This is a genomic window from Pseudomonas sp. CAM1A (assembly GCF_047501685.1).
Taxonomy (GTDB): Bacteria; Pseudomonadota; Gammaproteobacteria; order Pseudomonadales; family Pseudomonadaceae; genus Aquipseudomonas.
Map to the genome: position 1 here is coordinate 340,531 of NZ_JBFNXP010000001.1, position 112,698 is coordinate 453,228.

Consider the following 112,698-nt stretch of genomic DNA (forward strand, 5'->3'; position numbering starts at 1 on the left):
TCGATCAGCTCCGACCGGGCATTGGTGACGGTGAACAGGCTTTTGCGGTCGGGGTCATAGGTCAACGCCGAGATGTCGTCGTCCAGACCCTCGATAGGCCTGGCCTCGAGCACCACCTGGTAACGATCCAGGCCGATGCTCTGCTCGGACGGCTGCCACCAGGTCTTGAGGTTGAACCAGCCCCGCTCGAACAAGCGGAACTCATGCCCGGCAGCCCCCAGCACGAGCAGGCAGACAAACACGAAGAAGGCGAAGATCAGGCGAACGTGGCGGCGCATGCGGGCGGACTCGGCAATTGGAGCGCGTAGCTAACCACTATCAACTGAAGCAAAGCTTAATGCCATTATCAGAAATGGCTGATCGGTCAGTTCTTTTTGAAGCGATAGAACAGATTCGGCTCACTGACAATGTATAGGTTGCCCTGGTCGTCCATTGCCACTCCCTCGGCCCGGGGAATGGTGTCAGCCAGGCCATTGAAACCGCCCAGCAGGGTCATGAAGCTGACCTGATCGCCCTTTTCGTCAAGCTCGAGCAGCATGTTGGAGTCTGCCGACAATGCCAGCAGATGCCCTGTGCGCGGGTCGATACCCAGCGCGGACAAGTTGCGCAGATCCAGTTCGTCGCTGGCCAGCGGCTGCTTGTCGCCCTTGAGCGGGCTACGGCCATCAGTGCCCCAAGTGAACATTTTGGGCGGCCGCTCGGCGCCGATGACCAGGCGCTGGCGCATCAGGTCCCAGGCAATGGCTTCGAAGCCCTTGTTGCCCTCATCCGTTTCACCCAGGTCATGGGGCTGGTAGTCGGCGCGGTTCAGCGAAGTCGTGCCGGCATCCACCTTGACCATTGTCAGGTCATGGTTGCGCTCGTCGACGATGGCGATCTGGCCATCCTCAAGCACCGCCACGCCTTCCGGATTGGACCAACCCACCAGGGGGATCTTGCGCAGCACATCGCCATCGAGGGTGAGCTCGACCAGGAACGGGTGCTTGCCCATGACTGCGAACAACGACCGGGTGTGCGGGTTGAACGCCAGGTCCGACGCCTCGTCACGCTCCATGCCGGGCAACGGCTTGGCATCGATGTCGACCACGTAGCTGGGCAGCCAGATGCTTTCCTGGCGTTCAGCCTGGCTTTCGAAACCTTCCTTTATCCACAGCAGGCCGCGGTCGTCCCAGTGCATGGCCGAGATGACGCCATAGCCGATAACCGCTGCGACTGCCAGGCCGAACGGCCAGCGCCGGTAAAAGGGGCGCTTGGGAGACACGGAGGCGTGGGAAGGAGAGGGCATGCAAGGGTCCTGAAGGTAGGCGTAGGTTCGCGCATTATCCGCAAAGGGTGTGAAAAAACGGTAAACGTCTCTGCACTTTTTGTAGGAAAGGCGCGAACCTTGGGGTCAGAGCACCCGGCTCTCGAACCGACTGGCACCTGGAAGCTCCAGCACCAGCTCGTCACCAACCTCGAACGGCCCCACGCCCGCCGGGGTGCCGGTGAGGATCACATCACCCGCCTGCAACGAGAAGCACGCGGCCATATGCTGGATCATCGCCACGATGGGGTTGAGCATCATCGCGCTGTTGCCGTCCTGGCGCACTTCGCCGTTGATGGTCAGGCGTATACCGATGTCCTTCACATCCTCGAAGGCGCCTGCCGAGACGAACGGCGGCAGCACGCAAGCACCATCGAAACTTTTGCACAGCTCCCACGGCAGGCCCTTTTCCTTCAGCTTGCTCTGCAGGTCGCGCAGGGTGAGGTCCAAAGCCGGGGCATAGCCGGAAATGGCGTCGAGCACCTCTTCCTCGGTCGGCCTGGTCGACAACGGCTTGCCCAGCAACACCGCGATTTCCGCCTCGTAGTGCACCGAGCCACGCTCGGTCGGAATCTTGAAGCCACCTTCCAGGGGCACCACGCAACTGCCAGGCTTGATGAACAGCAGCGGCTCGCTGGGGATGGGGTTGTCCAGTTCCTTGGCATGCTCGGCGTAGTTGCGGCCGATGCACACCACCTTGCCCAGCGGGAAGTGGATGCGCGTGCCGTCTACGTACTGGTGCTGGTAACTCATGGCCGACTCCTGTGAACACTGCTTTTTATTCGGGAGCGAAGATCTTACCCGGATTCATGATGCCGTTCGGATCGAACACCGCCTTGATCGCCTTCATGCAGGCGATTTCTTCCGGTGAGCGGCTATAGCCCAGATAATCGCGCTTGGTCATGCCCACGCCGTGCTCGGCGGAGATCGAGCCGTTGTAACGCTCGACGATCTCGAACACCCACTTGTTGACCTTGGCGCAGGAGGCGAAGAAGTCGTCCTTGCTCATGTGGTCGGGCTTGAGGATGTTCAGGTGCAGGTTGCCGTCGCCGATATGGCCGTACCAGACCACCTCGTAGTCGGGATAATGCTCACCGACGATGGCATCGATGTCGCGCAGGAACGCCGGCACTTTCGAGACGGTGACAGAGATGTCGTTCTTGTACGGCGTCCAGTGGGAGATGGTCTCGGACAGGTACTCGCGCAGCTTCCACAGGTTCTTCAGCTGGGTGTCGCTCTGGCTCATCACCCCGTCCAGCACCCAACCCTGCTCGACACAGTGCTCGAAGGTGGCCAAGGCTTCGTTGGCCACCTCCTCGGTGCTGGCTTCGAACTCCAGCAGCGCATAGAACGGGCAGTCGGTTTCGAATGGCGCGGGCACATCGCCCCGGGCGAGGATCTTGGCCAGGCCCTTGTCGGAAAAGAACTCGAAAGCGGTGAGGTCGAGCTTGCCCTGGAAGGCGTGCAGCACTGGCATGATCGCGTCGAAGTCAGGCGTGCCCAGCACCATCGCCGTGAGATTGCGCGGCGCACGGTCCAGGCGCATGGTCGCCTCCACCACGAACCCCAGGGTGCCTTCGGCGCCGATGAACAGTTGGCGCAGGTCGTAGCCGGTGGCGTTCTTGATCAGGTCCTTGTTCAGCTCGAGCATCTCGCCCTTGCCGGTGACCACCTTCAGCCCGGCCACCCAGTTGCGGGTCATGCCGTAGCGAATCACCTTGATCCCGCCGGCATTGGTGCCGATATTGCCGCCGATCTGGCTGGAGCCGGAGGAGGCGAAGTCCACCGGATAGTACAGCCCCTGGTCCTCTGCGAACTGCTGAAGCTGGCGGGTTACCACCCCCGGCTGGCACACAACGGTTCGATCGAACTCATTGAAGGCCAGGATCTGGTTCATGTAGTCGAAGGCGACCACCACCTCGCCATGGGCCGCCACTGCCGCACCCGATAGCCCGGTACGCCCGCCCGATGGCACCAAGGCGACTTTGTGCCGGTTGGCCCAGCGCACGATGGCCTGGACTTGATCGATGGTTTTGGGGAAGACGATCGCGCTGGGCGCAGGTGGGTAGTGCTTGGTCCAGTCCTTGCCGTAGGCGTCGAGCGAGGCTGGGTCGGTGAGGACCTTGCCAGGGTCGACCAGGGTCATCAGTTCATCAATTACCACGGACTGGGTCATCGCTGGAACTCTCGACTTATTCATAGTCACCCTGAGCACGCTTCACCTGTCGGGATGGGCTCAGATTGTGTCGCGTATGCTAGCATAGCCCTCCCGCTGTTCGTGCTAAGGCCGACGCCGCGCCGCTTCACCCCCCTCGCCATTTTTCTCCGGGATACAGGTTTACGCAGATGAGCAAGACTTCTCTCGACAAGAGCAAGATCAGGTTCCTTCTTCTTGAAGGCGTCCACCAGAATGCGGTGGATATCCTCAAGGCTGCCGGGTACAGCAACATCGAGTACCTCACTGGCTCGCTGCCGGATGCAGAGCTGAAGGAAAAGATCGCCGATGCCCACTTCATTGGCATCCGCTCGCGCACCCAGCTGACCGAAGAGGTCTTCGACTGTGCGAAGAAACTGGTCGCGGTCGGCTGTTTCTGCATCGGCACCAACCAGGTCGACCTGAGCGCGGCCCGCAACCGCGGCATCGCGGTGTTCAACGCGCCGTACTCCAACACCCGTTCGGTGGCCGAGCTGGTGCTGGCCGAAGCCATCCTGTTGCTGCGCGGCATCCCCGAGAAGAACGCCTCCTGCCACCGTGGTGGCTGGATCAAGAGCGCGGCCAACTCCTTCGAGATCCGTGGCAAGAAACTGGGCATCGTCGGCTACGGCTCGATCGGTACCCAGCTGTCGGTGCTGGCCGAGGGCCTGGGCATGCAGGTCTACTTCTACGACCCGCTGACCAAGCTGCCACTGGGCAACGCCACCCAGGTCACCAGCCTTAACGAACTGCTGGGCCTGGCCGACATCGTCTCGCTGCACGTACCTGAGCTGCCGTCTACCCAGTGGATGATCGGCGAGAAGGAAATCCGCGCGATGAAGAAGGGCGCGATCCTGATCAACGCCGCCCGTGGCACCGTGGTCGAGCTGGACCACCTGGCCGCCGCGATCAAGGACAAGCACCTGATCGGCGCCGCCATCGACGTGTTCCCGGTCGAGCCGCGCTCCAACGACGAAGAGTTCGAAAGCCCGCTGCGTGGCCTGGACAACGTGATCCTGACTCCGCACATCGGTGGTTCCACCGCCGAAGCCCAGGCCAACATCGGCCTGGAAGTGGCCGAGAAACTGGTCAAGTACAGCGACAACGGTACCTCGGTGTCGTCGGTCAACTTCCCGGAAGTCGCGCTGCCGGCCCACCCAGGCAAGCACCGCCTGCTGCACATCCACGAAAACATCCCGGGCGTGCTCAGCGAGATCAACAAAGTGTTCGCCGAGAACGGTATCAACATCTCCGGTCAGTTCCTGCAGACCGACGAGAAAGTGGGTTACGTGGTCATCGACGTCGATGCCGAGTACTCCGATCTGGCCCAGGAAAAACTGCAGCACGTGAAGGGCACTATCCGCTCGCGCGTACTGTTCTAAGCTTGCCGGCTGCATGAAGAAGGGAGGCCCTGGAGGCCTCCCTTTTTCGTTCGTACCGCTGCTACCGGCTCAGCGTCACTTGACGTTGACGGTGATCTTCTGCGACTCGACGCTCGGTTTGAACGGAACGTGGTACTTGTCGCCCAGCACCAGTTGCAGGGTGTGTTTGCCCGGCGTGAGGGTGATGGTCGCTTCGGTCTGCGCCTTGCCGAAGTGCAGCACTTGCGGACCGGCTGGCAGGGGTGCGTTGTTCTCCGGCATCAGGCTGGTCGGCAGCGGCATGTCGGCGACCGGCGCCTTGTCCACATCTACCAGCAGGTGGTGATGGCCGGTGTGCGGGGTCTGGTCACCCGCAGGCTTGAGGTGCATGCCTTCGATGCCGAACTTGACGGTGAAGGTCTTGTCGACCGTGGCCCCGTCGGCGGGTGAAACGATGAAGACCTTGGCGCCTTCCGGTGGCTGCTCGCTCTTCAGCGCGTCCGCGGCACTGGCGAACACCGACGCCCCCATCAGCAGACCGGCGACGGCAGCACGCGAAAATAGGCTTTTCATTCACTTCTCCTGTGATTCACTTCAATTGACCGCTATCACTTAAACGAAGCACAGCGGTACTTCACCATAGTCCAGCCCGACCGGCAGAGGTTCAAAAACAGGGACAGAAATATTTCAGGGCAGAAGAAAACCTTGCCGCGACCTGGAGGTCATAGGCTGCGTTCGACCGGGGTAAACGAGAAAGCCGCGGCGAAAGCAATTCATCTGCCGAACAAGAAAGGGGCACTCATGCGTTTGACCATTGGCATTCTGGTGGCGGTATTGTTCAGCCCACTGGCCCAGGCCGAACTGATCGACGAAATCAACGACCGTGGCGAACTGCGCATTGCCGTGCTGGGCGACTCACCACCTTATGCGTTCAAGGAGAACGAGCACCTGACCGGTTTCGAGATCGAGTTGGGCCAGGCCCTGGCCAAGGAGCTGGATGTGCGGGCCGAGTTCGTCGAGACCGCGGCCGAAGAGGTGCTGCCCGGGGTGGAGAACGGCAAGTTCGACATGGCCTTCAACAAGCAAGACGTCGAACCGAGCGACCAACTCGACACCATTCGGACCCTGGCCAGCCAGAAACTGGTGATTCCGTACCTGAAGGACAATCCAGCCTTCGAGACGGCTGTGAACAATGCCCTGCAACGGATCAAGGACGATGGCCGCCTGGCTGACCTGGAAAGCAAATGGCTCAAAGGCACCAAGCAGGCGAGCGCCGGACAGTAACACCGCATCGCGGGGTAAGCCCGCTCCCCCGCAACGCTGCCGTCATGCTCAGCATCGCGTGGGAGCGGGCTTGCCCCGCGATCAGATCTGGCTCAACGCTCGCTGCGCGTCTTCCAGCTCCAGCTCGCTGAACACGAGCACCCCTTCGCGCCGCAACAAGGCCGTGGTCACGCCCTCACCCGCCACCTTCACACCGCTGAAGCTGCCGTCATAGGTCAGCAGATTGCCACACGACGGGCTACCGGACTTGAGCACCGCCACCCGGATGCCATGCCTACGCACCAGCTCCAGCGCCCGCTGCGCGCCGGCCAGGAACGCCTCACTGACATCCTCGCCCGCAACGGTCAGAACCTGCGCCTGCCCATCCAGCACCTGGGTGCCCTGTCCACCAGGTATCTCCGCCGGAGGCCGCGGTGTCGGCAGGCCGCCCGCCACTTCGGGGCACAATGGCACCACACGGCCCTCGTGCTGCCAGCGCTGCAACAGGTCGGGATGCCCGCTGGCACGCCCGTCATAGCGCACCGGCTGGCCCAGCAGGCAGGCGCTGACCAGCACCTTCGGCAGTTCAGAACGGCTCATTGCCACGGCGCCGGAACCAACCGGTCAACGACAGCCGTTCACGCCCTGCCGGCAGTACCTCGTGCGGGACTTCACCCGACAGGAACACCACCAGGCTGCCAGCCAACGGCGCCACGTCGTGCTCGACATCGCCCTTCAGGAACATGCGCAATTGCCCACCATCCTGCGGCTGCCAACCCTCGTTGAGGTACAGCACGGCCGACACCATGCGTCGGTCATCGTCGCGGAAGCGGTCGAGATGGCGCTTGTAGAAGGCGCCCGGCGGATACAGGGCAAAGTGGCACTCAAAGTCCTCGAGCCCCAGGAACAATCCCTGGTTGATGGCCTGACGCAGGCTGTCCATCGCCCCCAGGTAGCGGTCGCAGACCTCCGATTCACCGGGGTCGATCCACTGGATCTGGTCGCCACGGATCGCCTCGCGGATCTCCTGCGCGGCGCCACGCCCTATGCCGGCGGGGTTAAGCTCACCCTCGGCGTAACGACGACGGCATTCGGCCGCCAGCGCGCGCGACAGTTCGTCGGGCAGGAAAAGAGATTGCTGCGACCAGCCACGGGTGGCCAGGTCATCGACGATGGTCGACAGCAGCGGATGTTCGGAAGGAATGTGCATGGCGCATCATAGCCATTCGGCCATCGCTCGCACAGCGCCACTTGGTCAGGAAGCGCCGCTGGCGACTCGACAAAGCCCCGCCACGCCAAGGACAATAGCGGCCTGCCGACAGGAGTCCTGAATGCGCCGTCTGTTTTCCCTGCTTCTGCTGATGATCTGCACCATGCCTGTCTGGGCAGACACCCTCGATCAGCTATACAAGGTCGCCGGCTGGCCCGACCAGCGCGCCCATTTCAACGATGCCGTGAGCGCCGCCCAGCAGCGCTACCGCAACAGCCTGCCGCCTGCGGTTTACCAGGCGCTGGTCAACAACAGCAACCAACGCTTCCAGGCCCAGGCCATGGACCAACGGGCCCAGGCGCAACTGCGCGCCAACCTGCCCAACCCCTCGCCGGCCCTGGCCTTCTTCCAGTCGCCGCTGGGGCGCAAGGTCGTGGCCGCCGAACTGCTTGCCACGCGCAAGGACCAGCTGGCCAAGCACGCCAAGGGCCTGCCGAAGATCCAGGCCAGCGACAACCGCCTGCTGATCGTCGGCCACCTGGCCCAGGCCCTGCCTGCCCGTGAGGCCGGCGCCGAGGTCAGCCTGGCGATCGCCGGCGTGGCGGCCGACAGCCTGAGCTCGATGCTGCCCGGCCTGTTCGGCGGCGGCCAGGCCCAGAACCTGCTCGATGGCCAACGCCAGCGCTTGATGAACCAGGTGGGCGAGGACCTGAACAACACGTTGTTGTACGTCTATCGCGACCTGTCCGACGCTGAGCTCGAGCAGTTCGCCACCTTCGCCGAATCGACGGACGGCCAGGCTTACTACAAAGCTGCGGTGGCCGCGATTCGCTCGGCCCTGGCCGTGGGCCAGAACGCCGCCAACCTGAAGTAAGTCAGCCCAGGCGCTGGCCAATGAACTCGAAATAGCGCTGGCGGATGCCAGGCAGTTCGTTGGCCAGGTGATGCCGCGCTTCGGGCAGCATGAGGATCTGCGGCTCGGCGAACTTGGCCTTGAGCACCTTGAGGTTATATGGCCAGTCCACCGTGCCGTCCGCCTCGCCCTGCACGATCAGGGGCCTGCGCGTGCTGCACGGCGCGGCTTCGATACGCCGGACCCACTTCATCAGCGCACCGACCCAGGCGGTCGGCAGGCGCCGTGGTTGTAGCGGGTCGGCTTCGAGAAAAGGCAGAAAAGCCGGGTCGTTGGTGTTCTCGCTGAAGCGCCGCTCGATGCCGTTGACGAAGTGGCGCAGCACCCGGTAACTCAGCTTCGACCAGCCCCAGGCTCGCGGGCGCACCAGTGGGGCCAACAGGATTGTCTCGCCGTCGACAGGGCTGCTTTCGCCCTGGTGCAACAGATGGTCGACCACGATAGCCCCACCAGTGCTTTGGCCGCAAAGATGCCAGGGCCGTGGCAGGTCGAGCAGCCGGGCCTGTTCGAACAGAGCCTCGAGCACCTGTTGGTAGATGCCGAAATCATCGATGCTGGCTCGTTCGCCACTGGACAGGCCATGCCCCGGCAGGTCGCAGCCGATCACGGCGTAGCCGCGCCCCAGGGCCCATTCGATCACGTGGCGGTACAGGCCCATGTGATCGTAGTAGCCATGCAGCAGGAACACCGTCGCCTGTGGCCGCTCGGGCAGCCAGACCTGGCCGACCAGGTCGAAGCCCGCCACCTGGAAGCCGCCCAGCCAACTGTGCGCGGACAGGCCCAGGCCGTAGAAGCCCTGGTAGGCCTGGCCCTGGGTGGACAGCAGGTGGCGATCGGCAAGGGGCGACAGGCTGGCGCGCAGCAGGTCGGGGTGGAAACTGGCAGACATCGGTACATCCAGAGTGAAGCAAGTATTGATCTGCGATATTCAGCTCTGGGCCGCGTCATGGCAAGCTTGCTGCCTTTCTCAACGAAACACGCGACCTCGTGGGAGCGGGCTTGCCCCGCGATGGCTTCACCGCAGCCATCGCGGAACAGACCCGCGCCTGCCGGTACCGCGACCGGGCTCCTATGGCGAAGCGACTTCTGATGTTCCTTGCACTGCTGCTCTGCGCTGCCACCGCCTGGTGGGCCTACGACAGCTTCCAGTCCCGCTACCTGCGACCGTTCGACAACCAGACCACCTTCTTCGACGGCAGCCAACTGCGCCTCCCTGCCGAGCTGGCTGGCCCGGGCCCGATCCGCGTGGTGCACTTCTGGGACCCGGCCTGCCCGTGCAATGTCGGCAACCAGCAACACCTGGGCGAACTGGTCGAGCACTTCGCACCGCTCGGGGTCAGCTTCCATGTCGTGCAAAAGCCTGGCAGCCACGGCCAGCTGCCGGCCAACCTGGGAGCGCTGAAGCCCCTGGCCAGCCTGCCCGGCAGCGAGCACCTGCCCGCCAGCCCCGCCGTGGCGATCTGGGACCACGACGGCAACCTCGCCTACTTCGGGCCCTACAGCGAAGGTGCGGTGTGTAACTCGAGCAATAGTTTCATCGAGCCGATCCTCAAGGCGCTGGCACAAGGGCGTCGGGTGCAGGCCTCGAATACCCTGGCGGTCGGCTGCTATTGCCCCTGGATCGATTGACGCACCCGCGCCGGGTTACCGACCACCACAGCCCCCGCCGGCACATCCCGGGTCACCACGCTGCCGGCGCCGACCACGGCGTTATCACCGATGGTCACCCCAGGCAGGATGATCGCCCCGCCGCCGATCCAGACGTTGTCGCCAATGATCACCGGGCGCCCGCTTTCCAGGCCACTGCGGCGCAGCGCCGGGTCCAGTGGGTGGTCGGCGGTGTAGATTTGTACCGCCGGGGCGATCTGGCAGTCGGCACCGATGCGCACTGGCAGCACGTCGAGGATCACGCAGTTGAAATTCATGAAGGTGTTGGCGCCCACGCTGATGTTGTAGCCGTAGTCGCAGTGGAACGGCGGCCGGATCACCACGCCTTCGCCCACGCTGGCGAAATGCGCCTTCAACAAATCATGGCGCGCCTCGTTGGGTTGCTCGACGCTGCCGTTGTAGCGGTGCATCCACTGCCGGTTGGCCGCCTGCTCGGCTTGCAGCTCGGGGCAGCCGGCATGGTAGAGCTGGCCTGCCAGCATTTTCTGTTTTTCGCTGAGGGACATGGAAACTCCTTTCAGGGGGCTATGCTCAGTTCGCGAATCCGCCGATGATCGGACCACATTATTTCGCTCGAGTGCACAAGGAGTCTCGATGAAGCGCAGCCTGACCTTGCTGGCAGTGGTGATCGCCGTGGCCGCCGCGGGCGGCGGTTACTGGTATGTGCAGGGCAAGCAGCCCCAGCGTGATGGCGAAGCGGCCATCAACGGCTTGCAGGCGCCGGTCAGCGTGCGCTTCGATGCCCGTGGCGTGCCGCACCTGCAGGCCCAAAACGAGCAGGACCTGTACCGCGCCCTGGGCTACGTGCAAGCCCAGGACCGTCTGTTCCAGATGGAGATCATGCGCCGTCTGGCTCGCGGCGAGCTGGCCGAGGTGCTGGGCGAGAAGTTGCTGCCCACCGACACCCTGTTCCGCAGCCTGCGCATTCGCGACCAGGCGGCCTTGATGGTGCAGCGCCAGGACCGCCAGTCACCGGCCTGGCAAGCGCTGCAGGCGTACCTGGACGGCATCAACCAGTGGCAGGCCAGCCACCCCAAGCCGATGGAGTTCGACCTGCTCGGCATCACCCCGCGCCCGTTCACCGCCGAGGACACCCTGAGCATTGCCGGCTACCTCGCCTACAGCTTCGCCGCCGCGTTCCGCACCGACCCGGCACTGACCTACATCCGCGACCAGCTCGGCCCCGAATACCTGAAGATCTTCGACCTCGACTGGCAGCCCGACGGCGCCGTGGCCACGCCGTTGGCCGCCGCCGACTGGCGCAGCCTGGAGCAGTTGGCACGGCTCAGCCACGAGGCCCTGGGCGATGCCGGCATCCCGCAGTTCGAGGGCAGCAACGCCTGGGCCGTGGCCGGCAGCCATACCCGCAGCGGCCGGCCGCTGCTGGCGGGTGACCCGCACATCAGCTTCGCGGTGCCGGCGATCTGGTACGAGGCGGAGCTGTCGGCACCAGGCTTCAACCTGTATGGCTACTTCCAGGCGCTCAACCCGTTCGCCCTGCTCGGCCACAACCGCGACTTCGGCTGGAGCCTGACCATGTTCCAGAACGACGACGTCGACCTGATCGCGGAGCGGACCAATCCGCAGGACCCCGAGCAGGTGATGGTCGACGGCAAATGGCAGCCACTGGAAAAGTCCGAGCAGAAAATCGCGGTCAAGGGCGCGGAGCCGGCCAGCATCACCTTGCGCCGCTCGCCCCACGGTCCGATCGTCAACAGCGTGCTCGGCGACACCGCCGGCCCGACGCCCATCGCCATGTGGTGGGCCTTCCTGGAAACTGACAACCCGATACTCGAGGGTTTCTACCAGATCAACCGCGCCGACACCCTGGGCAAGATGCGCGAGGCGGCGGCCAAGGTCCAGGCACCGGGGCTGAACCTGGTGTGGGCCAATGCCCGGGGCGATATCGGCTGGTGGGCGGCGGCGCGGCTGCCAATCCGCCCGGACGGCGTCAACCCGGCGTTCATTCTCGATGGCGCCAGCGGCCAGGCCGACAAGCCGGGCTTCTACCCTTTCAGCGCCAATCCGCAACAGGAGAACCCGGCCAGTGGCTACATCGTCTCGGCCAACTACCAGCCACCGGGCGCACTGCCCGTGCCCGGCTACTACAACCTGGCCGACCGGGGTCGTCAGCTGGATCGCCAGCTGAGCAATCCGGACATCAAGTGGGACACCCAGAACAGCCAGGCTCTGCAGCTGGACACCAGCACCGACTATGGCCCGCGTACCCTGGCACCGCTGCTCGGCACCTTGCGCAACATTGCCCAGGGCGACGAGGAGAAGGAGCTGGTCGAGCAGCTGGCTGCCTGGCGCGGCGATTATCCCCTGGACTCCACCAGCGCCACGCTGTTCAACCAGTTCCTCTACGAGCTGGCGTTCGCCGCCCTGCACGACGAGCTGGGCGACACCTGGTTCCCGGTGCTGATCAGTACCCGTGCCATCGACGCTGCTTTACCTCGCCTGGCTGCCGACCCTCAATCGCCGTGGTGGAACCTGCGCGGTAGCAACGAACATACCGATCGCAACGCCATCGTGCGTTTGGCCTGGCAGCGCAGCCTCAAGCACCTGCGCGAGACCTTCGGCAAGGATCCGGCAAGCTGGCAATGGGGCAAGGCCCATACCCTCACCCACAACCATCCGCTGGGCGTGAAGAAGCCGCTGAACCTGTTGTTCAATGTCGGCCCCTACGCCGCGCCGGGGACCCACGAGGTGCCGAACAACCTGTCAGCGAAGATCGGCCCGGCGCCCTGGCCGGTCACCTACGGGCCATCCACCCGTCGCCTGATCGACTTCGCCGACGCTGGCGCCGCGCTGACCATCAACCCGGTCGGCCAGAGTGGCGTGCCGTTCGACCGGCACTATGGCGACCAGGCCGAGGACTATATCGAGGGCCGCTATCACAAGGCGCGGATGGGGGTGATTCCGGCGCAAAGCACGCTGCGGCTGGTGCCCAGATAGAAACCGGGGCTGCAAAGCAGCCCCGTTCAGATAATCAACCCTGCCACTTGCCGCCTTCGACAATCACGCTCTCAGGCTTGGTGTCGTCGCTCAGGTCCTTGCGCACGTACTGGTCGTACAGCTTGAGCAAGAATTTCTCCTCGCCCAGCTTGGCCAGCTCGCTGTTCACCCAGTCGCGCAGCTCGGTGTTGCCCTTCTTCACCGCCGGGGCGATCGGCGCCTCGTCACCCAGCAACTGCGGTAGTACGCGATAGCCCGGGTTCTGCTTGGCCCAGCTGAACAGGATCAGGTTGTCCTGGGCATAGGCTTCACCACGGCCGTTGGCCAGGGCGGCCAGCGACTCGGTGTTCTTCTCGAACTTGAGCAGTTTCCAGTCCGGGTGGGTCTTGGTCAGCCAAATGTCGGCAGTGGTGCCGGTGGTGACGATGATGGTCTTGTCGGCCAGGTCGTCGAGCTTCTGCACCGGGCTGCCATCGGCGACGATGGCCTGCACCGCCACACGCAGGTTGGGGTTGGTGAAGTCCACGGCCTCCTTGCGCTCGGGGGTGACGGTCATGTTGGCGAGGATCAGGTCGACCTTGTCGCTCTGCAGGAACGGGATACGGCTGGCAGGCTCGACGGCAACGAACTCGACTTTGTTCTCGTCGCCCAGCAGGTCCTTGGCGAAGCGACGACCGATGTCAGTATCGAAGCCCACGTAGCGGCCGCTTTCATCGACGAAGCCGAACGGTGGCTTGTCGGTGAACACGCCGACGATCAGCTTGTCGCGGGCCTTGATGGTTTCCAGGTAGCTGCTGGCCGGCGAGGCGGCGGCGGGCTTGGCCGGGTCTTCGGATTTGTTGCAGCCGGCCAGCAGGGCCAGGCCCAGCAATGGCGCGAGCAGTTTGGCAAACGGGGCAGTCTTCATGACAGTTCCTTGTGCAGTGGCTTAGACAGTGTCTTGGGCAGGCTTTCGACGAACGAGAATTTCTCCAGGAACTGCTGCGCGCGTGCGGTCTGCGGTTGAGTGAAGAAGCGCTCAGGGTGGTTCTGTTCAAGGATCCTGCCGGCCTCCATGAACACGATGCGGTCGGCCACCGCGCGGGCGAAGGCCATTTCGTGGGTGACGATGAGCAGGGTCATGCCTTCGCGGGCCAGGCCCTGGATCACCTGCAGCACCTCCTTGACCATCTCTGGATCAAGGGCGGCGGTGACCTCGTCGAACAGCATCACCTGGGGGTTCATGCACAGCGAACGGACGATGGCGATGCGTTGCTGCTGACCACCGGAGAGCTGGCGCGGGAACGCGTCACGCTTGTCCAGCAGCCCGACCCTGGCCAGCAGCGCCTCGGCCTGGGCCTGGGCCTCGCGGCGTTCGCGCTTCTGCACCTTCAGCGGACCCAACAGCAGGTTGTCGATCACGCTCATGTGGCCGAACAGGTGGTAGCTCTGGAACACCATGCCGACCCGCTGGCGTACCTGGCGCCAGTCGGTGTCGGCGCCGAGCAGCTCCTGGCCGTCGAGGCGCAGGCTGCCGCCCTGGGCCTCCTCCAGCCCGTTGAGGCAACGCAGCAGGGTGCTCTTGCCGCAGCCGCTGGGGCCGAGGATCACCACCACCTCGCCGGCCTGGACCTTGAGGTCGATGTCCGCGAGCACCTGGTGCTGGCCGAAGAACTTGTTGAAACCTTGGAATTCGATCAATGGATTCATGCGTGGGCCCAGCGCCGCTCCAGCACGCGGGAGGCGGCTGACAGCGGATAGCAGACAAGAAAGAAGAACAGCAACAGCGCGCCGTAGATCAGCACCGATTCGTAGGTGCGCTCGATGATCTGCTGGCCCGCCTTGATCACTTCGACCACGCCGATCAGCACCGCCAGCGAGCTGGTCTTGATGATCCGCGTGTAGATATTGATGGTCGGCGGGGTCATGCGCTTGAGCGCCTGGGGCAGCAGCACATAGGCATACAGCTGCCAGCCGCCCAGGCCGATCGACAACCCCGCCTCGCGCTGCCCGCGTGGCAGCGACTGCAGTGCGCCGCGCACCACCTCGCCGACCTCGCTGGCGCCCCACAGGCCCAGCACCAGCACCGCGCACCAGAAGCTGGGGATGCTCAGGCCGAAGAAGATCGGCAAGCCGAAGAACACCAGGTACAGCCAGACCAGCACCGGAATCGCCCGGAACAGTTCCAGGTACACCTGCAGCAGGATGTTCAGCCAACGGTTGCCGAGGGTCGCCAGCACGCCGTAGAGCACGCCGCCCAAGGTGGCGAACAGGATGCCCAGCGCCGAGATCGCCAGGGTTTGCCCCGCGCCCTTGGCCAGCTGCGGCAGCGAAACCAGCAGCAGCTCAATGCCCGAACTGGCCATGTTGCAGCCTCCGTTCCAGGTAACGCAGCAGCAGTGACAGCGGCAGGAAGATCAGCACGCAGAGCAGGGTCAGCACGGCGAGCATTTCGTAGGTCTTGTAGTACAGGGCGATGTAGTTCTTGGTGGTGTAGAGAATCTCCGGCACCGCCACCGCCGACACTACGGTGGTCTCCTTGAGCAGGAAGACGAAGTTGGCGAACAGTGCCGGCAGGCTGAGGATGCCGGCCTGGGGCAGGATCACATGGCGCAGCAGCTGGCCCTCGGAAAGCCCGATGGAGCGCCCGGACTCCAGCTGCGCCCGTGGCACGGCCTCGACCCCGGCGCGCAGTACCTCGGTGAGGTAGGCACCGCCCATGAAGGTCATGGTGATGATCGCGGCGGCAAAGCCCGACACTTTCACGCCCAGGCTGGGCAAGGCGAAATAGACGAAGAACAGCTGGATCAGCAGCGGTGTGTTGCGCGCCAGCTCCACGTAGCCCTTGACCAGGCGCCACAGGTACGGCGTGCGCAATACCAGGATCGTCGCGTTGAGCAGCGCCACCAGCAACGAGGTGACAATTGCGATCGCCCCGACCTGCAGGGTCACGCCAACAGCGTTGAAGAAGGCCGGCAGTGTGCTAAGCATGAAGGCGGTGTCGAAGCTCATGGAAGGGGCCTCGGCACGGGGTCACGAAAGTACGGCATGGGGCAGGTCCAGGGTCGGCACGAGGGTGGCTCGGCGTCGTTTGACGAATAGTGGCGCTGTGCCGGTAAGCACGACCCCCTAGACTCTAAAGGTATAAAAATATTTTTATAAATATCTTTATTGCATATCTATATCACCGCCCCGTGACGCTCAGAAATTTCCTTCATGACGCAGGGATCTTTCCGAGCAAATTCCCCTCCAAGGGGTTTCAAACTGTGACTTGCACGGCCCATCACATTCAACAAGGAAGACAACGATGAATAGCCCCTGCTTGCCTGCTTCGAACGAACAACTGCTGTGGCTCCTGGCGCTGCGCCGGGCCCTGGCCAGTCAGCGCTGAAGACGCCATCGCGGGGCAAGCCCGCTCCCACAAGCGCCCCCACTTTTGCGGGAATGGGCTGCGTAGGAGCGGGCTTGCCCCGCGATAGGGCCGGAGCTGCCGGTCCCTCTTCAAGCCAGCTCAAACAAAAACGCCGACGCAAAATGCGTCGGCGTTTCTCGTACCAGCCCGCGTATCAGAACGCCGGCAGTACCGCGCCGCTGTACTTCTTCTCGATGAATGCCTTCACTTCCGGGCTGGTCAGCGCCTTGGCCAGCTTCTGGATAGCCGCGCTGTCCTTGTTGTCCGGGCGGGCGACCAGGAAGTTCACGTACGGCGAATCGCTGCCTTCGATCACCAGGGCGTCCTTGGCTGGGTTCAGGCCGGCTTCCAGGGCGTAGTTGGTGTTGATCATGTCCAGGTCGACCTGATCCAGCACACGCGGCAGCATGGCCGACTCAAGCTCCTTGAACTTGAGCTTCTTCGGGTTCTCGGCGATGTCCTTCGGCGTGGCGAGGGCGTTCTTCGGATCCTTCAGGGTGATCAGCCCGGCCTTCTGCAGCAGCAGCAAGGCACGGCCACTGTTGCTGCCCTCGTTGGGGATGGCCACGGTGGCGCCGTCCTTCAGCTCGGCCAGGCTCTTGACCTTCTTCGAGTAGCCACCGAACGGCTCGACATGCACGCCGACCACGGTTTCCAGATGGGTGCCTTTGCCTTCGTTGAAGTTCTTCAGGTACGGCAGGGTCTGGAAGTAGTTGGCGTCCAGGCGCTTCTGGTCGACCTGCACGTTGGGCTGGACGTAGTCGGTGAAGACCTTGATCTCCAGGTCCACGCCTTCCTTGGCCAGTGTCGGCTTGATCAGTTCGAGGATTTCCGCGTGCGGCACAGGCGTGGCGGCGACCACCAGTTTTTCAGCGGCGTTGGCGAGGCCCGTGAACGACAGGGCGGCAGCCAGGGCGGTGGTCAGCAGGGTCTTTTTCATGGTGATCCTTGTTCTATAGCTGGGCCATCGCAGATGGCGACGTCGGGTGCCCATCCGTTCGGGTGGGCGTGCAACGGACAATACCGAGAATTTTTATTCCGTAACAATATCTTTTGATTAGCTGCTTATTCCAAAAACAACTGGCCATCATGGCCTTTGGTCATGAGCGCCAGCGCGCCGCTCTAAGGCGCGGTTTCACCCAGTCGCGCCAGGGCTTCGCCCAGCAGCCCACGCAGTTCAGCAAGGGTCTGCGCCTCGCCGCCACGGCGTAGCTGTTCCAGCTGTCGCGCCAAGTTGGCCAGGGGGCTGGTGTCCGGCAGGTCAAGGTGCTCCGGGAGGATTTCATCGCCGTCGCTCACCAACAGGGCGAAGTGAATGACGTTCTCCAGCTCGCGGGTATTACCCGGCCAGGCGTGGGCTTCCAGCGCCTGCTGGGCGGCCTCGCTGATCAGGGGTAGCGGCCGATCCAGGCGCACGCTGTAGATGCCCACGAAATATTCGGCCAACGGCAGGATATCGCCGACCCGCTCGCGCAGCGCCGGCAGTTCCAACTCGCCCTCATGCAGGTAGTGATACAGCCGCTCGTTGAAGCGGCCGGCCCGCACCGCCTGGGCCAGGTCGATGCTCGACGCGGCGACCAAACGCACATCCACCGCCTGGGGCTGGGTGGCGCCGACGCGGGTCACTTCGCGATTTTCCAAGGCCGCCAGCAGCTTGCCCTGGATCGCCAGGGGCAGGTCGGCGATCTCGTCCAGATACAACGTGCCGCCATTGGCCGAGCCGAACCATCCGGCACGGCTGCTGGCAGTACCACCCTGGCTACCGGCGCTGTAGCCGAACAGCTCGGCATCGGCGTAGGTCGGGCTGATGGCCGCGCAGCTGACCGAGACGAACAGCCCGCCGCGGTCACTGGCGCGGTGGATCTGCCGGGCCAGCAACTCCTTGCCGGTGCCGGTCTCACCACGGATCAACACAGGCAAGGGTTGTGGCGCCAGCCGCTCCAGGGCCTGGCGCAGCGCCTGGGAGCGCGGGTCGACGAACACCAGCGCCTTGGCGCGGATGCTCAGCGGGCTCTTGTCCAGTTCGGGGAAGGTCAGCAGCGGCTGACCGAAAGGGGTGTGAAATGTCATGGAATACTCCCGCCCCGGCCGCAAGCGGTCGAGGGATTCAGCTCGGTCGATGAAACCTGTGGATCAGGCGCGGCGCAGGGCGCGCTGGTCGACACGGGCCTGCAGCCGGTAGAGATAGGCAAAGCCTTGCTCCCAGCGCTGGTGCCCGGACTTGACGTTGATATGCCCGGCGTTGGCCAGCAGCCCGGCTTCGGCGCCCCAGGCCTGCGCCAGGTACAACGCGCGCGGCACGCTCACCGCCGGGTCGTTGTCGGAGCTGACTACCTGGCTCGGGAACGGCAGGGCCTGCAGGGGAATCGGCGCAAAATTGCGCAGGGCCGGCGCGCAGTTCGGCCGCTCGACATCCGCTGGCGCCACCAGCAGCGCGCCGCGCACCCGGTGCAGCAGCTCCGGACTAGCCTGGGCGGCCCAGTGGGCGACCGTGATGCAGCCCAGGCTGTGGGCGATGAGAATCACCGGCGAGCGTTCGGCGGCAATCGCCTGCTCCAGCGCCTGGACCCAGTCGCGCCGCTGTGGGGTCAGCCAGTCATGCTGCTCGACCCTGGCGCTGTTGGGCAGGCTGCGCTGCCAGTGACTCTGCCAATGGTTGTCTGGCGATCCTTGCCAGCCCGGCACAATCAGGTAACGAATCGACTCATTGCGCATGGGAACGCCTCCGGAAGTTTGCGTGCTTGGAGGCAAGTATAGGGAGAGGGTTATATTCGTAAAGGAATAAGAAGCTATTTATTAATAACCAAAATTCAACATGGCAGAGGCTTGGCTTCGCGCATAAAAAAAGGGCCACCCCCTGCCAAGGAAAATGGCCCCTAAGCACTTGCCTGAAGAAGGTATCGCCGGTCAGCGAGCAGTGATCACCGCCAGCTTGCTGATCCCGGCACGCTCGATCGCCGCCATCGCCCGGGCGACCTCGCCGTAGTTCACACCATCGTCGGCCTGCAGCTGCACACGCAGCTCGGCGTCCTTGTCCTTGGCAGCCTTGAGGTTGGTTTCCAGCAAGTCGGGCTGGATCTCGTCCTTGTTGATGAACAGCTTGCCGCGGCCATCGATGCTCACCACCAGCGGATCTTTCTGCTCCACCGGGGCCACGGCCTCGGTCTTGGGCAGGTTGATCGGGATGGCGTTGGTCAGCAATGGCGCGGTGACGATGAACACCACCAACAGCACCAGCATGACGTCCACCAATGGCGTGACGTTGATTTCACTCAACACTTCATCGCTGTCCTGGGTCGAGAAGGCCATCTCAGGAGGCCTCCTTCACCGGCTGGGTGAAACCGGCCTGCGGCCTGTGCACCGCCGGGTGCACCAGCACGCGGAAGGCGCTCTTCTGCGCCAGGCTGTAGAAGTCGTGGGCGAAGTCGTCGAGGTCCGCCGCGGTCAGCTTCAGGCGACGGAGGAAATAGTTGTAGACCAGCACCGCCGGCACCGCGACGGCGATACCCACGCCGGTGGCCACCAGTGCGGCACCGATCGGCCCGGCCACGGTCTCCAGGCTTGCCGAGCCCGCCGCGCTGATGCCCTTGAGCGCTTCCATGATGCCCCACACCGTGCCGAACAGGCCGATGAAGGGCGAGGTGCTGCCGATACTGGCGACCACAGCCAGGCCGGTCTCCAACGAACGGCGCTCGCGAACGATCTGCTGGCGCAAGGCGCGTTCCAGGCGATCCTGGTGGTTGATGGCCTGGCTGAGGTCACTGGCCTGGCCAGCCTCGCCAACCGCGATCGCCGCAAAGCCCGCTTGGGCGACACGGGCGGCCGGGCCAGGCAGGTCGTGGGCGGGCTCGGCGGCGGAGTCGAGACTGGACGCAGCCCAGAACTGCTGGTGGAAGCGCTTGTCCTGGTTTTTCAGGCGCACGAACTGCACGACCTTGACCAGGGCCAGCGCCCAGGTGGCGATGGAGAAACCGACCAGCAGCCAGATGACCGCGCCTTCAACGGATTCGAGGGGAGATGCCAACAAGCTCATGATGAAGTCCTTCCTGTGTGCGCTCGCAAGTTAACGAAGCTTGAAATCGATCGGTACGCTGACCCAGCCCACCTGGGCCACGTCGCCCTGCTTGGCCGGGACGAAGCTCCAGCGCTTCACCGCCGCCAGCGCGGCGGCGTCCAGGGCATCGCGGCCACTGCTCTTCTGGATCTGGATCTGCCCCGGCTTGCCGCTGGGCAGCACCTCGACGCGCAGCAGCACGGTGCCTTCCCAGCCACGGCGCTGGGCCATCTGCGGATATTCCGGCGCTGGGTTCTTGAGGTACGCGGCGTTGGCCGAGGCAGGGGTCACTGGCGCAGGCGCGGGTGGCGCAGGTGCCGGCGCCGGGGGTGCTGGCGCGGCGACCGGTGTCGGCGGTGGCGCCTCGACGGGTTTAGGCTGCGGCTTGGGCACTGGCTTGGGTTTCGGGACCGGCTTGGGCGCGGGCTTGACGGCCAACTCGTCGACAACCGGTGGCGGCGCAGGCGCGACCACGGGCGTCGGCGCAGGCGGCTCGACCACAGGCGGTGCGGGGGCCGCGAACTCGATGGTCATGGGCGGAATCTTCGGCGGGATGACCGGCAGCTGGGGAGTCGGCTGATGGCTGACCCAGTACGCCGCCGCGCCATGCAGCACCAGCACCAGCAGGCCCAGCGCCAGCTTGTCGCGACGCTTGAGGCCACTGACCGGCGTACGCTGCAGGCGCAGCTGGCCAAGCGGCAGGCGCAGCGTGCGTCCGAGCTCGACCAAGTCACCCGGTGCCGGGCGCCATGGCTGGTCGTAGGCCCTGACGGCCGTCTGGACATTGCCCATTGCTAAAACTCCTGGGGTGCTTGATTCAGGTGGTGGCTGAATCATCGGGCCCAAAGACTTAGCTCATAAAGTAATGTTTAAAGTTAAAACTAGATCTTTTTAATCTAAATGTTTTACCAAGTTCCTTGCAGGGCCCGCTAGCAAAGGCCTGCAGCCGACCTGTGCTTTTTGGATGCCCTAAGGGCATATGAAAAATGCTCGAATGGCATGCTTGCCCCGCGATTACGTCCGTCCAGGCAATAAAAAACCCGGGACCATGCCCGGGTTTTTCATCTCAAGCGCCAGCTCAGATATCCGCCACCTTCTGCCACACCTTCGGGCGGAAGAACAACGTCTCCCCCCGCGCCAGCCCGGTCAGGCTGTCGTGGTCCTTGACCACTTCGGCCTCGATCAGCTCGCTCTGCCCTTCCACCTTCAGGGTCACCCGGGTGGTCGCGCCCAACGGACGGATATCGCGGACCTCGGCGGCATGGTGGCCTTCGGTCTCATGGCGCGACAGCGACACCTCGTGCGGACGGAACAGCACATGGTGGCCTTCGCTGAGCGCCAGGCGGTTGGAGTCACCAAGGAAGTGATAGACAAAGTCGTTGGCCGGCTTCTCGTACACCTCGCCAGGCGAACCGATCTGCTCGATCACGCCCTTGTTCATCACCACGATGCGGTCAGCGACTTCCATCGCTTCTTCCTGGTCGTGGGTCACGAACACCGAGGTCAGGTTGATATCCTCGTGCAAACGCGCCAGCCAGCGGCGCAGTTCCTTGCGCACCTTGGCATCCAGCGCCCCGAACGGCTCGTCGAGCAGCAATACCTTGGGCTCCACCGCCAGGGCACGGGCCAGGGCAATACGCTGGCGCTGACCACCGGAAAGCTGCTCGGGGTAGCGGTCGGACAGCCAGTCGAGCTGGACCATGTTCAACAACTCATGAACCTTCTCGGCAATCTTGCTCTCGCTCGGACGCTCGCCCTTGGGTTTCATGCGCAGGCCGAAGGCGACGTTGTCGAACACGCTCATGTGGCGGAACAGCGCGTAGTGCTGGAACACGAAGCCGACATTGCGATCGCGCACGTCGTGGCCGGACACGTCCTCGCCGTGGAACACGATGCTGCCGTTATCCGGGGTCTCGAGGCCGGCGATGATGCGCAAAAGGGTGGTCTTGCCGCAACCTGACGGGCCGAGCAGGGCCACCAGCTCGCCGCTGTGGATATCCAGGTTGATGTTGTCCAGGGCCTGGAAGCTGTTGAAGCGCTTGCTGACGTTACGAACTTCGATCGACATGAATCATTCCTCCGCGGCGCTGTGGCGCAGGCGGTTAATACGGTTCTCGCTCCACTGCTTGAGCAGCAGGATGAAGAGCGCCAGGATCAGCAGCAGGCTGGCCACGCTGAAGGCCGCGACATGGTTGTACTCGTTGTAGAGGATCTCCACATGCAGCGGCAAGGTGTTGGTGACGCCGCGGATATGCCCGGACACCACCGACACCGCGCCGAACTCGCCCATGGCCCGGGCGGTGCACAGCACCACGCCGTAGATCAGGCCCCATTTGATGTTCGGCAGCGTGACGTGCCAGAACATCTGCCAGCCGTTGGCGCCGAGCAGGCGCGCGGCCTCCTCTTCCTGGGTGCCCTGCTCCTGCATCAGCGGGATCAGCTCACGGGCAACGAACGGCACGGTGACGAAGATGGTCGCCAGGACGATGCCCGGCAGGGCAAACACGATCTGGATATCGTGGTCCTGCAGCCACGGGCCGAACAGCCCCTGGGCGCCAAACATCAGCACGTAGACCAGACCGGCGATCACCGGCGACACCGAGAACGGCAGGTCGATCAGGGTCACCAGGATACTTTTGCCACGGAAGCTGTACTTGCTCACGCACCAGGCGGCGCTGACCCCGAACAGCAGGTTCAGCGGCACCGAGATGGCCACCGCCAGCAGAGTGAGCTTTAGCGCAGACAACGCGTCGGCCTCGAAGATCGCCTCGAAGAAGGTGCCGAAGCCGTTTTTCAGGGCTTGGGACACCACGATCACCAGCGGCAGGGCCAGGAACAGCGCAAAGACGATCCAGGCCAGGGTGATCAGCACGCGACGCGAAGTGGCACTGCCACGCCGGGCGGCGTTGGCGGCGGCGGTCGCGCCAATGGAAGACGAAGACATTAGCCGGCCTCCTTCAAGGGGTTTCGATGCGCCGCTGCAGCAGGTTGATCAGCAGCAGCAGGATGAAGGAAACCACCAGCATCAGCACGCCGATGGCAGTGGCGCCGGTGTAGTCGTACTGGTCGAGCTTGACCATGATCAGCAGCGGCAGGATCTCGGTCTTCATCGGCATGTTGCCGGCGATGAAGATCACCGAGCCGTACTCGCCCACGCCGCGGGCGAAGGCCAGGGCGAAGCCGGTCAGCCAGGCCGGCAACAACGCCGGGGCCAGTACATGGCGGAACACCTGCAAAGGTTTCGCGCCCAGGCAGGCGGCGGCCTCCTCGACTTCACGCGGGATATCGGCCAGCACCGGCTGCACCGTGCGCACCACGAACGGCAGGGTGACGAAGGTCAGCGCCAGGGTGATGCCCAGGGGGGTGTAGGCGATCTTGAAACCAAGATCCGTGGCGAACTGACCAACCCAGCCCGCAGGGGCGTACAAGGCGGTCAAGGCGATGCCGGCCACGGCCGTGGGCAGGGCGAACGGCAGGTCGATCATCGCGTCGATGACCTTGCGCCCGGGGAAGGTGTAGCGCACCAGCACCCAGGCCAGCAGGGTACCGATCACGCCATTGATGATGGCGGCGAACAGGGCGGTGCCGAAACTCAGTTTCAGCGCGGCGATGACCCGCGGCGCGCTGACGATGTTCCAGAACTGCTCCCAGGTCAGCTGCGAGGCATGAATGAACATGGCCGCCAGCGGTATCAGCACGATCAGGCTGAGGTACACCAAGGTGTAGCCCAGCGTCAGCCCGAAGCCGGGTATGACGGGGGAAATGCGACGTGACATAAAGGTCCCTGGTTGAACGCACGAAGCCCGGGAGTCATCCCGGGCCGGTGCAGGCTACTGAAGGGTTTTGTTTGCGGGGCTGCTGCGCAGCCCCGCTCCTGTTCATTTCATTGCCGATCACTGTGCCTGATAAATCTGGTCGAACACACCGCCATCGTTGAAGAACTTCGGCTGCGCAGTCTTCCAGCCACCGAAGTCCTTGTCGATGGTCACCAGGTCCAGTTTCGGGAACTGCTTGCCGAATTCGGCGGCAACTTTCTCGTCACGCGGACGGTAGAAGTTCTCGGCGGCGATCTTCTGGCCAGCCGGGCTGTACAGGTGCTTGAGATACTCCTCGGCGATCTTCTCGTTACCCTTCTTCTCGGCGTTCTTGTCGACCACCGCCACCGGCGGCTCGGCCAGGATCGACAGCGATGGCACGACGATCTCGAACTTGTCGCTGCCGCCGTCTTCCTTCAGCGCCAGGAAGGCTTCGTTTTCCCACGCCAACAGCACATCGCCCTGGCCGTTGTTGACGAAGGTGATGGTCGAGCCGCGGGCGCCGGTATCGAGCACCGGCACGTGCTTGAACAACTCCTGCACGTAGGCCTTGGCCTTGACTTCGCTGCCGCCGGTCTTCAGGCCGTAGGCCCAGGCGGCGAGGAAGTTCCAGCGGGCGCCGCCGGAGGTCTTCGGGTTGGGCGTGATCACCGAGACGTCTTTCTTGATCAGGTCGCCCCAGTCCCTGATGCCTTTCGGGTTGCCCTTGCGCACCAGGAACACGATGGTCGAGGTGTACGGCGTGCTGGCGTCCGGCAGGCGCTTCTGCCAGTCCTCCGGCAGGGTCTTGCCGAGCTTGGCAATCTCGTCGATGTCGCCGGCCAGGGCCAGGGTCACAACATCGGCGCGCAGGCCGTCGATGACCGCGCGGCCCTGCTTGCCCGAACCGCCGTGGGACTGCTGGATCTTCACCTTGTCGCCGGGGTTGGCGGCTTGCCAATGCTTGATGAACTCGGCGTTGTACTGCTGGTAAAGCTCGCGGGTCGGGTCATAGGACACGTTCAGCAATTCGTAGTCCTTGGCGATCGCGGAACCGGCAAAAACGGCACTGGCCAGGGCGGCAAGCGCATAACGGCGGATGGACATGGTGAAGCTCCCGATTGGCATTTTTCTAGTTTTGAAGGGGTGCGGTGTCAGCCGGTCTTGTTGCCGGGCTGCTGCAGGCGGAACTTCTCCTTGCGTTCGATCTGCACCACCTGGGCGTTGTGCACGGTGATCTCCACCGCGCCAAAGCGCAGGTCGCGCAGGGCACTCTGGATTTCACGCAGAATGGTGGCTTCGTCCTGACCGTCGATGCTGCGCAGAGATGCACTCATGCTCGTTCTCCTGTGAGTAAGGGAGCCGGGCAGAGGTTTTGAAGGGGATTTGCGCCTGGCTTGAGGGCAATACTAGTGAGGCGCGGATATTCTTAAAAATACTGTTTAAGAATGTTTATATAACTTCTTTTACGAATCGTGGGAGCGGGCTTGCCCCGCGATGACTCACCATCGTCATCGCGGGGCAAGCCCGCTCCCACGAAGCACGCGTCAAGACTCGTGCTTTGGCTCGCGAATCTTGTACCAGGCCACATACAGCGCCGGCAGGAACAACAGCGTCAGCAGCGTTGCACTGATGATGCCGCCGATCATGGCGTAGGCCATCGGCCCCCAGAACACCTCCCGGGCAATGGGGATCATGCCCAGGCTCGCCGCCGCGGCAGTCAGCAGGATCGGCCGGCGACGGTGGTTGGTCGCCTCAACCACCGCATCCCACGGCGCGAAGCCCTGCTCCTCGAACTCGTCGATCTGGGTCACCAGGATCACCGAGTTGCGGATGATGATGCCGATCAGCGCGAGGATCCCGAGGATCGCCACGAAGCCCATCGGCGTGCCCGTGGGTACCAGCGCCAGGACCACGCCGATCAACCCCAGCGGCGCCACGCTGACCACCAGGAACAGCTTCTGCACGCTGTGCAGCTGGATCATCAGGAAGGTAGCCATGAGGAAGATCATCAGCGGCACCACCTGGCGGATCGGCCCCTGGGCCTTGGCGCTCTCCTCGACGGTGCCGCCGGTGGCCACCTCGTAGCCGGCCGGCAGTTGGCTGGCGAACTTGTCGATATCCGGCTTGAGCTGCGCCACCAGGTCGGTGGGCTGGATATCGCCGCTGACCGAGGCCTTGATGGTGATGGTCGGCTTGCGGTCGCGGCGCCACACCAGCGGCTGCTCGAGCTCGTAGCGCACGGTGGCGAAGGCCAGCAGCGGGATCGAGGTGCCGCTGGGGCTGACGATCTGCAGGTTCTGCAGGGTGTCGGGCGAGCCACGCTCGCTGTCCTCGGCACGGGCGACCACGTTGATCAGGTAGATGTTGTCGTTGACCTGGGTGATCGGCACGCCGGTGACGATGCTATTCATCACGTTGGCCACGTCCTCGGAGGACAGCCCAAGCTGGCGTGCCTTGTCCTGGGCGATCTCGACCCGCAGCACCTTGCCCGGCTCGTTCCAGTCGTAGATCATCTCGCCGATGTGCTCGTTCTGGTCGAGCAGCGTGGCCAGGTCGATGGCATGCTTGCGCACCTGGTCGATGTCCTTGCCGCTTACCCGGTACTGGATCGGCCGGCCCACCGGCGGGCCCATTTCCAGCGACTGCACGTTGGTGCCAATGCCGACGAAGTCCCGGGTCAGGCGCTCCTGCAGGCGCTGCATCAACCCGCCGCGCTCCTCCAGGCCCTTGCTGACGATGACGAACTGGGCGTAGTACGGGTTCTGCAACTGTTGGTCCAGGGGCAGGTAGAAACGGATCGCGCCCTGACCGATGTAGGTGCTCCAGCTGACGATGTCCGGGTCGTCCTTGAAGGTCGCCTCGAAGCGGTCGACCACCTTGCGCGTCTCCTCGATCGAGGCGTTCTGTGGCAGGTTGAGGTCGACGAGGATTTCCGGGCGGTCCGACGAGGGGAAGAACTGGTTCTGCACGAAGCGCATGCCCAGCACCGACAGCACGAACAGTACGATGGTGCCGATCACCGTCACCCAACGATGCCGCAGGCACCACAGCAGGCCATGCTCGAAAGCGCGCCCCACCCGGCCGGGTTCGGACTCGTGGGCCTTGAGCTTCTTGCTGTCGAGAATGTGCACACCCAGCACCGGGGCAAAGAACACCGCGACGACCCATGACACCAACAGGGCAACAGCGATCACCGCGAACAGGGTAAAGGTGTACTCGCCCGCGGAGCTGGCGTTCAGGCCGATCGGCACGAAACCGGCCACGGTCACCAAGGTGCCGGTCAGCATTGGGAAGGCGGTCGAGGTATAGGCGAAGGTTGCCGCCTGTTCCTTGGTCTCGCCCATTTCCAGGCGCGTGACCATCACCTCCACGGTAATCATCGCGTCGTCCACCAGCAGGCCCAGGGCGATGATCAGCGCGCCGAGGGAGATCCGCTGCATGGTGATGTCGGTGTACTCCATGAACACGAACACCATGGCCAGCACCAGCGGGATCGAGCAGGCCACCACCAACCCGGCACGTACCCCGAGGCTGACGAAACTCACCACCAGCACGATCACCACCGCCTCGAACAGCGCGCTGGTGAAGCCACCGACCGCCTGCTTGACCACCACCGCCTGGTCGGAGACGGTGTGCACCTCGACGCCCACTGGCAGGTCGTTGGTGATCTGGTCCATGCGCTCGCGCAGCAGCTGGCCGAACACCTGCATGTTGCCGCCGGCCTTCATGCCGATGGCCAGGCCGATGGCGGTCTGGCCGTTGTAGCGGAACATTGGCGACGGCGGATCGACGTAGCCACGCTCGATATCGGCAATATCGGCCAGGCGGAAGAAGCGGTCGTTGATGCGCAGGTTGACGGTCTCCAGGTCCTTCTCCGAGGCGAACTGCCCGGTGGTGCGCACCGAGATGCGCTCGGGCCCGGCCTCGATCACCCCGGCGGGGGTCACTGCGTTCTGCGCCTGCAGGGCCTGCATCACCTGGCTCTGGTCGATGCCGAAAGAGGCCAGCTTGCGCGTGGAGAAGTTCAGGTAGAGCACTTCGTCCTGGGTGCCGATCAGCTCGATCTTGCCGATGTTGGGCACATCGCGCACCTCGGCGCGCACCTGCTCCACATAGTCGCGCAGCTGGCGCAGGGTCAGGCCGTCGGAGGTGAAGCCGTAGATCGAGCCATAGACGTCGCCGAACTCGTCGTTGAAGCCCGGGCCCTGGATATCCTTGGGGAACTGGCCGCTGATGTCCTGGATCTTCTTGCGCACCTGGTACCAGATCTCGGGGATGTCCTTGGCCTTGGTGGTATCGCGCAGGTACACGTAGACCGTGGACTCGCCAGGCCGGGTGTAGCTTTTCACGTAGTCGAGCGAGTCCAGCTCCTCGAGTTTCTTCTCGATGCGGTCGGTGACCTGCAGCAGCGTCTCGTCCTGGGTCGCGCCCGGCCAGCGGGTCTGGATCACCATGGTCTTGATGGTGAACGACGGGTCTTCCTCGCGCCCCAGGTTGAGGTAGGAGAACACCCCCATCACCAGGCTGACGGCCATCAGGTACCAGACGAACGACTGGTGCCGCAGCGCCCATTCGGAGAGGTTGAAGCTTCCTTTCATCGTGCGTCCTCGTCGAATGTGACCTTCTGGCCGGGCTTGAGGATATTGACGCCAGCGGTGACCACGCGCTCGCCGGGCTGCACGCCGGCGGCCAGGACGATGCGCTGCTCGTCACGCTCCAGCAGTTGCACGTCGCGGATGGCGACCGTTTTCTGCTGTGGGTCGACCACCCACACCTGGGTCTTGCCGTCACGCTCCAGCAGCGCGGTGCGCGGCAGTTCGCTGCGCGGGCTGACCGCCGAGCTCAGGGTCACGCTGACAGCGGTGCCGAGGTGGAAGGTGTCCGGGGTGCTGGCCAGGGTCAGCCGGGCGCGCCGGGTGCGGGTGGTGGCATCGGCCTGAGGCTCCAGCTCGCGCAAGGTGGCAGTGGTGCTGATGCTCGGCTCCAGCTGCAGGGCGACGGTGAAGGTCAGGTCCTTGCTCAGCTGTTCGGCGAGGTAGGTGGGCAGGTCGATCACTGCCTCCTTCACATCGGGCCGCGCCAGGGTGACCACCGCCTGGCCGGCGCTGACGGTCTGCCCGGCCTCGGCCTGCCAGGCGGTGACCACGGCGGCATGGTCGGTGCCCAGGGTGCTGTAGTCGAGCTGGTCGCGGGCCTGGCTGACCGCCGAGCGCGCCTGCTCCAGCGAGGCGCCGGTGGTCTTCAGGTTGGTCTGGGCGATATCCAGCTGGGCCTGGGCGCCGACGCCGCGGTCGTACAGCTGCTGCTGGCGACGGGCGTCGGCCTGGGCGTTGATCCACTGCGCCTGCACCTTGGCCAGGTCACCTTCGGCGGCGCGCAGCTGGTTCTGCTGGTCGGTCGGGTCGAGAGTGGCCAGGGTATCGCCGGGTTTCACCTGGGCGCCGACATCGACCCAACGCCGGGCGATGCGCCCCGAAACACGAAAACCCAGGGTGCTCTCGAAGCGCGCCTGGATGGTCCCGGCAAAGCGCCCCAGTTGCGCCTGCACCTGGGGTTCGACCACGGTGGAGAGCACCGGACGAATTGGCTCGACCTGCTCCTGGTCACTGCCGCAGGCGGCCAGCAGCAGCGCTGCCGGCAGCACGATCATCAGGCGGTTCATTGCGCACCTCCGGCATCCCGGGCGTCGATCCTCTGCACCTGCATGCCCGGGTGCAGCAGCTGGGCGCCGCCAACCACCACGGTCTCGCCGCCCTTCACGCCCTCGGCGATGACGACCTTGCCGGTGAGGTAGCGTGCCACCTGGACCTTGCGCAGCTCGACCTTGTCACCCTCTCCCACCACCCACACCGCCGGTTCGTGCAAGGCCTTGGTCAGCGCCGCCCACGGCAGCTCGATGCTCGGCCGGCTCTGGGCGTTGGTCGCGGCGGTGACGGGTGAGCCGAGCTGCATGCCCGAGGGCACGTCACGCAGGGCTACCTTGACCTGTACGGTACCGCTCTGCGCCGAAACGGTCGGGGTGATCTCGCGCACATGGCCCTTGGCCTGGATCTTCGGGTTGTCGAGCAGGCTGACCGTCACCCCTTCTTCGCTCGGCCCGCCCACCAGCAGCGATTCATACACGTTGAACACCGCGTCGCGGTCGCCATCCACGGCCAGGCTGAAAATCGGCATGGTCGCCTGCACCACCTGGCCGACCTCGGCCTGGCGGGCGGTGATCACGCCATCGGCCTCGGACACCAGTGCGGTGTAGCTGAGTTGTTCGTTGGCATTGGCCAACTGCGCCTGGGCGGCCTTGAGCGCGCTCTGGCTGCTGCGCAAGGCAGCTTCGGCGGCGTCGTACTCGCTCTGGCTGGTATAGCCCTTGGGCAGCAATTTCTGCTGGCGGACGAAGGCGGCGCTGGTCTGGGTGACGCGCGCCTGCTCGGCGAACACCTCGGCCTTGGCCGAGTCGACGCTGTTCTGCAGGTCTTTCGGGTCCAGCCGCGCCAGCACCTGGTTGGCCTTGACGTGATCGCCCACATCGACGCTGCGCGCGATGATCTTGCCACCCACGCGGAACGACAAATCAGTCTGCACCCGCGCCTGTATGTCACCGGTCAAGGTGACCCTGGCGGCGAAGTCGGTGGGTTTGACTTGCTGCACCACGACCCGCGGCAGCACCGGGGCGGCTTCTTCCTGGCTACAGCCCGACAGCATGAACAGCAGCCCCAGGCAAACGACCATCGGCGGACGCGTTACCGTCATGCAGGCTCCTTTGCTTCTTCGAATGGTGGGAGGGATGCGTTTGAAAGCGTAGATCAGGGATCGACAAACGGCATTGGTCAGGGTTCAACAAAGCGAGACGGTATCGGCGATACTGCCGTCCGACCGCTCAAGGATGCCGCCTATGCTCACCACCCTGGCCATTGCCAATTACCGCTCGATCAACCAGCTGGTGCTGCCGCTGGGGCAGCTCAACGTGATCACCGGCGCCAACGGCAGCGGCAAGTCCAACCTGTACAAGGCTTTGCGCCTGCTGGCCGAAACCGCCCGCGGCGGCGTAGTCAACGCGCTGGCTGCCGAGGGCGGGCTGGAATCGACCTTCTGGGCCGGCCCCGAGAAGCTCACCCGGCGCATGCTCAACGGCGAGGTGCCAGTGGAAGGCGGGCCACGCCAGCAGGCCCGGCGCCTGAAGATGGGTTTCGCCGGCGAAGACTTCGGCTACGCGATCAGCCTCGGCCTGCCCGAACCCAGCCGGTCAAAGTTCGCCCTGGACCCGCAGATCAAGCAGGAGACCATCTGGGCCGGCCCCTTGTGCCGCCCGGCCAGCCAGTTGGTGCAGCGCAACGCAGGGATGGTCAAGGCCCGCGACGGGCGCCAATGGCAGGTGCTGCACCAGCACATGACCGAGTTCGACAGCCTGTTCGACCAGGTCGGCAGCCTCCAGGGCTCCCCTGAGGTGCCGCATCTGCGCGAACAGATCCGCAGCTGGCGCTTCTACGACCATTTCCGTACCGATGCCGAAGCTCCAGCCCGGCAATCACGGCTGGGAACGCGCACGCCGGTACTGCATCACGACGGCCGCGACCTCGCCGCCGCGCTGCAGACCATCGACGAGATCGGTGACCTGCAGGCTCTGCAGGACGCGGTAGGCGACGCCTTTCCCGGCGCCCGGCTCGCGGTCGACGCCCAGCCCGGTGGCCTGTTCGGCCTGCGTTTTCATCAGGCCGGGCTGCTGCGGCCGCTGAGCGCCGCTGAGCTGTCCGACGGCACCTTGCGCTACCTGCTGCTGGTGGCCGCCCTGCTCACGCCGCGCCCGCCGAGCATGATGGTGCTCAACGAACCGGAAACCAGCCTGCACCCGGACCTGCTGTCGGCACTGGCACGCCTGATCCGCCGCGCGGCGCAGCACTGCCAGGTATGGGTGGTGTCGCACGCGCCACGGCTGGTGGCAGCGCTGGAGGAGGAAGAGGGCTGCAACTCGATCCACTTGGAGAAAACGCTGGGACAGACCGGGATCGTCGGGCAGGGCATGCTCGATGAACCGGCCTGGTACTGGCCGGATCAGGGCTGAAAACATCGCGGGGCAAGCCCACTCCCACAGGGATTCATCACCCTCGTGGGAGCGGGCTTGCCCCGCGATTTGGAACGACTCAGGCCTGCGCTGCGGCCTGGGCCGGACGACGTACCTGCGGCTGCGAGACGTTCGCTGCGGCGCCCTCCTCGATTGCCTGCTGAATCGCCCGACGACGACGTTCTTCGGCCTGACGGCTGAAGTACCAGACCATGAAGGTCACCAGCGACACCGACAGCAGGATCAGGCTGGCCACGGCGTTGATCTCCGGCTTCACGCCCAGGCGCACGGCCGAGAACACTTCCATCGGCAGGGTGGTCGAGCCCGGGCCGGAGACGAAGCTCGCCAGCACCAGGTCATCCAGCGACAGGGCGAACGACATCATGCCGCCCGCCGCCAGCGACGGCGCGATCATCGGGATGGTGATCAGGAAGAACACCTTCCACGGCTTGGCACCCAGGTCCATGGCCGCTTCTTCGATGGACAGGTCCAGTTCACGCAGGCGCGCCGACACCACCACCGCCACATAGGCGGCGCAGAACGTGGTGTGGGCGATCCAGATGGTGACGATGCCGCGCTCCTGCGGCCAGCCGATCATCTGCGCCATGGCCACGAACAGCAGCAACAGCGACAGACCGGTGATCACCTCGGGCATCACCAGCGGCGCGGTGACCAGGCCACCGAACAGCGTGCGGCCCTTGAAGCGGGTGACCCGGGTCAGCACGAAGGCCGCCAGGGTACCCAGCGCCACCGCGGCGATCGCCGTGTAGCAGGCGATCTCCAGCGAGCGCATCACCGAACCCATCAGCTGGGTGTTGTCGAGCAGGCCGACGTACCACTTCACCGACCAGCCGCCCCATACCGTCACCAGCTTGGAGGCGTTGAACGAGTAGATCACCAGGATCAGCATCGGCAGGTAGATGAACAGCAAGCCGAGCACCAGCATCAGCTTGGAGAAACTGAAGCGTTTCATGCGCGGCCCTCCATCTCTTTGGCCTGGCTGCGGTTGAACAGCAGGATGGGCACGATCAGGATCGCCAGCATCACTACCGCCAGCGCGGATGCCACCGGCCAGTCACGGTTGTTGAAGAACTCTTGCCACAGCACCTTGCCGATCATCAGGGTTTCCGGGCCGCCGAGCAGTTCAGGAATCACGAACTCGCCCACCACCGGAATGAACACCAGCATGCAGCCGGCGATGATGCCGTTCTTCGACAGCGGCACGGTGATCTTCCAGAAGCTGTTGAAGGTGCTAGAACCGAGGTCCGATGCGGCTTCCAGCAGGCTTTCGTCGTGCTTCACCAGGTTGGCGTACAGCGGCAGGATCATGAACGGCAGGTACGAATAGACCACGCCGATATACACCGCCAGGTTGGTGTTGAGGATCTGCAGCGGTTGGTCGATCAGGCCCAGCCACAGCAGGAAGCTGTTGAGCAGGCCGTTGTTGCTGAGGATGCCCATCCAGGCATAGACGCGGATCAGGATCGCGGTCCACGTCGGCATCATGATCAGCAGCAGCAGGACGGTCTGCGACTCCTTCCTGGCCTTGGAGATGGCGTAGGCCATCGGGTAGCCGATCAACAGGCAGAGCAAGGTGCTGAAGAAGGCGACCTTGAGCGACCCGAGGTAGGCCGCGATGTACAGCTCGTCTTCGGTCAGCAGGCCGTAGTTGGCCAGGTTCAGCACCAGCTGGACCTTGCCTTCCAGGTAGGTGTAGATCTCGGTGTACGGCGGGATCGCCACATCGGCTTCGGCGAAGCTGATCTTCAGGACGATGAAGAACGGCAGCATGAAGAACAGGAACAGCCAGATGAACGGCACGCCGATCACCATGTGCCGTCCCTCGGGGACAAGACGCTGGAAGGCTCGCTTGAGCTTGCGGATTTTCATGACCGCAGTACCACGCCGCTGTCATCTTCCCACCACACGTAGACTTCGTCGTCCCAGGTCGGGCGGGTGCCCTGGCGCTCGGCATTGGCGACGAACGACTGGACGATCTTGCCGCTGGGCAGCTCGACGTAGAACACCGAATGGCCGCCCAGATAGGCGATGTCGTGGACCTTGCCGCGCGACCAGTTGTGCTCGCAGGTCGGCTGCTCGGTGGTGACCAGCAGTTTCTCGGGGCGCAGGGCGTAGGTGATGTGCTTGTCCTCGACCGAGGTGGTGACACCGTGGCCGACGTAGATCTTGCGCTCCAGCTCCGGGCTGGCGATGACCGCATGGCCTTCGGCATCGTCGACCACTTCGCCTTCGAACAGGTTGACGTTGCCGATGAACTCACAGACCAGGCGGCTGGTCGGGGTTTCATAGATATCGATCGGGCTGCCGATCTGGGCGATCCAGCCCAGGTGCATGATGGCGATGCGCTGGGCCATGGTCATGGCCTCTTCCTGGTCGTGGGTCACCATCACGCAGGTCACGCCCACGCGCTCGATGATCTCCACCAGTTCCAGCTGCATCTGCGAGCGCAGCTTCTTGTCCAGCGCACCCATCGGCTCGTCGAGCAGCAGCAGTTTCGGGCGCTTGGCCAGCGAACGGGCCAGGGCCACGCGCTGGCGCTGGCCACCGGAGAGCTGGTGCGGCTTGCGCTTGGCGTACTGGGTCATGTGCACCAGCTTGAGCATCTCGGCCACGCGGGCCTCGATCTCGGCCTTGGGCATCTTGTCCTGCTGCAGGCCGAAGGCGATGTTCTGCGCCACGGTCATGTGCGGGAACAGCGCGTAGGACTGGAACATCATGTTGATCGGCCGCTCGTAGGGCGGCATGTCGGTGATGTCGACGCCATCGAGGAAGATCCGCCCTTCGGTCGGACGCTCGAAACCGGCCAGCATGCGCAGCAAGGTGGACTTGCCGGAACCGGAGCCGCCCAGCAAGGCGAAGATCTCGCCCTTGCGGATTTCCAGGGACACATCGTCCACGGCTACCGTTTCGTCGAACTTTTTCGTGACCCGGTCGATCTTGACCAGCACCTGCTTGGGTTGCTGGCCACCCTCGAGGGCTTTCTTATAGGCACCGGAGGCAACTGCCATGAGTGAAACTCCCAACAAGATTTGTGTGCCCGCCGCTGCGCTGGCGGGCCTGGATTGTTACTTGCCCGACTTGACCTTGGTCCAGCTGCGGGTCATCAAACGTTGCACCTTGGGTGGCAACTCGGCGTTGACGAACATCTTGTCCAGCACTTCCTGCGGTGGGTAAACCGCGGCGTCAGTCCTCACGGCCTGGTCCATCAGGTCGCCAGCCTTGGGGTTCGGGTTGGCGTAACCGACGTAATCACTGACCTGGGCGATAACCTCAGGTTTCAGCAAATAGTTGATGAAGGCGTGGGCCTCCTTGACGTTGCTGGCGTCCTTGGGGATCGCCAGCACATCGAACCAGAGGTTGCCGCCTTCCTTGGGAATGGCGTAGGCCAGCTTCACGCCCTTCTTCGCTTCTTCAGCGCGGGCCTTGGCCTGGAACACGTCGCCGGAGAAGCCGGCGGCCACGCAGATATCGCCGTTGGCGAGATCGGTGATGTACTTGGATGAGTGGAAGTAAGTCACGTAGGGACGCACGGCCAGCAGTTTCTTCTCTGCATCGGCGTAGTCCTTGGGGTTGCTGCTGTTGGGGTCGCGGCCCATGTAGTTGAGCACCGCCGGCAGCATCTCGTCGGCGGAGTCGAGGAAGGCCACGCCGCACTTGCTGAGTTTCTTCATGTTCTCGGGCTCGAACAGCACCGCCCAGGAATCGATCTTGTCGGTGCCCAGCGCCGCCTTGACCTTCTCGACGTTGTAGCCGATGCCATTGGTGCCCCACAGGTAGGGGACGGCGTACTGGTTGCCCGGGTCGTTCTTCTCCAGGCGCTTCATCAGCGCCGGGTCGAGGTTCGCATAGTTGGGCAGCAGGTCGCGGTCGAGCTTCTGGAACGCGCCCGCCTTGATCTGCTTGCCGAGGAAATGGTTGGACGGCACGACCACGTCATAGCCGGTGCGCCCGGCCAGCAGCTTGCCTTCCAGCGTCTCGTTGCTGTCGAAGACGTCGTATTTGGGCTCGATCCCGGTTTCCTTCTGGAAATCGGCGAGCGTGGTGGGGCCGACATAGTCGGACCAGTTGTAGATGTGCACCGTGGGCGCCGCTTGGACGCTGCAAGCCAGCGTCAGACCCGCTCCGGCCATCAAGGCCTGGCGAAAAACAGAAATAGACAAGTGGGTGGTCCTCACAATCAGTGCCTTTGCGGGCAGTAAACCTCGGCCGCACACGCAAAACCGGCGCGCAACTTACCTTCACGGCGTGGATGCCGCAAACTTATTTGCCTTTACTGGCCTCTGGGCCGGAAAAGCCCGGCCCAGAGGTTGCCGCATCGGGCTTACTTGCCCGACTTGATCTTGGTCCAGCTGCGGGTGATCTCGCGCTGGGCGGTCTTCTCTGGCGCCTTGATCGCGTAGAGCTGCGCCTTCACTTCCTCGGAAGGGTAGATCGCCGCATCGCTGGTAATGTCCTTGTCGACGAACTCGGTGGCTGCCTTGTTACCGTTCGGGAAACGCACGGCGTTGGTAATACCGGCCATCACTTTCGGCTGCAGCAGGTATTCCATGAACTTGTAGGCGGCGTCGACGTTCTCGGCATCTTTCGGGATGGCGACCATGTCATAGAAGGTGCCGGCACCTTCCTTCGGAATGACATAGCTCAGCTTGACCTTGTCGCCGGCCTCGTGGGCACGGGCCTTGGACTGCTCCAGGTCACCCGAGTAGCCAACGGCCACGCAGATGTTGCCGTTGGCCAGGTCCGAGATGTACTTGGAAGAGTGGAAGTAGGTAATCGAAGGACGGATCTTCAGGAACAGGTCTTCTGCTGCCTTCAGGTCTTCCTTCTTGGTGCTGTCGCTCGGCTTGCCCAGGTAGTGCAGCGCGGCAGGGATCATCTCGGTCGGCGCGTCGAGGAAGCTCACGCCGCAGCTCTTGAGCTTGGCGATGTTCTCTGGCTTGAACACCACGTCCCACGAGTCGATCTTGTCCACGCCCAGCGCGGCCTTGACCTTCTCCGGGTTGTAGCCGATGCCGATGGAACCCCACATGTACGGGAAGGCGAACTTGTTGCCCGGGTCGCTGGCGTCGCCAACTGCCTTGAGCAGGGCCGGGTCGAGGTTTTTCCAGCTAGGCAGCTTGGAGCGGTCCAGCTCCTGGTAGACGCCGGCCTTGATCTGCTTGGCCAGGAAGTTGTTGGACGGCACGACGATGTCGTAGCCCGATTTGCCCGCCAGCAGCTTGGCTTCGAGGGTCTCGTTGCTGTCGAAGACGTCGTAGACGACCTTGATGCCGGTCTCTTTCTCGAAGTTGGCCACGGTGTCCGGAGCGATATAGTCCGACCAGTTGTAGACGTGCAGCACCTTGTCGTCAGCCTGAACAGCGGTGGCCATGGCACCCATCAGGGCGGCGGCCAGCAGCGTCTTGCCCAATTTCTTCATGCGTAATGCTCCAGAATTTATTATCAAGCCATCTGTTCAGCAGCCAGGTCCCACGGGTCACGCACTGGGCGACTAAACAGCCGTTAGTCTGGCAAGTTACAAGGCGCTGTTTCAACAAAAGCAGCACCTGTAACGGACTTAATGTCACCTCGCCAGCCTAGCAGACCGTCATTTAATCGCTTCGTACGTCAAATCCAGGCACTTGCGCGCCTTTTCCACCAGTTCGTCCACCTCTGCGCGGCTGATCACCAGCGGCGGCGCGATGATCATGGTGTCGCCGACGGCGCGCATGATCAGGCCATTTTCGAAGCAGAAGTTGCGGCAGACCATGCCCACGCCCTTGCCCTCGTAACGGCTGCGGGTGGCCTTGTCCTTGACCAGCTCGATCGCGCCGAGCAGGCCCAGGCCGCGCACCTCGCCCACCAGTGGGTGGTCCTGCAGCTCACGCAGTCGTTTTTGCAAGTAGGGTGCCACTTCATCGCGGGCCTTCGCGACGATCTGCTCGTCACGCAGGATGCGCAGGTTTTCCAGGCCCACCGCCGCCGCCACCGGGTGGCCGGAATAGGTGAAGCCGTGGTTGAAGTCGCCACCTTCGCTGATCACCTTGGCTACCTTGTCACGCACGATCACACCGCCCATGGGGATGTAACCGGAGGTCAGGCCCTTGGCGATGGTCATCAGGTCGGGCGCAAGATCGTAGTAATCGGAGCCGAACCACTCGCCGGTGCGGCCGAAACCACAGATCACTTCGTCGGCGACGAACAGGATGTCGTACTTGGCGAGGATCTCCTTGACCTTCGGCCAGTAGGTCTCTGGCGGAATGATCACGCCGCCGGCGCCCTGGATCGGCTCGGCAATGAAGGCGGCGACGTTGTCTTCGCCGACTTCGAGGATTTTCTTCTCCAGCTGCTCGGCCGCCCATACCCCGAATTCGTCCGGGGTCATGTCGCCACCCTCGCCGAACCAGTACGGCTGCGGGATATGCACGATGCCCGGGATCGGCAGGCCACCCTGCTCGTGCATGCCGCTCATGCCGCCCAGGCACGCGCCGGCGAAGGTGGAGCCATGGTAGCCGTTGATGCGGCCGATGATGGTCTGCTTGTGCGGCTTGCCCTTGAGCGCCCAGTAGTGGCGGACCATGCGCAGCACGGTGTCGTTGCCTTCGGAGCCGGAGCCGGTGAAGAACACATGGGTCATGCCCGCGGGGGCCACGTCGGTGATCGCCTTGGCCAGCTCCAGCGCCGGCGGGTGGGCGGTCTGGAAGAACAGGTTGTAGTACGGCAGCTCGCGCATCTGCTTTTCTGCCGCCTGCACCAGCTCTTCACGGCCATAGCCGACCGCCACGCACCATAGGCCGGCCATGCCGTCGAGGATCTTGTGCCCCTCGCTGTCCCACAAATGCACACCCTGCGCCTTGGTGATGATGCGCGGCCCCTTTTCCTTCAGCTGTTTGTAGTCGCTGAAAGGTGCAAGGTGGTGCTCGCCGCTCAGGGTTTGCCATTCACGGGTTTGCGGGTTGTTGACGCTCATGTGCTTCTCCATGGTCCGGTGGCCGCGCCTTGGGCGGCCTCAGGGTTGATCACACAGCAAACAGCAGGAACTCTCGCTCCCAGGAGCTGATGACGCGCTTGAAGTTCTCGTGCTCGGCGCGCTTGGTGGCGACGTAGCCTGTGATGAATTTCTTGCCCAGGTACTGCTCCAGCGCGCGGCTGACTTCCATGCGCTCGAGGGCGTCCTCGATGGTCAGCGGCAGGCGCAGGTTACGGCGCTCGTAGCCACGACCCTGCACCGGCGCGCTGGCCTCGATGCCTTCGACCATGCCGATATAGCCGCACAGCAAGCTGGCGGCGATGGCCAGGTAGGGGTTGGCGTCGGCGCCCGGCAGACGGTTCTCGACCCGGCGGTTCTGCGGCCCGGCATCCGGTACGCGCAAGCCGACGGTGCGGTTCTCTTCGCCCCACTCGACGTTCACCGGCGCGGAGGTGTCCGGCAGGAAGCGGCGGAACGAGTTGACGTTGGGGGCGAACAGCGGCAGCGCCTCGGGGATGAACTTCTGCAAGCCGCCGATGTGGTTGAGGAACAGCTCGCTCATGCTGCCGTCGGCGTTGGAAAAGATGTTCTTGCCGGTGACGGCATCAACCACGCTCTGGTGCAGGTGCATGGCGCTGCCCGGTTCGCCGGTCATCGGCTTGGCCATGAAGGTGGCGGCCACGTTGTGCTTGAGCGCCGCCTCACGCATGGTGCGTTTGAACACCAGGATCTGGTCGGCCAGGTGCAGCGCGTCGCCATGACGGAAGTTGATTTCCATCTGCGCCGTGCCGTCCTCGTGGATCAGCGTGTCGAGGTCCAGCTGCTGCAGTTCGCACCAGTCGTAGACGTCCTCGAACAGCGGGTCGAATTCGTTGGCCGCCTCGATGGAGAACGACTGTCGGCCGGTTTCCGGGCGGCCGGAACGACCCACCGGCGGCTGCAGCGGAAAGTCCGGGTCTTCGCTACGCTTGGTCAGGTAGAACTCCATCTCGGGCGCGACGATCGGCTGCCAGCCCTTGTCGGCGTAGAGTTTCAGGACCTTCTTCAGCACGTTGCGCGGCGACAGCTCGACCGGGTTGCCCTTCTTGTCATAGGTATCGTGGATCACCTGGGCGGTCGGCTCGATGGCCCATGGCACGAGAAACACCGCGTTCTCGTCGGGGCGGCAGATCATGTCGATGTCGGCCGGGTCGAGCAGTTCGTAATAAATGTCATCGTCGACGTAATCGCCGGTCACGGTCTGCAGCAGCACACTCTCGGGCAGGCGCATGCCCTTTTCGGCGATGAATTTGTTGGTGGGCGAGATCTTGCCGCGAGTGATGCCGGTCAGGTCGCTGATCAGGCACTCCACTTCGGTGATCTTGTGCTCTTTCAACCAATCGGTGAGCTGGTCGAGGTTGTTACTCATAAATACCTCAGGAGGTAATGTGGCGCGGTTGGCGGCAACCGGCGGCCACTGACGCCAGGCGTCGGACAAAGTCGGCGCGCAGCGCGCCGAGGGGCCTGGACAGGCCCGCGCCTTGATTCTGGATGCTGTGCATGGCTAAAGCAAAAACCCTCGCGCAGGACGACAATGGATACACGCCATGGGCGCGCGTCCGGACAGAAAGCGAAGGGCAGAAGGAAAGGAGGTGTTGCGCTAAAGCGTTACGAGGCATGGCTTTTTCAAGCGAACCGTCAATTATTGCGGCCAGCGCGGCGCCCCTTCGAAGCAGGCGTGCAGTGACCGGACGGTAACCGGGAGATGTACCTGAACGCACCGTGCATGCGGTGCTGGCAGGTCTCGACAGGCGGACCATGTGACCCTCGTATTATTGTGTTCTGGGTTGTTGCCGAGCTTAGCCTCGTTCATTTTTTTACACAACTCCCCCGTAAAAAATAAAACACGCCCCGCTCGGGATAACCCTTCAACTCGAAAATAGCGGATAATGGCACGCCCCGAGATGCAGCAAATCTGCCGTAGATGTGCCATTTAAGGGCATCAGGGTGCTGGCTTGACTTAACTTGGTCTTTCCGATTGACTGGGGTTGCAAGCCCCCCTTGATTGATATTTTTAACAACAAAGGTGTTGCATCATGTCGGTACCCCCGCGTGCCGTTCAGCTTAACGAAGCGAACGCGTTCCTTAAGGAACATCCTGAGGTTCTCTACGTTGACCTTCTGATTGCAGATATGAATGGTGTGGTGCGCGGCAAGCGCATAGAGCGCACCAGCCTCCACAAGGTTTACGAGAAAGGCATCAACCTGCCGGCCTCCCTTTTTGCCCTGGATATCAACGGTTCGACCGTCGAAAGCACAGGCCTTGGCCTGGACATCGGCGATGCCGACCGTATCTGCTACCCAATCCCCGACACTCTCTGCAACGAGCCTTGGCAGAAGCGCCCGACCGCGCAGCTGCTGATGACCATGCACGAGATCGAAGGCGAGCCGTTCTTCGCCGACCCGCGTGAAGTGCTGCGCCAGGTGGTGAGCAAGTTCACCGACCTGGGCCTGACCATCTGCGCCGCGTTCGAACTGGAGTTCTACCTGATCGACCAAGAGAACGTGAACGGCCGCCCGCAGCCGCCACGCTCGCCGATCTCGGGCAAGCGCCCGCAGTCGACCCAGGTGTACCTGATCGACGACCTCGACGAATACGCCGACTGCCTGCAGGACATCCTCGAAGGCGCGAAGGAACAAGGCATTCCGGCCGACGCCATCGTCAAGGAAAGCGCCCCGGCGCAGTTCGAAGTCAACCTGCACCACGTCGCCGACCCGCTCAAGGCCTGTGACTACGCGGTGCTGCTCAAGCGCCTGATCAAGAACATCGCCTACGACCATGAAATGGACACCACCTTCATGGCCAAGCCCTACCCGGGCCAGGCAGGCAACGGCCTGCATGTACACATTTCCGTGCTGGACAAGGATGGCAACAACATCTTCACCAGCGAGGATCCCGAGCAGAACGCCGCGCTACGTCACGCTGTCGGCGGTGTGCTCGAGACCCTGCCCGCCTCGATGGCGTTCCTTTGCCCGAACGTCAACTCGTACCGCCGTTTCGGCGCGCAGTTCTACGTGCCGAACGCACCGAGCTGGGGCCTGGACAACCGTACCGTGGCGCTGCGCGTGCCGACCGGCTCGCCGGATGCGGTGCGCATCGAGCACCGCGTGGCCGGCGCCGACGCCAACCCGTACCTGATGATGGCTGCGGTACTGGCCGGAGTGCACCATGGCCTGACCAACAAGGTCGAACCGGGCGAGCCGATCGAAGGCAACTCGTACGAGCAGCTGGAGCAGAGCCTGCCGAACAACCTGCGCGATGCACTGCGCGAGCTGGACGACAGCGAGATTCTCAACAAGTACATCGATCCGAAGTACATCGACATCTTCGTCGCGTGCAAGGAAAGCGAGCTGGAGGAGTTCGAGCACTCGATCTCCGACCTCGAGTACAACTGGTACCTGCACACCGTGTAAACGAAAACGCCGCCCTCAGGGGCGGCGTACTTCTTTGCCATCGCATCGCGGGTGCCCGCCCAGGTAGACCGTGGGAGCGGGCTTGACCCGCGATGGCATCAGAGCGGCTTCTCGAAAATCTTCGAATTACGCTGGTAGTTGTACAGCGAAGCCCGCGCCGCCGGCAGGCGCTCCACGCCACTAGGCGAGAAGCCGCGCTCGCGGAACCAGTGTGCGGTCCGGGTCGTCAACACGAACAGGGTATTGAGCCCCAGCGTGCGTGCGCGCTCCTCGATGCGCTCGAGCAGCTCATCACCACGCCCACCATGCCGGTACTCCGGGTTCACCGCCAGGCACGCCAGCTCCCCCGCCTCGGAATCGGCAATCGGGTAAAGCGCCGCGCAGGCGATGATCATGCCCTCGCGTTCGACCACGCTGAACTGCTCGATCTCCCGCTCAAGCACCTCCCGTGAACGTCGCACCAGGATGCCCTGCTCCTCCAGCGGGCTGATCAGCTCCAGCAGGCCGCCGACATCCTCGATGGTCGCCTCGCGCACCACCTCGAACTGTTCCTGGGACACCAGCGTGCCGCCACCACCACGGGTGAACAGCTCGGTCAGCAGCGCGCCGTCCTCGGCATAACTGACGATATGACTGCGTGCCACACCGCCCTTGCAGGCCTCGGCGGCGGCATCCAGCAGCTCGGCCTGGTAGTCACTGCCCAGTCGCTGCAGGTGCGGCGCGATATGCTGCGGGCGCAGCTCGCGCACCAACTGCCCACGCTCGTCCAGCAGGCCCGGCTCGGCGCCGAACAGCAGCAGCTTGTCGGCACCCAGCTCGATGGCGGCGCGGGTAGCCACGTCTTCGCAGGCCAGGTTGAAGATTTCGCCGGTGGGCGAGTAGCCCAGCGGCGACAGCAACACGATGGAACGCTCATCGAGCAGGCGGTTGATGCCTTTGCGGTCGACCCGGCGCACTTCACCGGTATGGTGATAGTCCACCCCTTCAAGCACGCCGATCGGCCGTGCCGTGACCAGGTTGCCAGAGGCCACCCGCAGGCGCGAGCCCTGCATGGGCGAGGCCGCCATGTCCATCGACAGGCGCGCTTCAATGGCCAGGCGCAGGGCGCCGACGGCGTCGATCACGCAGTCCAGCGTCGCCGCGTCGGTGATGCGCATGCCGTGGTGGTAGTGCGGGGTCAGGCCGCGGGCGGCCAGGCGGCTTTCGATCTGCGGGCGTGAACCGTGGACCAGCACCAGGCGCACGCCCAGGCTGTGCAACAGCACCAGGTCGTGGACGATGTTGCCGAAGTTAGGGTGTTCGACGCCATCACCGGGGAGCATGACCACGAAGGTGCAATCGCGGTGGGCGTTGATGTAGGGAGAAGCATGGCGCAACCAGTTGACGTAATCGGGCATGACAGGGCCTGTGGATAAGTGAACGGAGAACGAAAAGGCGCACAACGTTCGAAAGTCATCGTCGGAACAGGCTTGCGGTCACGCGCGGTCTCCTCTGCTCAGGAAAGATCAATGGTTCAGGCAATAGTGCCGGATCAGGTCACGCAATAGACGCACGGTAGGCTCGATACGTGACATTTCAAGATACTCGCCGGGCTGGTGAGCACAGGCGATGTCACCGGGCCCCAGCACGATGGTCTGGCAACCGAGCTGCTGAAGATAAGGCGCTTCGGTACCAAAGGCCACTGCTTCGGCGCGATGGCCGGTCAGGCGCTCGGCCAGGCGCACCAGTTCGCTGTCGGCGGCCTGCTCGAACGGCGGCACCTCCGGGAACAGCGGCGCATAGTCGATACGCACGTCATGACGTTCGGCCAACGGGGTGAGCTTGCCGCGGATCGCTGCGCGCAGCTGCTCCACATCCATGCCCGGCAACGGGCGCAGGTCGAACTCCAGGGCGCACTGGCCACAGATGCGGTTGGGGTTGTCGCCGCCATGGATGCAGCCGAAGTTCAGGGTCGGGGCAGGCACCGTGAACTGTGGGTTGCGGTACTGCTCCTGCCAGCTGCGGCGCAGCGCCATCAGCTCGCCCATCACCGCATGCATGGCCTCCAGAGCGCTGCGGCCCAGGGTCGGATCCGACGAATGGCCACTGCGCCCGAGAATGTCGATGCGGTCCATGAGGATGCCCTTGTGCATGCGGATCGGCTTGAGCCCGGTGGGCTCGCCGATCACCGCCGCCCGCCCGAGCGGCTGGCCGGCCTCGGCCAGGGCCCGGGCGCCGGACATGGAGCTTTCTTCGTCGCAGGTGGCGAGGATCAGCAGCGGCTGCTTGAAATCATGCTCGAGCAGCGGGATCACCGCCTCGATGACCAGGGCGAAGAAGCCCTTCATGTCGCAACTGCCCAAGCCTACCCAACGGCCATCGACCTCGGTGAGCTTGAGCGGGTCGCTGCTCCACAGTTGCGGGTCGAAGGGCACCGTGTCGCTGTGCCCGGCCAGCACCAGGCCGCCCGGGCCGGTGCCGCGGCTGGCCAGCAGGTTGAACTTGCCAGGGTTGACCTGCTGGATCTCGCAGGCGAAGCCCAGGTCCGCCAACCAGCCGGCCAACAGGTCGATGACCGCTCGGTTGGACTGGTCCAGCGCAGCCTGGGTGCAACTGACCGAAGGTGCGGCGATCAGGGCGGCAAACTGGTCTTTCAGCGATGGCAACGGCATGCGCGGACTCCTCGGAAGCGTGAGGGGCATCATAACAATGCAAAAGACCCGCAAGGCAAGCACGCGCCCACAAGCAAGGATTCAAGCCGCAAGTGCTGTAGACTGCCCAATCACGATGCCCCTCCTTCCGAGCCCGCGATGCACACAGAAACCGAACTCAAACTCCGCGCCAGTCGCGAGACCCTTGCCGCCCTGCGCGAGCACCCGCTGCTGAAAAAGCGCAACAAGTCCGGCTGGCAGACCCGCGAACTGCTCAACCAGTACTTCGACACCCCGGAGCGCGACCTGTCCGCCGCCCGTGTCGCCCTGCGCCTGCGCCGCGACGGCGAGGTCATCATCCAGACCCTCAAATGCCGCGGCCAGAGCGTGGCCGGCCTGTCCGAGCGCAACGAGTTCGAATGGCACCTGGACAAGGTCAAGCTCGACCTGAAGAAACTCGATGGCACCTGCTGGCCCGAGCAACTGGCCGGGCTGGACAAGAAGGCCATCAAGCCGCTGTTCACCACCGACTTCACCCGCGAGTACGCCGAGATCGCCTGGGGCCGCGGCAAGGCCAAGGTGGTGATCGAAGCGGCCATCGACCAGGGCTTCGTGATCGCCGGCAAGCGCAAGGAAGAAATCTGCGAGCTGGAACTGGAGCTGCGTGAGGGTGCCCCAGAGGCGCTGCTGGAGCTGGCCGCGGAGTTGTCCGCCAGCCTCGCCCTGATGCCATGCGACATCAGCAAGGCCGAGCGCGGCTACCGCCTGCTCGATCCGGACAGCTACGAGCTGGGCCTGCCGGTGACCGAGCTGCACGCCGAGATGCCGATGGATGACGCCTACGCCGCCCTGGCCTGGCAACTGCTGGGCAGCAGCCAGCGCCTGGCCGAGCAGTATCGCCACAATGGCCACTGGCGCCTGCTGCAGGACTGGGTTCGCTGCCTGGCCGAGCTGCGCGCCCTCACCGCCAGCCTCGGCCAGGCGGCACCGCGCCCGACCACCCGCGCCCTGCGCGCCAGCCTCGATGCGTTGCTGGAAGACTGGCGCCCGCTGGTATTGGCCGGCAACGACGACGAGGACATCCGTCGCGCCGCCCCCGAGCAGTTCGCCGAAGAGCTGGAGGATCCGCGCTGGGGCCAGTTCTCCCTGGAGACCGCACGCTGGCTGACCGCCCGCGCCTGGACCGTCGAGCGCAAGGGCCGTGGCGAGCGCCAGGGCAAGGCGCAGCTGGCCAGCTGGCTGCAGCACTTGCTGGGCGAGGAAGCCCGCGCCCTGAAGCTGCCACTGTATGTGCAGCGTCCAGAGGACCTGGCCGAGCAGCTGCCGCGCATCGAGACCGTGCAAACCTGGCTGCACCACGCCCGCCAGGTGCTCGACCTGCCACAGCAGGACCGCCTCTACGGCGAGCTGAACAAGCTGCACGAGCTGGCCGAACTGCCGCTGCTGGAGGAAGACAAGGGCGAACTGCTGGAGGCCCGTATCGAACAGGCTCGCGCCATCGAGCAGAACCGCGCCTGGAAGCATCTGCTCAAGGCCTGAGTCCGCGCCGCCCGCTCCTGCACGCGTGGGAGCGGGCTTGCCCGCGATTGGCTCTTCAGGGCCTCAGCGGCAGGCTCGTGGTCGACTTGATCTCCGACAATGCCACGATCGAGTTGACTTCCTGAATACCCGGCACGTTCGACAGCTTTTCGAAGAAGAACCGCTCGTAAGCCTCGATATCCGAGGTGACGATACGCAGCAGAAAATCCACCGCCCCCATCAGCACATAACATTCCAGCACTTCGGGAAAACCGCGGATCGCCTCGGTGAACTCGGCGAAGTTCGAACGGCCATGGGCGTTGAGCTTCACTTCGGCAAAGATCTGCGTGTTCAGCCCTACCTTCTTGCGGTCCAGCAGCGTCACCTGGCCACGAATTACCCCCTCCTCTCTCAGGCGCTGAATGCGCCGCCAGCATGGTGACTGCGACAGGCCCACGCGCTCGGCGATCTGCGCGCTGGACAGCGAGGCGTCGTCTTGCAGCAGTTCAAGAATGCGCCGGTCGTAAGCGTCCAATTCGCCAAGCATTAATAATTCTCCAATTGGCATTTTTACGAATTAAAAAAGTCGAGATAGCGCGTTATTGGCGAATCATAGCGAAAAAATACCCCGCCTGACGTGCAAGAATTTTTCCACTTTCGCGGAGATCCTGCATGAACGCACTCGAACGGCCCCTCAACTCGCCCCGCCTCGACGCCTGGGCCGCCAACACTGTCCACTGCACTGTGCACTACCGCCTGCAGGCCGACGCCGAACCGGACAGCCTGTGCCGCGTGCTCAATCTGTTCGCCCTGCAGTTCCTCACCCCGCACAGCGTCAACGTGAGCCAGTGCGACGATCTGCTGGACGTGGCGATCGGTGTCGGCGGCCTGAGCTGGCACCGGGCCGAAGTGATCGCCCAGAAACTGCGCAACCTGGTCTGCGTCAGCGAAGTGTGCCTGGCGAACCTGCCACAGCTCTCGGAGGTCGCCAGCCGTTGAAACCGGCAGGCAATGTCCGGAAACCCTTTGCACCGACGTCCTGCGCCCTGCGCGACTAGCCTTGCCCAGGCCTCTGAAGCCCGGCAAGGACGCTTCCATGCTCGCCAACGACCACCACGATCTTGACCTCAATCGCCTGCTGGACGCCTTGCTGGCAGAGCAGCGGATCACCCCCGAAGCCGCTCTCGCGGCACTTGAGCGCGCCAAGACCCACCCTGCCGAACATCCCCTGGAACTGATCGCCGCCATCGGCCACCCGCTGGGGCTGGATGCCCTGTGCCGCTGGCTGGCAGATCGGGTTGGCCAGCCTTTTCTGGCAATCGACCCCTTGCAGGTCGACCTGGTGCGCGTGGCCGGGCTGATGTCCGCAGCCTTCGCCCAGCGCCATGGCATCCTCGCCGTGGCCGTGGATGAACACAGCATCACGGTGGCCAGCGCCCAGCCTTATCAACACGAATGGGAGGCAGACCTGAGCCGTAGCCTGGGCAAGGCAGTGCACCGGGTGCTGGCCAGCCCGCGACAGCTCCGCCAGCTACGCCCGACCTTCCTGGGTCTGGCCCACTCCGTGCGCGGCGCGGGCCTTGGCCAGTTGCCCCGCCTCGGCGAGCTGGAGCAACTGCTCGAACTGGGTGCCAGGCAAACCCAGGCCAGCGCGGACGATGCCCATATCGTGCACATCGTCGACTGGATGCTGCAGTACGCCATCGAGCAGCGCGCCAGCGATATCCACCTGGAACCCCGCCGTGAACAAGGCCATCTGCGCCTGCGCATCGATGGGCTGCTGCACGCGGTGTATGCCTTCCCAGCCAGCGTCACCCTGGCGATGGTCAGCCGGCTGAAGCACCTGGGCCGCATGAACGTCGCCGAGAAACGCCGGCCACAGGACGGTCGCCTGAAAACCCGCCTGCCCGGCGGCGCCGAGGTGGAGCTGCGTCTGTCCACCCTGCCCACCCCGTTCGGCGAGAAGCTGGCATTGCGCCTGTCCGACCCTCAGCAACTGCACGACAGCCTCGAAACCCTGGGCCTGGAGGGCACGTTGCTGGAGCAGTGGCTGGCCCTGCTGCAACAACGCCAGGGCATCCTGCTGGTGACGGGGCCGACCGGCTCGGGCAAGACCAGCACCCTGTACGCCAGCCTCCGGCACCTGGCCACCCCCCAGGTCAACCTGTGCAGCATCGAGGACCCGATCGAACGCCTTGAACCGATGATCAACCAGTTGCAGGTCCAGCCCAGCCTGGAGCTGGACTTCGCCAGCGGTGCCCGCGCCCTGCTGCGCCAGGATCCGGACATAATCATGATCGGCGAAATCCGCGACCGGGAAACCGCCCAGGTGGCCGTGCAGGCGGCCCTCACCGGGCATCTGGTGTTGTCGACCCTGCACACCCAGGACGCCTGCGGCGCGATTACCCGCCTGCTGGAGCTTGGCGTCGCCGACTACCTGATCAGGGCGACCTTGCTAGGAGTAATGGCCCAGCGCCTGGTGCGCACACTCTGCCGCGCTTGTCTGCACCTACCCCCGCAGGATCGCCAGGCCTGCCCGCAATGCCGGAGCACGGGTTTCCATGGGCGTACCGGGCTGTTCGAACTGCTCCAGGTCAGCGCCGCATTGCGCGAGCGGATCACCCCCGCCAGCGACCTCGCCGGCCTGCGGCAACAGGCCGAGGTAGACGGGTTGCGTGACCTTCGACGGCACGGCGGTGACCGGGTCGCCCAGGGCATGACCTGCGCCGAGGAGGTCATGCGAGTCTGTGGATAAGTAAGAAAATCCCTTTGTGGCCGGGAACTTGGGGCAATGGAAAAGGATCGAATCGGCATCTCAACCGCCCTCATCCACCGAGGTGATTCATCATGCGTCTCAAAACAGCCATCGCAGCCACCGTCCTGTTCTCGCTGCCCCTTGGCTCCGCCATGGCCGATACGTTCTGGCGCAATATCATCTCCTCCGGCGCGACCACCGCCTCCACCTACCTGACCTTCAAGGACCACAAACTGATCGTCGCTGCCCAGGATGACGCGGGCAGCTTCGTCGCCAGTGACGGCGCCATTCGCGGGCCATTCCTGGAGTCTGCGATCCGCCAGGTGCGCGCGGACAACCCAGGCGTGCAGGCCAGCGACATGGAACTGGCCAACGCGATCCTGGCCAAGAACGCCGTGGCCGAATAAGTCCCGGGGCTGCGTTGCAGCCCCCATCTAGCGATACGCCTCCACCGGCACGCACGCGCAGAACAGATTCCTGTCCCCATACACGTTGTCGACCCGGTTCACCGCCGGCCAGTACTTGTGCTGGCGGGCGTGAGCGCTGGGGGCGATGCCCTGCTCGAGGCTGTATGGCCGGTTCCACGGCGCCAGTACATCGGCCAAGGTATGCGGCGCGTGCCTGAGCGGGTTGTCCTCGGCCGGCCAGTTGCCCTCCTGCACTTCGGCAATCTCCGCCCTGATCGCCAGCATCGCTTCAACGAAGCGATCCAGCTCGGCCTTCGACTCGCTCTCGGTGGGCTCGACCATCAACGTGCCCGGTACCGGGAACGACATGGTCGGGGCATGGAAGCCATAGTCCATCAGGCGCTTGGCCACGTCTTCCTCGGTAATGCCGGTCAGCGCCTTGAGCGGGCGCAGATCGAAGATGCATTCATGGGCCACGCGCTGGTTGCGCCCGCGGTACAGCACCGGGAAGGCATCGCGCAGCTGGCTGGCCAGGTAGTTGGCGGACAGGATCGCCACCTCGCTGGCATCGGCCAGTTGCGGCCCCATCATGGCGATGTACATCCAGCTGATCGGCAGGATGCTGGCACTGCCCCACGGCGCCGCGCTCACCGCGCTGTTGTTCGGGTCCAGCCCCGGCACCGGCACCACCGGATGGCTGGCCACGAACGGCTTGAGGTGTGCACGGATGCCAATCGGCCCCATGCCCGGGCCACCGCCGCCATGGGGAATGCAGAAGGTCTTGTGCAGGTTCATGTGCGAGACATCGGCACCGATGTCCGCCGGCCGCGTCAGCCCTACCTGGGCATTGAGATTGGCGCCATCCATGTAGACCTGCCCGCCAAGCTGGTGCACCACCTCGCAGATCTCGCGGATGCCCTCTTCGTACACCCCATGGGTGGACGGGTAGGTCACCATCAGGCATGACAGTCGCTCGCCAGCCTGGCGCGCCTTGGCCTTGAGGTCGTCGAGGTCGACGTTGCCGTCCTCGTCGCACTCGACGATCACCACCTCCATGCCGGCCATCTGCGCCGACGCCGGGTTGGTGCCATGGGCCGAGGACGGGATCAGGCAGATCGTGCGCCCGGCCTGGTGGCGGCTGCGGTGGTAACGCGTGATCGCCATCAGCCCGGCGTACTCGCCCTGGGCGCCCGAGTTGGGCTGCATGCAGATCGCATCGAAGCCGGTGATGGCACACAACCAGGCTTCGAGCTCGTCGATCATCGCCTTGTAGCCTTGCACCTGCGCCGCAGGGGCGAACGGATGCGGTTGGGCGAATTCAGGCCAGGTGATGGGGATCATCTCGCTGGTGGCGTTGAGCTTCATGGTGCACGAACCCAGCGGGATCATCGACTGGTTGAGTGCCAGGTCCTTGTTCTCCAGCTGCTTGAGGTAGCGCAGCATCTCGGTCTCGCTGTGATGCAGGTTGAACACCGGGTGCTGCAGGATCGGTGTGCGCCGCACCAGCGCGCCGGGGATGCCTTCGGGCAGGGCCTGCTGGTCGAGGGCGGCAATGTCCAGGCCGTGGTCGACGCCAAGGAAGATATCGAACAGCTTCAGCACCGTGGCTTCGTCGCAGGTCTCGTCCAGGCTCAGCCCCAGGTGCCCGCGACCGAGAATGCGCAGGTTGACGCGGGCGTCCTCGGCGCTTTCGATGATCGCCGCCTGGGTGCCGCCGACGTCCAGCGTCAGGGTGTCGAAGAAATGCTGGTTGAGGCGCTTGATGCCTTTGGCTTCAAGGCCGGCGGCGAGGATGAACGTCAGTCGATGCACGCGCTGGGCGATGCGCTGCAAGCCCTCGGGGCCGTGATAGACCGCGTAGAAGCCGGCGATGTTGGCCAGCAGCACCTGGGCCGTGCAGATGTTGGAGTTGGCTTTCTCGCGGCGTATGTGCTGCTCGCGGGTCTGTAGGGCCATGCGCAGCGCGGTGTTGCCCCGGGCATCACGTGATACGCCGATGATGCGCCCGGGCATGGCGCGCTTGTAGTCGTCGCGGCAGGCGAAATAGGCCGCGTGCGGCCCGCCATAGCCCATGGGCACGCCAAAGCGCTGGGTCGAGCCGAGCACCACGTCGGCCCCCAGTTCGCCGGGCGGCGTCAGCACCACCAGGCTGAGGATGTCGGCGGCGACGCAGGCCAGGGCCTGCTGGCCATGCAACTGGTCGATCAGCGGGCGCAGGTCGCGCACCTCGCCATGGGTGTCGGGGTATTGCAGCAGCGCGCCGAACACCTGGTGCTTGCCCAGGTTATCCACCGAATCGACGATCAACTCGAAGCCGAACCCCTCGGCGCGGGTCTTGAGCACCGACAGGGTTTGCGGGTGGCAGTGCTCGTCGGCGAAAAAGGCGTTGCTCTTGCTGCGCGCCACGCGCTTTGCCAGGGCCATCGCCTCGGCGGCGGCGGTGGCCTCATCAAGCAGCGAGGCATTGGCCAGGGGCAGGCCGGCAAGGTCGATGACCATTTGCTGGAAGTTCAGCAGCGCCTCCAGCCGGCCTTGGGCGATCTCTGGTTGGTAGGGCGTATAGGCGGTGTACCAGCCAGGGTTCTCCAGCACGTTGCGCAGGATGACGGTGGGGGTGAGGGTGGCGTGGTAGCCCATGCCGATCAGGCTGGTCCACAGCTGGTTCTGCGCAGCGTAGCCCGCAAGTTTGGCCAGTGCGGCCTGCTCATCGAGGGCCGGCGGCAGGTCGAGTGGGCGATTGAAGCGGATGCCCGGTGGCACCGTCTGCTCGATCAGTTCACTGCGGCTGGCGACGCCTAGGGCGTCGAGCATGGCCTGCTGCTCCTGGGCATCGGGCCCCAGGTGGCGACGCAGGAAAGGGTTGGGCTCTTGCAGTTGGCTCAGCGATGGTGACTGGGACATGGCGACGATCTCTTCCTGGACCAGTTCTCATGGGAGACTTACAAGTCTAGGAAGGATTGCCGAATATGCGGGGATTATTGCGTTTGCCGTGCAACCCTCATCGCGGGGCAAGCCCGCTCCCACGCCTGGAACACATCGCCATGGCGCACGTCGTGGGAGCGGGCTTGCCCCGCGATCATTTACTCGCCGATGGCAGCCTTGTAACCAGCAGCATCCAGTAGCTTGTTCAACTCAGCGGGGTTGCTCGGCTTCAGCTTGAAGATCCACGACTCGTAAGGCTCTTCGTTGAGCAGTTCCGGGCTGTCAGCCAGCTCTTCGTTGACCGCGATGACTTCACCACCCACCGGCGCATAGATATCCGAGGCAGCCTTTACCGACTCGACCACACCAGCGGCGTCGCCGGCTTCGAACACCTTGCCGACTTCGGCCAGCTCGACGAACACCACGTCACCCAGGGCTTCCTGGGCGTGGTCACTGATACCCACGGTCACCGTGCCATCGGCTTCCAGGCGAGCCCACTCGTGGCTTTCGGCAAAACGCAGGTCGGCGGGGATTTGGCTCATTGTCTTGTATTCCTCGTAATGGGTCAGCGGACGGCCCGCCGTTAATGTTCAGATCAGGATCTTGCCATGGCGCACGAAGGTCGGCTTTACCACTCGCACCGGGTACCACTTGCCGCGGATTTCCACCTCGGCCCGGTCACCAGTGGCCATGGGCACGCGGGCCAAGGCAATGGATTTGCTCAGCGTAGGCGAGAAACTACCACTGGTGATCTCCCCTTCGCCAATCCCGGACACACGGACCACCTGATGCGCGCGCAGTACACCCCGCTCCTCCAGCACCAGGCCAACCAGTTTTTCCTTCACGCCCTGCTCGATTTCCGCCAGCAGGCCCGCACGGCCGATGAACTCACGGCTCGCCGGCTCCCAGGCGACGCTCCAGCCCAGGTTGGAGGTCAGCGGGGTGTGGGCTTCGTCGATATCCTGGCCATACAGGTTCATGCCGGCTTCCAGGCGCAGCGTATCGCGGGCGCCCAGACCGCTCGGGGCGATGCCGGCGCCGACCAGATCGTTGTAGAACGCCGGGGCCTGTTCGCCGGGAAGAATGATTTCCAGACCGTCCTCACCGGTATAACCGGTGCGGGCGATGAACCAGTCACCGTCGGCGAGGCCTTCGAAGGGGCGCAGCTCGCGGATCAGCGCGGCCCGCGAGGCGCTGAGCAGGGCAGCGACCTTTTCTCGGGCATGAGGCCCCTGGATGGCGAGAATGGCCAGTTCAGGCCGCGCCTTGAAGCTCACCTTGAAGCCTTCGCTGCGAACCTGCAGCCAGGCCAGTACCTTGGCGCGGGTGGCGGCATTGGCCACCAGGCGATAACCGTCTTCGGTGCGGTAGGCGATGAGATCGTCAATGATCCCGCCCTCGGCATTGAGCAGCGGGCTGTAGAGGGCCTTGCCGGGGCTTTCCAGGCGTGTCACGTCGTTGGCCAGCAGGTGTTGCAGCCAGGGCGTGGCGGCGCAGCCATCGATATCGATGACCGTCATGTGGGAAACATCGAACACCCCGCAGTCACTGCGCACCTGGTGGTGCTCCTCGACTTGCGAGCCGTAGTGCAGGGGCATGTCCCATCCGCCGAAATCGACCGTCTTGGCGCCGAGCGCCAGGTGCAGGTCATACAGAGGCGTACGCTGTCCCATGGGTTTCTCCTTCCGGGCGTGGCGAGGCGGCGGCGGTCGGCGATGTTCAATCATCACCTGTTCTTGTAGGACCCGTCGCTGCGAATGCCGCGCATTGTAGCCGCAAGGGAGCTGCGTGACACCCTCAGCGCGGATGTCCCGGACGATGGGCCGAGCGGCGGATCAGGCCGATCACTGGCAGCAGGCCGACCAACACCAGGGTCAACGCTGGCAGCGAAGCACGCGCCCATTCACCCTCGCTGGTCATCTCGAACACGCGCACGGCCAGGGTGTCCCAGCCGAACGGGCGCATCAGCAAAGTTGCCGGCATCTCCTTGAGTACATCGACGAACACCAGCAGGGCGGCACTGAGCGCACCGGGCACCAGCAATGGCAGATACACCTTGAAAAACAATCCTGGGCCACCGACCCCGAGGCTGCGCGACGCCTCCGGAAGCGATGGGCGGATCCGCTCCAGGCTGCTTTCCAGCGGACCATAGGCAACGGCGATGAACCGTACCAGATAGGCCAGCAACAATGCCGACAAGCTTCCCAGCAACAACGGCTTGCCCGCTCCGCCCAACCATTGGGACAGCGGCACTACCAGCTGGTTGTCCAGGTAGCTGAACGCCAGCATGATCGACACGGCCAGCACCGAGCCGGGCAAGGCGTAACCCAAGTTGGCCAATCCGACCCCGGCGCGGATACCGGCAGTCGGGGCCTGCCGCCTGGCGAACGCCAGAAGCATGGCCACGCTGACCGTGATCAGCGCCGCCATGGCTCCCAGGTACAGGGTGTGCATGACCAGGCCAACATAGCGCTCGTCGAGGTCATGCCGCCCCCGCTGCCAGAACCACGCCAGCAACTGCAGCATCGGAATGACGAAGGCACAGGCGAACACCAGCAGACACCAGCCACTGGCAGCCAACGCCTTGATACCCCGCAAGTGATACAGCGCCTGCGCCCTCGGGCGTTCGTTGCCACTGCGACTGGCGCCTCGGGCCCGGCGCTCGCCATACAGCACCAGCATCACCGCCAGCAGCAACAGGCTGGCCAGTTGCGCCGCGCTGGAGAGGCTGAAGAAGCCGTACCAGGTCTTGTAGATGGCAGTAGTGAAGGTGTCGAAATTGAACACCGCCACCGCGCCGAAATCGGCCAGGGTCTCCATCAGTGCCAGGGCGATGCCGGCGCCGATGGCCGGCCGCGCCATGGGCAAGGCCACCCGCCAGAAGGCCTGCAGCGGTGACAGCCCCAACACCCGCGCCGCCTCCATCAAGCCCTTGCCCTGGGCCAGGAAGGCCGTGCGCGCCAGCAGGTAGACGTAGGGGTAGAACACCAGCACCAATACCGTGATCACGCCACCGGTGGAGCGCACCCTGGGCAGGCGCATGGGCCCGAACACCTCGCGCAGCGCCGTCTGCACGGGGCCTGCGAAGTCGAGCAGGCCAACGAAGACGAACGCCAACACATAGGCCGGGATGGCGAACGGCAGCATCAGCGCCCAATCCAGCCAACGCCGGCCGGGGAATTCGCAGAGGCTGGTGAGCCACGCCAGGCTCACCCCCAGCACGGTCACGCCGATACCAACGCCAAGCACCAGGGTCAGGGTATTGCCCAGCAGGCGGCTCATCTGGGTGTCGAGCAGGTGCGACCAGATCTGCACGTCGACCGATTGCCATGACAACAGCAAAACGCTGAGCGGCAGCAAGACCAGGGCGGCGATCAGGAAGACCGGCAGGTACCAGCGGCGTTGGGGGGTGTGAGGCAAATCGAAGGTCTCGATGGCTGGGCGATAGCATCGCGGGGCAAGCCCGCTCCCACACAGCCTTTACAGGTTGGCGTGGGATCGGGCTTGCCCCGCGATGAGGCCCTCAAGGATAGGGCGAGCGGTCAGTTCCAGCCAGCCCGATCCATCAAGCGAATGGCTTCAGCCTGGCGCTTGCCAGCGACTTCCACCGGAATGCTGTCGGCCTTGAAGCTACCCCAGGCCGCCACTTCCGTCGAAGGCTTGACCTTCGGGTTGGCCGGGAACTCCTGGTTGATGTCGGCGAACAGCTTCTGCGCCTCCTCGCCGGTCATCCACTCCACCAGTTTCTTCGCCGCTTCCGGGTGCGGTGCATGCTTGGTCAGGCCAATACCTGACAGGTTGACGTGCACGCCGCGATCACCCTGGTTGGGCCAGAACAGCTTCACCGGCAAGTCGGGTTTCTCCTTGTGCAGGCGCCCGTAGTAGTAAGTGTTGACGATGCCCACGTCGCACTGGCCGGCGGCAATGGCCTGGAGCACCGCGGTGTCGTCGGAGAACACGTCGGTGGACAGGTTGTTGACCCAGCCCTTGATCAGCTTCTCGGTCTCGGCCTCGCCGTGGTTCTCGATCAGGGTGGCGGTCAGCGACTGGTTGTAGACCTTCTTCGCCGTGCGCAGGCACAGACGGCCTTCCCAATTTTTGTCGGCCAGGGCCTCGTAGGTGCTGAGCTCCGCCGGTTTGACCCGGTCGGTGGAGTAGGCGATGGTCCGTGCGCGCAGGCTCAGGCCAGTCCAGTCGTGGGACGAGGCGCGGTACTGCGACGGAATGTTCTGGTCGATGGTGGCCGACTTGATCGGTTGCAGGATGCCCATCTGCTCGGCCTGCCAGAGGTTGCCGGCATCGACGGTGAGCAGCAGGTCGGCCACGCCGTTCTCGCCCTCGGCCTTGATGCGCTGCATCAGCGGGGCTTCCTTGTCGGTGATGAACTTGATCTTGACGCCGGTCTTGGCGGTATAAGCGTCGAACACCGGCTTGATCAGCTCGTCGATGCGCGAGGAGTACACCACCACTTCTTCCGCCGCCTGGGCGGTGCCGCCGAATAGCGTCAGGGCCAGGGCGGCCAGTAGGGGCTTGCGGGATAACATTCGGAGCACTCCTCGCTGAGTTTAGAGGTGCAAATGGTAGTGGTTCCCATTTTTAGACTCATCCGTCGAGCCGTTACCGAATGTTGCAAACAATCGCGGGGCAAGCCCGCTCCCACCTTCCCGCAATGATGGTTTCAGGCCTTGGCCAACTCCGGCAGGTCACCGGACAATCCCAAGGCCTGACGCACGAACAGCGCCTTGGCTTCGGGCATCTGCTCCACCAGCTTCAAGCCGCTGTTACGCAGCCAGCGCAGCGGCAACGGGTTGGCCTGGAACAAGCGCTCGAAACCCTCCATCGCCGCCATCAGCGCCAGGTTGTGCGGCATGCGCCGCCGCTCGAAACGGCTCAGCACTTTCACATCGGCCAACCGCTCGCCCCGCTCGCTGGCGCGTACCAGCTCTTCGGCCAGCACGGCGGCATCGAGGAAACCCAGGTTGACCCCCTGCCCCGCCAACGGGTGGATGGTGTGGGCGGCGTCGCCGATCAGCGCCAGCCCTTCTTCCACGTAGCGCTTGGCATGGCGCTGGCGCAGCGGCACGCAGACCCGTGGATCAGCCTCGAGCACATCGCCCAGACGCCCCTCGAACGCCCGCTCAAGTGCCTGGCGGAAGCTCGCGTCATCCATTGCCATGGCCTGCTCGGCCTGCTCCGGGGTGGTCGACCAGACGATCGAGCACCAGTCCTGGCGGCCATCACGCGACAGCGGCAGGAACGCCAGCGGGCCTTCGTCGGTGAAGCGCTGCCACGCCGTGGCGCGGTGCGCCTCGCTGCAACGCACGCTGGTGACGATGGCGTGGTGCAGGTAATCCCACTCGCGGGTCGCGCAGCCGGCCAGGCGGCGTACCGCCGAGTTGGCGCCATCGGCGGCGATCACCAGCGGCGCGCGCAGCTTGCGACCATCGGCCAAGGTCACCAGCCACTCGTCACCGGAGCGGCGCAACTGTTCCAGGCGGGCATTGGCCAGCAGCCCGACATCGCTGTCGTGCAGGCGCTCCAGCAGACCGTCCTGGACCACACGGTTCTCGACGATATGCCCCAGCACCTCGGCATGCACGCTGGCCGCGGAAAAATGAATCTCACCGGTGCCGCTGCCATCCCAGACGTGCATGTCCGAATACGGCGAGACACGCCGCCGGGCAATGCCCTCCCAGGCGCCCAAGCGCTCGAGAATGCGCTGGCTGGCCGCCGACAGGGCGCTGACCCTTGGTTCGAAAGGGGCCTCGCCATCAAACGGCTTGACCGTCATCGGCCCGCCGTCGAGCAAAAGCACCTCCAGGCCACTGTGGCGCAAGGCCAGGGCCAGGGCGCTGCCGACCATACCGGCACCGACAATCAACAGATCTGCGCGCATTTCCATGCCTTACGCCTGCCTCGCTTGCGGCTTGAGCCGCACGTATAAAGTTTTGTCGACCCGCGCCACCAGCTCGCCGGCGCCATCGCGGATCTCCACCTGCAACCGCGGCAGGTACTTCTTGCCGCTGGCGGTCTGCTGGCGGATCTCGTCCAGCAGCGCATCGTCGACGTGGAATTGGGCATACACCGGGCCCTTGCCCGGCGAGATGAAGTCGATACTGGCGGCCTTGTCCCAGACGATGTACTCGCGCCCCAGCTGCTCGATCAGCAGCAGCATGTAGAACGGGTCGACCATCGCGTACAGGCTGCCTCCGAACTGGGTGCCGACGTAGTTGCGATTCCACCGCGTCAGCTTCATGCGCACCTTGACGCTGCGCATGTCCGGGCTGATTTCCTGGATATGGATGCCGGCGCCCAGATAGGGCGGGTAGAAGTTCAACAACCAGCGCAGCATCCGCGCTCGCCGTGCGAGCCTGCGAACATCGCTCATGGGCGGCCCCGCGGGTCGGGGCGGGTGCCCAGGCCCATGGCCTGGCGGGCGAACCAGCTTTTCGCCGGCGGCAGCAGGTCCAGCCCGAGCAGGCCGAGGTTGCGCCCGGCCGCCAGCAGCGGCTGGCTGCTGCCGAACACGCGGGTGACCTGGTCGGAGAAGCCGATGGTCAGGGCCTGGTCAAGGCGCTGGCGTTGGTGATAGGCCTGCAGCGTGGCCAGATCGCCCGGCAGCGCCGGGCCAGCCAGCAAGGCGTCCGCCAGCGACTGCACATCGCGCAGCGACAGGTTGAAGCCTTGCCCGGCGATCGGGTGCAGGCTGTGGGCGGCATTGCCCAGCACCACCAGGTGCGGGCGCACCTGCTCCTCGGCCTCGACCAGCGACAGCGGATAGAGATGACGGGCACCGACCTGGCGCAGGGCGCCGAGTCGGTAGCCGAAGGCCTCCTGCAGTTCGCGCAGGAAGCTGCGTTCGTCGAGCTCGGCCAGGCGTTTGGCATCCATGCCCTGGCGGGTCCAGACCAGCGCGCAACGGTTGTCCGCCAGCGGCAGCAGGGCCATCGGCCCTTGCTCGGTGAAGCGCTCGAACGCCTGCCCGGCATGGGCCTCGCCCGGGGTGATGTTGGCGATCAGCGCGCTCTGGTCATAGGGTGTGTTGCGCACATGGATGCCCAACTGCTCGCGCAGGCCCGAACGGCCACCATCGGCCAGCACCGCCAGGTCGCATTCCAGCACGGTGTCGTCGTCCAGCTGCAACCGATAGCCACCGGCGATGGCCTGCATCGCCTGCACTTGCGCCGGGCAGCGCCAGCTGACCACCTCGTTGTCGATGGCCTGCCACAGGCACTGGCCGAGCCAGGCGTTCTCCACCACGTAGCCGAGTGCCGGCACACCTTCCTCCAGCGCATCCAGGCGCGTGGCGCCGAAGCGGCCGCGGTCGGACACCTGGATCTGCCGGATCGGCTCGGCGCGGCGGCTGATGGCCTGCCACAACCCCAGCCGCTCGTAGATCTGCCGGGTGCCGTAGGACAGCGCCGAAGAACGCGCGTCGTAGCTGGGCTGGAAGCTGTCGCCCGGGGCAAACGGCTCGATCAGCAGGATCGTCCAGCCACGCGCCTTGGCCGCGGCCTGCAGGGTCAGGGCCAGGCTGGCGCCGACCAGGCCGCCACCGATGATCGCCAGGTTGACCCGGTTCATGCGGCGTCCTTGCGGGCTTCGTGCATCAGTGCCTCGATCTCGGCGACCGTGCGCGGCACGCCTGAAGTGAGGATTTCACAGCCTTGTCTGGTTACCACCACGTCGTCCTCGATCCTTACGCCGATGCCGCGCCATTTCTTCGCCACGGCCTGGTTGTCGGCCGCGATGTAGATGCCGGGCTCGACGGTCAACGCCATGCCCGGCTCGAGCACGCGCCATTGGCCACCGACCTTGTATTCGCCCACGTCGTGCACGTCCATGCCCAGCCAGTGCCCGGCGCGGTGCATGTAGAAGGCACGGTAGGCCTCGCTGTCGATCAGCGCCTGTACCTCGCCCTTGAGCAGGCCCAGCGCCACCAGCCCTTCGGTGATCACCCGCACGGTCGCCTCGTGGGCATGGTTCCAGTGCTTGCCCGGGGCGATCTCGGCGAACGCCGCGGCCTGGGCCGCAAGCACCAGCTCGTAGATGGCCTTCTGTTCCGGCGAGAAGCGCCCGCTGACCGGGAAGGTGCGGGTGATGTCGCTGGCGTAGCAGTCGATCTCGCAACCGGCGTCGATCAGCACCAGGTCACCGTCCTTGAGCGACGCATCATTCTGCTGATAGTGCAGGATGCAGCCATTGCGCCCGGCAGCGACGATCGAGCCGTAGGCCGGCATCTTCGCCCCGCCCTTGCGGAACTCGTAATCCAGTTCGGCTTCCAGGCTGTACTCGTGCAACCCGGCCCGGCAGGCCTGCATGGCGCGCACATGGGCACGGGCGGAGATCGCCGCGGCCTCGCGCATGACCTTCACTTCCGCCGCCGATTTATACAGGCGCATGTCGTGCAGCAGATGATCCAGGGCAACGAACTCGTTCGGCGGCTGGGCGCCAAGGCGGGCCTTGGAGCGGATCACATTGATCCACTCCATCAGCCGGCGGTCGAATTCGGCGTTGCCGCCCATGTTGCTGTAGACCCGCTCGCGACCTTCGATCAGGCCCGGCAGGATCTCGTCGATATCGCTGATGGGGAAGGCATCGTCGGCGCCGAAATCACGCACCGCGCCTTCCTGGCCGGCCCGCAGGCCGTCCCACTGCTCGCGCTCGGGATTGCGCTCGCGGCAGAACAGCACGTACTCGCCATGCTCGCGGCCCGGGATCAGCGCGATCACCGCCTCGGGCTCAGGGAAGCCGCTCAGGTACTGGAAATCGCTGTCCTGACGATAGACATGCTCGACGTCGCGGTTGCGGATGGCAACTGCGGCGGCGGGCAGGATGGCGATGCTGTTGGGGACCATCTGCGCCATCAGCGCCTTGCGCCGACGGGCGTACTCCGCCTTGGGTATGTGGCTCATGGGCAAACGACCCCGATCAGATCAGTGCAGCGATGGCTTTGGCGCGGGCGCTTCGGGCTTGGCCAGCTCGGTGTACAGCAGCAGCGGGGCGACGCGCAGGTATTCCATGACTTCCATGTAGTCGCTCTCGCCGTCCTCGGATTCTTCCAGCGCTTCCTGGACCTGCGAGATGGCCACCAGGTCCTGGAGCACTTCCTTGGCATCGGTGGACAAGTCCTTGCCACCGGCGTTCAGGCCGAAACCGGTGATGAAGCCCTGGCACCACTGGCCCAGCGCGGTGGCGCGGTCGCTGAGTGCGGCATCATCGGAAGGCAGCAGCAGGACGATGGCGACGTCGTCGCCAGTCAGTTCGGCCTTGACCATCTCTTGCAGGCCGACCAGAGCGTTGCGGACAGTGTCACCGGGCTCGGTTTCGAGCAACTGGGCGGCGTCGGCCAGCCAGGCATCGGCATCGAAGCCGGCGCCAGCGCAGCTGCGGCCGATCAGCAGGCCGTGCAGCTCGGCGGGGGTGACGGGGTGGCCATTGCTCGAAAGCAACATGGCAAAGGCAATGTAGGGCGATTGGGTATTGGGCATGGGCAGCTAGGCGCCAGACGGCGCAATGACTAGAATGGAGACCTTGTATCCTAGCACCGGCAGGCGCGCCAAGACCATCGGCACTGGCCGTCGCGCCCTTGGGGCAGGCATGATCGCCAGGCGAGTCAAGGAATCGAGTGCAATCCATGCAAGAGAACGACCTGCAAGCGCTGATGAGCCGGTTCGAGTTGCTGATCGAACGGGTCGAGCAACTAAAGCGGCAAAACGCACTCTTAGTAGCTCAGGAACGATCCTGGCGCGAGGAGCGCGCCCACCTGATCGAAAAGAACGAGATCGCCAAGCGCAAGATCGAATCGATGATCCTGCGCCTCAAGGCCCTGGAGCAAGACTCATGAGTTCAAGCAATAGCGTCACCGTCCAGATCCTCGACAAGGAATACTCGATCATCTGCCCGCCCGAGGAGCGCAACAACCTGGTCGGCGCCGCCCGCTACCTGGATGGCAAGATGCGCGAAATCCGCAGCAGCGGCAAGGTGATCGGCGCCGACCGTATCGCCGTGATGGCCGCGCTGAACATCACCCACGAGCTGCTGCACCGCCAGGAACGCCCCGAAGTGGCCAGCGGCGGCACCACCCGCGAACAGGTGCGCGACCTGCTGGAGCGGGTCGACCAGGCCCTCTCCGACGATCCGGTTAGCAAAAACGACTGAGATTGGTATACTGGCGCCACTCCCTGGGGGATGCGCCAGTCGGTTATGTCCCTGAGCCGATACGCACAACCACGGGGGTTGCACGCTGGGGCAGGTGTGCATGTCCGCCCGACGGAAAGCCTTAACGCCCCCTGCAATCTCCACCTTGAACTTTCGGGTTCAAGGGCTACACCGATAGCGGTCTTGTCGGGGAGCCTGCTTTCAGAACTGCCCGCCTCCCACGGCGGGCTTTTCGTTTCTTCAGGGATCGCCCGTGCCATGACCGACACCGCGCCGCTTACCCGCCCCCAGCTTCGCCGCCTCCTGCGCAATGCCCGCCGCGCACTCACACCCGCCCAGCAACGTCAGGCCGCCGAAGGTCTTTATCGCCAACTGGCACAGCATCCACTGTTCCGCCGCGCCCGGCATATCGCCCTGTACCTGCCCAATGATGGCGAGATCGACCCGCGCCTGCTGCTGCGCGAGGCGCACAGGCGCGGCAAGCGCGTCTACCTGCCCGTGTTGCACGCCTGGCCCGCCACACGCATGGTGTTCCAGCGTTTCGAGCCAGGTGAGAAGCTGCGACCCAACCGCTTCGGCATCGCCGAACCGGTAGTCGAGCGCAAACGCCAAAGGCCGATCTGGGCGCTGGACCTGATCCTGCTACCGCTGGTCGGTTTCGATGAGATGGGGGGGCGCCTGGGCATGGGCGGGGGCTTCTATGACCGCAGCCTGGCCTACCAGGGCCGGCGCAAGGCCTGGAAAAAACCATTGCTGTTGGGGTTGGCGCATGAATGCCAGAAGGTGGAGCGGCTCAACCAGGCAAGCTGGGATGTACCGTTGCAAGGCACGGTGTCAGACCGTGGTTGGTACCTGGCGGCGAAGTGAACTCGCGATCAGCGGTGCTGTTGCTGCGCCGGATCGACGGGCGCCTGCTGATAGGCGGCATCGAGCTTGCGCTCCCACAAACCTTGCGCGTAACCGGTGGTGACCACGCCCAGGCCGAAAATGAAGGCCAGGATCCAGAGCAGGTCCGGTTTACGTTGTTTCATTGATTGCCCCCCAAGAACAACTGTCCAGGCTCGGCGGCTTTCTTGATGGCTGCCGGAGCGTATAGCTTAAAATCGGCGCATTTTCCGACAACATGAGTCGCTAGGCAAACGTTGACGCCAACCGACTGTCGGTTTCATGCAACGAGTTATTTCAAACTCTTTCAGGAGCAGCATCCATGGCCTACTGGCTGATGAAATCCGAGCCCGACGAGCTCTCCATCGAAGCCTTGGCACGCCTGGGCAGTACCCGTTGGGACGGGGTACGCAACTACCAGGCGCGCAATTTCCTGCGGGCCATGAGCGTAGGCGACGAGTTCTTCTTCTACCACTCCAGCTGCCCGCAACCAGGTATCGCCGGCATTGCCCGGATCAGCGCCGCGGCGTACCCGGACCCGACCGCCCTCGACCCGCAAAGCCACTACCACGACGCCAAGGCCAGCGCCGAGAAGAACCCGTGGAGCGCGGTGGATGTCGAGCATGTGCAAACCTTTCGCCGGGTACTCGGCCTGGGGCTGCTCAAGCAGCAGGCGGCATTGGAGGAACTGCCGCTGGTGCAAAAGGGCAGCCGCCTGTCGGTGATGCCGGTGACCGCAGAACAATGGGCGGCAATCCTCGCGCTGAGCTGATTGAGCGTCTATTGTCAGGGGTTTGACCAATATCAACGCGCCAGGATGCGCGTCGCGCCAGGATAAGGCGTGCAAGCCGCAGGATGCAGACCGATGAATCGAAAAGCCCCCAGAATCTTCGCCTCCGCCTTGGTGTTGCTGCTACTGACGGCCGGCGGGCTGGGTTACTGGAAGTCCCTACACGACCGCCTGCCCGAAGGCCTGAGCATGGGCAACGGGCGCCTCGAATCCACCGAAGTGCAGATCGCCAGCAAGGTCCCCGGGCGCCTGGCCGAGGTGCTGGTCGATGAAGGTGACAAGGTCACCCGCGGCCAAATGCTCGCGCGCATCGACACCCGCACCATGGAGGCCCAGCGCAGCCAGGCCGAGGCCGAGGTACTGCGCGCCCGCGAGAACTACGCCGCCGCCCAGGCCAGCGTGCAGCTGCGCCAGAGCGAACTGCTGCTGGCCAGCCAGGAGCTCAAGCGCGTGCGCGAAATCTACCAGCGCAAGTTCGCCAGCCAGCAGTTGCTCGACCAGCAACAGGCACGCTATGACACCGCCACCTCTGCCGTGGTCGCCGCCCGCGCCCAGCTGGCGGCGATCAAGGCCGCCATCGGCGCCGCCGAGGCCCAGGTCGCCCAGCTCACCAGCGAAATCGACGACAGCAGCCTGCGCGCCCCCATCGACGGCATCATCCAGCTGCGCCTGGCCGAGCCTGGCGAGGTGCTCGGTGCCGGTGGCCGGGTGCTGATGCTGATCGACCCCAGCGACCAGTACATGAATCTCTACCTGCCCGCCGCCACCACCGGCCGGCTGACCGTGGGCGACCAGGCGCGGATCGTGCTCGACGCCCTGCCCGAGCAGGCCCTGCCGGCGAAAATCGCCTTTGTCGCGGCTAAAGCGCAGTTCACCCCGAAACAGGTCGAGACCCGTGACGAGCGGCAAAAACTGGTGTTCCGGGTCAAGCTGCGCCTGACCGAGCCGAGCGCTGTGCCCCAGGCCAAGCCGGGCATGCCCGGTGCCGGTTATGTGCGCACCGCCGACGTGGGCTGGCCGGCCAACCTGCAATGAACGCGGCAACAGCGCTGCAGGCCGACAGCGTCAGCCACCGCTATGGCGATCTGCAGGCCCTGCACCCCCTCGCGTTCAGCCTGCCGGCCGGCACCCGCTGCGGCCTGATCGGCCCGGACGGCGCCGGCAAGTCGACCCTGCTCGGGCTGATTGCCGGGGTCAAGCGCCTGCAACAGGGTGAGTTGCAGGTGCTCGGCGGCTCGATTCGCCAACGCCGCCACCGCACCGCGCTGTACCCCAAGGTCGCGTTCATGCCCCAGGGCCTGGGCAACAACCTGTACCCGGAGCTGTCGATCCGCGAGAACATTCGCTTCTTCGCCACCCTGTTCGGCCTTGGCCGCGCCGAGTGCGAGCAACGCATGACCAGCCTGCTGCGCGCCACCGATCTTGAGCGCTTCGCCGAGCGCCCGGCCGGCAAGCTGTCGGGCGGCATGAAGCAGAAGCTGGGGTTGTGCTGCGCGCTGATCCACGAGCCGGACCTGCTGATCCTCGACGAGCCGACCACCGGCGTCGACCCGCTGTCGCGGCGGCGCTTCTGGGAGCTGGTCGAGCAGGTGCGCGCGCAACGCCCGCAGCTGACCCTGCTGGTGGCCACCGCCTACATGGAGGAGGCCGAGCAGTTCGAGCACTGCCTGATGCTCGATGCCGGTCGCTTGCTGGCTGCGGGCTTGAGCCGTGAGCTGGCGGCGGCCACGCCCAGTGGCAAGCTCGACGATGCCTTCACCCACTTCCAGGGGGCCGGCCGCGAGCAACCCGAGCCGCTGCGGATTCCGCCACGCCAGGCCGACGACGGGCCGATCGCCATCGAGGCCCACGACCTGACCTTGCGCTTCGGCGACTTCACTGCGGTGAACAAGGTCAGCTTCGCCATCGGCCGCGGCGAGATCTTTGGTTTCCTAGGCTCCAACGGCTGCGGCAAGACCACCACCATGAAGGTGCTCACCGGCCTGATGCCGGCCAGCGAGGGCAGCGCCAGCCTGCTTGGCCGTCCGGTGGATGCCGGCGACCTGGCCACGCGCAAGCGGGTCGGTTTCATGTCCCAGAGTTACTCCCTGTACGGCGAGCTGAGCGCCCGGCAGAACCTCGAGCTGCACGCTCGCCTGTTCGACCTGGACAAGGCCGACAGCGCGCCGCGCATCGCCGAACTCATCGAGCGCTTCGACCTTGGCGCCATCGCCGACCAGCCTTCCGGTGCCCTGCCCCTGGGTCTGCGCCAACGCCTGTCGCTGGCCGTGGCAGTGCTGCACCGCCCAGAAGTGCTGATCCTCGATGAACCAACCTCGGGCGTCGATCCGGCGGCCCGCGACGACTTCTGGCGACTGCTGGTGGAGTTGTCCCGCGAGCAGGGCGTGACCATCTTCCTGTCCACCCACTTCATGAACGAGGCCCTGCGCTGCGACCGCATCTCGCTGATGCACGCCGGCCGGGTGCTGGCCTGCGACACCCCGCAGGCCCTGCAAGTCCAGTTCGGCGGCGACACCTTGGAAGACGCTTTCGTGCGTTGCCTCGAACAGGCCCAGGACGCGCCCACCCAGACACAAGCCGACACCACGCTGGAACAGGCGGCTGCCCCAGCGCCCGCCCTGCGCCAGGCCTTCAGCCTGCGCCGCCTGCTGGCCGTAGCCAGCCGCGAGGGCAAGGAGCTGCTGCGCGACAAGGTGCGTCTGACCTTCGCCCTGGCGGGGGCATTGTTCATGATGGTGATCTTCGGCTATGGCATCTCGCTGGATGTGGAAAACCTCGCCTTCGCCGTCTATGACCAGGACCAGAGCCCGCAGAGCCGCGCCTACCTGGAGGCCTTCCGTGGCTCGCGCTACTTCGCCGAGCGGCCGCCGATCCGCGATGCCCGCCAGTTGCACCAGCGCCTGCAGCGCTCGGAGATCAAGCTGGCCCTGGAGATCCCGCCGGGCTTCGGCCGCGACCTGCATGCCGGGCGCCAGCCGGTAGTGGCCGCCTGGCTCGATGGCGGCATGCCGTTTCGCGCCGAGACCAGCCGCAACTATGTCGAGGCCGTCCACCAGGCCAACCTGGAGCAGCTGGCCGCCCTCGGCCCCCACCCCGTGGCGCGCCAGCAGCCGGTGCGCCTGGAAACGCGCTTCCGCTACAACCAGGACGTGGTCAGCGTGAACGCCATCGGCCCCGGCGTCATGGCGCTGATCCTGGCCTTCATCCCGGCCATGCTCACCGCGCTGGGCATCGTGCGGGAAAAAGAGCTGGGCTCGATCACCAACTTCTACGCAACGCCCCTCACCCGCCTGGAATTTCTGCTCGGCAAGCAGGCGCCCTACCTCGCAGTGAGCCTGGTCAACCTGGCGCTGCTGGTGGCGATGAACCGCTGGCTGTTCGGCGTGCCGCTCAAGGGCAGCCCGCTGGCCCTGGCCTGCGGCGGCCTGGCCTACCTGCTGGCGACCACCAGCCTGGGTCTGTTGATCTCGGCGTTCACCCGCACGCAGATCGCCGCGATCCTCGGCACCCTGATCATCACCAGCCTGCCGACCATCCAGTTCTCCGGCCTGATCGTGCCGCGCTCGTCGCTGGAGGGCGCGGCGGCGCTGATGGGCCAGTTGTTCCCGGCCGGCTACTTCCTCGACATCGCCGTCGGCACCTTCACCAAGGCCCTGGGCCTGCGCGAGCTGTGGCCGCAGTGCCTGGCGCTGCTGGGCTTCTTCGCCTCCTTCACCGGGCTGAGCCTGATCATGCTGAAAAAGCAGGAGGCCTGAGATGAGCCGTCTCTCCCACACCTTGCGCCTGGGCCTGAAGGAACTCACCAGCCTGCGCCATGACAGCGTGTTGCTGCTGTTCCTGCTGTACGCCTTCAGCGTGGCGATCTACATGCCCGCCGCAGGCTCGGTGATCGGCGTGCACAACGCCAGTGTCGCCGTGGTCGACGAAGACCACGGCGCCATCTCGCGCAAGCTCGCCGAGTCGCTGCAACCGCCCGAGTTCCAGCCCGCCGTGGCACTGCCGGCGGATCGCCTGGACCAGGCCATGGACAGCGGCCAGTACACCTTCGTGATCAACGTGCCGGTGAACTTCCAGGCCGACCTGCTGGCCGGGCGTTCGCCGGAGCTGCAGGTCAACGTCGATGCCACGGCCATGAGCCAGGCCTTCATGGGGGCCGGCTACATCGGGCGGATCTTCGAACGCGAGCTGCTGGAATACGCAGGCCGCAGCACCAGCAGCCCGGCACTGCTCAATCCGAAGGCGCTGTTCAACCCCAACCTCGAAGGCGGCTGGTTCCTGGCGGTGATCCAGATCGTCAACAACATCACCATCCTGGCCATCATCCTCACCGGCACCGCGTTGCTGCGCGAACGCGAGCACGGCACTCTCGACCACCTGCTGGTGCTGCCGTTGACGGCACTGGAAATCATGCTGGCGAAGATCGCCAGCAACGCCCTGGTGGTGGTGGCCTGTACCTGGATATCGCTGGAAGTGGTGGTCAAGGGCGCCCTGGGCGTGCCGCTGGCGGGCTCGATGGGGCTGTTCCTGGGGGTGACTGCGCTGTACCTGTTCGCCAGCACGGCACTGGGCATCTTCCTCGCCACCCTGGCGCGCTCGACACCGCAGTTCGGCCTGCTGGCGATCCCGGTGATCATCCCGATGCTGCTGCTATCGGGGGGCAGCACGCCGCTGGACAGCATGCCGCAGTGGCTGCAGTGGGTCATGCAGGGCTCGCCTTCGACCCACTTCGTCAGCCTCGGCGCGGCGATCCTGTTCCGCGACGCCGGGCTGAGCGTGGTGTGGCCGGACGTCGCGGCGCTGGCCGCGATCGGCCTGGTGTTCTTCGGCGTGGCCCTGGCGCGCTTTCGCCGCAGCCTCGCCGCCTGATCACTGCACGATCAGGTTGTTGAACAGCAGGTCCTCGACGATCGGCTTGCCCTCTTCGGACTCCATCACCTGCTGCACCTGCTTCAGGGCTTCCTGGCGCAGCTTTTCCTTGGCCTCGACGTTGCTCATGTTGTCCACGCCCTGCTGGGTGAACAGCGCCACCAGTTGGTTGCGGATCAGCGGTTCGTGGTGCTTGACCGCCGTGGCGGCGGCATCGCCGGTCACGCGCAGGGCGACGTCGGCCTTGTACACGCGCAGCTTGGGGCCGCCGTCGAGGGCGTAGTTGCCAACGAAGGGCGGGCTGAGGCTGATGTAGGCGACCTTGGGTTCGCCTTCCTTTTCCTCGGCCATCGCCGCCACTGGCAGCATCAGGGCCAGCACCATCAAGATCCACGCTTTCACGAATTCGCTCCTCAATACAGTTGGCGCCAGCTTACCCAGCGCGCCGGCCAAACCCAAGCCCGGGCTTATGCCGGCTCATCAGGGCCGACCATGCTCGTTGACCCTCGGGGTGGCCCTCCTACACTTATCGGCCACCACACGCAAAGGAATAGCCCTGATGAAAGCCTTGTTGTGCAAAGCCCTGGGCCCGGCGCGGGACCTGGTCCTGGAAGAGGTCGCCAGCCCCGCGCCGAAGAAGAACGAGATCCTCCTCGACGTGCACGCCGCCGGGGTCAACTTCCCCGACACCCTGATCATCGAGGGCAAGTACCAGTTCCAGCCGCCGCTGCCGTTCGCCCCGGGTGGCGAGGCGGCCGGCGTGGTGGCTGCGGTCGGCGAGAAGGCCGGCGCGTTCAAGGTCGGCGACCGGGTCATGGCCCTGACCGGCTGGGGCGCCTTCGCCGAGCAGGTGGCGGTACCGTTCTACAACGTGCTGCCGATCCCGGCGGGCATGGACTTCACCACCGCCGCCGCGTTCGGCATGACCTACGGCACTTCGATGCACGCCCTGACCCAGCGCGGCCAGCTCAAGGCCGGCGAAACCCTGCTGGTGCTCGGCGCCTCGGGTGGCGTAGGGCTGGCGGCGGTGGAAATCGGCAAGGCCCTGGGCGCCCGGGTGATCGCCGCAGCCAGCAGCGCCGAGAAACTGGCAGTCGCCCAGGCGGCCGGCGCCGACGAACTGATCGACTACAGCCAGGCCAGCCTCAAGGACGAGATCAAGCGCCTGACCGGCGGCCAGGGTGTGGACGTGATCTACGACCCGGTCGGCGGCGCGCTGTTCGACCAGGCCGTGCGCGGGCTGGCGTGGAACGGGCGGTTGCTGGTGGTGGGCTTTGCCAGCGGCACGATCCCGCAACTGCCGGTGAACCTGACGCTGCTCAAGGGCGCGGCGGTGCTCGGGGTGTTCTGGGGCGCGTTCGCCCAGCGCCAGCCGGAAGACAACGCGGCCAACTTCCGTCAGCTGTTTGCCTGGCATGCCGAAGGGAAACTCAAGCCTCTGGTGTCCCAGACCTATGCGCTGGCCGAGGGCGGCGCGGCAATCGAGCGCTTGGCGCAACGCCAGGCGGTGGGCAAGCTGGTAGTGACGATACAGCGTTGACCGTTCTGGCCCCCTCGCCGGCTTGCCGGCGAGGGGGTCGACCCGGCAGTTCTTCTATTCATATTCCTAAACGGTAGTTCATAAACTTTTTCTAAACGAATAGGGTATATAGACCGGACCACCGGACCAGCAAATGTCTGTCGCCCTCAGCTGAGGCGACGCTTCCCACTTTGTGAGGTAAGGAATGGTCAGGAACACAATCACCCCAGTGGCCAACGCCAGGGCATTGAGTGCAGCCAAGGAGCGGTACTGATGTCCAGCCAGCCAACTACCCGAATCCCCAGCGATCACGACAGCTCACCGTTGCTGCTACCGGCCAAGGTGCTGCGCAACGATGAAGAAGCCCTGCAAGCCGCCCGCGAGCTGGCCGAGGTGGCCCGCCAGCAGGCCGCCAAACGTGACCAGCAGCGCAAGCTGCCCTGGGCCGAGATCGAACAGTTCACCCGCAGCGGCCTGGGCAGCATCAGCGTGCCCAAGGCCTTTGGCGGCCCCGAGGTCTCGTTCGAAACCATCGCCGAAGTGTTCCGCCTGATCAGTGCCGCCGACCCGGCGCTGGGGCAGATCCCGCAGAACCAGTTCGGCATCCTGCAACTGGTGCGCCTTACCGCCACCCCGGCGCAGCAGGAAGCGATCTTCCGCGCCGTGCTCGACGGCTGGCGCATCGGCAATGCCGGCCCCGAGCGCGGGACCAAGGACACCCTGACACTCAAGGCGCGCATTACCCGCGAGGGCGACGGCTATCGCATCAGTGGCGAGAAGTTCTACTCCACCGGCGCCCTGTACGCCCACTGGGTAGCGGTAAAAGCCCTGGACGATGACGGCCGGCAACGCCTGGCCTTCGTCCGTCGCGGTAGCCCGGGGCTGCGCATCATCGACGACTGGTCCGGCTTCGGCCAGCGCACCACCGCCAGCGGCACCGTTCTGCTCGACCAGGTGCCGGTGGACGCCGACCTGGTGGTGGATAACTGGCGCCTGCGTGAGGAGCCCAGCATCCAGGGTGCCGCCTCGCAGCTGATCCAGGCGGCCATCGACGCCGGCATCGCCGAAGCGGCCATCAAGGACACGATTACCTTCGTCCGGGAAAAATCGCGGCCCTGGATCGAGGCCAAGGTCGAACGCAACAGCGACGATCCCTATGTGATCGCCGACATCGGCCGCCTGAAGCTCGAACTGCATGCCGCCGAGGCCCTGCTGCGCAAGGCCGCCAGGGTGCTCGACGAGGTGAACGCCGGGGTGATCGATGCCGCCGTCGCGGCCCGTGCCTCGATTGCCGTGGCCGAAGCCAAGGTGCTCACCACCGAGATCTCGCTGCAGGCCAGCGAGAAGCTGTTCGAGCTGGCCGGCAGCCGCGCCAGCCTGGCCGAGTTCAACCTCGACCGGCACTGGCGCAACGCCCGCGTGCACACCCTGCACGACCCGGTGCGCTGGAAGTACCACGCCGTCGGCGCCTACCACCTCAACGGCACCCTGCCGGCCCGCCATTCCTGGATCTGATATCGGCCCGTCGCGGGGCAAGCCCGCTCCCACGCGCTCGCGTGAGGGCGGGCGTGCTCCGCGATGGGACCTGGAGAGCACAATGACTGCATCCATCATCACTACCGACGCCCAGGCCCTGGCCGTCGCCGACGAACTCGTCCACTACCTGCGCGAAGACAGCGCCCTGCGCGACCGCGAACGCCGCCTGCCCCATGCCGAACTCGAACGTTTCGTGCAGTCCGGCCTGTGGGGCATCAGCGTGCCCAAGGCCTTTGGCGGCGCCGGTGTGTCCAGCGCCACCCTGGCCAAGGTCATCGCCCGCATCGCCCAGGCCGACGCCTCGCTCGGGCAGATCCCGCAGAACCACTTCTACGCCCTGGAGGTGCTGCGGGTGAACGGCAGCCCCGAACAGCAGCGCCGCCTCTATGCCGAAGTCCTCGCCGGCCGCCGCTTCGGCAACGCCCTGGCCGAGCTCGGCACGAAGAACGCCCACGAGCGCACCACGCGCCTGAGCCGCGACGGCGACCATTACCGCATCGATGGCCGTAAGTTCTACTGCACCGGCGCGATCTACGCCCAGCGCATCCCGACCCTGGTGATCGACGAACAGGGCGTATCGCACCTGGCCTTCGTGCCCGCCGACAACCCGGGCATCGAGGTGATCGACGACTGGAGCGGCTTCGGCCAGCGCACCACCGGCAGTGGCTCTGTGGTGTTCAACCATGTGCAGGTGCGCGCCGAGGACGTGGTGCCATTCCAGAGCGCCTTCGAACGCCCGACCACGGTCGGACCGCTGGCGCAGATCCTCCATGCCGCCATCGACACCGGCATCGCCCGCGCCGCCTACGAGGATGCCCTGCACTTCGTGCGCACCCGCAGCCGCCCCTGGATCGACTCCGGCCTCGATAAGGCCAGCGACGATCCGCTGACCCTGAAGAGCTTCGGTCACCTTGCAATCCGCCTGCACGCCACCGAGGCCCTGCTTGAACGCGCGGGTGAAATCCTCGACATCGCCCAGGCCGACAGCAACGCCGAGACCTTGGCCGCCGCCTCGATTGCCGTCGCCGAGGCCCGTGCGATCAGCACCGAGATCTCCCTGGCCGCCGGCACCACGCTGTTCGAGCTCGCCGGCAGCCAGGCCMCCCTGGCCGAGCACAMCCTCGACCGCCACTGGCGCAACGCCCGGGTGCACACCCTGCACGACCCGGTGCGCTGGAAGTACCACGCCATCGGCAATTACTACCTCAACGACGAGAAGCCGCCGCGCCGGGGGACCATCTGATGGCCAAGCAGATCCTGCTCAATGCCTTCAACATGAACTGCATCGGGCATATCAACCACGGTTTGTGGAGCCACCCTCGGGACACTTCGACCCAGTACAAGACCCTCGACTACTGGACCGACCTGGCCCGCCTGCTCGAGCGCGGGCTGTTCGACGGGCTGTTCATCGCCGATATCGTCGGCACCTACGACGTCTATGGCCAGTCGCTGGACGTGACGCTCAAGGAGTCGATCCAGTTGCCGGTCAACGACCCGCTGCTGCTGGTCTCGGCCATGGCCGCCGTTACCAAGCATCTAGGTTTCGGCCTCACCGCCAACCTGACCTACGAGGCGCCTTACCTGTTCGCTCGGCGCCTTTCCACACTCGACCACCTGAGCAATGGCCGGGTCGGCTGGAACATCGTCACCGGCTACCTCGACAGCGCCGCCCGGGCCATGGGCCTGGAACAGCAACCGGAGCACGACCGCCGCTACGACCAGGCCGACGAGTACCTGCAGGTGCTGTACAAGCTGCTCGAAGGCAGCTGGGCCGACGATGCCGTGGTCGCCGACCGCGCGCAGCGTGTCTATGCACGCCCCGACAAGGTGCGCAAGGTCGAGCACCATGGCGAGTTCTACAAGGTCGAGGGCTATCACCTGTGCGAACCTTCGCCGCAACGCACGCCGGTACTGTTCCAGGCCGGCAGTTCAGCGCGCGGTTTGGCCTTTGCCGGCAACCATGCCGAGTGCGTGTTCATCAGCGGCCAGGACAAGGCCGCCACCCGCGCCCAGGTCGACAAGGTGCGCGCCGCGGCCAAGGCGGCCGGGCGCGACCCACAGGCACTCAAGGTGTTCATGGGCATCACCGTGATCGTTGCGCCGACCGAGGCGCAGGCACAGGCCAAGCACGCCGAATACCTGCACTACGCCAGTGCCGAGGCCGGGGTCGCGCATTTCGCAAGCTCCACCGGTATCGACTTCTCGCGCTACGAACTCGACGAGCCCATCGGCTTCGCCAAGGGCAACGCCATCCAGTCCGCCACTCGCCAGTTGCAGGAAAGCGCCTGGACCCGCCGCCGCCTGCTCGAACAGCACGCCCTGGGCGGTCGCTATGTAACCCTGGTCGGCGACGCCGAGCAGGTGGCTGAGCAACTGATCGCCTGGATAGACGAAACCGGCCTGGACGGTTTCAACCTGACCCGCACCGTCACCCCGGAAAGCTACGAGGACTTCATCGAACTGGTGGTTCCCGCCCTGCAACGCCGCGGTCGCTACAAGACCGCCTACGCCGAGGGCACCCTGCGCGAGAAGCTGTTCGCCAACGGCGAGGCACGCCTGCCCGCCGGGCACCCCGGCGCCCGCTACCGCAACACCCCCGACCCTGCCCCGACTGGAGCCCTGCACCATGCTTGAGAAACTGTTCCGGCCCGTCGCGGCCATTGCCCTGGGCCTCGGCCTGTCCGCCGCCGCCTTTGCCGCGGAGCCGCTGAAGATCGGCACCACCGCCGCCTTCGCCATCCCCCTGGAGGCGGCGGTGGAGGAGGCCCATAAACAGGGCCTGGATGTGAAACTGATCGAATTCAGCGACTGGATCGCGCCGAATGTCAGCCTCAACAGCGGCGACATCGACGTGAACTACTTCCAGCACATCCCGTTCCTGGAAAACGCCAAGGCCGCCGCCGGCTTCAACCTGGTCCCCTATGCACCAGGGATCATCAACAACGTCGGGCTGTACTCGAAAAAGTACAAAAGCTTTGCCGAGCTGCCCGAAGGCGCCAGCGTGGCCATCGCCAACGATCCGATCAATAGCGGCCGTGGCCTGCAACTGCTGGCCAAGGCCGGCCTGATCACCCTCAAGCAGGGCGTGGGTTACAAGGCCACCGAGGACGACATCATCGCCAACCCGAAGAAGATCAAAATTCTCCAGGTAGAAGCGGTACAACTGGTGCGCGCCTATGACGACGCCGACCTGGTGCAGGGCTACCCGGCGTATATCCGCCTGGCCAACACCTTTGACGCCACCTCGGCGCTGCTGTTCGACGGCCTGGAGAACAAGGAGTACGTGATCCAGTTCGTTATCCGCCCACAGGAGAAAAACGACCCGCGCCTGGCCAAGTTCGTCGATATCTACCAACACTCGCCAGCCGTGCGCGCCGCCCTGGACAAGGCCCATGGCAAGCTCTACCAGGCCGGCTGGGAAGGCTGACATGGCCCAGGCCAGCGCCCTGAGGGCGCCCATCCCGTCCGCCGAACCGTTCAAGGCCGAGGAAACGGCCCTGCGCCCGGAAGTGAACCAGGCGCACATCCGCTTCATCGGTCTGGCCAAGACTTATCCGGGCCAGGTCCAGCCAGCGCTGCAAGGCATCGACCTGAACATCCGCCGCGGTGAAATCTTCGGCATCATCGGCCGCAGCGGTGCCGGCAAGTCTTCGCTGCTGCGCACCATCAACCGCCTGGAACAGCCCAGCCAGGGCCGGGTGCTGATCGACCAGGTGGATATCGCACCGTTCGACGAAGACCGCCTGGTGGCCCTGCGCCGGCGCATCGGCATGATCTTCCAGCACTTCAACCTGATGTCGGCCAAGACCGTGTGGCAGAACGTCGAGCTGCCGCTGAAGGTGGCCGGCGTAACCAAGGCCGAACGTCAGCGCAAGGTAAGCGCGCTGCTGGAGCTGGTGGGCCTTGCGCAAAAGCACCATGTCTACCCGGCGCAGCTGTCCGGCGGGCAGAAGCAGCGCGTCGGCATCGCCCGGGCGCTGGTGCATGACCCCGAGATCCTGCTGTGCGACGAAGCCACCTCCGCGCTCGACCCGGAAACCACTGCCTCGATCCTCGAGCTGCTGCGCGACATCAACCAACGCCTAGGCCTGACCGTGGTGCTGATCACCCACGAAATGGCGGTGATCCGCGATATCTGCCACCGCGTGGTGGTGCTCGAGCGGGGCGAGATCGTCGAACAGGGCGAGGTCTGGCAAGTGTTCGGCGCGCCGCGCCACGACGTCACCCGGACCCTGCTCGCACCGCTGCAGACCAAGCTGCCGGCCGCCTTGCAAGCCAGCCTGCGTGCCCAGCCGATCAGCCGCGACGCGGCTGTGGTGCTTAAGCTCGACCTGGTGGGCGAGCCGGAGCTGAGCGCCCTGTTCAGCGATCTGGGCGGGCGCGTGCGGCTGCTCCAGGGCGGCGTCGAGACCATCGGCGAGCATGCTTTGGGGCAACTGATCCTGGCCGTACGCGGCTCGCCGCTGGACACTGACCAATTGCTCGAACGCGCCCGCCGCTGGGCCGCGGATGTGGAGGTACTCGGCCATGTGGATTGATCGCCTGCTGCAAGGCTTGCTCGACACCCTGCTGATGGTCGGCGTGTCCTCGTTGGTTGCGCTGCTCGTCGGGGTGCCGATGGCAGTGCTGCTGGTCACCAGCGACAAGGGCGGGATCTTCGAGGCCGCCGCGCTGAACCGGGTGCTGGGCGCCATCGTCAACCTGTTCCGCTCGATCCCGTTCCTGATCCTGATGGTCGCGCTGATCCCCTTCACCCGCCTGGTGGTTGGCACCACCTATGGCGTTTGGGCCGCGGTGGTGCCACTGACCATCGCCGCCACGCCGTTCTTCGCGCGCATCGCCGAGGTCAGCCTGCGCGAGGTGGACCATGGCCTGATCGAAGCCGCACAGGCCATGGGCTGCCGGCGCTGGCACATCGTCTGGCACGTGCTGCTGCCCGAAGCGCTGCCAGGCATCGTCGGCGGGTTCACCATCACCCTGGTGACGCTGATCAACTCCTCGGCCATGGCCGGAGCGATCGGTGCCGGAGGCCTGGGGGATATCGCCTATCGCTACGGCTACCAGCGCTTCGACAGCCAGATTATGCTGACCGTGATCGTGATGCTGGTGGCATTGGTGGCGGTGATCCAGCTGGGCGGGGATCGCCTGGCCAAGGGATTGAACAAGCGTTGAGGCCACCGCGGGGCAAGCCCACGACCCACCGTGGGAGCGGGCTTGCCCCGCGATACGGTCTCAACCCCAGTGCAGCTCCGCCGCCGGCACCGGCCGCCCGAACCAGTACCCCTGCCCCAGCTGGCATTGCTGCTCCAGCAGGAACCGCGCCTGTTCCGCCTGTTCAACCCCTTCGGCATGCACCTGCATGCCCATGCTCCGCGCCAGGGCGATGATCACCCGCACGATGGCGATGTCGTCCTCGTCATGGGGCAGGCCCGCGACAAAGCCCTGGTCGATCTTGAGCTTCTGCACGGGCATTCGCTTGAGCCGCAGCAATGACGAATAACCCGTGCCGAAGTCGTCGATGGCCAGTGTCACACCCAGCTCGCGCAAGCGGTGCAACTGCTCCAGGGCGACTTCAGGGTCTTCCATCACCGCGCTCTCGGTTACCTCAAGTTCCAGCAGCGCAGGGTCCAGCCCGGTGTCATGCAGCGCATCGGCCACTTGTCGGTACAGGTCGCGCTGGCTGAACAGGCGGCTGGAAATGTTCACCGCGACGAACGCCAGCTGCCGCCCTTCGGTCTGCCATTGCACCATCTGCCGGCAGGCCTGGTGCAGCACCCAGGCGTCGATCTCGGCGATCAGCCCGGTGCGCTCGGCGATGGGGATGAACTCCCCGGGCGGGACCAGGCCGCGCTGCGGATGCTGCCAGCGCACCAGGGCCTCGACGCCGATCATCCGTGCGGTGAACAGGTCGTGCACCGGCTGGAAGAACACCCGCAGCTCCTGCTGCTCCAGCGCCCGGCGCAACTCGCCAGCGGTCTCGACCCGCTGCTGGGCATGGGCGGTAAGCTCCTCGGTGTACAGCGCGTAGCAGGCGCGGCCATTGCTCTTGGCCTTGAACAGCGCCGAATCGGCGTTGCGCAGCAGCTGTTCGGCACTCAGTGCATCGTTGGGGAACAGGCTGATGCCGATGCTGGCACTGATGAACAGGCGGTTGCCCTCGAAGCAGAACGGTTCTTTCAAGCGTTCGATGATCGATTGCGCCAACTTGCCGGCCTGGCCGACCTGCTGGCAGCTCTCGGCCAGCACGCCGAACTCGTCGCCCCCCAGGCGTGCCAGGGTCACGCCGTTGCCCAGCACCTCGCGCAGGCGTTCGCCGACCAGCTTGAGCAGTTGGTCGCCAATGGTGTGGCCGAGGCCATCGTTGATGCTCTGGAAGTGGTCGAGGTCGAGCAGCAGCAAGGCGCAGCCGCGCTTGTTGGCCTGCGCCGCAGCCATCGCCTGCATGGCGCGATCATTGAACAGCAGGCGGTTGGGCAGGCCGGTCAGCGGGTCGTGATGGACAAGGTAGGCCAGCTCTTGCTCGGTGTGCTTGATCACGCTGATGTCGCTGAACACCGCAACGTAATGGCTGAGTTCACCACTGTCGTCACGAATGGCACAGATCGTCTGCCACTGCGGGTAGATCTCCCCGCTTTTACGGCGGTTCCAGATTTCTCCGCTCCATTCGCCCTGCTCCGCCAGCGCGGCATAGATCTGCTGGTAGAACGGCGCGCCATGCCGCCCGGACTTGAACTTGCTCGGGCGCTGACCAATGACTTCTTCTTGCTGGTAGCCGGTAATGCGCATGAACGCCCGGTTGACGTGCACGATCAGGCCGTTGCGATCGGTCACCAGCACCCCTTCCAGGGTGCTGTCGAACACCGCTGCGGCCATGCGCAGGCGTTCGCGGTCCTCGCTGCGCAGGCGGGCGCCGATGCCGATGAAATCCAGCAGGCGCGCGCGGGAAACGAAGATCAGCGCGGCACTGAGCAAGACCCAGAGCACGACATTGATCTGCCGCCCCACGGCCAAGGCCAACGGGTCCTCGGTCATGCCGTGCAGGACCAGCTCGGACAGCGCCAGCCAGAGAATCGAAAGCAACACGTAGAGCCCGGCCATGCGCAAGGCGTCGCGAACGGAAACAGACATGTCGGGTGAATGAGCCCATGAAAAATGAAGGGGCATTATAGGGGCTGAAACACCCTGTGACTTCCTATCCAAAAGCGCGACTGGTTTTATTTCCCCGCCAAAGGATAATGCCAGCGTTGTTCCGCCTGTTTTCCGAGGGTATTTCCCGTTATGTGGTATTACGGTCTGCTCGACTTGTCGGCCTGGCAACTGGTCGCCGTCACCCTGCTGATGACCCATGTGACCATCGTCAGCGTCACCATCTACCTGCACCGCTACTCAGCCCACCGCGCCCTGGAGCTGAACGCGGGCCTCAAGCATTTCTTCCGCTTCTGGCTGTGGCTCACCACGGCGCAGAACACCCGCGAGTGGACCGCCATCCACCGCAAGCACCACGCCAAGTGCGAAACCCCCGACGACCCGCACAGCCCGGTGCACAAGGGCCTGGGCACCGTGCTGCGCAAGGGCGCCGAGCTGTACCGGGAAGAAGCGCGCAACGAGGAGACGCTGCGCATCTACGGCAAGAACTGCCCGGACGACTGGATCGAGCGCAACCTATACACCCGCTACAAGCTCGGCGGCATCGCCCTGATGGCAGTCATCGACCTGCTGCTGTTCGGCACCATCGGCATCACCATCTGGGCGATCCAGATGATGTGGATCCCGTTCTGGGCCGCCGGCGTGGTCAACGGCCTGGGCCATGCCGTGGGCTATCGCAACTTCGAATGCCGCGACGCCGCCACCAACCTGGTGCCGTGGGGCATCATCATTGGCGGCGAGGAGCTGCACAACAATCACCACACCTATCCCAACTCGGCGAAGCTCTCGGTGCGTCGCTGGGAGTTTGACATGGGCTGGATGTGGATCCGCCTGCTGAGCCTGCTGCGCCTGGCCAAGGTGCAACGCGTGGCGCCTATCGCCCACCGCGTGGAGGGCAAGGCATCGCTGGACATGGACACCGCCATGGCCATCCTCAACAACCGCTTCCAGATCATGGCCCAGTACCGCAAGCTGGTGATCGGCCCGCTGGTCAAGCAGGAGCTGGACAGGGTCGATACTTCGGTACGCCACCGCTTCCGCCGCGCCAAGCGCCTGCTCTCGCGGGAAACCAGCCTGCTGCAGGATCGCCACCACGTGCGCATCGAGTCGCTGCTGGCCCACAGCCAGGCACTCAAGACCATCTACGAAAAGCGTCTGGCGCTGCAGCAGATCTGGGCGCGTACCAGCGCCAATGGCCACGACATGCTCGCCGCCATGAAGGACTGGGTACACGAGGCCGAGGCCAGTGGCATCCAGTCGCTGCGTGACTTCGCCGCCCAGCTCAAGACCTACTCGCTGCGCCCCAACGGCGCCTGAGCCACCGTTGATCGGCATGCCCCGCAGCGGGGCGTGCCGACCGGAACTTCCCCCCCTGTAATCGACTCAAATCCGGCATATCGCCCGCGTGGCGGGCCGGATCGTGGCCGCACGCCCATCGTCGAGAACCGTTCCGTGCTCATGGCCAAAGATATCCCACCCACCTCAACCGGCACCCCGCGCCCCGAAGCTGCTCAAACCCTGCTCGCCCTGTTGCACGCTCAAGGCGAAGTGGCCCGCCTGAGCGAACGCGAGCAGCTGTACAGTTCGCTGCTCGACAGCGTCAACGCCGTGCTCTGGGCCTTCGACTGGGAAACCCGCCAGGTGCTCTACGTCAGCCCCGCCTACGAGCGCATCTTCGGCCGCCCGGCCAGCCTGGTGCTGGCCGACTACAACGAATGGCGCGACGCCATCTACCCGGACGACCTGGAGTACGCCGAGCGCAGCCTGGCCCAGGTGCTGGTCAAGGGTACCGTCGAGGACCGCGAGTACCGTATTCTCAACGCCGCCGGCGAGGTGCGCTGGCTCAGCGACAAGTGCTATATCAACCAACAGCGCGAGGGCGACCAGCGGGTGATCATCGTTGGCATCGCCGAGGACATCACAGAGAAGAAGCAACTCGAAGGTGAGCTGCAACGCTTGGCCACAACCGACGTGCTCACCCAGAGCAGCAACCGCAGGCATTTCTTCGAGTGCGCCCAGCAGGCCTTCGACAGCGCCCGCGAGGACGGCACGCCGATGGCCTTCCTGCTGCTGGACATCGACGACTTCAAGCACATCAACGACAGCTATGGCCATCAGGAAGGCGACCAGGTGCTGCAGCGCATAGCCGACAGCGGCAAGGCCGTGCTACGTCGGGGCGATCAGTTCGGGCGCATAGGGGGAGAGGAGTTCGCTGCCGTGTTCCCGGGCTGCACCGCGCAGGTGGCCGAACAGATTGCCGAGCGGCTGCAGCGGGAGATCCAGCGGTTGAGTTTCAGCCATGGCGAGCAAACCTACGGGGTCACCGTAAGCCAAGGGCTGACCGGGCTGCGAGATGAGGATGAAACGCTCGACAGCCTGTTCGCCCGGGCGGATTCGGCCATGTACCGTGCCAAGCGCCAGGGCAAGAACCAGATCGTCAAAGGCTGAAGCGGATCACTTCGCAGCTGCGGTACTCCACTCGTAATCGATCGGCCCGCTACGTGGCCCAGCCAATTTCCCCGCAGGCTCTTTTTCCAGTCCCTCCTTGAAGCCGACTTCGAGAAAATGCCATTGCTGATCGGTGATTTCCCCCGCCAGAGCGATGGCTTGGTCTGTGTAGCGTTTGATCAACGCAGCCTTTCTGGAATCTTTCGAATAGCTCATAGGCACCTCCGATATATGGAAATTACGTTGCTGGCTCATAGCCGCAACGGGCATCACGAGACTCCCGGTCGAATCGCGAGCGAAGCCAAGCGACAAATACAAGGGTTCAGCCCCCGGGTCGGGCTGTTGAACTTCTATTCGCGAGTACTTGAGCATCCTTGCGTACTCCGCAACTGCCAGCAGCGACAGTGAAGCCACTAGCCCCCTCAATGGGTTCCCCGGGCCGGGATTGCCCTCCAGCAGGATGATCTTGATGCAGCGCCTGCTTTGCCGGGGGCTGGCATAGCAAAGACCGCAGAGCTCTCGCGCTGACCACAACGACAGGTCGAAACCTTTGAGATCGCAGTCCGTCCATCGCGGCACCTCCTCCCAAGGAAAGTGGTGGGTCTGCTCGCCCCAGCACTGAAAAGCCTCGACAGCCCTATGACCTAAGGGTTCGAAACACACCTTGTCGACGTCAAACCCAGAACCGAGCAGACGTTGGCTCCTGCAGAATGCTTCCTGGGCGAGCTTCCGCGCTTGCGATCGATAGACCTGATAGCGCAGACCACGGTGTCTGTACGTGCTCATCTTCAGCCGCAACCTTCCTGCCATTCCGTTGTTGGAGTGGAGGGAAAACTACCCCTGAAGGATTTCTCTGGATACGAACAGCCGTCCGCAATATCTGTAGGAAGGATCCCAAGCCTGAATACAACCCCGGCGATACGCCAATCAGGCCTGGTGCTCCTCGCCCTCGGCCGGACCTGCATCGGTAGCCGGCGCAATGATCGGGGCAACCTCCGGCTCGTTCGCGGCAGCTTCCGCCGCCAGACGCTCGGCATCTTCCCGCGCCAGCGCCTCGGGGTCCACCTTGCGCAGCCGCGACAGCTCCGGCAAGCCAAGCTTGAGCAGGCGCGCCGTCTTGCTGCTGGCAATCTTCTCCAGCCCTTCGCTGGGCTTGAGCCGCGCCAACTGCCCGGCCAGGTTCATCGCCAGGATTTCCCGAGAGTAAACGCCACCACCCAGCTGGTACACCGCGGCGATCAGCTCGCGCAGGTCGAGCGGCAAGCGCCAGCGAGTGCGTAGCGCCGAGCCGAACGGCGCGCCGAACTCGTTGAGCGACAGCTCCACCTGGTCCTCGTCCAGCTCGCCACCGGCCAGGCGCCACTCCTGCAAGGTACGCAGCACCGCCAGGTCGCCCAGGCAATGCAACAAACCGGCGCAGTAGCAGCGCCCTTCGTCCACTTCGAGCGTGCGCGCCAGGGTGCGGGCGTAGTCGGCAGCATGCAGCGAAAGGTTCCAGTAGTGCGCGGCATGCCGCGCCAACAGGGGGTCACTCAACCGCGCGCTGCGCTTGAGCGTGAGCCCGAGGATCAGGTTCATGCTCTGGGTGCTGCCAAGCTTGTTCAACGCCTGCAGCAAGGTCTGCACGGGCGCTTCGCGGTGCAGCGCGGCGCTGTTCGCGGCGGCGATGAGTACGCCGGTGATCTGCGGGTCGTTGCGTACCTCTTCCTCGAGCACCTTGAGATTGAGGCCATGGGGATTGAGGGCACGCTTGACCGCCACCTGCACATCGGCAAACAACGGGCCGCCATCGGCAGTAGCCCGGCGCTGTTCCAGGTAGGCCGGCAGTTGCGCGCCGGGCTGCAGCGGCGGCACCGGGCAGGCAATCTGCTCGCCCACCTCCAGCAGCAGGTTTTCCAGGCGCTTGCGCAGGTTGTCCAGGTCGAGCGGCTTGCTGAGGTACGCCGTGGGCTGCAGTGGCACGGCCTCGCGCACGCTGGCACTGTCAGTGCGATCGCTCATGAGGATAAATGGCAATCCAGGCCTGTCGCCCTTGGCGCGCACCTTGCGCAGCAGGTCGAGGCCATCGAGGCCGGCGAGTTCGCGGGCAGCAATGATCAGGTCAGGCTTGCTCGCCAGCGCGTTCAGCGCCTGCGAGCCATCGGCGCAAACCTGTAAGCGCGCATCGCAGCGCACGCTGAGCAGCATTTCGCTGAGCATGTCGCGCACCCAGGGGTCGCCTTCGGCAATCAGCACGCAGGGGGGGACGGGGTCGGCAGCGCTCATGAGCGAGTCTCCAGAAATGACGCGCGATCCATCGCAGCTTCCACGGATTCCTCGTACAACCTTAGCGCCTGAAGCCTACGAACGGCATAAAAAAACCCGCCGAGGCGGGTTTTTTTCTGAAACGTGTCACATATTTCAGGCCAGTTCGGCGAAGCACTCTTCGATGATGGCCAGGCCCTTGTCCAGCAGGGCGTCTTCGGCGGTCAGCGGTACCAGGATACGCAGGACGTTGCCGTAGGTGCCGCAGGACAGCAGGATCAGGCCTTTGTCACGCGCCTTGGCGACCACCTGGGCAACGGCGGCGGCGTTCGGGGTGTAGGTGCCTTTCTCGAAGACTTCCACGGCAATCATCGAGCCCAGGCCACGGACATCGCCAATGATCGAGTGCTTCTTCTGGATTTCACGCAGGCCGGCGGTCAGGCGCTCGCCAACGGCCTTGCTGCGATCCAGCAGTTTCTCTTCCTCGAACACTTCGATCACCGCCAGGGCTGCGGCGCAAGCGATCGGCGAACCGGCGTAGGTGCCACCCAGGCCGCCCGGGGCGATGGCGTCCATGTACTCGGCCTTGCCGCACACACCGGCCAGCGGGAAGCCGCCGGCGATGGACTTGGCGAAGGTGGTCAGGTCAGGCGCGACGCCCATCTGCTCCATGGCGAAGAAGGTGCCGGTACGGCCAGCGCCGGTCTGCACTTCGTCAGCGATCAGCAGGATGCCGTGCTGGTCGCACAGGGCGCGCAGGCGTTTCATCAGCTCTTTCGGCGCAGGCAGGAAGCCGCCTTCGCCTTGCACAGGCTCGAGGATGATCGCGGCGATGTCGCGCGGCTCGGCGTCGTTCTTGAAGATGCGCTCGACCGAAGCGATGGCGTCGTCAACGCTGACACCGTGCAGCTCGCTCGGGAACAGGGCGCGGAAGATGCCGCCTGGCATCAGGCCCATGCCGGCGGAGTACGGCACGACCTTGCCGGTCAGACCCAGGGTCATCATGGTGCGGCCGTGGTAGGCGCCGGTGAAGGCGATCACGCCGGCACGGCCGGTGGCGGCACGGGCGATCTTCACGGCGTTTTCAACGGCTTCGGAGCCGGTGGTGACCAGCAGAGTCTTCTTGTCGAAGTTGCCTGGTACCAGCTTGTTGATCTTCTCGCACAGCTCGACGTAAGGCTCGTAGGCCAGCACCTGGAAGCAGGTGTGGCTGACCTTGGTCAGTTGCTCTTGCACGGCCGCGACCACTTTCGGGTGCAGGTGGCCAGTGTTGAGAACGGCGATGCCGCCGGCGAAGTCGATCAGTTCGCGGCCTTCAACGTCGATCACCGTCGAGTTCTTCGCAGTATCGACGAAGATCGGGTGGATCTGGCCAACGCCACGTGGGACGGCGGCGACACGACGTTGCATCAGGGATTCGTTGGTCTTGCTCATAGTGCCCTCAATTGCGCCGGTTCTGCGGCGCTTTTATTCGGGGGTGGCTGGACGCAGGCGTGCACAGTATTCGTTGATCGACTGTCACGCATGCCCTGGCCACCGGGTACCGCTATGTCAAAAAGGCCAGCGAGACGTCGCTCTCGCGCCCCGCTGGCAGAGGTAAAACCGTTTACCTGGCGATCAGACGCTGATACACAGGTATTTGATCTCGAGGTAGTCCTCGATACCGTATTTGGAACCTTCGCGGCCCAGGCCCGAGGCCTTGATGCCGCCGAACGGCGCGACTTCGTTGGAGATCAGGCCGGTGTTGATGCCGACCATGCCGTATTCCAGGGCCTCGGCGACGCGGAACACGCGGCTCATGTCACGGGCGTAGAAGTACGAGGCCAGGCCGAACTCGGTGTCGTTGGACATGGCGATGACTTCGGCCTCGTCCTTGAAGCGGAACAGCGGCGCCAGCGGGCCGAAGGTCTCTTCCTTGGCGACGGCGGCGGTTTTCGGCACGTCGACCAGGATGGTCGGCTCGAAGAAGTTGCCTTCGATGAGTTTGCCACCGGACAGCACCTTGGCGCCCTTGGCGACGGCGTCCTCGATGTGTTCCTGGACCTTGGCGACAGCCTTGCCGTCGATCAGCGGGCCAGTGGTGGTGCCTTCTTCCAGGCCGTTACCGATCTTCAGCTTGGCCACGGCGGCCTTGAGCTTCTCGGCGAAGGCGTCGTAGACGCCGTCCTGCACGTAGATACGGTTGGCGCAGACGCAGGTCTGGCCGTTGTTGCGGTACTTGGAGATGATCGCGCCCTCGACCGCCTTGTCCAGGTCGGCGTCGTCGAACACGATGAACGGCGCGTTGCCGCCCAGTTCCAGGGAAACCTTCTTGATGTCCTTGGCGCATTCTTCCATCAGCTGGCGACCGATTTCGGTCGAGCCGGTGAACGACAGCTTGCGCACCAGGGAGTTGCCGGTCAGCTCGGAGCCGACTTCGCCGGCGCTGCCGGTGATGACGCTCAGCACGCCAGCCGGGATGCCGGCACGGGTGGCCAACTCGACCAGGGCCAGAGCGGAGTACGGAGTCTGCGAAGCGGGCTTGAGCACCATGGTGCAACCGGCGGCCAAGGCCGGGCCGGCTTTACGGGTGATCATCGCGGCAGGGAAGTTCCACGGGGTGATGGCGGCGGTGACACCGATCGGCTGCTTGATGACGATCAGGCGCTTGTCCGGCTGGTGGCCAGGGATGACGTCACCGTAGACGCGCTTGGCTTCTTCGGCGAACCACTCGATGAACGAGGCGGCATAGGCGATCTCGCCCTTGGCTTCGGCCAGCGGCTTGCCCTGCTCGGTGGTCATCAGGCGGGCCAGGTCGTCCTGGTGCTCGATCATCAGCTCGAACCAGCGGCGCAGCTTGCCGGCACGCTCCTTGGCAGTCAGTGCGCGCCAGGCCGGCAGCGCCTTGTCGGCGGCCTCGATGGCGCGGCGGGTCTCGGCGGCGCCCATCTTCGGCACGCTGCCGATCACTTCACCGGTGGCCGGGTTGGTCACCTTGATGGTCTGACCGCTGTCCGCATCCAGCCATTCACCGTTGATGAAGGCCTGCTGGCGGAACAACTGAGCGTCTTTGAGCTGCATGTCGGCTTCCCTTTACTGCGAATTTTGATTGTTGAAAAGGCGCCCTCGATTGGGGGGCGGCCGTCAGGAATTCGTGCACCAGGGTGTTCGACGCCTGGATGCCGAGCGTTTGAAATCTCAAACGGAATGCTAAGCGGGCGCTGGGGGGTTGGACAATAGGCTGTTCGAAAAAAAGAACGAGTGGTCGAGATTCAGATCAGTGGAAATGCAGCGCGGGGCAAATCGCATCGGTGCGCCGATACGATTTGCCCCGCGATAGGGCCCTGGAAGGTTAGTCCATCAGAACGCTTTGTCGAGATCGATCACCAGCGCCCGGTAGCCCACGCTGCCCGGCTGGCGGCTGTGCACTTTCAGCTCCACCGCCACGTCCTGGCTGCCGCGACGCACTTCATTGAGCACGCTGGTCGTCAGCTTCTGGGGCGTGAGGAAGTTCACCGAAGCCGAATAGATGAACTGGGTATCGGTATCGGCCCGATACGCCACCACCGAGGTGATCGGGCTGTACCACTCATCACCACGCTCCTTGCCGTACTGCCACACCTGCTCGACCGTGCCCTTGGCCTCGTCGATCTTGTACTCCACCGCCCGGCTGTAGTTGCCCGCCAGCTTGGTCGGGCCGAAATCCCGGCCCCAGCCGTTGTCGAACACGGTCAGCGTGCCGCGCCCGGTCAGCCAGGCGGTGTGCTGGGTCCAGGACCACTCGAAGCCCTCGCCCACGGGTTTGAGCACCTTGTCCCGCAGGCGCGCCGGCCAGCCCTGGGGCGCGGCAAGAATCCACTTCACCTGCTTGTCGCGACCGATCTTTACCACGCCCTGGTGGCGTGCTGAAACGATAATGCTGTCGTCATCGGCGTCGTAGTCGATGGCGTTGACGTGGGCCCAGTTGCGTCCGGTGCCTACCCCCGGCGTATCGCCGAACGGCTGCTCGCCCTCGGCCAGCTCGTTGGCCAGGCGCTCGTCGTGTTTCTGCACGCCGTCCGGCAGCTGGATGGCCGCCTTGCCCAGGGTTTCCAGCAGTTCGCCGCGGTACGGGTCGAGGATCTGGTTGAGGTCCCAGAAGTCCAGCACGTCGCCGGCCTCGTTGACCTCGATGATATGATCGCGGATCGAGCGCACGCGCTTGCCGTCCGGGCGGCGGTAATCGCTGGTGCCGACCCGCAGCAGGTAGGTGCCGTTGGGCGTCTCGCGGATCTCGTGGGAGAAGTCGGCGAACTTGTCCGGCAGGTTGCGCTGCCAGATACGCCGGCCAAGCAGGTCGTACTTGGAGTAGGTCTGGCCCTGGCCCCAGATCAGCTTGCCGTCGCGGGTCTGGTGGAAGCCCATGGTCCCGCCCAGGCCGTCGCGGTGGTTGGAATCGTGGATCTGCTCGATATCGAGGTACCAGCGCACATCGCCGTTGCTGTCGGCGATCCAGTTGTTGCCCACCGAGTCCCACTCGGCGGCGCCGCCCAGGCCGTTCCACTTGAAGGCACGCCCGCCGGGGATCTCGGCCAGCAGGTGGTTGAACAGGTACAGGCGCCGCTCGAAACCGGGCGCGACCTTGACCGGCTCCACTTCGGGCAGCGCGGCAGTCTGCTTCGCCACCACCGGCAGGCGCACTGCCGGGGCGTAGATTTCGTAACGTTCGCGGATGCGTTCGCCATCGAGCTTGTAGCTCACCTCGATCTGGTTGACGTGGTCGGGGTAGAGGCCGAACACCGGAATGCCACCGTAGGTCCACAGCGAGCGGTCGGATACATCGTAGACAATATCGACACCGCGCTCGCCGCGCCCCAGCACCCGCACATGGGCGGCGCTCAGGGTGCGCCCGCCATCACGGATGATCGCGGTCAGCGGCGCCAGGCGGTATGGGTTGACCACCACGTCGCCGAGCAGGGCTTCGTCGCGGTCGGGTACCTTGGCGGTGAGGCAGGCGCCTTCGGGCAGGTCGTGGGGTTGGGTCTTGGCGTTCATGGCAAAGCTCCTTGTGCTCAGAAGTCGTAACGGGCGGTGGCGCCCACGGTGCGCGGGGTGCCCAGCACGCCGGCATAGCCGCCGTTGGCGGAGTTCCACAGGCTGGTGAAGTAGGTCTTGTCGCCGGCGTTCTTCACCCACAGCGACAGGTCGAGCACGCCGTCCCCCTGGTCCAGGCGCACACCAGTGGACAGGTTGACGATGGCGTAGCTGGGGATCTGGCCGTAGTCGGAGTCGTCGATGGTGCCGACGGCCCTGGAGCGGAAGGCGTAGCTGGCGGTGACGTAGGGCTCGATACGCTCGGTCAGCTGCCACTTGTACTGGCCGTTGAGGTTGGCGATGTACTTGGAGGCGCCGACCACCTGGTGGCCGGACAGGTCGCAGGTGGCGGCGGCATTGGCCAGGCTGATCTCTGGCGGGCACGGCGCATCGTCGTACTCGGTGTAGCGCACGTCGTTCCACGAGCCGTTGAAGTTCAGGGTCAGCCCGCGAATCGGCAAAGCCGTGGCCTCGAACTCCAGGCCCCGCGAACGCACGCTGCCGGCGTTGGCCAGGTACTGCACGCGATTGACCTGGTCATAGACGTTTGCCTGGTAGCCGTGCACTTCGGTCCAGAACAGGTTGGTGTTGAGCTGCAGGCGGTTGTCGAACAGGGTGCTCTTGAGCCCGAGTTCGGCGTTGTTGGCGCGTTCGGTCCCCACCAGCAGCGAATCGGTGCCCAGGCGTGGCGCGGCGCCGACAGTCAGGTTGACGCCCCCGGATTTCTCGCCATGGGAAAGGCTGGCATAGCCCAGCAGGTCATCGGTGAAGCGGTAGCTCAGGCTGAGCAGGCCGGACGGTGCGAAGCTGTATTGGTTGAGGTCGCCAGAATCGTAGGCGCCCACCCTGCCCTGGCGAGCCGCGGCCGCCGCACCGGTAACGGCCGCGCCGCCGGACGGCGCGTCGCGGGTCACCCAGGCGCTTTTCTCTTCATAGGTGCCGCGCACTCCGGCGGTGAAATCCAGACGCTCGGTCAGGTGCCAGGTGCCTTGGGCGAACAACGCATAACTGTCGGTATCGATGTGGCCATTACCGATGGTGTTCACATTGGCCAGGGCGCCGGCCGGGGTCAGGTTCCAGATGTCGGCCTGCGGCCCGTGGTAGGTGAACGATTTGTTGTCCAGGTCCTGCTTGAAGTAGTACGCCCCCAGCACGTAGTCGAAGAAGCCGCCGGTGGGCGAAGCCAGGCGAATCTCCTGAGAGTACTGCTTGTCCCGCACCGATACCCCGGCGCTGTAGAACACCGGCACGTTGAGGCCGTCGTCGTTGCGCGGGGTGAAGTCCCACCAGCGGTAAGCGGTGATCGAGGTGAGGGTGAAGTCGTTGGGCAGGGTCCAGTTGGCCTCCACCGATGTACCGCCCTGGAATACCTTGACCATCTGGTCGGCGTCGAAGTTGACCTTGCGGTCCTTACCCGACACCAGGGTCGCGCCGGCCTGGGCGGCCAGGCTCTCGTAGCGGTTCACGCCGTTGATGGTCGGGCCGGTGCTGTACAGGCTGAGGATGCCGTTATCGGAGTTCTCCTCGTTGTATTCGCCGATCCAGCGCAGATTGAAGGTTTCGCTGGGCTTGAACAGCAACTGGGTGCGAAAGCCCTGACGCTTGCCACCGTTGAGATCGTGGCCGTTGTAGACGTTCTTCACATAGCCGTCGTCCTCGGTGTGATAAGCGCTGATGCGCCCGGCGAGGGTGTCGGTCAAAGGGCCGGAGAAACTGCCCTGGGTCTGCCAGTAGCCATCCTCGCCCAGCGAGGACTGCACGCTGCCCTCCTGGTGGAAGGTCGGCTTGCGCGTGGTGATATTGAGCACCCCGGCAGTGGTGTTCTTGCCGAACAGCGTCCCCTGCGGGCCGCGCAGCACTTCCAGCTGCTCGACATCGAGCAGGTCGAACACCGCCATGCCCGGACGGCCGAGGTAGACGTTGTCGAGGTAGATCCCGACGCTGCCTTCCAGGCCATCACTGGCCGGGTTGTTGCCCAGGCCGCGGATGGAGATGCTCGATTGGCGGGCGTGCACGTAGGCGACGTTGGTGCTCGGCACCAGTTGCTGCAAATCCTGCACGCGGTAGATGCGCTGGGTCTCGAGGGTTTCGCTGCCCAGCACGCTGATCGGCGTGGGCACGCTCTGCGCGGTCTCTTCGCGTCGCCGGGCATTGACGGTGACGGTGCCAAGCTTGGCCTCCTGCGTCACGGGTGGGGCAGCGCTGGGCTCATCGGCAAGGCTGCTGCCGGAAGCGGCCAACAGCACGCCAGCCGCCAGGGGTTGCAGGGCGAACAGCGAGGCGCGCGCGGGCCAACGGGAAAGTCGGGACATGCAGATGCTCCTTGAGGCAAGGGCCCAGGCGAGCATTTCCGTTGGCGGAACCGAATCGCGGTCAGGCTGGCTTATATTCTTTTAAGAGATATAAATATTTGTAATTCATATTTTGTGGAATAAGAGACTCCCTTTATAAGGTTCCCAACCCTTCCCAGCAATTGCATTCCACCGAAAGTTTCCATGTAGAAAATGCATATCGACCTGCGCCAGCTCCGCCACTTCATCGCCCTTGTCGAGCATCGCAGCTTCGTCGCCGCGGCGGCTGCGGTGAACCTCTCGCAATCGGCTTTCAGCCGCAGCATCCAGACGCTGGAGCACAACGTCGGCTGCCGCCTGGTCGACCGCGCCAGCAAGGAACTGGCGCCGACCCGCCAGGGCCTGCTGGTGCTGGAGCATTCGCGGCGCCTGGTGCATGGGGCGCACAACCTGGTCAACGAGATCAACCAGTTCAACGGCGCCACCACCGGCGTGGTGCGCTTTGGCTCGGGGCCGGCGCCCGCCGGCGGGCTGGTGCCGCGGGCGGTGGCGCGCTTCGTCGCCGAGTACCCGGCAGCGCGCACCTGCTTCCAGGTGGACAATTGGCAGGCCTTGAACCGTCGGCTGATCGCCGAGGAGATCGAGTTCTTCGTCGCCGACACCCGCCAGTTCGAAGCCGACCCGGATTACCAGGTGCACAAGCTCACCCCCCAACGCTGGCATTTCTGCTGCCGCGCCGGGCATCCGCTGACCGAGCGCGCCGAAGTGCGGGCCCAGGACCTGTTCGACTACCCGCTGGCGACCACCTTCCGCCCGCCGAACATCCGCAAGATCCTCAGCGACCTGAGCGGGCGCCAGGATTTCCTGCCCAGCGTGGAGTGCGAGCATGGCTATGCGCTGCTCAATGTGGCGCTGCACTCGGACACCATCGGCATCGCCTGCAGCGCGAACCTGCGACCTTACGAAGGGTTGGTGGCGCTCAAGCTGGCGGACCTGGCGCCGGAACAGGAGGAGGCGTTCTACACCCGCTATGGGGTGGTGAACCGGGTGGGGTATGGCTTGTCGGCGCTGGCGCAGGGACTGGTGAGGCAGTTGGTGGCCTGTGACGCCGAGTTGTAGCGAACAGGGGCCGCTTTGCGGCCCCAGCGATCTCAGCCCTTGCGCGTGGTCCGGCTCAGCTGTCCATCCACCCCCACCGGCACCTCGCCGGCCAGGGTCACCCGACGCACGATGCGCGGCTGCGTACCGTAGTCGTCCACCGCATAATGCTGCGTCGCGCGGTTGTCCCAGATCGCCACATCCCCGGCCTGCCAGCGCCAGCGCACAGTGTTTTCCAGGCGTGTCACATGCCCCTGCAGTACCGCGAACAGGTGCTGCGAGTCAGCCAGCGAATAGCCCTTGATACGTTTGACGAAGTGCCCCAACTGCAGCACGCGCTCGCCACTGATCGGGTGCACACGCACCACCGGGTGCTCGGTCTCGTACACCGTCGAGGTGAACACCTTGCGGTAGCGCTCAAGCTTGGCCGGGTCGACATCCGGCTTCGCACTGGCATAGTCGTACTCGTTGCTGTGCACCGCCCACAGCTGGTCGGCCAGGGCGCGCAGCGGCTCGGGCAGTTCCTGATAGGCCGCGGCGGTGTTGGCCCATACCGTGTCGCCACCGGAGGCCGGGGCCACCACGCTGCGCAGGATCGAGGCCTTGGGGTAGGCATCGACGAAGGTCACGTCGGTGTGCCAGGAGTTGGCCCGCTGCCCCTCGGCTCCATCAAGCTGGAGCAGGTAGCTGGTGCCGTCGACCACGGGCACCGTGGGGTGGGCGATGGGGTCGCCGAGGCGCTGGGCGAAGGCTTCCTGGCCAACGTCGTCCAGGTGCTCCTGGCCACGGAAGAAGATCACCTTGTACTGCACCAGCGCCGCCTGGATGGCGTCGAGGGTGGCCGGGTCGAGGTCGGCGGACAGCTTGATGCCACGGATCTCGGCGCCGATGCGCCCGGCAACGGGGTGGATGTCGAGTTCGAGGGTTTGCGGCGCGGTGGCCAGTGCGGCGTTGCTCATGGTCGTGCTCCTCAGGGTTGTTGTCGGGTCAGCGGGCGGCCTGGACGGCCTGGTCCTGTTGCAGGGCGTGGTCGATGAAGCGTGGTTCGACCCAGTCGGCCACCTGGAAGCCACGGCGGATCAGGCGCTCCTTGGCGGCCAGGTCGACGCCCTGTTGCAGCAGGCCGACGAAACCGGCATCCAGGCGTGGGTCGAAGTAGTCGGCGAGGTTCTCCTGGGCCAGGTCATCGCGCAGGATCGCCTTCGGCCAGTTGGCGGTGTTCGCCACCAGGTCCACGTAAGTTTCGCGATTGCGCTCGTCGCGCAGCCACTTCGCCGCCTGTTCCTGGGCGTTGACCACCCGCTGCACCAGATCGGGGTGCTGGCGGATGAACTCGCCGGTGCCGAGCAGCACCGCCTGGGTGCTGCCGGCGCCTTTCAGGTCCCGGGAGTTGACCGGCAGCTCGACCAACCCGCGCTCGCGCAGCGACAGCAGGCTGGACAGGCCCCAGGTGGCGTCGATCTGCTTGGCGGCCAAGGCGGCGTTGGCTGCGTTGAAGTCGAGGTTGATGACTTTCAGCTCACGTTCGGACAGCCCCTGGCTGGCCAGGGCACTGGCGAACGACAGCTGGTTGGCGGTGCCGCGGAACACCGCCACGCGCTTGCCCTTGAGGTCCTGCAGGCTGTGGATGCCCGAGCCGGGCACCACGCCGAGGTAGCTCTTCACGCCACGCACCCCTGCCGACAGCACGCGGGTGTCGAGGCCATTGGCCTTGCCGATGATCGCGGCCAGATCACCCAGGTAGGCAAAGTCCGCCTGGCCGTTGGCCAACGCCTCGTTGACCACGGGGCCGGCGCCCTTGAAGAAGCGCCAGTCGATACGGATGCCATCCTTGGCAAACTCTTTTTCCAGCAACTGCTGGTCGCGCAACACATCGACCACGCCACCGGCGCTGGGCTTGCTGCCGGCGCTGAGGTCGGGCACGGCGATACGGATCACATCCGGCTGGGCGGCATGCGCTGCCACGGGCACGGCACTCAACAGGGCGGCGAGCAACGGGCTGATCAGGTGGCGGAAGGCGGTGTTCATGGCAAGGCTCCTTGGCAGGCTGCCACCGGCGGATGGCCGGCGCTATGGGCCAGAAGCTAGGCAGGTCCGGTTAGAACCTACAAAGATCAAAACTTCATTTTTTAGTAACCAGAAGACATAAACCAGACGTCATGCGGGCCTGCGGCGGACTTGCAGGAAACGCATGGAAAATATGAGGAAAACGCAACGGGATGGGGCTTTCGCATGCATCGGCCGCATGCTCTTATCCCTTGAATGCCATTTGTGTGAATTTTTAATTCCATAAATGAATAAACAAGGAACGGTTTGGGAGATGCCCCGATGAGCGAAGTCTTGAGCGCCAATCTGCGGCGCCTGTGGGGGCCGCTACGCGGGCCTTTCGCGACGCAAGGCCGCTTCTACCTGCCGTGGATCGTACCGTTGGCGGTGGCGGCCTTGTGGGTCGTCGCCAGCCGTGAGCACTGGATGAGCGAACAGATCCTGCCCGCCCCCGCGCTGGTCTGGCAGAGTGCGCTGGAGTTCGGCTCCGGCGAACTCTGGGGCCACCTGTGGATAAGTCTGCAGCGCCTGATCTGGGGGCTGCTGGCGGGGATAGCCAGCGGCCTGCTGCTGGGCACCTGGCTGGGCGGCTCGCGACGGGCGCAGACCCTGGTGCTGCCCACCTTCGTCGCCCTGGCGCAGATCCCCACTCTGGCCTGGATCCCGCTGTTCATGCTGTTCTTCGGCATCGGCGAGCTGCTCAAGCTGGTGGTGCTGGTCAAGGCCGTGGTAGTGCCGGTCACGCTGCATACCCTGGTCGGCGTGCGCGACGCCCAACCCAAACTGCGCGAAGCCGCCGCCGTCCTGCGCCTGCCCCCTCACCTGCTGTTCCTGCGCCTGTTGCTGCCCGCCGCGCTACCGGCGTTTCTCGCCGGTGTGCGGCTGGCCCTGGCCACTGGCTGGACCTCGCTGCTGGCTGTGGAACTGCTGGCCTCCAGCGAAGGCATCGGCTACCTGATGGTCTGGGGGCGGCAGTTGTTCATGCTCGACCTGGTGTTCCTCTGCATCCTGTTGATTGGCCTGGTCGGCGCGCTGATGGATCGCGGCTTCACGCGCCTTGAACGCAGCCTGTTGCACTGGCCGCAACCGGCCACTGGCGAGCAGTTGCGCGGCCAGGTGCCACGCGGCTGGCAAAGCCTGCTGCTGCCTGCGGGGCTGTTGCTGCTGTGGCAGGCCGCCAACAGCCTTGGCTGGGTCGATGCCAACATCCTCTCTTCACCGCTGGATGTGCTGCGCAGCCTGTACGCAGGCCTGCTCGACGGTTCGTTGCCCGAGGCCCTGCGCCTGAGCTTGCAACGCACCCTGGCCGGCCTGCTGCTCGGCGGTGGCGCGGGGTTCGCCCTGGGCCTGCTGCTGGGCCTGTCAGCCAACGCCGAGCGCCTGCTCGGCCCGAGCCTGTCGGCGCTGCGCCAGGTGGCGCTGTTTGCCTGGGTGCCGCTGCTGACTGCCTGGTTCGGCCTGGGTGAAGGCGCCAAGCTGGTGTTCGTCGCGCTGGCGGCGTTCTTCCCGCTGCTGATCGCCACCCAGCGCGGCATCGCCAGCCTCCCGCCACAACTGGGCGAGGCGGCGCAGGCCCTGCGCCTGGACCTGCCGCACCGCCTGCGCCTGCTGGTGTTGCCCGGCACCGCCCCGGCGATCTTCGCCGGGCTGCGCCTGGCACTGATCTACGCCTGGCTCGGCACTATCGGCGCCGAGTACTTCATGCCCTCGGACGGCGGCATCGCCAGCCTGATGATCGGCGCCCAACAGTTGTTCCGCATGGACCAGGTGATGGCCGCCATGGTCCTGATCGGCCTGGTCGGCGCCCTGCTCGGCCACCTCGGCCAACGCCTCGAATCGCGCGCCACGCGCTGGAGATCCGCATGAACGCCTTCATCACCCCGGCCCTGCACGCGGCCAACCAACCCGACGCCACGCCGCCGCTGGTCAGCTTCGAAGGGGTCGGCAAGACCTTCAGCGTCGATGGCCAGCCCTTCGAGGCGATCCGCAACTTCGACCTGTCGATCAACCAAGGCGAGTTCATCGCCATCGTCGGCTCCTCCGGCTGCGGCAAATCCACCCTGCTGCGCCTGCTGGTGGGGCTGGACACCGACTACAGCGGCACGATCCGGGTCGACGGCCAGCCGGTCGATGGCATTGGCGGCGAGCGCGGCATCGTGTTCCAGGAGCACCGCCTGTTCCCATGGCTGACGGTGGCGCAGAACATCGGCCTGGGGCTGGTCAACGACAAGCTCACCCAGGGCGAGCGCGCCCGTCGGGTGCATGAATTTGTGCAACTGGTAGGGCTGGTCGGTTTCGAATCGGCCTATCCGCACCAGCTGTCCGGCGGCATGGCCCAGCGCGTGGCCATCGCCCGCGGCCTGGTGGCCAGCCCACGGATCCTGCTGCTGGACGAACCCTTCGGCGCCCTCGACGCCCTGACCCGCCAACAACTGCAGGACGAACTGCTGGCAATTCGTGAACGTGCGGGGATCACCATCCTGCTGGTCACCCACGATGCAGAGGAAGCGACCTACCTGGCCGACCGGGTGGTGGTGCTGGAACCGCGGCCGGGGCGGATCAAGGCGGTGGTGGAAGTTGGTCTGCAGCATCCGCGCCAACGCACCGGGGTGGCACTGCATGGCTTGCGCGAGAAGGTGCTGCACCAGATTACCGGGGATGGCGGGTATCTGCGGCCGGTGGTGCATAGGGTGGAGGGGTTGCGGCCGGAGTTGATTGCGCTCTAGGAATGGGTTGCCTGTACCGGCCATATCGCGGGGCAAGCCCGCTCCCACGCAAGTGACTCCATGGGAACGGGCTTGCCCCGCGATCGATTTCAGCCCAGTTCGCGCAGGTAGTCCCAGGGATAAATCCCCCGCTCATGCCCATCGCTGAACACCAGCTGCACCCCATACCCCTGGACCTCGATCCGCGTCACCCGCACATCCTCGCCCACCAGTGAAATCGCACCCTTCAGCCGTGCTGCCCGGCACTGTGAGCAGGGGCAGGCACCGCGCAGCCGGGCGTGGCTGATCACCTGCGCAGCCTCACCCCAGTGCACCAGCAGCTCACCGCGTTCGCGGCGGTTGCGCAAGGCGCTGGGCGCGTCCATCACACCACCCCCTGCAACTGCGCCAGGGCGATGCGCACCGCCTTGCGCACTTCCGGGTCGCTGTCGGCCTCGGCCGCCTGCAACGCCGGCAAAGCCCGGGCTTCACCCAGCTCGCCCAGCGCCAGCGCGGCTTCCTTGCGCAGGTTGGCGATGCCATGGCCCAGCAACTGCGCCAGCCCCTCCAGCGCGGCCGCATGGCGCAGCCGGCCCAAGGCCCGCGCCGCGCGCAAGCGGACCTGCCAGTAGCTGTCGCCCAGCGCCGCGATCAAGGCCTGACCCGCTTCAGCCTGGCCGACCTTGCCCAGGGTTGTCGCCGCCTCTTCACGCACCTGCCAGGCCTCGTCGGCCAGGGCGCCGATCAGCGCCGGCAGCACACCGGCATCCCGGGCCAGGCCCAACGCGCCAATGGCGGCGCGACGCACCTCGGTATCCGGCTCGTTGGCCGCCAGCTGCGCCAGCGCGGGCAAGGCCGGCGCATGCTTGAGCCAGCCGAGGATGCCCACCGCTTCGCGGCGCACGCCGGCATCCACATCCGCCAACGCCTGCAACGCAGGCACAGCGGCGTCCTCCAGGCGCAGCTCGCGCAAGGCGCGCAGGGCGCTGGCGCGCACGAAGGCATCGGCATGGGTGGCCCACGGCAGGATCAGCTGCCCGGCCTCCTGGGTCTTGAGCTCGCTCAGGCTCTGGGCGGCCGCCAGGCGCACCGGCTCGGCGGGGTCGGCCAATGCGGCGCACAGGCCCTGCACCACTTCCGGCGCCTCCCAGGCTTCGAGCAAGCGCGCGGCTTCGGCGCGCACATCAGCATTGGCGTCGACCAACAGCGCATCGGTGAGCCAGGGCAGGCCGTGCGGGTCTTCCAGGTCGGCCAGTTCCATCAGGGCGATGCGTCGCACGCCGGCATCAAGGGCGTTCAGGCGTGGCAGCAGTTCGATGATGTCGGGGTTGTCCGTGGTTCGTTCAGTCATAGCGCAATCCGCAGCGGAGGATGGTCGGTGTCGGGCAGGCCCAAGGGTGTCAGGCGCGGCAGCTCGCGGCCGTCTTCATGGCGCAGCAGCGCCAGGCAATGGCGTTTGAGGTGGGTGAATGCAGGGCTGGTCAGCAGGCTCGCTTGCCGCGGGCGGGCGAAGTCCAGCCGCAGGTCTTCGATAAAGCGCCCAGGCCGGGGGCTCATCACCAGGAGGCGGTCGGCCAGGAACAGCGCCTCGTCGATGTCATGGGTAACGAACACCACCGTGGTGCGGATGCGCGCCCAGATATCCAGCAGCAGTTCCTGCATGCGCGCACGGGTCTGCGCATCGAGGGCGCCGAACGGTTCGTCCATCAGCAGCAGGCGCGGGCGATTGATCAGCACCCGAGCGATCTCGGCGCGTTGCTGCATGCCGCCGGACAACTGGCTGGGCCAGCGTTGGGCGAAATCACCCAGGCCGACCAGTTGCAGCATCTCGGCGGCCTGATGCTGACGCTCGGCCTTGCCCAGCCCCTGCATCTTCAAGCCGAAGGCCACGTTGTCGAGCACGCGGAGCCAAGGCAGCAGGGTGTGATGCTGGAACACCATGCCGCGTTGCGGCGAAGGGCCGCCGACCGCTTGCCCGTCCACCAACAACTGGCCGCCGGCCGGCGTCAGGTGCCCGGCCAGTGCGCCGAGCAAGGTGGACTTGCCGCAGCCGGACGGCCCGAGGATGCACACGAACTCGCCCGGGGCGATGGCAAAGTCCAGCGCCTGCACCGCTTCGAACGTGTCACGCCCATGGCCAAGGCGAATCGACAGCCCGTGGGCTTCGATACGCCCGGGCACCTGTTGATAACTGCTCATCACGCACGCCTCCGTATCCAGGGCGTGGCCAGCGCGCCAAGGCGCTTGACCAGCGCGCTGCTGCCCATGCCCAGCACGCCGATCAGCAGCATGCCGACGATGATGTCGGGGTAATTCTGCAAGGTGTAGGACTCCCAGGTGTAGTAACCGATACCGAACTGCCCGGCGATCATCTCGGCGGTCACCAGGCAGAACCACGAGGTGCCCATGCCGATGGCCAGCCCCGTGACGATGCTCGGCAGCGCGCCCGGCAGCACCACTTCGCGCAGGATCGCCCAGCGCCCGGCGCCCAGGCTGCGCGCCGAGGCCACCAGGCGCGGGTCGATCGCCTCGACGCCGTGCACGGTATTGAGCAGGATCGGGAACAGCGCACCGGTGAAGGTGATGAACACCATCGACAGCTCCGAGGAGGGGAACATCAGGATCGCCAGCGGGATCCAGGCCACCGCCGGGATCGGCCGCAACACTTCCAGCGGCGGCATCAGCGTGTCCTCCAGCCACTTCGAGCGGCCGATCAACAGGCCCAGGCTCACCCCCAGCAGCGCCGCCACGCCGTAGCCGGCGAACACCCGCGCCAGGCTGCTGCCCAGGTGCGCCAGCAGGGCGTTGGAGGCCAGCAGTTGCCAGGCGGCGTCGAGCACCGCGCCGGGCGTGGGCACGTAGGTGAAGGTGAACAGCAGCAGGTCCAGCTTGTGGCTCGCGGCCAGCTGCCAGAACAGCAGGCAGCCCAGCAGCGAAGCCAGACGCAGGGGCCAGCGCGCAAGGTCACGGGTCATGGCGGCGGCTCCCGATCAGCGCTGGGCGAGCAGCTTCTGGTTGGCATGCACGAAGTCCAGCGCTTCGCCGCCATGGGCCTTGGCGTACTGCTCGGCCTGGCCCTTGAGCAGGAAAGCCGCCAGCTGGCCCTGGCCGTTGCGCACGAACCAGGCCTGGTTGGCCAGCAGCTTGATGCCGCTGTCGACGGCCTGGGCGTAGATCGCGCGGATGTCCTTGCCCTCCTGCTCCAACTGGGCCAGGGCGCTGAGCGCGGCCTCCGGCGAGGCGTAGTGGCGCACCTTGTCCTCGCCGCGCACCCAGATCTGCGCCAGGCGGCTGAAGTCGGTAATGGCTTTGCCGGTCGCGGCATCAACGGCCTTGAGCGGCAGCGGGTCGTAGTTCTTCAGCGCCTGCTCGTAGTCCTGCCCGGCCTGCTGGTAGGCGCTGCGGATGTACTGGTCGTCGATGAACTGCGCGGTGTCCAGGCCCCGGTCGGTCTTCTTCAGCAACTTGAGGGTGTCGATGGAGGTGGCTACAGCCTGGCGGTACTCGGGCTTCCAGGTGAGGTCGCGGGTCTGCAGGCCGAGCGGGCCGTGGAACAGGTAGTTCACCTCGGCTTCGATACCAGTGACTTTCTCGATCAGCTCGCTGTACTTCTCGGGCTCGTCGGCGAGCAGGCGGTCGGCTTCCAGGCTTGCACGCAGGTAGGCGGTGACCACTTCCGGGTACTTTTTCGCGTAGTCGGCGTCCACCAGCGCGCCATGGAAGGTCGGCGCGTTGGCCTGGGCGCCATCGTAGATCTTGCGGGCGAAGCCGCGGTTGGGGAACAGCTCGGCGAAGGGCACGAAGTCGGCGTGGGCCTCGATGCGGTTGCTGCGCAGGGCGGAACCGGCGATCTCCGGGGCCTGGGCAATGATCTTGACGTCCTTCTGCGGGTCCCAGCCTTGGGCGGCGACCGCGCGCAGCAGCATGCCGTGGGCGGTGGAGGCGAACGGCACGGAGATGGTCTTGCCCTTGAGCTCGGCCAGCGACTGCACGCTGGAGGCGGCCGGCACCACGATGCCGTTGCCGCTGCCGTGCACGCTGCCGGACAGCACGCTGATGAACAGGCTGCGCTTGCCGGCGTCGAGGTGGGCGACGCCGTTGAACGAGCCGGGGAAGTCGGCCATGGCGCCGAAGTCGAGCTTGCCGGCGACCATCTCGTTGGTCAGCGGCGCGCCGCTGGTGAAGTTCTTCCACTCGACTTGGTACTGGGCGTCCTTGTACTTGCCGTCATGGGGCAGGTATTTGTCGAGCAGGCCCAGCTCGCGGATCAACAGGCCGCCGGTGGCGCAGTTGATGGTGGTGTCCTGGGTGCCGATGGCGATACGGATGGTTTCGGCGCTGGCGTTCAGGCCGGTGATTGCCAGCGCAAGGCCGGCCACGGTTGCTACAAGGCGCATGGGTGCTTCCCCTCGAATCGTTCTGAGTATTGGCGTCGTCTCCGCCACCGGGCTGGGTGGTGGGAAACGAGGGGCGTTGCAGGTGGGCGTCCGGTGGTTCGGCCGGATGGCGGGGTTCGGGTTCAGCGCAGCAGGTAAGGGATATCAACCTTCACCGCGCCGGTGGGGCAGTCCTTCTCGCAGGGCATGCAGTACCAGCATTCGTCGAAGGCCATGTAGGCCTTCTGCGTGGCCGGGTTGATGGCCAACAGGTCCATGGGGCACACCTCGACGCAGACCGTGCAGCCTTTTTCGGCGATGCATTTGTCTTCGTCGATGGTCACCGGGGCGCTGCTGCGAAAGAAGATTTCCTGGGGTTGGTAGGCCATGTTCACGGGGTCCTTGGGGCCTTTGGCCCTCGTTCTGTCATTGGCATCGCAATCGCGGGGCAAGCCCGCTTCCACGTCTGGGATCTACCGTGGGAGCGGGCTTGCCCCGCGATCAGGCGGCATCGGCCTTCACGCGCAGCCGGTCGTACGCGGTCTGTTCCTCGGCATCCAGCGGGATCAGGTACGGCTCCACCGCTTTCTTGAAGCTGGTCATCTCACCGTCCTCGCCCTTCTTCAGATGGCAATGCACGAACCACTCGCCATCATTGCGCTCGGGGAAATCAACCCGGTGGTGGTACAGCCCCCAGCGGCTCTCCTTGCGGAACAACGAAGCGCGCGCGGCCATCTCGGCGCAGTCGCGGATGACCGCAACTTCCATGGCACGCATCAGCTCATGGGGGTTGTTGGCCTTCATCTGCTCAAGATCGCGTTCGATTTCGGCGAAGCGCGCCAGGCCGATTTCCATCTTCTTGGTCACCTTGGGCGGCTGCAGGTAGTCGTTGACCATGCGGCGTAGCTTGTACTCGACCTGGGCCGGCGGCAGGCCGTGCTCACGCTGCAAGGGCGCGAACACCCGCGCCTGTTCGCGTTCGACCTGCTGCGTGTCGACCTCGGCGTACTCACGCCCGGCCACGTACTGCGCGGCATTCACCCCGGCGAACCAGCCATAGGTGAAAGCGCCGAGCATGTAGTTGTGCGGTACCGCGGCCATGTCGCCGGCGGCGTACAGGCCCTTGACGCTGGTCTCGGCCTTTTCGTTGACCCACACCCCCGAAGCCGAATGCCCGGAGCAGAAGCCGATCTCGGAGATATGCATCTCGACCATGTGCTGGCGGTAGTCGGTGCCGCGCCCGGCGTGGAACTGGCCACGGCTGGGGCGCTCGTTGCTGTGCAGGATTTGTTCGATGTTCTGGATGGTTTCCTCGGCCAGGTGGTCGAGCTTGAGGAACACCGGGCCGTTGCCGCCTTCGAGCTCCTGGTGGAACTCCCACATCATTTGCCCGCTCCAGTAGTCGCACTCGATGAAGCGCTCGCCCTTGCTGTTGGCGGTGTAGCCGCCCAAGGGCCCGGTGACGTAGGCGCAGGCCGGGCCGTTGTAGTCCTTGATCAGCGGGTTGATCTGGAAGCACTCCAGGTTGGCCAGCTCCGCCCCGGCATGGTAGGCCATGGCGTAGCCGTCGCCGGCATTGGTGGGGTTTTCGTAGGTGCCCATCAGGTAGCCCGACGAGGGCAGGCCCAGGCGCCCGGCGGCGCCGCAGGCAAGGACAACCGCCTTGGCGCGGATCACCCGGAACTCGCCCGAGCGGCAGTCAAAGCCCAGTACTCCGGCGGCGGCGCCTTCGCCATCGAGCAGCACGCGGGTGCAGACCATGCGGTTGCTGATCTCCACCCGGGCGCGCTTGAGCTGGCGGTACAGCACCTTCTTGATGTCGTGGCCCTCGGGCATGGGCAGCACATAAGCGCCCATGTGGTGGACCTTCTTCACCGCGTAGTCGCCGGTTTCGTCCTTCTCGAACTTCACGCCCCAGCGGTCGAGCTGCTCGATGGTCTCGAAGCTCTTGGTGGCGTAGGCATGCACCGCGGCCTGGTTGACGATGCCGTCGTTGGCGACGGTGATTTCCTTGGTGTACTGCTCGGGCGTGGCGTGCCCGGGGATGATGGCGTTGTTCAGGCCGTCCATGCCCATGCTGATGGCGCCGCTGCGCTTGACGTTGGCCTTGTCCAGCAACAGCACGCGCAGGGTCTTGTCCTGCTCCTTGGCCTTGATCGCGGCCATGGGCCCGGCGGTGCCGCCACCGATGACGACGATGTCGTAATCCTGGGTCTCGATGCTCATGCCTTGCCTCCCTTCTGGCGGTCGATGCGCAGGCGGTACTGGAACGCGTCGCCACGGTAATAAAGGTGTTCGAAGTCCAATGGGGCGCCGTCGGCGGTGTGGGTGAGGCGCTCGATACGCATGATCGGCGCGCCCTCTTCCACCTCCAGCGCCTGGGTCAGGTCGCTGTCGGCGAGCACCGCGTCGATGGCCAAGTCGGCATGGCCAAGGGCGATGCCGCAGTCGTTTTCCAGCAACAGAAAGATGTCGCGGGTAACCAGGTCGGCCTTCTCCAGCTTCTCGCCGACCGCCTGGGGCAGCCAGGTGATTTCCAGCGACACCGGCTCGCGGTTGATCAGGCGCACGCGGCGGATTTCGGTAACCAGGCTGCCCTCCTCTACCTGCAGTCGTTGCGCCACCAACGCACTGGCCGGCACATGGCGGAAACTGCGCAGGCGGTTGAGCACTTCATAGCCCATCTGCGTCATCGACTCGGCCAGGCCCTGCAGGGTGCTGACGTTCTGGAACGCCTTGGGCTTGGCGACAAAGGTGCCCTTGCCATGGATCTTGAAGATCAGCCCTTCCTTCTGCAGGTCGCCCAGGGCCTGACGCACGGTAATGCGGCTGACGTCGAAGGCCTTGCCCAGCTCGTTTTCCGAGGGCATGCGGCTGTGCGGTGGGTAGCTGCCGTCGAGGATGCGCTCGCGCAGCAGCTCCTTGAGCTGGGTGTAAAGCGGTACGGGAGAAAGCGGGAGCAATTCGGCCATGGTCTTCTCTGTCGGCTGACTTGTTATGACAAGTTGTGGCGAGAAAATAGCGGGTATAAGCCTGGCCTGGAAAATACCGATATCGAATATGGTTAGAGCGCATCGCAGGCCAAGCCCGCTGCCACGGGCCCGCGATTGCATAGCCAGGGAAAAACACTCCTATATCAAGGCGATGGACGCCACCAACGCAGATGGGTATCATGCGGCGCGTTGCACTCGTAGCTCAGCTGGATAGAGTACTGCCCTCCGAAGGCAGGGGTCGTGGGTTCGAATCCCGCCGAGTGCGCCATGACTTCGCGCTGCCACCCGTGTGTTTTCACCGACGGCGGCAAACAAAAGCCCCGCTCAGATCGCTCTGGCGGGGCTTTTGCGTTTGCGGGCCTCAGCCCTGCACGATGATCTGGCCTTGCAGGTCCCTGACCATGGTTTCAATGACCGGCTTCATCGCCTTGAACTCTTCAGGCGTGCACACCGCCTTCGGATGCTTGAACTGCATGTGCCGCTCGACCACCACGGCATTGCCATCGCGCGTGTAACGGGCGCTGTAGTCGAAGCTGCCTTCCTTCACGGCAACGGCCTTGGGCGTCGCCAGGACGGTGACTTCGGCAGGGAACTCGAAGCGCGACTTCTCCACCGTTTCGTTGGAAATGCAGACGAAGCCCTGGGTGCGTTCGTTTTCCGCGGCAAAACCATAGACCATCTGCGAGATACCGCCGACCAGGCTGCTCAGTGCAGGGAGCCCCACTGGCCCTGGCAGGTTCACCAGGTTCTCGGTATGGCCCTGGACCTGGCTGTGGAAGCGCTCCGGCGCCACCGATGGCTGGATCAGGATCTTGCCGCTGCCCCGCTGCCCGTAGGCATTGAGCACCTGCTCGACCATGCGGTCGAGGTCGGCCGGGTTCATCGACTTGGCGCCATAGCGGTTGACCTCGCTGGCCCAACCCTCGATCGTCGAAGCGCCGGTGAAGTCCGCGGCGCCCGTGCCCTTGACCTTGAACAGCATCTCACCAACCTGCTTGCCGAACTGGGAAGCCGGGGTCTTGCCGAACGCGCCAGAGGCAGTCAGCAGCGTCGTCTTGTCCAGGTCCATCAGCGGCAGGTAGCCGGCGGCCACCGACGGGTCGGTCGAGTCGAGGTACAGGTCCAGGCTCGGTACGTAGGTCAGCACATGGTTGAGCACGCCCAGGGTCGGCACCTTGGGCAGGTGGTAGGCGTTGCCGAGGTTGACCAGGGCAGGCGAGCTTTCGATGGCTGCGGCCTTGAGCAATGCCTCAAGCAGGGCGACATGGTCCTTGCAGTCACCATAGCGATTGTCCAGCACGCTCTGCGCCGAATGCGGGACCACCCCGCCGGCACCGACATAGACCGCCACATAGCGGATGTTCTCACGCACCCAGTCGCTGAGCTTGAGCGCCTTGGCCCGGGCATCGGGCAGGTTCGCCGTCAGCTGCTCGGCCAGTGCGGCGATGGCCGGCGTCACTTCCACGCCGGCGCGCGCCTGGTAGCTGGCGGCAAGCCCTGCGTAGTCCTTGAAGGTCGAGACCGCGAGGTACTGGCCGTAGTCCAGGTAGGACACGGCGCTCGCCTCGATCCTGGCCCTGTCGGCGGGCACGAAGTCCCAGCGGTAGACCTTGCGGCCCTTGCCGGCCTTGGGCGTGGACGCCTTGAAGCCACGGGCATCAGCGTAGAGCGGCAGATCCGCCGGCATGTCGTAGATCAGCGAGAACTGCTCCACGGGGTGGAAATCCGGGCCGGTGAGGTCCTCGAAGTGGCCGGGGAACAGCGCAGTGCTGCGGTGGCGCTTGTAGCGCAGCACCAGGCGATCGCCGACGGCCACTTCCGGGAAGATCACCACCTTGACCCGGGAGTCCTGGAACATCGGCGCGTAGGTGGACGCCTGCTCCTGCTGCTCCTTGATCTGCGAGGCATCGACCATCACCTTGCGGCCATCGGGCTTCTGGGTGAAGGCTTCGTCGACCTCCAGGGTTTCGTACGAGCGGTTGTAGCTCAGCGGCTGCTGGGCCTTGGCCTGGATGGCCCGCTCTTCGTTGATGCGCGAGACCGACTCGACCGCCACCTGGAAGCTGCCGTCGGTCTGCACGGTGAAGGTCTGCACGACCTTTTCCAGGGTGACAGAGTGGTCGGTGCCATCGTCGCGGGCCTGGGCGGGCGTGATGCAGGCAAGGGTGAAGGCCAGCACCCCGGCCAGGGGGGCAAGGTAAGACGTGAACATGAGGATCCTTCTCTCGTAGAACGGGTTATTACAAAAAACGCTAATGATACGCATTTTTGTCATAAGTCTGCAGACCGCGTCGTAGATGAAAGCTTGCACGTTTGTGCAGAAATGCACATTGCCACCTCTCCCGCGCCAGTAGTCATTGGTGATAGCGTGGGCCTCTTCCGTTTGCGTAAACGGGCACTCTCATCCACTTGCAAAGGAATGCGCACACCCATGCCATTTACCAAGCTATCCGCCGCATCGCTCCTGCTGGCCAGCGTGGCCATGTTCTCGATCCCGGCCCAGGCCAACCTCTCCCAGCAGCAGTCCGCCGCCATCATCAAGGCCTACGACGGCAGCGATCCGGCCGACTTCAAGCAGTTCCTCGGCAAGCTGGCCGGCAGCGACCTGGCCAAGGCCGACAAGCTGGGCGACACCCTCAAGCTGTACCTGGCCGGCAAGCCGCTGGCTGCCGAGCAGCAGGACGAGATCAACCGCCTGCTGGGCCTGTACACCCGCATCAAATACGGCAAGGCCGCCAAGGAAACCCTGCGCGAACTGGTGGAGATCCCGACCGTTCGCAAAGAGGGCGTGCCGCAGCACGAAAACCCGGAGTTCCTCAAGATCGCCGACAAGATCAAGGCCCTGGCCGAGGGCTTCGGCCTGCAGTTCCGCAATATCGACAACCGCGTCTACGAGATCACCCTCGGCGAGGGCAAGGAAGTCATCGGGATCCACGCCCATGCCGACGTGGTGCCGGTGACCCCGGAAAACTGGAAGCTCAAGGACGGCACCAAGCTCGACCCGTTCAAGGTCACCCTGGTGGGCGACCGCATGTACGGCCGCGGCACCGAGGACGACAAGAACGGCATCGTCGTGGCGCTGTACGCGCTGAAGGTCGCCAAGGACGAGAAGCTGCCGCTGGCGCGCCAGTTCAAGCTGCTGGTGGACACCACCGAGGAAACCACCGGTGACGCCATCCCCTACTACTTCGAACGCAACGCCACCCCCGACTACAACCTCGCGCTGGACGGCGGCTACCCGGTGGTGATCGCCGAGAAGGGCTATGGCACCGTCATGGCTACCTTCGCCAAACGTGCCGGTGATGGCAAAGGCGCCGAAGTGATCAACCTCACCGGCGGCCTGGCCACCAACCAGATCCCCGGCAGCTCGGTGGCGACATTGACCGGCGACAAGCCGGCCGAACTGGCCAAGGCCCTGGAAAAAGCCGGCGCGGCCTACGTCAAGCGCCATGGCGGTGACTTCAGCATCGACGCCAAAGTCGACGGCAAGCAGGTGCTGCTGACCGTGACCGGCGTCTCGGCGCACTCCTCCGAGCCCGAGTCCGGGGTCAATCCGGTGGCGCGCATGCTCGACTTCCTCAATGGCCTGGGCAAGGACGTGCCACTCAAGCACAACCACATCACCGACGCCGCCCGCTACGCCGCCGACAACTGGGGCCTGGACTACCTGGGCAACAAGCTTGGCGTGGGCTTCAAGGACGCCTTCATGGGCCCGCTGACCACCTCGCTGACCTTCGTCGGCCTGGATGACAAGGCGCTGAAGCTGGCGGTGAACCTGCGCATTCCCAAAGGCAAGTCGCTCGACACCCTCAAGGGTGAGATCTCCGGCAAGCTCGACAGCTGGGCTGCCAAGAGCCAGACCAAGGTGGCCTTCGACTACAGCATGGACGAGCCGATGTACCGCAACCCCGAGGGCGAGTGGGTCAAGGCCCTGCTGGCCGTGGCCAGCGAGAACCTGGGCATGAAGCACGAGTACGGCACCTCCGCCGGCGCCACTTCGGTGCACGACCTGCCCAACGGCGTGCAGTTCGGCCTGGCCATGCCGGATGTGAAGTACACCGGGCACAACGACAACGAGTTCAAGACCGTGGAGCAGTTCATGCTCGACCTGCAGATCGTCAGCGAGATGGTGGCGCGGATCGGGCAAATGCCGAAGCTCTGATGACCAACCTGGGGCTGCACAGCAGCCCCTTGCCGCGATGACGTTTTTCAATTGCCTCGATGCCGTTTCCTGCATTGCCGTGCAGAGCGCCGTGCCGGATGCTTTATTTACTCCGACACCGCGCTTTTTCACCCACCGAGGCCCGTATGAAGAACGTCGAACAAATCCTCAAAGCCAAGTCCCAGCACCAGACCGTCTACACCATCAGCCCTGATGACTCGGTGCTGGATGCCTTGAAGCTGCTGGCGGAGAAGAACGTCGGTGCATTGCCGGTGATGGAAAACGACCAGGTCGTAGGCATCGTCAGCGAGCGCGACTATGCCCGCAAACTGGTACTCAAGGGGCGCTCATCGGCTGCCACGCCGGTACGGGAAATCATGAGTTCGCCGGTAGTCACCGTTGAGCCCAAGCAGAACCTCGAGTACTGCATGAACCTGATGACCAACCGCCATCTGCGCCACCTGCCCGTAGTGGATAACGGCAAGCTGCTGGGGCTGTTGTCGATTGGCGACCTTGTGAAAGAAACCATCGCCGAGCAGGCCAACCTGATCCTGCAGCTCGAGCAATACATCCGCGGCGAATGATCCCGCTTAGTGGTAAGCGCGCTCCAGCTCGTCCAACTGATGGTCGAAGCTGCGCAGGCGCGCCGACCAGGTGTACACCAGCACTTCCAGATCGCGATTGAGCACGGCGGTATTGCCGCCCTCGCGCACCGGGGCATCGCACAGGTCCAGCTGATAGCGCTCGCGGGCCATCGCCGTGGCCACGCTGGACAGGTCGCGGGCGTTGGCCAGCCAGTGGTGGTGATGGTCGTGCACCTCGCGGTCGAGTTCCCGGCACTGGCGCTTGAGGGCGTCGAGGCTTTGCTCCAGCGGTGTGCCCTTGAGCTCGCCCATCACCTCCTCGAAAGTGCGCCCGGAGTGCCAGTAGCTGCCCCAGAAGTAGCGGTCGAACACCGTCTCGACCCGGCGCAGGGCGACCTTGGTGTTCCAGATGGTCAGCAACGTTCGCCCCTGGGCCACCTCACGCTTGTTCAAGTGCAAATGCTGCCAGGCGATCCAGGCCAGGCCGCAGAGCGCCACCGCCGCGGTAACGGCGGCGGCGGCATAGAGAAACTGCACGGCCTGGTTCATCTGGTGGGTGTGCCGGATACCGTAGAAGTAGCCGGCGGTCAGGGTGCCCAGGATCGTCACGGTGCACCAGAATCCTGGTGCGTAGGGATCTTTCATTGCGCCATCCCCTCTTGTTTTACCTGAGCATAGCAACGGCCCGATCACCCATCAGGTGCCGCTCGGCGCTTTATTTGCGGGGGCGGCGCAGCGCTTCGTTGAGTTGGTCGAAGGGTACCGCCCAATCGGCGTCCTCTATGATGCTTTCCTTCAAAAAGGTTCTTTGCGCCTCGGTCCAGAACGGTGCGTCCACCAGCTTGATCTCGTTCTTCAACGGCGAATGGGTGGTGATGAACTGGTCGATGCTGGTGGCATCGTCCGCCAGCCCCAGTTGCTTGAACAGGTCGGCAAATGGATGGTTCGGTGCTTCCATGATTCCTCCTCTGGCCGGGCGGGTCGTCCACGACGCCAACCCGGCGTTGGTTGCGAGCATCAGCTCAATTCGCGCACTTCGGCGTGCGGCACCAGCTTCAAGTATTGCTCCATGCTCATGTGGATAAGGTGATCGTGGTCACCTGCCTCGAGGTAGACATCGCCCTGACGGGTAAGACTCCGGTCGAGCAGCATAGGAATGTTGTAGGCGTCGCCCAGGGCCGGGATGGCGCCGCGCTCGCAATCGCCGAACAGGCTCGGCAGGTTGCTCTCGCGGGTCAGCTGCCAGGCGCCGGTCATGCGCACCTCGGTCATGTCCAGATGCCGGTTGGCCGGCAACACGGCCATGATGAAGTTGCCATGGCGGTCATCGAGCATCACTGACTTGGCGACCCGCTCGGCGGGTACGCCGGCCGTGCGCGCCGACTCCAGACTGGTGGCCGAATGGGGATGGGGAATGATGTCGTAGTCGCAGTTGGCCTGGTCCAGGCGCTGCTGAAGGGTCTTGGCCATACGCATGATGCACCTCCGGTTTTGCCCCCATCCTCAAGTTTAGGCCGTGGCCCGGCAGCCACGGCTAAACTTCAAGGACAGGTCCGCATGAGGTGACGACAGGTGATCGCCCGGCGCTGGCACGTGCTGCTGTTGCTGCTGATCCTCGGCTTCGCCCCGGGCGGGCAGAGCGCGCCTGGCGCAAATGTATGGCTATTGAGCGTCGATGACGCCATCGGCCCGGCCAGCGCCGACTATCTGCTGCGTGGGCTGGACCAGGCGCAGGCACAAGGCGCGCAACTGGTGGTGATCCGCCTCGATACCCCCGGCGGGCTGGACAGCGCCATGCGCCAGATCATCAAGGCCATCATGGCAAGCCCTGTGCCGGTGGCCACCTACGTCGCCCCTGGCGGCGCCAGGGCAGCCAGCGCCGGCACCTACATCCTCTATGCCAGTCACGTGGCGGCCATGGCCCCTGGGACCAACCTGGGCGCGGCGACACCGGTACAGATCGGCGTCCCCGGCCGGGACGAAAAGCCCCCCGCGAACAGCGAGCAGGACACCCTCGCCCGCAAACAGGTCAACGACGCCGCAGCCTACATCCGTGGCCTGGCACAACTGCGCGGGCGCAATGCCGACTGGGCGGAAAAGGCCGTGCGCGAGGCGGTCAGCCTGTCGGCCAGCGAAGCCCAGCGGCTGAAGGTGATCGACCTGGTCGCCGTTGACCTGCCCGACCTTCTGCGCCAGCTCGATGGCCGAACGCTGAGCGTCGCCGGCCAAGCCCTGCCCCTGCAGACCGCCGGCGCCAGCGTGGTGGAACACCTGCCGGACTGGCGCACTCGCCTGCTGGCAGTGATCACCAACCCCAGCGTGGCGCTGATCCTGATCATGATCGGCGTGTACGGCTTGTTGTTCGAATTCATGAACCCGGGCTCCGGGGTCGGCGGCGTGGTCGGCGGCATCTGCCTGCTGCTGGCGCTGTATGCCCTGCAACTGCTGCCGGTGAGCCATGCCGGGGTGGCGTTGATCCTGCTCGGGGTGGCGTTCATGGTCGCCGAGGCGTTCCTGCCCAGCTTTGGCGTGGTCGGCTTCGGCGGTATCGTCGCCTTCGTCGTCGGCGCGGTGATCCTGATGGACACCGACGCCCCCGGCTTCGGCATTCCGCTGGCGTTGATCATCAGCCTGGCAGTGCTCTCGGCGCTGTTGCTCGGCGGCGTGCTGGGCATGGCAGTGAAAGCGCGCCGGCGCGCCCTGGTCAGCGGCGATGCCGGGCTGGTGGGCAGCCTGGTCACGGTGACGCAGGTGCGCAGCGACAACCCGTTCTGCGGCTCGGTACAGGCCCAGGGCGAACAGTGGCAGGTGCAGTGCGCGACACCGCTGCAACCTGGCCAGCACGTTCGGGTGACGGCCCGTCATGGCGTGACCCTGGAGGTCAGCGCCACTGCGCCCACGGCGCAAGGAGAGTAGACGATGTTCATGCAATTCGGTTTCAGCGCCGTACTGGTGCTGCTGGCCATACTGCTGC

At 64.9% G+C, this 112,698-nt stretch carries 104 protein-coding genes, 1 tRNA gene and 1 other RNA gene (2 of these 106 cut by a window edge); 36 read left to right on the forward strand and 70 right to left on the reverse strand.

What is annotated here, in order from left to right; translation table 11 throughout:
* The 4 genes from ABZO33_RS01575 to ABZO33_RS01590 form a co-directional block, all read right to left on the reverse strand.
* Window positions 1-278, reverse strand: partial view of an SdiA-regulated domain-containing protein gene (locus ABZO33_RS01575; protein WP_414534584.1) — the 5' portion only. It extends 628 nt beyond the left edge of the window; only the first 278 of its 906 coding nucleotides appear in the window; the start codon lies at window positions 276-278; the stop codon falls past the left edge of the window.
* An 86-nt stretch (window positions 279-364) separates the two neighbouring features.
* Window positions 365-1,285 carry an SdiA-regulated domain-containing protein gene (locus ABZO33_RS01580; RefSeq protein WP_414534585.1) on the reverse strand — a complete coding sequence of 307 codons (921 nt, stop codon included), beginning with the start codon at window positions 1,283-1,285 and terminating at the stop codon, window positions 365-367.
* 105 nt (window positions 1,286-1,390) lie between these two features.
* Entirely contained in the window at window positions 1,391-2,056 is a 666-nt protein-coding gene (locus tag ABZO33_RS01585) for a fumarylacetoacetate hydrolase family protein (protein WP_414534586.1), read from the reverse strand.
* Between the two features lie 25 nt (window positions 2,057-2,081).
* Window positions 2,082-3,479, reverse strand: a complete 1,398-nt coding sequence (locus ABZO33_RS01590) for an FAD-binding oxidoreductase (RefSeq protein WP_414534587.1) — start codon at window positions 3,477-3,479, stop codon at window positions 2,082-2,084.
* Between the two features lie 170 nt (window positions 3,480-3,649).
* Here ABZO33_RS01590 and serA point away from each other — a divergent pair, with 170 nt between their 5' ends.
* The gene (gene serA, locus ABZO33_RS01595; RefSeq protein WP_023629826.1) at window positions 3,650-4,879 is read left to right on the forward strand and encodes a phosphoglycerate dehydrogenase; all 1,230 of its coding nucleotides are present in this window, start codon (window positions 3,650-3,652) and stop codon (window positions 4,877-4,879) included.
* 75 nt (window positions 4,880-4,954) lie between these two features.
* Here the strand turns inward: serA and ABZO33_RS01600 are convergent, their stop codons facing one another.
* The gene (locus tag ABZO33_RS01600) at window positions 4,955-5,431 is read right to left on the reverse strand and encodes a DUF4399 domain-containing protein (protein ID WP_414534588.1); all 477 of its coding nucleotides are present in this window, start codon (window positions 5,429-5,431) and stop codon (window positions 4,955-4,957) included.
* 228 nt (window positions 5,432-5,659) lie between these two features.
* Between ABZO33_RS01600 and ABZO33_RS01605 the strand changes: the two genes are divergently transcribed.
* On the forward strand, window positions 5,660-6,142 hold the full coding sequence (locus tag ABZO33_RS01605; RefSeq protein ID WP_414534589.1) for a transporter substrate-binding domain-containing protein: 483 nt from the start codon (window positions 5,660-5,662) through the stop codon (window positions 6,140-6,142).
* Window positions 6,143-6,223: 81 nt separating this feature from the next.
* On the opposite strand, the gene ABZO33_RS01610 is transcribed toward ABZO33_RS01605, so the two are convergent.
* Together ABZO33_RS01610 and ABZO33_RS01615 are read right to left on the reverse strand one after the other, a co-directional pair.
* On the reverse strand, window positions 6,224-6,721 hold the full coding sequence (locus ABZO33_RS01610; RefSeq protein ID WP_414534590.1) for a DUF523 domain-containing protein: 498 nt from the start codon (window positions 6,719-6,721) through the stop codon (window positions 6,224-6,226).
* Window positions 6,708-7,331, reverse strand: coding sequence for a 2OG-Fe(II) oxygenase (locus ABZO33_RS01615; RefSeq protein WP_046853760.1), 624 nt, complete (start codon window positions 7,329-7,331; stop codon window positions 6,708-6,710). Before ABZO33_RS01615 ends, ABZO33_RS01610 begins: the two co-directional genes overlap by 14 nt.
* Window positions 7,332-7,452: 121 nt before the next feature.
* On the opposite strand from ABZO33_RS01615, the gene ABZO33_RS01620 reads away from it, so the two are divergent.
* Entirely contained in the window at window positions 7,453-8,205 is a 753-nt protein-coding gene (locus ABZO33_RS01620) for a hypothetical protein (protein ID WP_414534591.1), read from the forward strand.
* 1 nt (window position 8,206) lies between these two features.
* Here the strand turns inward: ABZO33_RS01620 and ABZO33_RS01625 are convergent, their stop codons facing one another.
* Window positions 8,207-9,133, reverse strand: a complete 927-nt coding sequence (locus ABZO33_RS01625; protein WP_414534592.1) for an alpha/beta hydrolase — start codon at window positions 9,131-9,133, stop codon at window positions 8,207-8,209.
* Window positions 9,134-9,333: 200 nt separating this feature from the next.
* On the opposite strand from ABZO33_RS01625, the gene ABZO33_RS01630 reads away from it, so the two are divergent.
* A complete protein-coding gene (locus ABZO33_RS01630; protein WP_414534593.1) occupies window positions 9,334-9,873 on the forward strand; it encodes a DUF6436 domain-containing protein in 540 nt (179 codons plus the stop codon).
* On the opposite strand, the gene ABZO33_RS01635 is transcribed toward ABZO33_RS01630, so the two are convergent.
* Window positions 9,852-10,418 (reverse strand): sugar O-acetyltransferase, encoded by a 567-nt coding sequence (locus ABZO33_RS01635; protein WP_414534594.1) that lies wholly within the window; start codon window positions 10,416-10,418, stop codon window positions 9,852-9,854. The genes ABZO33_RS01630 and ABZO33_RS01635 overlap by 22 nt on opposite strands.
* An 88-nt stretch (window positions 10,419-10,506) precedes the next feature.
* On the opposite strand from ABZO33_RS01635, the gene ABZO33_RS01640 reads away from it, so the two are divergent.
* Entirely contained in the window at window positions 10,507-12,870 is a 2,364-nt protein-coding gene (locus tag ABZO33_RS01640) for a penicillin acylase family protein (protein WP_414534595.1), read from the forward strand.
* Between the two features lie 34 nt (window positions 12,871-12,904).
* Here ABZO33_RS01640 and ABZO33_RS01645 read toward each other — a convergent pair whose 3' ends face one another.
* The 18 genes from ABZO33_RS01645 to ABZO33_RS01730 form a co-directional block, all read right to left on the reverse strand.
* Window positions 12,905-13,777 (reverse strand): transporter substrate-binding domain-containing protein, encoded by an 873-nt coding sequence (locus ABZO33_RS01645; protein WP_414534596.1) that lies wholly within the window; start codon window positions 13,775-13,777, stop codon window positions 12,905-12,907.
* The gene (locus ABZO33_RS01650; protein WP_414534597.1) at window positions 13,774-14,559 is read right to left on the reverse strand and encodes an amino acid ABC transporter ATP-binding protein; all 786 of its coding nucleotides are present in this window, start codon (window positions 14,557-14,559) and stop codon (window positions 13,774-13,776) included. The genes ABZO33_RS01645 and ABZO33_RS01650 overlap by 4 nt, the downstream gene beginning before the upstream one ends.
* Window positions 14,556-15,215 (reverse strand): amino acid ABC transporter permease, encoded by a 660-nt coding sequence (locus ABZO33_RS01655; protein WP_414534598.1) that lies wholly within the window; start codon window positions 15,213-15,215, stop codon window positions 14,556-14,558. Before ABZO33_RS01655 ends, ABZO33_RS01650 begins: the two co-directional genes overlap by 4 nt.
* On the reverse strand, window positions 15,196-15,861 hold the full coding sequence (locus ABZO33_RS01660) for an amino acid ABC transporter permease (RefSeq protein ID WP_414534599.1): 666 nt from the start codon (window positions 15,859-15,861) through the stop codon (window positions 15,196-15,198). The genes ABZO33_RS01655 and ABZO33_RS01660 overlap by 20 nt, the downstream gene beginning before the upstream one ends.
* Before the next feature lie 554 nt (window positions 15,862-16,415).
* The gene (locus ABZO33_RS01665) at window positions 16,416-17,201 is read right to left on the reverse strand and encodes a MetQ/NlpA family ABC transporter substrate-binding protein (protein WP_414534600.1); all 786 of its coding nucleotides are present in this window, start codon (window positions 17,199-17,201) and stop codon (window positions 16,416-16,418) included.
* 182 nt (window positions 17,202-17,383) lie between these two features.
* Window positions 17,384-18,331 (reverse strand): sigma 54-interacting transcriptional regulator, encoded by a 948-nt coding sequence (locus ABZO33_RS01670; protein ID WP_414534601.1) that lies wholly within the window; start codon window positions 18,329-18,331, stop codon window positions 17,384-17,386.
* Window positions 18,332-18,394: 63 nt separating this feature from the next.
* On the reverse strand, window positions 18,395-18,976 hold the full coding sequence (locus tag ABZO33_RS01675) for an alpha/beta hydrolase (RefSeq protein ID WP_414534602.1): 582 nt from the start codon (window positions 18,974-18,976) through the stop codon (window positions 18,395-18,397).
* Window positions 18,977-19,168: 192 nt separating this feature from the next.
* Window positions 19,169-19,570, reverse strand: coding sequence for an ExbD/TolR family protein (locus ABZO33_RS01680; protein WP_414534603.1), 402 nt, complete (start codon window positions 19,568-19,570; stop codon window positions 19,169-19,171).
* A gap of 1 nt (window position 19,571) precedes the next feature.
* Window positions 19,572-20,294, reverse strand: a complete 723-nt coding sequence (locus ABZO33_RS01685; protein ID WP_414534604.1) for a MotA/TolQ/ExbB proton channel family protein — start codon at window positions 20,292-20,294, stop codon at window positions 19,572-19,574.
* Window positions 20,295-20,324: 30 nt separating this feature from the next.
* Window positions 20,325-21,107, reverse strand: a complete 783-nt coding sequence (locus ABZO33_RS01690) for an energy transducer TonB (protein ID WP_414534605.1) — start codon at window positions 21,105-21,107, stop codon at window positions 20,325-20,327.
* A 286-nt stretch (window positions 21,108-21,393) separates the two neighbouring features.
* Window positions 21,394-22,383: a sulfate/molybdate ABC transporter ATP-binding protein gene (locus ABZO33_RS01695; RefSeq protein WP_011536261.1), complete on the reverse strand. Its 990-nt coding sequence runs from the start codon at window positions 22,381-22,383 to the stop codon at window positions 21,394-21,396.
* Between the two features lie 3 nt (window positions 22,384-22,386).
* Window positions 22,387-23,259: a sulfate ABC transporter permease subunit CysW gene (cysW, locus tag ABZO33_RS01700; RefSeq protein WP_414534606.1), complete on the reverse strand. Its 873-nt coding sequence runs from the start codon at window positions 23,257-23,259 to the stop codon at window positions 22,387-22,389.
* Window positions 23,260-23,272: 13 nt separating this feature from the next.
* Window positions 23,273-24,091 (reverse strand): sulfate ABC transporter permease subunit CysT, encoded by an 819-nt coding sequence (cysT, locus tag ABZO33_RS01705; RefSeq protein WP_023629656.1) that lies wholly within the window; start codon window positions 24,089-24,091, stop codon window positions 23,273-23,275.
* 117 nt (window positions 24,092-24,208) lie between these two features.
* A complete protein-coding gene (locus ABZO33_RS01710) occupies window positions 24,209-25,216 on the reverse strand; it encodes a sulfate ABC transporter substrate-binding protein (protein WP_414534607.1) in 1,008 nt (335 codons plus the stop codon).
* A 47-nt stretch (window positions 25,217-25,263) separates the two neighbouring features.
* Complete coding sequence (gene oscA, locus ABZO33_RS01715) at window positions 25,264-25,446, reverse strand: sulfur starvation response protein OscA (RefSeq protein WP_003258557.1); 183 nt, start codon at window positions 25,444-25,446, stop codon at window positions 25,264-25,266.
* 210 nt (window positions 25,447-25,656) lie between these two features.
* Entirely contained in the window at window positions 25,657-28,710 is a 3,054-nt protein-coding gene (locus ABZO33_RS01720; RefSeq protein WP_414534608.1) for an efflux RND transporter permease subunit, read from the reverse strand.
* Window positions 28,707-29,774, reverse strand: coding sequence for an efflux RND transporter periplasmic adaptor subunit (locus tag ABZO33_RS01725; RefSeq protein WP_414534609.1), 1,068 nt, complete (start codon window positions 29,772-29,774; stop codon window positions 28,707-28,709). Before ABZO33_RS01725 ends, ABZO33_RS01720 begins: the two co-directional genes overlap by 4 nt.
* Window positions 29,771-30,859, reverse strand: a complete 1,089-nt coding sequence (locus tag ABZO33_RS01730) for an efflux RND transporter periplasmic adaptor subunit (protein WP_414534610.1) — start codon at window positions 30,857-30,859, stop codon at window positions 29,771-29,773. Before ABZO33_RS01730 ends, ABZO33_RS01725 begins: the two co-directional genes overlap by 4 nt.
* A 142-nt stretch (window positions 30,860-31,001) precedes the next feature.
* On the opposite strand from ABZO33_RS01730, the gene ABZO33_RS01735 reads away from it, so the two are divergent.
* Window positions 31,002-32,168 carry an AAA family ATPase gene (locus tag ABZO33_RS01735; protein ID WP_414534611.1) on the forward strand — a complete coding sequence of 389 codons (1,167 nt, stop codon included), beginning with the start codon at window positions 31,002-31,004 and terminating at the stop codon, window positions 32,166-32,168.
* A 79-nt stretch (window positions 32,169-32,247) separates the two neighbouring features.
* Here the strand turns inward: ABZO33_RS01735 and ABZO33_RS01740 are convergent, their stop codons facing one another.
* The 7 genes from ABZO33_RS01740 to ABZO33_RS01770 all read right to left on the reverse strand — a co-directional run bounded on the left by ABZO33_RS01740 (window position 32,248) and on the right by ABZO33_RS01770 (window position 40,546).
* Window positions 32,248-33,141, reverse strand: coding sequence for an ABC transporter permease subunit (locus tag ABZO33_RS01740; RefSeq protein ID WP_414534612.1), 894 nt, complete (start codon window positions 33,139-33,141; stop codon window positions 32,248-32,250).
* Window positions 33,138-34,058, reverse strand: a complete 921-nt coding sequence (locus ABZO33_RS01745; protein ID WP_414534613.1) for an ABC transporter permease subunit — start codon at window positions 34,056-34,058, stop codon at window positions 33,138-33,140. The genes ABZO33_RS01740 and ABZO33_RS01745 overlap by 4 nt, the downstream gene beginning before the upstream one ends.
* A complete protein-coding gene (gene potA, locus ABZO33_RS01750; protein ID WP_367857626.1) occupies window positions 34,055-35,197 on the reverse strand; it encodes a polyamine ABC transporter ATP-binding protein in 1,143 nt (380 codons plus the stop codon). Before potA ends, ABZO33_RS01745 begins: the two co-directional genes overlap by 4 nt.
* Window positions 35,198-35,254: 57 nt before the next feature.
* A complete protein-coding gene (locus ABZO33_RS01755; RefSeq protein WP_046853739.1) occupies window positions 35,255-36,349 on the reverse strand; it encodes a polyamine ABC transporter substrate-binding protein in 1,095 nt (364 codons plus the stop codon).
* Window positions 36,350-36,510: 161 nt separating this feature from the next.
* Complete coding sequence (locus tag ABZO33_RS01760) at window positions 36,511-37,608, reverse strand: polyamine ABC transporter substrate-binding protein (RefSeq protein ID WP_414534614.1); 1,098 nt, start codon at window positions 37,606-37,608, stop codon at window positions 36,511-36,513.
* 168 nt (window positions 37,609-37,776) lie between these two features.
* Window positions 37,777-39,138 (reverse strand): aspartate aminotransferase family protein, encoded by a 1,362-nt coding sequence (locus ABZO33_RS01765; RefSeq protein ID WP_414534615.1) that lies wholly within the window; start codon window positions 39,136-39,138, stop codon window positions 37,777-37,779.
* Window positions 39,139-39,187: 49 nt separating this feature from the next.
* Window positions 39,188-40,546: a glutamine synthetase family protein gene (locus tag ABZO33_RS01770; protein WP_414534616.1), complete on the reverse strand. Its 1,359-nt coding sequence runs from the start codon at window positions 40,544-40,546 to the stop codon at window positions 39,188-39,190.
* A 667-nt stretch (window positions 40,547-41,213) separates the two neighbouring features.
* On the opposite strand from ABZO33_RS01770, the gene ABZO33_RS01775 reads away from it, so the two are divergent.
* Complete coding sequence (locus tag ABZO33_RS01775) at window positions 41,214-42,590, forward strand: glutamine synthetase family protein (protein ID WP_038707015.1); 1,377 nt, start codon at window positions 41,214-41,216, stop codon at window positions 42,588-42,590.
* A gap of 98 nt (window positions 42,591-42,688) precedes the next feature.
* On the opposite strand, the gene argA is transcribed toward ABZO33_RS01775, so the two are convergent.
* The gene (gene argA / locus ABZO33_RS01780; protein WP_038707016.1) at window positions 42,689-43,987 is read right to left on the reverse strand and encodes an amino-acid N-acetyltransferase; all 1,299 of its coding nucleotides are present in this window, start codon (window positions 43,985-43,987) and stop codon (window positions 42,689-42,691) included.
* 108 nt (window positions 43,988-44,095) lie between these two features.
* Complete coding sequence (gene argE / locus ABZO33_RS01785; RefSeq protein ID WP_414534617.1) at window positions 44,096-45,241, reverse strand: acetylornithine deacetylase; 1,146 nt, start codon at window positions 45,239-45,241, stop codon at window positions 44,096-44,098.
* Between the two features lie 138 nt (window positions 45,242-45,379).
* On the opposite strand from argE, the gene ABZO33_RS01790 reads away from it, so the two are divergent.
* Window positions 45,380-46,759 carry an inorganic triphosphatase gene (locus ABZO33_RS01790; protein WP_038707017.1) on the forward strand — a complete coding sequence of 460 codons (1,380 nt, stop codon included), beginning with the start codon at window positions 45,380-45,382 and terminating at the stop codon, window positions 46,757-46,759.
* A 55-nt stretch (window positions 46,760-46,814) separates the two neighbouring features.
* Here the strand turns inward: ABZO33_RS01790 and ABZO33_RS01795 are convergent, their stop codons facing one another.
* Window positions 46,815-47,285 (reverse strand): Lrp/AsnC family transcriptional regulator, encoded by a 471-nt coding sequence (locus ABZO33_RS01795; RefSeq protein WP_023631494.1) that lies wholly within the window; start codon window positions 47,283-47,285, stop codon window positions 46,815-46,817.
* A 125-nt stretch (window positions 47,286-47,410) separates the two neighbouring features.
* On the opposite strand from ABZO33_RS01795, the gene ABZO33_RS01800 reads away from it, so the two are divergent.
* The 3 genes from ABZO33_RS01800 (at window position 47,411) to ABZO33_RS01810 (ending at window position 49,900) form a co-directional block, all read left to right on the forward strand.
* Window positions 47,411-47,737, forward strand: coding sequence for a hypothetical protein (locus ABZO33_RS01800; RefSeq protein ID WP_414534618.1), 327 nt, complete (start codon window positions 47,411-47,413; stop codon window positions 47,735-47,737).
* Between the two features lie 97 nt (window positions 47,738-47,834).
* Window positions 47,835-49,493 (forward strand): GspE/PulE family protein, encoded by a 1,659-nt coding sequence (locus ABZO33_RS01805; RefSeq protein ID WP_414534619.1) that lies wholly within the window; start codon window positions 47,835-47,837, stop codon window positions 49,491-49,493.
* A 92-nt stretch (window positions 49,494-49,585) separates the two neighbouring features.
* Window positions 49,586-49,900 carry a DUF2388 domain-containing protein gene (locus ABZO33_RS01810; RefSeq protein WP_414534620.1) on the forward strand — a complete coding sequence of 105 codons (315 nt, stop codon included), beginning with the start codon at window positions 49,586-49,588 and terminating at the stop codon, window positions 49,898-49,900.
* A gap of 27 nt (window positions 49,901-49,927) precedes the next feature.
* Here ABZO33_RS01810 and gcvP read toward each other — a convergent pair whose 3' ends face one another.
* The 10 genes from gcvP to ABZO33_RS01860 form a co-directional block, all read right to left on the reverse strand.
* Window positions 49,928-52,801 (reverse strand): aminomethyl-transferring glycine dehydrogenase, encoded by a 2,874-nt coding sequence (gene gcvP, locus ABZO33_RS01815; protein WP_414534621.1) that lies wholly within the window; start codon window positions 52,799-52,801, stop codon window positions 49,928-49,930.
* Between the two features lie 179 nt (window positions 52,802-52,980).
* Window positions 52,981-53,364: a glycine cleavage system protein GcvH gene (gcvH, locus tag ABZO33_RS01820; RefSeq protein WP_414534622.1), complete on the reverse strand. Its 384-nt coding sequence runs from the start codon at window positions 53,362-53,364 to the stop codon at window positions 52,981-52,983.
* A 48-nt stretch (window positions 53,365-53,412) separates the two neighbouring features.
* A complete protein-coding gene (gene gcvT / locus ABZO33_RS01825; RefSeq protein WP_414534623.1) occupies window positions 53,413-54,495 on the reverse strand; it encodes a glycine cleavage system aminomethyltransferase GcvT in 1,083 nt (360 codons plus the stop codon).
* Between the two features lie 124 nt (window positions 54,496-54,619).
* Window positions 54,620-56,242 (reverse strand): ABC transporter permease, encoded by a 1,623-nt coding sequence (locus ABZO33_RS01830; protein WP_414534624.1) that lies wholly within the window; start codon window positions 56,240-56,242, stop codon window positions 54,620-54,622.
* 122 nt (window positions 56,243-56,364) lie between these two features.
* A complete protein-coding gene (locus ABZO33_RS01835) occupies window positions 56,365-57,366 on the reverse strand; it encodes an extracellular solute-binding protein (protein WP_414534625.1) in 1,002 nt (333 codons plus the stop codon).
* A 134-nt stretch (window positions 57,367-57,500) separates the two neighbouring features.
* Window positions 57,501-58,718 carry a 2-octaprenyl-3-methyl-6-methoxy-1,4-benzoquinol hydroxylase gene (locus ABZO33_RS01840; protein ID WP_414534626.1) on the reverse strand — a complete coding sequence of 406 codons (1,218 nt, stop codon included), beginning with the start codon at window positions 58,716-58,718 and terminating at the stop codon, window positions 57,501-57,503.
* Window positions 58,719-58,727: 9 nt separating this feature from the next.
* Window positions 58,728-59,210 (reverse strand): DUF4442 domain-containing protein, encoded by a 483-nt coding sequence (locus ABZO33_RS01845; protein WP_203648827.1) that lies wholly within the window; start codon window positions 59,208-59,210, stop codon window positions 58,728-58,730.
* The gene (gene ubiH, locus ABZO33_RS01850) at window positions 59,207-60,406 is read right to left on the reverse strand and encodes a 2-octaprenyl-6-methoxyphenyl hydroxylase (protein ID WP_414534627.1); all 1,200 of its coding nucleotides are present in this window, start codon (window positions 60,404-60,406) and stop codon (window positions 59,207-59,209) included. Before ubiH ends, ABZO33_RS01845 begins: the two co-directional genes overlap by 4 nt.
* Entirely contained in the window at window positions 60,403-61,737 is a 1,335-nt protein-coding gene (gene pepP / locus ABZO33_RS01855; RefSeq protein WP_414534628.1) for a Xaa-Pro aminopeptidase, read from the reverse strand. The genes ubiH and pepP overlap by 4 nt, the downstream gene beginning before the upstream one ends.
* Window positions 61,738-61,758: 21 nt before the next feature.
* Window positions 61,759-62,313, reverse strand: a complete 555-nt coding sequence (locus ABZO33_RS01860; protein ID WP_038707024.1) for a YecA family protein — start codon at window positions 62,311-62,313, stop codon at window positions 61,759-61,761.
* 146 nt (window positions 62,314-62,459) lie between these two features.
* On the opposite strand from ABZO33_RS01860, the gene ABZO33_RS01865 reads away from it, so the two are divergent.
* From ABZO33_RS01865 to ABZO33_RS01880, 4 genes are all read left to right on the forward strand, one after another.
* Window positions 62,460-62,669, forward strand: coding sequence for a TIGR02449 family protein (locus ABZO33_RS01865; protein WP_023631616.1), 210 nt, complete (start codon window positions 62,460-62,462; stop codon window positions 62,667-62,669).
* Window positions 62,666-62,983, forward strand: coding sequence for a cell division protein ZapA (locus tag ABZO33_RS01870; protein WP_046853724.1), 318 nt, complete (start codon window positions 62,666-62,668; stop codon window positions 62,981-62,983). The genes ABZO33_RS01865 and ABZO33_RS01870 overlap by 4 nt, the downstream gene beginning before the upstream one ends.
* 17 nt (window positions 62,984-63,000) lie before the next feature.
* Window positions 63,001-63,180, forward strand: a non-coding RNA gene (gene ssrS / locus ABZO33_RS01875) — 6S RNA.
* Between the two features lie 61 nt (window positions 63,181-63,241).
* Complete coding sequence (locus ABZO33_RS01880) at window positions 63,242-63,850, forward strand: 5-formyltetrahydrofolate cyclo-ligase (RefSeq protein WP_414534629.1); 609 nt, start codon at window positions 63,242-63,244, stop codon at window positions 63,848-63,850.
* Between the two features lie 8 nt (window positions 63,851-63,858).
* On the opposite strand, the gene ABZO33_RS01885 is transcribed toward ABZO33_RS01880, so the two are convergent.
* Window positions 63,859-64,014: a hypothetical protein gene (locus ABZO33_RS01885; protein ID WP_011536298.1), complete on the reverse strand. Its 156-nt coding sequence runs from the start codon at window positions 64,012-64,014 to the stop codon at window positions 63,859-63,861.
* A gap of 176 nt (window positions 64,015-64,190) precedes the next feature.
* On the opposite strand from ABZO33_RS01885, the gene ABZO33_RS01890 reads away from it, so the two are divergent.
* The 4 genes from ABZO33_RS01890 to ABZO33_RS01905 all read left to right on the forward strand — a co-directional run bounded on the left by ABZO33_RS01890 (window position 64,191) and on the right by ABZO33_RS01905 (window position 69,524).
* Window positions 64,191-64,640, forward strand: a complete 450-nt coding sequence (locus tag ABZO33_RS01890) for an EVE domain-containing protein (protein WP_414534630.1) — start codon at window positions 64,191-64,193, stop codon at window positions 64,638-64,640.
* A 93-nt stretch (window positions 64,641-64,733) separates the two neighbouring features.
* Window positions 64,734-65,693, forward strand: a complete 960-nt coding sequence (locus ABZO33_RS01895) for an HlyD family secretion protein (RefSeq protein WP_414534631.1) — start codon at window positions 64,734-64,736, stop codon at window positions 65,691-65,693.
* Window positions 65,690-68,413, forward strand: a complete 2,724-nt coding sequence (rbbA, locus tag ABZO33_RS01900; RefSeq protein ID WP_414534632.1) for a ribosome-associated ATPase/putative transporter RbbA — start codon at window positions 65,690-65,692, stop codon at window positions 68,411-68,413. Before ABZO33_RS01895 ends, rbbA begins: the two co-directional genes overlap by 4 nt.
* A 1-nt stretch (window position 68,414) precedes the next feature.
* Window positions 68,415-69,524 (forward strand): ABC transporter permease, encoded by a 1,110-nt coding sequence (locus ABZO33_RS01905; RefSeq protein ID WP_038707028.1) that lies wholly within the window; start codon window positions 68,415-68,417, stop codon window positions 69,522-69,524.
* Here the strand turns inward: ABZO33_RS01905 and ABZO33_RS01910 are convergent, their stop codons facing one another.
* Complete coding sequence (locus ABZO33_RS01910) at window positions 69,525-69,926, reverse strand: flagellar basal body-associated protein FliL (protein ID WP_050703318.1); 402 nt, start codon at window positions 69,924-69,926, stop codon at window positions 69,525-69,527.
* 157 nt (window positions 69,927-70,083) lie between these two features.
* Between ABZO33_RS01910 and ABZO33_RS01915 the strand changes: the two genes are divergently transcribed.
* From ABZO33_RS01915 to ABZO33_RS01945, 7 genes are all read left to right on the forward strand, one after another.
* Window positions 70,084-71,064 (forward strand): NADPH:quinone oxidoreductase family protein, encoded by a 981-nt coding sequence (locus ABZO33_RS01915; RefSeq protein WP_414534633.1) that lies wholly within the window; start codon window positions 70,084-70,086, stop codon window positions 71,062-71,064.
* Between the two features lie 252 nt (window positions 71,065-71,316).
* Window positions 71,317-72,558, forward strand: coding sequence for an SfnB family sulfur acquisition oxidoreductase (locus ABZO33_RS01920; protein ID WP_414534634.1), 1,242 nt, complete (start codon window positions 71,317-71,319; stop codon window positions 72,556-72,558).
* A gap of 82 nt (window positions 72,559-72,640) precedes the next feature.
* Window positions 72,641-73,822 carry an SfnB family sulfur acquisition oxidoreductase gene (locus ABZO33_RS01925; protein WP_414534635.1) on the forward strand — a complete coding sequence of 394 codons (1,182 nt, stop codon included), beginning with the start codon at window positions 72,641-72,643 and terminating at the stop codon, window positions 73,820-73,822.
* A complete protein-coding gene (locus tag ABZO33_RS01930; RefSeq protein WP_414534636.1) occupies window positions 73,822-75,213 on the forward strand; it encodes an LLM class flavin-dependent oxidoreductase in 1,392 nt (463 codons plus the stop codon). Before ABZO33_RS01925 ends, ABZO33_RS01930 begins: the two co-directional genes overlap by 1 nt.
* On the forward strand, window positions 75,206-76,006 hold the full coding sequence (locus ABZO33_RS01935) for a MetQ/NlpA family ABC transporter substrate-binding protein (protein WP_414534637.1): 801 nt from the start codon (window positions 75,206-75,208) through the stop codon (window positions 76,004-76,006). The genes ABZO33_RS01930 and ABZO33_RS01935 overlap by 8 nt, the downstream gene beginning before the upstream one ends.
* Before the next feature lies 1 nt (window position 76,007).
* Window positions 76,008-77,117 (forward strand): methionine ABC transporter ATP-binding protein, encoded by a 1,110-nt coding sequence (locus ABZO33_RS01940; protein WP_414534638.1) that lies wholly within the window; start codon window positions 76,008-76,010, stop codon window positions 77,115-77,117.
* Window positions 77,107-77,751, forward strand: a complete 645-nt coding sequence (locus ABZO33_RS01945; protein ID WP_414534639.1) for a methionine ABC transporter permease — start codon at window positions 77,107-77,109, stop codon at window positions 77,749-77,751. Before ABZO33_RS01940 ends, ABZO33_RS01945 begins: the two co-directional genes overlap by 11 nt.
* Before the next feature lie 60 nt (window positions 77,752-77,811).
* On the opposite strand, the gene dibA is transcribed toward ABZO33_RS01945, so the two are convergent.
* Entirely contained in the window at window positions 77,812-79,707 is a 1,896-nt protein-coding gene (dibA, locus tag ABZO33_RS01950; RefSeq protein ID WP_414534640.1) for a phosphodiesterase DibA, read from the reverse strand.
* 150 nt (window positions 79,708-79,857) lie between these two features.
* Here dibA and desA point away from each other — a divergent pair, with 150 nt between their 5' ends.
* Together desA and ABZO33_RS01960 are read left to right on the forward strand one after the other, a co-directional pair.
* Window positions 79,858-81,042: a delta-9 fatty acid desaturase DesA gene (desA, locus tag ABZO33_RS01955; RefSeq protein ID WP_414534641.1), complete on the forward strand. Its 1,185-nt coding sequence runs from the start codon at window positions 79,858-79,860 to the stop codon at window positions 81,040-81,042.
* Window positions 81,043-81,183: 141 nt separating this feature from the next.
* On the forward strand, window positions 81,184-82,173 hold the full coding sequence (locus ABZO33_RS01960; protein WP_414534642.1) for a GGDEF domain-containing protein: 990 nt from the start codon (window positions 81,184-81,186) through the stop codon (window positions 82,171-82,173).
* Between the two features lie 6 nt (window positions 82,174-82,179).
* Here the strand turns inward: ABZO33_RS01960 and ABZO33_RS01965 are convergent, their stop codons facing one another.
* From ABZO33_RS01965 to ABZO33_RS01990, 6 genes are all read right to left on the reverse strand, one after another.
* Window positions 82,180-82,959 carry a hypothetical protein gene (locus ABZO33_RS01965; protein WP_414534643.1) on the reverse strand — a complete coding sequence of 260 codons (780 nt, stop codon included), beginning with the start codon at window positions 82,957-82,959 and terminating at the stop codon, window positions 82,180-82,182.
* Window positions 82,960-83,100: 141 nt separating this feature from the next.
* Complete coding sequence (locus ABZO33_RS01970; protein ID WP_414534644.1) at window positions 83,101-84,438, reverse strand: HDOD domain-containing protein; 1,338 nt, start codon at window positions 84,436-84,438, stop codon at window positions 83,101-83,103.
* A 135-nt stretch (window positions 84,439-84,573) separates the two neighbouring features.
* Window positions 84,574-85,851, reverse strand: a complete 1,278-nt coding sequence (gene gabT, locus ABZO33_RS01975; protein ID WP_414534645.1) for a 4-aminobutyrate--2-oxoglutarate transaminase — start codon at window positions 85,849-85,851, stop codon at window positions 84,574-84,576.
* Window positions 85,852-86,034: 183 nt separating this feature from the next.
* Entirely contained in the window at window positions 86,035-87,477 is a 1,443-nt protein-coding gene (gene gabD / locus ABZO33_RS01980; RefSeq protein WP_046853707.1) for an NADP-dependent succinate-semialdehyde dehydrogenase, read from the reverse strand.
* Between the two features lie 279 nt (window positions 87,478-87,756).
* A complete protein-coding gene (locus tag ABZO33_RS01985) occupies window positions 87,757-89,430 on the reverse strand; it encodes an aryl-sulfate sulfotransferase (RefSeq protein WP_414534646.1) in 1,674 nt (557 codons plus the stop codon).
* Between the two features lie 17 nt (window positions 89,431-89,447).
* Window positions 89,448-91,781 carry a TonB-dependent receptor gene (locus ABZO33_RS01990; protein WP_414534647.1) on the reverse strand — a complete coding sequence of 778 codons (2,334 nt, stop codon included), beginning with the start codon at window positions 91,779-91,781 and terminating at the stop codon, window positions 89,448-89,450.
* A 192-nt stretch (window positions 91,782-91,973) separates the two neighbouring features.
* On the opposite strand from ABZO33_RS01990, the gene ABZO33_RS01995 reads away from it, so the two are divergent.
* On the forward strand, window positions 91,974-92,879 hold the full coding sequence (locus tag ABZO33_RS01995) for a LysR family transcriptional regulator (RefSeq protein ID WP_414534648.1): 906 nt from the start codon (window positions 91,974-91,976) through the stop codon (window positions 92,877-92,879).
* A gap of 32 nt (window positions 92,880-92,911) precedes the next feature.
* Here the strand turns inward: ABZO33_RS01995 and ABZO33_RS02000 are convergent, their stop codons facing one another.
* Together ABZO33_RS02000 and ABZO33_RS02005 are read right to left on the reverse strand one after the other, a co-directional pair.
* Window positions 92,912-93,817 carry a TauD/TfdA dioxygenase family protein gene (locus tag ABZO33_RS02000; RefSeq protein WP_414534649.1) on the reverse strand — a complete coding sequence of 302 codons (906 nt, stop codon included), beginning with the start codon at window positions 93,815-93,817 and terminating at the stop codon, window positions 92,912-92,914.
* Between the two features lie 28 nt (window positions 93,818-93,845).
* On the reverse strand, window positions 93,846-94,886 hold the full coding sequence (locus ABZO33_RS02005; protein ID WP_414534650.1) for an ABC transporter substrate-binding protein: 1,041 nt from the start codon (window positions 94,884-94,886) through the stop codon (window positions 93,846-93,848).
* Window positions 94,887-95,186: 300 nt separating this feature from the next.
* On the opposite strand from ABZO33_RS02005, the gene ABZO33_RS02010 reads away from it, so the two are divergent.
* A complete protein-coding gene (locus ABZO33_RS02010; RefSeq protein WP_414534651.1) occupies window positions 95,187-96,770 on the forward strand; it encodes an ABC transporter permease in 1,584 nt (527 codons plus the stop codon).
* On the forward strand, window positions 96,767-97,630 hold the full coding sequence (locus ABZO33_RS02015; protein ID WP_414534652.1) for an ABC transporter ATP-binding protein: 864 nt from the start codon (window positions 96,767-96,769) through the stop codon (window positions 97,628-97,630). The genes ABZO33_RS02010 and ABZO33_RS02015 overlap by 4 nt, the downstream gene beginning before the upstream one ends.
* Window positions 97,631-97,719: 89 nt before the next feature.
* On the opposite strand, the gene ABZO33_RS02020 is transcribed toward ABZO33_RS02015, so the two are convergent.
* The 8 genes from ABZO33_RS02020 to ABZO33_RS02055 all read right to left on the reverse strand — a co-directional run bounded on the left by ABZO33_RS02020 (window position 97,720) and on the right by ABZO33_RS02055 (window position 104,957).
* The gene (locus ABZO33_RS02020; protein ID WP_414534653.1) at window positions 97,720-97,995 is read right to left on the reverse strand and encodes a DUF971 domain-containing protein; all 276 of its coding nucleotides are present in this window, start codon (window positions 97,993-97,995) and stop codon (window positions 97,720-97,722) included.
* Entirely contained in the window at window positions 97,995-98,960 is a 966-nt protein-coding gene (locus ABZO33_RS02025) for a HEAT repeat domain-containing protein (RefSeq protein WP_414534654.1), read from the reverse strand. The genes ABZO33_RS02020 and ABZO33_RS02025 overlap by 1 nt, the downstream gene beginning before the upstream one ends.
* Entirely contained in the window at window positions 98,957-99,808 is an 852-nt protein-coding gene (locus tag ABZO33_RS02030) for an ABC transporter ATP-binding protein (protein WP_414534655.1), read from the reverse strand. Before ABZO33_RS02030 ends, ABZO33_RS02025 begins: the two co-directional genes overlap by 4 nt.
* Entirely contained in the window at window positions 99,808-100,584 is a 777-nt protein-coding gene (locus tag ABZO33_RS02035) for an ABC transporter permease (RefSeq protein WP_414534656.1), read from the reverse strand. The genes ABZO33_RS02030 and ABZO33_RS02035 overlap by 1 nt, the downstream gene beginning before the upstream one ends.
* A gap of 15 nt (window positions 100,585-100,599) precedes the next feature.
* Complete coding sequence (locus tag ABZO33_RS02040) at window positions 100,600-102,006, reverse strand: ABC transporter substrate-binding protein (RefSeq protein ID WP_414534657.1); 1,407 nt, start codon at window positions 102,004-102,006, stop codon at window positions 100,600-100,602.
* A gap of 122 nt (window positions 102,007-102,128) precedes the next feature.
* Window positions 102,129-102,374: a ferredoxin family protein gene (locus ABZO33_RS02045; protein ID WP_008096634.1), complete on the reverse strand. Its 246-nt coding sequence runs from the start codon at window positions 102,372-102,374 to the stop codon at window positions 102,129-102,131.
* 112 nt (window positions 102,375-102,486) lie between these two features.
* Window positions 102,487-104,211 (reverse strand): fumarate reductase/succinate dehydrogenase flavoprotein subunit, encoded by a 1,725-nt coding sequence (locus tag ABZO33_RS02050; protein ID WP_414534658.1) that lies wholly within the window; start codon window positions 104,209-104,211, stop codon window positions 102,487-102,489.
* Window positions 104,208-104,957, reverse strand: coding sequence for a GntR family transcriptional regulator (locus tag ABZO33_RS02055; RefSeq protein WP_102683504.1), 750 nt, complete (start codon window positions 104,955-104,957; stop codon window positions 104,208-104,210). Before ABZO33_RS02055 ends, ABZO33_RS02050 begins: the two co-directional genes overlap by 4 nt.
* Window positions 104,958-105,169: 212 nt before the next feature.
* On the opposite strand from ABZO33_RS02055, the gene ABZO33_RS02060 reads away from it, so the two are divergent.
* Window positions 105,170-105,246: transfer RNA gene (locus tag ABZO33_RS02060), tRNA-Arg, on the forward strand.
* A gap of 93 nt (window positions 105,247-105,339) precedes the next feature.
* On the opposite strand, the gene ABZO33_RS02065 is transcribed toward ABZO33_RS02060, so the two are convergent.
* Window positions 105,340-107,190, reverse strand: coding sequence for a DUF3857 domain-containing transglutaminase family protein (locus ABZO33_RS02065; protein WP_414534659.1), 1,851 nt, complete (start codon window positions 107,188-107,190; stop codon window positions 105,340-105,342).
* A 219-nt stretch (window positions 107,191-107,409) separates the two neighbouring features.
* Between ABZO33_RS02065 and ABZO33_RS02070 the strand changes: the two genes are divergently transcribed.
* Window positions 107,410-109,140 (forward strand): dipeptidase, encoded by a 1,731-nt coding sequence (locus ABZO33_RS02070; protein ID WP_414534660.1) that lies wholly within the window; start codon window positions 107,410-107,412, stop codon window positions 109,138-109,140.
* A 146-nt stretch (window positions 109,141-109,286) separates the two neighbouring features.
* Window positions 109,287-109,724, forward strand: a complete 438-nt coding sequence (locus ABZO33_RS02075) for a CBS domain-containing protein (RefSeq protein WP_023629224.1) — start codon at window positions 109,287-109,289, stop codon at window positions 109,722-109,724.
* A 6-nt stretch (window positions 109,725-109,730) separates the two neighbouring features.
* Here ABZO33_RS02075 and ABZO33_RS02080 read toward each other — a convergent pair whose 3' ends face one another.
* The 3 genes from ABZO33_RS02080 to ABZO33_RS02090 all read right to left on the reverse strand — a co-directional run bounded on the left by ABZO33_RS02080 (window position 109,731) and on the right by ABZO33_RS02090 (window position 111,200).
* Window positions 109,731-110,369, reverse strand: coding sequence for an NADH:ubiquinone oxidoreductase subunit N (locus ABZO33_RS02080; protein ID WP_102683508.1), 639 nt, complete (start codon window positions 110,367-110,369; stop codon window positions 109,731-109,733).
* Between the two features lie 70 nt (window positions 110,370-110,439).
* The gene (locus ABZO33_RS02085; RefSeq protein WP_023629226.1) at window positions 110,440-110,682 is read right to left on the reverse strand and encodes a DUF2789 domain-containing protein; all 243 of its coding nucleotides are present in this window, start codon (window positions 110,680-110,682) and stop codon (window positions 110,440-110,442) included.
* 59 nt (window positions 110,683-110,741) lie between these two features.
* Entirely contained in the window at window positions 110,742-111,200 is a 459-nt protein-coding gene (locus ABZO33_RS02090) for an aminoacyl-tRNA deacylase (protein ID WP_023629227.1), read from the reverse strand.
* Between the two features lie 96 nt (window positions 111,201-111,296).
* Between ABZO33_RS02090 and ABZO33_RS02095 the strand changes: the two genes are divergently transcribed.
* Window positions 111,297-112,640 (forward strand): NfeD family protein, encoded by a 1,344-nt coding sequence (locus tag ABZO33_RS02095; RefSeq protein WP_414534661.1) that lies wholly within the window; start codon window positions 111,297-111,299, stop codon window positions 112,638-112,640.
* A gap of 3 nt (window positions 112,641-112,643) precedes the next feature.
* Window positions 112,644-112,698 carry the 5' portion of a slipin family protein gene (locus ABZO33_RS02100; protein ID WP_046853696.1) on the forward strand. It continues 698 nt past the right edge of the window, so the window shows 55 of its 753 coding nt (coding positions 1-55); its start codon is at window positions 112,644-112,646; its stop codon lies beyond the right edge, outside the window.

Coding starts and splice junctions, on each gene's coding strand:
- ABZO33_RS01720 (WP_414534608.1), bottom strand. CDS start 28,710: ATGAAAGGAAGCTTCAACCTCTCCGAATGGGCGCTGCGGCACCAGTCG.
- ABZO33_RS01675 (WP_414534602.1), bottom strand. CDS start 18,976: ATGCGCAATGAGTCGATTCGTTACCTGATTGTGCCGGGCTGGCAAGGA.
- ABZO33_RS01630 (WP_414534593.1), top strand. CDS start 9,334: ATGTTCCTTGCACTGCTGCTCTGCGCTGCCACCGCCTGGTGGGCCTAC.
- ABZO33_RS02040 (WP_414534657.1), bottom strand. CDS start 102,006: ATGCGCCTTGTAGCAACCGTGGCCGGCCTTGCGCTGGCAATCACCGGC.
- gabT (WP_414534645.1), bottom strand. CDS start 85,851: ATGAGCAAGACCAACGAATCCCTGATGCAACGTCGTGTCGCCGCCGTC.
- ABZO33_RS01880 (WP_414534629.1), top strand. CDS start 63,242: ATGACCGACACCGCGCCGCTTACCCGCCCCCAGCTTCGCCGCCTCCTG.
- ABZO33_RS01995 (WP_414534648.1), top strand. CDS start 91,974: ATGCATATCGACCTGCGCCAGCTCCGCCACTTCATCGCCCTTGTCGAG.
- ABZO33_RS01895 (WP_414534631.1), top strand. CDS start 64,734: ATGAATCGAAAAGCCCCCAGAATCTTCGCCTCCGCCTTGGTGTTGCTG.
- ABZO33_RS01655 (WP_414534598.1), bottom strand. CDS start 15,215: ATGGCCAGTTCGGGCATTGAGCTGCTGCTGGTTTCGCTGCCGCAGCTG.
- ABZO33_RS01890 (WP_414534630.1), top strand. CDS start 64,191: ATGGCCTACTGGCTGATGAAATCCGAGCCCGACGAGCTCTCCATCGAA.
- ABZO33_RS01685 (WP_414534604.1), bottom strand. CDS start 20,294: ATGAGCTTGTTGGCATCTCCCCTCGAATCCGTTGAAGGCGCGGTCATC.
- ABZO33_RS01635 (WP_414534594.1), bottom strand. CDS start 10,418: ATGTCCCTCAGCGAAAAACAGAAAATGCTGGCAGGCCAGCTCTACCAT.
- ABZO33_RS01775 (WP_038707015.1), top strand. CDS start 41,214: ATGTCGGTACCCCCGCGTGCCGTTCAGCTTAACGAAGCGAACGCGTTC.
- ABZO33_RS01915 (WP_414534633.1), top strand. CDS start 70,084: ATGAAAGCCTTGTTGTGCAAAGCCCTGGGCCCGGCGCGGGACCTGGTC.
- ABZO33_RS01670 (WP_414534601.1), bottom strand. CDS start 18,331: ATGACATTTCACACCCCTTTCGGTCAGCCGCTGCTGACCTTCCCCGAA.
- ABZO33_RS01940 (WP_414534638.1), top strand. CDS start 76,008: ATGGCCCAGGCCAGCGCCCTGAGGGCGCCCATCCCGTCCGCCGAACCG.
- ABZO33_RS01760 (WP_414534614.1), bottom strand. CDS start 37,608: ATGAAGAAATTGGGCAAGACGCTGCTGGCCGCCGCCCTGATGGGTGCC.
- ABZO33_RS02010 (WP_414534651.1), top strand. CDS start 95,187: ATGAGCGAAGTCTTGAGCGCCAATCTGCGGCGCCTGTGGGGGCCGCTA.
- ABZO33_RS02085 (WP_023629226.1), bottom strand. CDS start 110,682: ATGGAAGCACCGAACCATCCATTTGCCGACCTGTTCAAGCAACTGGGG.
- desA (WP_414534641.1), top strand. CDS start 79,858: ATGTGGTATTACGGTCTGCTCGACTTGTCGGCCTGGCAACTGGTCGCC.
- ABZO33_RS02045 (WP_008096634.1), bottom strand. CDS start 102,374: ATGGCCTACCAACCCCAGGAAATCTTCTTTCGCAGCAGCGCCCCGGTG.
- ABZO33_RS01615 (WP_046853760.1), bottom strand. CDS start 7,331: ATGCACATTCCTTCCGAACATCCGCTGCTGTCGACCATCGTCGATGAC.
- ABZO33_RS02015 (WP_414534652.1), top strand. CDS start 96,767: ATGAACGCCTTCATCACCCCGGCCCTGCACGCGGCCAACCAACCCGAC.
- ABZO33_RS02050 (WP_414534658.1), bottom strand. CDS start 104,211: ATGAGCATCGAGACCCAGGATTACGACATCGTCGTCATCGGTGGCGGC.
- ABZO33_RS01805 (WP_414534619.1), top strand. CDS start 47,835: ATGCTCGCCAACGACCACCACGATCTTGACCTCAATCGCCTGCTGGAC.
- argE (WP_414534617.1), bottom strand. CDS start 45,241: ATGCCGTTGCCATCGCTGAAAGACCAGTTTGCCGCCCTGATCGCCGCA.
- oscA (WP_003258557.1), bottom strand. CDS start 25,446: ATGAGTGCATCTCTGCGCAGCATCGACGGTCAGGACGAAGCCACCATT.
- ABZO33_RS01965 (WP_414534643.1), bottom strand. CDS start 82,959: ATGAGCACGTACAGACACCGTGGTCTGCGCTATCAGGTCTATCGATCG.
- ABZO33_RS01590 (WP_414534587.1), bottom strand. CDS start 3,479: ATGACCCAGTCCGTGGTAATTGATGAACTGATGACCCTGGTCGACCCT.
- ABZO33_RS01745 (WP_414534613.1), bottom strand. CDS start 34,058: ATGAAAATCCGCAAGCTCAAGCGAGCCTTCCAGCGTCTTGTCCCCGAG.
- ABZO33_RS01605 (WP_414534589.1), top strand. CDS start 5,660: ATGCGTTTGACCATTGGCATTCTGGTGGCGGTATTGTTCAGCCCACTG.
- ABZO33_RS02065 (WP_414534659.1), bottom strand. CDS start 107,190: ATGTTCACGTCTTACCTTGCCCCCCTGGCCGGGGTGCTGGCCTTCACC.
- ABZO33_RS01885 (WP_011536298.1), bottom strand. CDS start 64,014: ATGAAACAACGTAAACCGGACCTGCTCTGGATCCTGGCCTTCATTTTC.
- ubiH (WP_414534627.1), bottom strand. CDS start 60,406: ATGAACCGGGTCAACCTGGCGATCATCGGTGGCGGCCTGGTCGGCGCC.
- ABZO33_RS01690 (WP_414534605.1), bottom strand. CDS start 21,107: ATGGGCAATGTCCAGACGGCCGTCAGGGCCTACGACCAGCCATGGCGC.
- dibA (WP_414534640.1), bottom strand. CDS start 79,707: ATGTCTGTTTCCGTTCGCGACGCCTTGCGCATGGCCGGGCTCTACGTG.
- ABZO33_RS01935 (WP_414534637.1), top strand. CDS start 75,206: ATGCTTGAGAAACTGTTCCGGCCCGTCGCGGCCATTGCCCTGGGCCTC.
- ABZO33_RS01740 (WP_414534612.1), bottom strand. CDS start 33,141: ATGAAACGCTTCAGTTTCTCCAAGCTGATGCTGGTGCTCGGCTTGCTG.
- ABZO33_RS01870 (WP_046853724.1), top strand. CDS start 62,666: ATGAGTTCAAGCAATAGCGTCACCGTCCAGATCCTCGACAAGGAATAC.
- ABZO33_RS02090 (WP_023629227.1), bottom strand. CDS start 111,200: ATGCGTATGGCCAAGACCCTTCAGCAGCGCCTGGACCAGGCCAACTGC.
- ABZO33_RS02005 (WP_414534650.1), bottom strand. CDS start 94,886: ATGAACACCGCCTTCCGCCACCTGATCAGCCCGTTGCTCGCCGCCCTG.
- ABZO33_RS01905 (WP_038707028.1), top strand. CDS start 68,415: ATGAGCCGTCTCTCCCACACCTTGCGCCTGGGCCTGAAGGAACTCACC.
- ABZO33_RS01790 (WP_038707017.1), top strand. CDS start 45,380: ATGCACACAGAAACCGAACTCAAACTCCGCGCCAGTCGCGAGACCCTT.
- ABZO33_RS01800 (WP_414534618.1), top strand. CDS start 47,411: ATGAACGCACTCGAACGGCCCCTCAACTCGCCCCGCCTCGACGCCTGG.
- ABZO33_RS01845 (WP_203648827.1), bottom strand. CDS start 59,210: ATGAGCGATGTTCGCAGGCTCGCACGGCGAGCGCGGATGCTGCGCTGG.
- gabD (WP_046853707.1), bottom strand. CDS start 87,477: ATGCAGCTCAAAGACGCTCAGTTGTTCCGCCAGCAGGCCTTCATCAAC.
- ABZO33_RS01930 (WP_414534636.1), top strand. CDS start 73,822: ATGGCCAAGCAGATCCTGCTCAATGCCTTCAACATGAACTGCATCGGG.
- ABZO33_RS01990 (WP_414534647.1), bottom strand. CDS start 91,781: ATGTCCCGACTTTCCCGTTGGCCCGCGCGCGCCTCGCTGTTCGCCCTG.
- ABZO33_RS01695 (WP_011536261.1), bottom strand. CDS start 22,383: ATGTCGATCGAAGTTCGTAACGTCAGCAAGCGCTTCAACAGCTTCCAG.
- ABZO33_RS01810 (WP_414534620.1), top strand. CDS start 49,586: ATGCGTCTCAAAACAGCCATCGCAGCCACCGTCCTGTTCTCGCTGCCC.
- ABZO33_RS01620 (WP_414534591.1), top strand. CDS start 7,453: ATGCGCCGTCTGTTTTCCCTGCTTCTGCTGATGATCTGCACCATGCCT.
- ABZO33_RS01680 (WP_414534603.1), bottom strand. CDS start 19,570: ATGGCCTTCTCGACCCAGGACAGCGATGAAGTGTTGAGTGAAATCAAC.
- gcvP (WP_414534621.1), bottom strand. CDS start 52,801: ATGTCCCAGTCACCATCGCTGAGCCAACTGCAAGAGCCCAACCCTTTC.
- ABZO33_RS01945 (WP_414534639.1), top strand. CDS start 77,107: ATGTGGATTGATCGCCTGCTGCAAGGCTTGCTCGACACCCTGCTGATG.
- ABZO33_RS01770 (WP_414534616.1), bottom strand. CDS start 40,546: ATGAGTAACAACCTCGACCAGCTCACCGATTGGTTGAAAGAGCACAAG.
- ABZO33_RS02075 (WP_023629224.1), top strand. CDS start 109,287: ATGAAGAACGTCGAACAAATCCTCAAAGCCAAGTCCCAGCACCAGACC.
- ABZO33_RS01960 (WP_414534642.1), top strand. CDS start 81,184: ATGGCCAAAGATATCCCACCCACCTCAACCGGCACCCCGCGCCCCGAA.
- ABZO33_RS01660 (WP_414534599.1), bottom strand. CDS start 15,861: ATGAGCTTCGACACCGCCTTCATGCTTAGCACACTGCCGGCCTTCTTC.
- serA (WP_023629826.1), top strand. CDS start 3,650: ATGAGCAAGACTTCTCTCGACAAGAGCAAGATCAGGTTCCTTCTTCTT.
- ABZO33_RS01610 (WP_414534590.1), bottom strand. CDS start 6,721: ATGAGCCGTTCTGAACTGCCGAAGGTGCTGGTCAGCGCCTGCCTGCTG.
- ABZO33_RS01580 (WP_414534585.1), bottom strand. CDS start 1,285: ATGCCCTCTCCTTCCCACGCCTCCGTGTCTCCCAAGCGCCCCTTTTAC.
- ABZO33_RS01835 (WP_414534625.1), bottom strand. CDS start 57,366: ATGTTATCCCGCAAGCCCCTACTGGCCGCCCTGGCCCTGACGCTATTC.
- ABZO33_RS01640 (WP_414534595.1), top strand. CDS start 10,507: ATGAAGCGCAGCCTGACCTTGCTGGCAGTGGTGATCGCCGTGGCCGCC.
- pepP (WP_414534628.1), bottom strand. CDS start 61,737: ATGAGCCACATACCCAAGGCGGAGTACGCCCGTCGGCGCAAGGCGCTG.
- ABZO33_RS01765 (WP_414534615.1), bottom strand. CDS start 39,138: ATGAGCGTCAACAACCCGCAAACCCGTGAATGGCAAACCCTGAGCGGC.
- ABZO33_RS02080 (WP_102683508.1), bottom strand. CDS start 110,369: ATGAAAGATCCCTACGCACCAGGATTCTGGTGCACCGTGACGATCCTG.
- ABZO33_RS01645 (WP_414534596.1), bottom strand. CDS start 13,777: ATGAAGACTGCCCCGTTTGCCAAACTGCTCGCGCCATTGCTGGGCCTG.
- ABZO33_RS01650 (WP_414534597.1), bottom strand. CDS start 14,559: ATGAATCCATTGATCGAATTCCAAGGTTTCAACAAGTTCTTCGGCCAG.
- ABZO33_RS02000 (WP_414534649.1), bottom strand. CDS start 93,817: ATGAGCAACGCCGCACTGGCCACCGCGCCGCAAACCCTCGAACTCGAC.
- ABZO33_RS02025 (WP_414534654.1), bottom strand. CDS start 98,960: ATGACTGAACGAACCACGGACAACCCCGACATCATCGAACTGCTGCCA.
- ABZO33_RS02030 (WP_414534655.1), bottom strand. CDS start 99,808: ATGAGCAGTTATCAACAGGTGCCCGGGCGTATCGAAGCCCACGGGCTG.
- ABZO33_RS01725 (WP_414534609.1), bottom strand. CDS start 29,774: ATGAACCGCCTGATGATCGTGCTGCCGGCAGCGCTGCTGCTGGCCGCC.
- potA (WP_367857626.1), bottom strand. CDS start 35,197: ATGGCAGTTGCCTCCGGTGCCTATAAGAAAGCCCTCGAGGGTGGCCAG.
- argA (WP_038707016.1), bottom strand. CDS start 43,987: ATGCCCGATTACGTCAACTGGTTGCGCCATGCTTCTCCCTACATCAAC.
- ABZO33_RS02055 (WP_102683504.1), bottom strand. CDS start 104,957: ATGGCCGAATTGCTCCCGCTTTCTCCCGTACCGCTTTACACCCAGCTC.
- ABZO33_RS02020 (WP_414534653.1), bottom strand. CDS start 97,995: ATGGACGCGCCCAGCGCCTTGCGCAACCGCCGCGAACGCGGTGAGCTG.
- ABZO33_RS01920 (WP_414534634.1), top strand. CDS start 71,317: ATGTCCAGCCAGCCAACTACCCGAATCCCCAGCGATCACGACAGCTCA.
- ABZO33_RS01585 (WP_414534586.1), bottom strand. CDS start 2,056: ATGAGTTACCAGCACCAGTACGTAGACGGCACGCGCATCCACTTCCCG.
- ABZO33_RS02070 (WP_414534660.1), top strand. CDS start 107,410: ATGCCATTTACCAAGCTATCCGCCGCATCGCTCCTGCTGGCCAGCGTG.
- ABZO33_RS01735 (WP_414534611.1), top strand. CDS start 31,002: ATGCTCACCACCCTGGCCATTGCCAATTACCGCTCGATCAACCAGCTG.
- ABZO33_RS01730 (WP_414534610.1), bottom strand. CDS start 30,859: ATGACGGTAACGCGTCCGCCGATGGTCGTTTGCCTGGGGCTGCTGTTC.
- ABZO33_RS01665 (WP_414534600.1), bottom strand. CDS start 17,201: ATGAAAAAGACCCTGCTGACCACCGCCCTGGCTGCCGCCCTGTCGTTC.
- cysW (WP_414534606.1), bottom strand. CDS start 23,259: ATGTCTTCGTCTTCCATTGGCGCGACCGCCGCCGCCAACGCCGCCCGG.
- ABZO33_RS01710 (WP_414534607.1), bottom strand. CDS start 25,216: ATGTCCATCCGCCGTTATGCGCTTGCCGCCCTGGCCAGTGCCGTTTTT.
- ABZO33_RS01600 (WP_414534588.1), bottom strand. CDS start 5,431: ATGAAAAGCCTATTTTCGCGTGCTGCCGTCGCCGGTCTGCTGATGGGG.
- rbbA (WP_414534632.1), top strand. CDS start 65,690: ATGAACGCGGCAACAGCGCTGCAGGCCGACAGCGTCAGCCACCGCTAT.
- cysT (WP_023629656.1), bottom strand. CDS start 24,091: ATGTCACGTCGCATTTCCCCCGTCATACCCGGCTTCGGGCTGACGCTG.
- ABZO33_RS01840 (WP_414534626.1), bottom strand. CDS start 58,718: ATGCGCGCAGATCTGTTGATTGTCGGTGCCGGTATGGTCGGCAGCGCC.
- ABZO33_RS01865 (WP_023631616.1), top strand. CDS start 62,460: ATGCAAGAGAACGACCTGCAAGCGCTGATGAGCCGGTTCGAGTTGCTG.
- ABZO33_RS01970 (WP_414534644.1), bottom strand. CDS start 84,438: ATGAGCGCTGCCGACCCCGTCCCCCCCTGCGTGCTGATTGCCGAAGGC.
- ABZO33_RS01625 (WP_414534592.1), bottom strand. CDS start 9,133: ATGTCTGCCAGTTTCCACCCCGACCTGCTGCGCGCCAGCCTGTCGCCC.
- ABZO33_RS01985 (WP_414534646.1), bottom strand. CDS start 89,430: ATGAACGCCAAGACCCAACCCCACGACCTGCCCGAAGGCGCCTGCCTC.
- gcvH (WP_414534622.1), bottom strand. CDS start 53,364: ATGAGCCAAATCCCCGCCGACCTGCGTTTTGCCGAAAGCCACGAGTGG.
- ABZO33_RS01860 (WP_038707024.1), bottom strand. CDS start 62,313: ATGCCCAATACCCAATCGCCCTACATTGCCTTTGCCATGTTGCTTTCG.
- ABZO33_RS02035 (WP_414534656.1), bottom strand. CDS start 100,584: ATGACCCGTGACCTTGCGCGCTGGCCCCTGCGTCTGGCTTCGCTGCTG.
- ABZO33_RS01795 (WP_023631494.1), bottom strand. CDS start 47,285: ATGCTTGGCGAATTGGACGCTTACGACCGGCGCATTCTTGAACTGCTG.
- gcvT (WP_414534623.1), bottom strand. CDS start 54,495: ATGGGACAGCGTACGCCTCTGTATGACCTGCACCTGGCGCTCGGCGCC.